This window comes from Lonepinella koalarum (assembly GCF_004565475.1).
Lineage (GTDB): Bacteria > Pseudomonadota > Gammaproteobacteria > Enterobacterales > Pasteurellaceae > Lonepinella > Lonepinella koalarum.
On the sequence record NZ_SRHX01000001.1, the window covers coordinates 460,785 to 553,479 of the forward strand.

Consider the following 92,695-nt stretch of genomic DNA (forward strand, 5'->3'; position numbering starts at 1 on the left):
CCATAATAACCACCAGTCTGGCAATAAATAGAAACCAACAGGTACTAGAAACCAAGCTAATCCATCAATAATAAATAGCCATTTTTGTGAAAGTTTGAACCATTTACCAAGCAACGGCATACCTAAGCAACCAATAAATCCTAGTAAGTGAAAAATGGATACCACTACACCCGCTTTATCACTACTCATCTGAGCAAATTCCACAAGGAAACTTGGTAGCCATGCTACAACGCCATAAAAAGCAAAACAGTGACAAGAAAATGAAACCGTGAGTGCAATAATCGCTGAAACATGCTCTCTAGAAAATTGACTTAAAGAAATCGTGGATTTTTTCACCGCACTTTCTTCAATACGAATCGCAAGCCGATCATTTTTGGCTTTTTCACGGCGATAGCGTGGAATCCATAAAAATAAACTTAATAATGCAAGCAAGCTCCAACTAGCTAACGCCCAACGCCAATCCAATAAATGGCTCATTGGGACAGTGAGTGAAGATGTGATCATTCCCCCTAAACTCATGCCTAACACCATCATTCCTGTCATAAAACTCGCATTAGATTTAAAATCACGGGCAATAATTAATAATCCTAGCAGGTTGCCAATAGTGAGTGATAAGCCAATAATAATGGTACCTGATAGCATAAAGCCAGTATCGCCAACGGCTCGTAAAATCGAACCCAAAGTAACACCAATAAGACTTAACATTACGGAATTTTCAATTCCCATTTTACCGATAATTTTTGATGCAAAGGGGGTAAACAAACCAAAACAAAGGACAGGAATCGTGGTTAATACACCAGCAAACACAGGTGACATGGCAAGACTGGCTTTTACTTCACTGATAACAGGGGGAAGTGAAGTAATTGGAGCACGTAAATTTAAGGATAGGGTAAGAAAGGCGAAAAACATCACCCATTTCATACGACTACGGCGTGTTTTGACTGATTGCATAAAATAATCTCCGTAAAATATTAAATAACCGAGTTAATATTGGTTAATTCATAGTCTGAACTCACCAATTTAAAAGATGAAACTAAATTTGAAGTTACATAAACTTTTTGATCTTTGCTGATAAAGATGGCTGCAAAATGCGGTATTTTTTCAATGAATTTCAATCCGTCTTCAAGCCCTTTGAAATAAACTTGAGTAGATAAAATTTCCCCTTCAACAGAACGATCAGAAATAATGGTGACACTGTCTAATTGACTTTCAAAAGGATAGCCTGTATTGGGATCGATAATATGATGATAAGATTTACCTTGAATTTCCGTATATTTTTCATAATTGCCCGATGTCACAATGGATTTATTTTTCACAGCAACAATGCCGACATATTGCCCACGTTTTGCAAAGGGTTGTTGAATCCCGACTTTCCATTGACCTTGAGCATTGTGTGGTGCTTCACCAAACGCAATCACATTTCCCCCTAAATCAATAATGCCAGCATAAATTTGATACTGGGCTAACAATTGAACAAGGCGATCCGCAATATAGCCTTTCGCAATTGCTCCAAGATCAAATTGCATGCCAGCTTTACTTAAAAATACGGTTTGTTTCTTTGCATCAAGAACAATATCGTGTGGATTAATCAATTTTAATGACTGAGCAACGTTTTGTTCTGTAGGTAAATGATGTTGTTGGAAACTCGTTTTCCATAACCGAGTAAGAGAACCTATAACCGCATTAAATCCCGAATTAGGTGCTAAACTGGCTAAGGTCGCCTGTTGAATAAGGTCAAAAACATCACTGCTTACTTGAACAGGCGACAATCCTGCCGCCTGATTAATTGACATCACTTCTGAATAAGGGCGATTGACAGTGAATTTATCTTCAAGGTTTTTAACCAATTGATAAACAGCTACTTTTATTTCATCAACAATTGGCGTAAATACCGTAATCGTATTTACTGTTCCCATTGCGATAAACGTCGTCACTGATTTTTCTACCATACAACCGCCTAATATTAATGGCTAAATTTGATTAGCACAGTTTTTACCTGCAACATAACCATAGAACATTGCCATAGAGTGGCTAACCCCTTTCATACAAATTGGGTATTCCACGGCAACACGGTTACCCTGTACGTTACCTGCCACATACAATCCTTTGATCACATTACGATCCACATCATAGGTATGTGAATCTTCATCACTTTCTAAGCCACCTAAACAGGTTAACATCGTCGTCGTGACAAAACGCACTGCGTAGAATGGTCCTTGGTTAATAGCAAACAAACGTGATGGCGATTTAGCAAAATCTTCATCATAACCGGCTTGTGCTAATTGGTTGTAACGTTCAATGGATTTCAATGCGGTTTCTTGATCAATATCTAATTGAGCAAGCAATTCTGGCAAAGTATCTGCAACCAGCACATTACCTTCATCCACTTCATGTTGGAACTCTTTATCGCCAATATGACTGAGTGAACATTTCGGATGATTTTTCACTTCATCATTGTCGTAATAAGACACGGTGCCATGTGCTGCTGGCATATAGGCAAGTTGTTCACGCCATTGGTTATCAAAGAGTTGATAACAGATATTATCTGGCTGCATTTCAATTTGATTTTCCAATTGTTGACCCGGTACTTCTTCGTTCATAAAGCGTTTGCCATGTTTGTTTAAGAACAAGAATGGGTTATTACCTAAGCCACCTGCCATACCAAATGGACCACCCATGTTGTGAGTCATTGGAGCATGATGTTGTTGGATTCTTGCTCCGATTTGAGCACCAAGTTTATGACCATCACCAGTATTGGTTAAATTACCTTCCACATCACGGTTAAGCCAAATATTTTTCACTCCACTTTCGCTGATTTCAGGACAATAATGATCCACCATTTTTTTATTGCTACCATAATCCCCAGTGGCTAATACCACGCCACGTTTGGCGATAATACGAACGTATTTGCCTGTTGCGGCATTACGAGCAATTACGCCTGTCACTTTGTCGCCGTCTTTCAATAATTTTTCCACAAAATGACCAAAGCGTGCATCAACATTACCTGTATCTAATGCTTTTTGGAAGTTAGCATTAATCATTGGTGCTTGGCTTGGCACAAAATGCACAGATGTTGGATAAGTTGGGTAGTCTTCGTTTTTATAGTTATAATGCGGTGGTAAAGGATGTTCCATTGGCTCTAAGAAGAAATCCGCATGCTCATCTGGTACTGGAGAGCGTTGGGTTTCACAAATCCACATATCCGGTTTCGCACTAATAAACCAATCAAATACATCTGCACAGTTTTTCGCCCAGCGAGAAACGATCGGACGTTTGATACGATAGCTACATTCACGCATAAAACGGTCGACCATTTCATCCACATTGAAATTATCTCGTCCCCAACGAGCTTGGACTTTACCATTGATAATGGCATATTCCCCACTACGACATTGTGGACTGTCAGCTTTCTCAATAACAACGACTTTCGCCCCTTCTTCCGCAGCAGCACGCACCGCACAAGTACCCGCTACACCACAACCCACAATCACCACATCGGTTTCAATGTTTTCTTCAATTTGAGATTCATCCACCGAAAGTTCATCTGGTAACCAAGGTAACTCAGGTAATTTATTTTTACTCATTTTTGTTCCAGTGGCTTTAGCAATAATCCGATCTACGGCTTCTAATACAGATTGACAGCTTTCCGTTGCACCACTCACTACATCAACATCATCGGTACCGTCTTTTTCTTTAATACGGCGAGCCATTTCAGTAAAGGCATCAATCGTCACCCCTGGAGCTAAACTCTTTCCTGTCACATCAATTTTTTGAATAGAAACTCTGTCTAAGGTTACTTCCACATGAACCATACCATGGAAATCAGCAAAACGTTCTACATAAGTACCGGGTACAAATTCTTTGCGTGGAGCTTGTTTATTCAGATAGGATTTTTCTTCTTTCTCCATTGAAGGGCCAATAATATCCCATACCGTTTCTGGCACATGGCGAGCTTTACAATCTTCAATGTGCATGAAATTTAAAACTTCTTCCCCATTTTTGATTTTTTGCAACCAACGTGGCTCAACAATAATGGCTTTACCAATAGAGACTAAATCAAAACCATGAGCAAAGGCATTATCCAAATCTTTCGCTTGTTTAATACTACCCACGCCCATTACTGGAATTTTTGCCAAGGTTTCAGAACGGTTTTGAATTAATTTATCAATTAACGGTTGTTTGTCGTGTAAATCAATAATAGATGTTTGCACTGCCTGACCAGTGGAGAAATGTAAATAATCCAGCCCTTTGTGAGCTAATTTCTCTAGCAAGAATAAGGTGTCATCATAATTAATCCCCGGTTTTTCCAATTCTTCAGGTGAAAAACGATAGCCGACAACAAAGGGTTTATCACCCAAACATTTTTTAACTGTGGATTTTACCACATCCACAATCGCTAATGGAAATCTAGCTCGTTTTTCAATATCGCCACCCCATTGGTCATCACGACGATTAGAGTGCGGTGAAAAAAATTGTTGAATTAAATAGGTATTGGCACCATGAATTTCTACCCCAGCAAAGCCTGCTTTAATCGCTCTTTCGGTGGCTAAACCAAAATCAACAATCAATTGATCAATTTCATCTACAGTTAATGCTTTCGGTTCAACACAACCGTGACGACAGGCTGCAATTGCACTAGGCGCAATCGCTACACTACCATCAGGAAGTAGTTCAGGGCGAACCATACGTCCACCATGATAAATTTGCATAATTGGCACCGAACCTTGTTGTTTGATTGCTTCTGCAATTTTGGCTAATCCTGCAATATGATCATCGGTAGATAAGCCGACACCACCGGGAAATGCCATACCATTACGTTGCACATAACCACACTCCACCACAATCGCCCCAACATCTTTGGCACGTTCACGATAGTAAGTGACTAATTCATCATTCACAAAACCATTTTCATCGGCAGATTGTGTTGTCATTGGTGCCATAAATACCCGATTTTTCAGTGTTACGCCAGATGCTAGCGTTAATTGTTCAAAAGCAGTTGTCATATATAAAATCCCCTTGATTTTTATGTTATTTGGTTAAGCCTAAGGCATTATCTAATAAAAGCGTAATCGCTAAACTGGCAGAATAACCGTCTTTAGGGCGTTCTGTAATCACTTGCCCTGTATTCGCATTCATCCAGTTGTTAGCATGCCACACTCTGCCAACTGACCCCTGTACGATCAATGACGGCAACACTGGAATTGTTGCATCAACGCTAAGTTGGTATTGATTTTTACGAGCATACCAGTTTTCATTACCAACATAGCTAGCCGTCATTGCACGTTGTTGTCCATTGCTTACTTTGGCCCAGTTAAAATTTAAACCATAGCTATCCATTGGACGGCTTTTAAATGGACCATTTAAAATCACCCCAGCACTCACAAAGCTAGACAATCCACCATTGTTAATATCATCAAATGTTTTGGATAATGATGCGTAAGCACTTAATGTAGTGGCACTTGGCTGTTTTTCACTACCATCATCTAAACGCCAAAATAATTTTTTTATCCCCGCATGCATACCTGTTACGCCACTAAGCTGTTTTTTATCTACCACTAAAGGATCGGCATCAACAAAACGATGCGTATTGTGGAAAAAAGTTAATTCCCAAGTCAATGGGTATTTGCTTTGACTATTTCGCCACTCTTCTGTGCGAGAAAGACCTGCTAACCATAAATTTCCTGTTGGATGTTTGCTATTCCAACCGTTATCCCAACCATTCGTGAATGGATAATCTGAGAATGTTCGCCAGCCACTTGCACTAAACTCTAAACTTGGCGTAAGTTTATAAGCTACCCGACCACCCCATGCAGAATAAATCACTGGGCTAAATGCGGCGGTTTTGTGCAATAAAGGATTTACACAACTAAATTCAAAATTACACAAAGATTTGCCGTAATAAAACCCGGGATTACTTCTACCCACTTCAATAGACAAACGATCATCAAACAGTTTTTGTTCATAGGTCAATTTTGTTAAATGAGCAACTTTAGGGATATAAGGTGGGGGATTACCCACTAAAATATCGCCCGCTTGAGAGCCAAAATTGAAGTTTTTGTGATAAGGTGCCCAAGCATAGGAAAAATGGAAATTACCGCCTTTGATAGATGCTAATTTTTGTAAATCTGCATCAAATCCAGCCATCACAATAACAAGCTGTTCATTTTTCCCTTTCTGGATACCCATATCAAAGTTATCAAAATAGAGATAAGATGACATTAAGTGCGGTTTAATTCCGTGCTGTTCTAGCCAATTCCCCACATCGCTTAATGGTTTTTGAGATTCCGTTTCGGCTTGAGCTGTGATTGCTCCCAACGTTATTACTGAACAGCATAATCCTTGCATTAATTTAGAATGATTGATTTTCATAACAACCCCTTAGTTATTTTTTACTTTTAATTTAAACCCAACAAGACCACCGATAATAGATACGGTAATCATGGCAATAAATGAGGAACTGTAAGTACCTAATGTGCTTAGCAACAAGGCACAGGCATAAGGTGATAAAATACCTGCGGCAAAATTAAACATCATGGTGAAACCAGATACTTTACCAATCACTTCTTTTGGATAGGTTCTTGCAATGAAAGAGAGTGTGATTGGTGAAATGAAACTTTGGAATAAACCTAGAATAAGTAAACAAATAATTAATCCGGCAGTTTCGGTGTATTGTGTAATAACAAAACTAAAAATTGCGGAAATTAAGAAACAGACTAAAATAACTAAGTTATCCTTTTGTCCTTTTAGCCAAATACCTGCAACAGCACCACCGAGTGGTGAACCGATGGCATAGGCAATAGAATAGTAGAACATTAAGTCTGCTCCGTGAATTTGCCCTAAACCTAATTCCGTACCAATAAAACCAGCTCCCACAGAGTTTACGGATTGTTGTAGCCAAGTACTACAAAATAGACTAACAACACCGATGAGAACTAATGGTTGTAAGAGTTTAAATTCAGTAGCTGTTTGTTGCATCGGAGATGGTACATCAAGCTCAACTGGTTCTAATTTCGGACAGAAAATCACAATTAAAGTAAGGACAATACCGGTTAAATTAATTAAAGAAAGATAATAGAAAACGGTTCCCCAATCTTCCACATAAGTCACTAAACGAGGAACTAACACAAAGCCAATCGCAATCCCGATAGAGACTGCCATACCTTGCAAACCTGTTACTATGCCATGTTCATTTTGTTTAAACCATTGTCTTGCCACAAGCGTAATGGACACCATAATCGGTCCTGTACCTAAACCTTGAAATGCACGGCTCAAGAAAATGCCCCACACTTCATTGCCTAGATTGGCCATCACCACGTTACCGCAGATAACCAGTGCCAAACAAAGCACATAAATTTTCGTTACGCCAAATTTATCTACCAAAATACCGCCAGCCATCACGGATAATACGATAAATAAATTAAACGTACTCATTGATGCGGTAATAATAGTCGGTGGAGCAAGATGAGAAGAAGATGAAATACTGTCAACAATGGTAACTGGTGCAATGAGAATTAATGACGTTGATGCGGTGACAATAAACATCACAAATAACACGAACCATCTAAATTTGGAATACATAAATAACTCCTTTGTTAGTGCTTATGGGAATGAGAAAAGTGTCGATATGAACTACTTGTTATTTTTCGTACGATATAACTATGCTGTAGAGCAAGAGAAAGTGGAAATGTGATTTCTGTAAATGGTTATTTATTTTTTGCATAACTAAAAACAGCTTAATTGAGATGTTTAATTGAGATGTTCAATAGGGTGTTTTTATCGCGGACGATTAAGTAAGTTGCCAGTTACATTTCTTCAATACTTTTCCGTATCAATACGGAAAATTTCGCTATGTACATTTTGGCTTAAATAATTATGATAATAACTAGACATTTCATTTTTAAGCGACAACAACGCAGGTAGAACTGAAACAGTTATCGGTTCTGATTGTTCATCAATTTATTGGGGAGAATATTATGTTAGCAAAAAATTTCCTATGGGGTGGGGCAGTAGCCGCCCATCAATTGGAAGGTGGCTGGAAAGAAGGGAACAAAGGATTAAGTGTTGCCGATGTGATGACCGCTGGAGCCCATGGTGTAGAACGTGAAATTACCGATGGTGTGTTACCTGGTAAATATTATCCAAACCATGAAGCCATCGATTTTTATCATCGCTATAAAGAAGATATTGCCCTGTTTGCGGAAATGGGGTTTAAATGTTTTCGTACGTCGATTGCTTGGACAAGAATATTTCCGAAAGGCGATGAACTTGAGCCCAATGAAGCGGGATTACAATTTTATGATGCGTTGTTTGATGAATGTTTAAAGAATGGCATAGAACCGGTGATTACGCTCTCTCATTTCGAAATTCCCTATCATTTAGTCACCCAATATGGTGGTTTTCGTAATCGTAAGTTAATTGACTTTTTTGAGCGTTTTGCACGGGTTTGTTTTGAGCGTTTTCATCAAAAAGTGAAATATTGGATGACTTTTAATGAAATTAATAATCAAGCCAATTTTAATCGTGACTTTACTACTTTCACCAATTCTGGCTTAGTGTTTAACGACGGAGATAATCGTGAAGCTATTATGTATCAAGCCGCACATTATGAATTGGTAGCCAGTGCTCGTGCGGTGAAAATTGCTCATGAAATTAATCCTGCACTAAAAGTGGGCTGTATGATTCAATTTAGCCCTATTTACCCTGCTACTTGCCGCCCGGAAGATGTGTTGATGTCACAAAAATCCATGCAAAAACGCTTTTATTTTGCTGATGTACATAGTTTTGGGCGTTATCCGAAACACATTACTGAATATTGGACAAGAAAAAATATTGTTATTGATTTTACTGAGCAAGATCAAGCGGATCTGTTGGCAGGTACCGTAGATTATATAGGCTTTAGTTATTATATGTCTTTCGTTACCCAATATAATCCTGATAACCCTTATTTTGATTACGGCGAAGAGACGGATTTCGTGCAAAATGATTTTGTGCCACGTTCCGATTGGGGCTGGCAGATTGATCCCGTAGGCTTGCGGTATTCGTTAAATTACCTCACTGATACCTATCGTTTGCCATTGTTTATTGTAGAAAATGGTTTCGGAGCGATTGATGAACCGAGTGATGATGGTATGGTACATGATGATTATCGTATTGATTATTTAAAAGCGCATATTGAGCAAATGAAAAAAGCGGTGGACGAAGACGGTGTCGTATTAATGGGATATACTCCTTGGGGTTGTATTGATTTAGTTTCTGCCGGCACGGGTGAGATGAAAAAACGCTATGGTTTTATTTATGTGGATAAAGACAATCAGGGCAACGGTAGTCTTGCTCGTTCTCGTAAAAAATCATTTTATTGGTATCAACAGGTTATTCAAACAAATGGTGAACAATTATAAGGAGAGTTGTATGAAAAAAGCATTAATTATTTGTGCCGCGGGCATGTCTTCTTCGTTAATGGCAAAAAAAACCACGGATTTTTTAAAATCCAAAGAACATGATATTAGCATTGATGCGGTATCTGCTACTGAAGGGCAAAAAGCCATTGAATCTGGGGCGTTTGATTTGTATTTAATCAGTCCGCAAACAAAAATGTATTTGGCGAAATTTACTGAACTCGGGCAAAAAGTAGGTAAACCTGTGGAAAGTATTCCACCACAGGCCTATGTACCCATTCCTATGGGCGTTGAGAAATTAGCCAATTTGGTGTTGGAAAAAATCTAGCCTAAGCAAAGGGGTAGGGTATGTTTAATAAAAAAGAAATTGCCATTTTGCAATATTTATTCGACAACCAAGATCGCTTTGTCACTAGTGAGCAATTGGGATTGCAGTTAAATTGCTCTGACCGTACCATACGTCATTATATTAAAAGCCTTAATTCGGAATTGCCCCAATACGGGGCAAGTTTGCTGGCAAAACAAGGAAATGGCTATCAATTACAGATTGAAAATCTCGATCAATTTAGACCGCAGTTACAGCTTAGCCGTCCGCGTAGAGCAATTGAAAACAAGCAGGATCGGCAAAAATATATTTTACAACAACTTTGTTTTAATCAACCGCATATTTTATTTGATCGGCTTGAACAAGAGCTGTTTGTCAGTCGTTCGACCTTGTCGGCGGATTTTAAAGAAATCAGTGATCTGATTAAACCCTATCAATTAATTTTACGAAGTAAAGCCAATCAAGGAGTAAGCATTCAGGGCAGTGAACAAAATTACCGCAGTTTTATCATGGATTATTTCTTTAAGGAAAATTTCGGTGATGCCATTAATCGTTATATTGGTAACGCTATTTTTGTCGATGAAATTCGTTTTGAACAGTTACTACAAATTATTTTAGAAGAATGTCGCAAAGGTAAATTGTATTTGGCAGATTTTATGTTACAAAATTTAGCTTTGCATATTTTATTGGCAATTAAGCGGATTAAAACAGGGCATAAACTGAATATTAACCTTGATCAACATGAATTAAACGAACATGTCAATGAAAGTCGAGTGGCAGAAAATATTATTGCTAGAATTAAAGCGGAAAATCATGTGAGCATGCCACAAAGTGAAATTGATTATATTACTTTGCAGTTACTCGCCAAAGGCAAACGCCATTCTTCTCAGCTTTCTGAGCAAGCTCAACAACAAGCAGAAATTAAACGACGGATTGAACAAATTGAGCAAGCCTTACAAGTTCAATTACAAGATGATGAAAGCTTATTGCAAGCTATTTCGCAGCATTTGCAGTTACTCATCACAAGACTAAAAAATCATATCACATTGGAGAATCCCCTTTGTCAAGAAATTAAGCAAAATTACCAAGGGATTTTTCAATTAGTGCGGTCAAATTTTGCCGAGTTTCCAGCATTTGACGGCATGGAAGTCAGTGATGATGAATATTCCTATTTAACCTTGCATATTCTCGGTGCTATTGAGCGTTATCAAAATAAGAAAAAATTAAATGTACTGGTAGTTTGCGCTACGGGCTATAGCGCGGCACAATTTATTAAAAATCGCCTTGCCTACGAGTTTAATGACAGCCTGAATATTAAAGATGTGGTGAGTTATTATGAATTAAGCGATCAGGTGTTGGCAGGTATTGATTTTATTGTATCTTCAGTGGATTTGTCTAATTTGGTATTTAAAGTACCGGTGATCCATTCTAGTATTTTTCTTAAAAATGAAGAATTTGAGAAAATTAGACAACTTATTAAACAGCTTAAAACCCATGATGTGCCGTTTGATCCTATTTTACCGACAGATTCGCTTAATCAGAATAAGCAAGACTTATTATTACGTTTTTTCCGCCCTGATTATTTTCTGCTCGGTGAACAAGGGATCAGTAAAAAGCAACTTATCGGACAACTTATTGATCGTTGTGCTGGGCAGGAAAATGAAAAATATGTGCGCCGTATGCGTGAGCAAATTCAGCAACGAGAAAATTTAAGTTCAGTGGCATTTAGCCCTTATCTTGCAGTGCCACATCCGATAAAACCCGTGGGCGAACAATGTAAAATTGCCGTGGGACTTGTGCCAAAAGGATTAGTTTGGGATGAAATGCATCCCCATATTCAGCTAGTATTTTTAATTTCACCATCACAATATGGCAATGCAGATCTAAAGGTTATTACCTCTGCCATGGTGAAATTAAGTGAGGATGAACGAGCCCAGCAAAAAATGGCACAATGCCAAGATTTCGATCAATTTATTCAACTTTTTTCATCATTTATCTAGGAGTATCCACATGGAACAACAAACTATGTCGCAAGAAGATCTACAGGTGGTCGCTTTTGAAATTATTGTCCACAGTGGCGATGCCCGCAGTCTTATTCATCAAGCCCTGAGTTTAATGAAACAAGGGGAATTTAGCCAAGCACAATGCCAGTTAGATGAAGCCAATAAAAATTTATTGGAAGCACATAAATCGCAAACAAGTCTGTTAAAAGACTATGCCTGCGGTACGGTGATCAACATGGAAATTATTATGGTGCATGCACAAGACCATTTAATGTCAACCATGTTATTACATGAAATCGCCCTTGAATTTTTAGCATTGCATCAAAAAATAGCGGAGCAGGTATAGTATGTCAACGCTTTCCCATCGCCAACAAATGACCTTGCGATCGTTATATTTCAATCGCTTTTTATGGGTACGTTATGCGGCAGCCTTGTTATTTTTTACCACGTTATTATGGACTTGTGCCATGTGGTTATCACAAGCCAGCCTATTGGTCATACCTGCGGTGTTGTTATTGTTACTTGGCACGGCCTATGTGGAACAAGTCAGACTTTATTATCGCCATAATGCTCAAGCCCCTTGGACGTACGCTATTTTTAAACTGCTTTTAATCAGTCATGTAGGGTTATTGGGTTTGTTGTTTACGCCCTATGCCAAGGCATTATTCCCTTTTGTTCGAGATCCACACAGCATTGTATTGGTGGGATATATGGGGATTGCTATTTTGTTGATAAGTGGGGTATTGCGAAAACTATACCGTATCCGCACTAACCAAGACAGCCATTATCATCATATTATAGCGTACCAAAAACAACTCAACTTAAAAGGAGATTCCCGATGAATGGTATCTTTCAATTGCTCGAAAAATATTTAATGGGTCCAATGGCAAAAATTGCAGCCTTTAAATCCGTGCGTGCCATTATGGCAGCAGGGATTGCCAGTATTACCTTTACCATTGTAGGATCGCTATTTTTGGTATTTAATGTATTACCCACCACGTTCACTTTTTTACAAGATTTTTTCAATGACACTTTTTTTAGAATCAGCGATCTTTATTTGCTCGTGTATAAAGCCAGTATGGGTATTTTAGCGATTTATTTTGTGATCGTTATTAGTTATGAATACACCAAAATTCATCAACAGGAAGATGAATTGAATGTCTCGCCGTTAAATGGGGCGTTATTAGCAGTGTTTGCCTTTTTCCTATGTGTACCAGAATTATTGTTCGTGGATGGTAAAATGCAACTATTGGCGGCCAGCAAGACGCTGAACGGTTGGACGATTGGTGGCAATGGACCCGACCGACTTGGTACCGTGGGGATTTTCACGGCCATTATTATGGCATTATTATCGGTAAAAATTTACTGTTTTTGTGTGAAACGCAATTTCGTGATTAAAATGCCCGAAGCCGTTCCTGAAGGTGTGGCACGTTCCTTTACGGCCTTAATTCCAGCTTTTGCGGTGGCATTGGTGGTATTAGTGATTAACGGTACTTTTGTGCTCCTTGGTACAGATATTTTCAAAGTAATTGCTATTCCTTTTGCTTTTGTCACTGACATTGCCAACAGTTGGCTTGGTTTAATGGTGATTTTGTTCTTAATCCACGCCTTATGGATTGTCGGTATTCACGGTGCTAGCCTAATTATGGCATTTGTAAAACCGATTTTACTGATTAATCTACAAGCTAACATTAACGGCGAAGTTGTTCCTTATGCGGGAGAGTTTAATAATAGTTTTGTGTTGTTAGGCGGCTCAGGCGCTACGCTCGGTTTAACTTTGTTTATTGCTTTTCTTGCTCGTTCCCAACAATTACGTATTTTGGGTAAAGCATCTGTTGCTCCCGGCATTTTTAATATTAACGAACCAATCATCTTTGGCTTGCCAATTGTTTATAATCCTTATTTAGCCATTCCATTCTTTTTTGCCCCAATGGTCAGCGCATCTCTTGCTTATTGGGCGATTAAATTAGAATGGATTAACCCAATTATTGCCTATATTCCTTGGCCATCTCCTGCGGGTATTGGTGCATTTATTGGTACGGCGGGCGATTGGCGAGCATCTATTTTAGCATTGCTTTGCGCTGTGGTCGCTTGGTTAATTTATCTACCGTTTATTAGAATGTATGACAATAAATTGTATAAAGAAGAACAAGTCGCGGTGCAGGCATAAAACGGTGGTAAAAAAGACCGCACTTTTAACAATGAATTATCAGTGAAAAGTAACAGGAGTAAAATATGGCATTTGCAGAAAATTTCTTATGGGGCGGTGCGATTGCAGCTAATCAAGCAGAAGGCGGTGTATTAGAAGGCGGTCGGGGACTGTCCAATGTGGACTTAATTCCCCACGGCGAAGACAGGTTAGCGGTGATCAAAGGGGAGCTGAAAATGTTTGACTTTGATGATCTGCATTTTTATCCGGGGGTCAACGCCATTGATATGTATCATCATTATCTTGATGACATTAGATTGTTTGCTGAAATGGGGTTTAAAACTTTTCGTTTATCCATTTCTTGGGCTCGTATTTTTCCTAAAGGGGATGAGCTTGAACCTAATGAAGAAGGTTTGCTTTTCTATGAAAAGCTATTTAAAGAAATGCGTAAATATAATATTGAACCTTTGGTTACCCTAGCCCATTTTGAGATCCCAATGCACTTAGTGAAAGAATATGGATCGTGGCGAAATCGTAAAGTTATTGATTTTTTCTGCCGTTATGCAGAAACGGTATTTAAACGCTATAAAGGGCTGGTTAAATATTGGCTGACGGTCAATGAAATTAATATCTTATTGCATGGATCTTTTATGGGCGCAGGGCTTTATTTTGAGCCAAGTGAAAACAAAACCCATGTAAAATATCAAGCCGCGCATAATCAATTAGTGGCTAGTAGTCGTGCTACCAAAATTGCTCATGAAATTGATCCGGAAAATAAAATAGGTTGTATGTTAGCAGCCGGCGTGCATTATCCCTACAGTTGTCATCCACAAGATTATTGGGCAACTATTGAACGGGATCATCATGAATATTTCTTTACTGATGTGCAAGCCCGTGGTTATTATCCAAGTTACGCACTTAAATTTTTTGAGCGTGAACACATTGATCTGCATGCAGAGCCGAGTGATTTTGACGATCTTAAACATACGGTAGATTTTGTTTCCTTTTCCTATTATTGTTCTCGTACGATCAGTGGCGTAGAAGGTCATGGTGAACTGAATCCGGGCAATTTGTTACAATCGACCAAAAATGAATACCTCGCTAGTTCCCAATGGGGCTGGCAAATTGATCCATTAGGGTTACGTAGCACCTTAAATGTCATGTACGATCGTTATCAAAAACCGCTATTTATTGTGGAAAATGGTTTAGGGGCGATTGACGAACCTGATGCCAATGGTTACGTAGAAGATGATTATCGTATTGATTATTTACGTTCCCATATTGCAGCGATGAAAGATGCGGTGGAAATTGATGGGGTAGATTTGATTGGTTATACCACATGGGGATGTATTGATCTGGTGTCTGCTGGCACAGGACAAATGAGCAAGCGTTATGGCTTTATTTATGTGGATCTTGATGATGCTGGACAAGGGAGTCTAAAACGTACACCTAAAAAATCTTTCTATTGGTATAAAAAAGTTATTGCATCAAACGGCGAAGATCTCGCTTAAACGGCGATTTTTCGCCACTATCATTCGCCATTATCTCCGCATAATGGCGACATCATCAGTTAATTTAGGAGAAAATCCGCTATGAACGGCATCTTTCAATTGCTCGAAAAATATTTAATGGGTCCAATGGCAAAAATTGCAGCCTTTAAATCCGTGCGTGCCATTATGGCAGCAGGGATCGCTAGTATCACCTTTACCATTGTAGGATCATTTTTCTTAGTGTTTAATGTATTGCCCCAAACCTTTAGTTTCCTACAAGGCTTTTTTGATGATACCTTTTTCCGTATCAGTGATCTGTATATTTTGGTTTATAAAGCGACCATGGGCTTGTTGGCATTGTATTTTGTAATTGTGATTGGCTATGAATACACTAAAATTCATGAACAGGAAGATGACATCAAGGTTTCCCCTTTAAATGGTGCTTTACTCGCGGTGTTTGCTTTTTTCTTGTGTGTGCCGGAACTGTTTTATGCAGACGGAAGAATTCAGCTGTTTAGCGATGCCAACACGATTAATGGTTGGACAATTGGTGGCAGTGGTCCCGATCGTATGGGAACAGTAGGGATCTTCACGGCGATTATCATGTCTTTACTCACTGTTAAAATTTATTGCCTTTGCGTGAAACGCAATTGGGTAATCAAAATGCCTGAAGCTGTTCCAGAAGGGGTTGCTCGTTCCTTTACGGCATTAATCCCTGCCTTTGCGGTCGCATTGGTGGTATTAATCATTAGCGGTACTTTCGTTGCATTGGGTACAGATATTTTTAAAGTGATCGCGATTCCTTTTGCTTTCGTTACAGACATTGCGAATAGTTGGCTCGGTTTAATGGTGATCTTCTTTTTAATCCATGCCCTTTGGATCGTGGGTATTCATGGTGCAAATATTATCACTTCTTTCTTAGTCCCGATTGTGTTAAGTAATCTACAAGCTAATGCTAACGGCGCCAATATTCCTTTTGCTGGTGAATTTTACAACAGTTTTGTGTTTCTTGGTGGATCGGGTGGTACATTAGGTTTAACCTTGTTTATCGCTTTTCTCGCTCGCTCTCAACAATTGCGAATCTTAGGTAAAGCATCCATTGCACCGGGAATCTTCAATATTAACGAACCGATTATTTTCGGCTTACCTATTGTTTATAACCCTTATTTAGCCATTCCGTTCTTCCTTTCCCCTATGGTGACAGCGTCCATGGCATATTGGTCAATTAAACTCCATCTCGTCAGTCCAATTATCGCTGCCGTTCCTTGGCCATCCCCAGCCGGTATTGGTGCATTTATTGGTACCGCGGGTGACTGGCGTGCTGCGCTATTAGCCTTGTCCTGCGTATTTGTCTCTTGGCTGATTTATCTGCCATTTGTGAAAGTGTATGATAATAAGTTGTTTAGGGAAGAGAGTAGTACAGACTAAATCAGTAAAATGATCATTATGCTCAAAAACTGCGGTGGGAATCACCGCATTATTATCTGATAATGAAATAATGCTGTTATGGTGTAACGCATTACATAGTTTATCAGTTCAATAAATCGTTTAGGCTAACGGCTTTTTTACATAATTCTGAAAATTCGCTGTAATTAACGTCGATTTTTTGATACATTACGCATAATTTTTCTATATCTTATTTAACGAACATCTATTAGCGGAATTCTTATGTTATTCAAAAAAATTCGGGGTTTATTCTCCAATGATTTATCTATTGATTTAGGTACAGCAAATACTTTAATTTATGTAAAAGATCAAGGGATTGTACTTGATGAACCTTCTGTGGTGGCAATTCGTCAAGGGCGAGCAGGGCAACGTAGTATTGCAGCGGTGGGTAAAGACGCTAAAATGATGCTAGGTCGTACTTCCAACAATATTGAAGCTATTCGTCCGATGAAAGACGGTGTAATCGCCGATTTCTTTGTGACGGAAAAGATGTTGCAATACTTTATTAAACAAGTACATAGTGGTAATTTCCTGCGTCCAAGTCCACGCGTGTTAATTTGCGTGCCAGCAGGGGCAACGCAAGTTGAACGTCGTGCCATTAAAGAATCAGCAATTGGTGCTGGCGCCAGAGAAGTCTATTTAATTGAAGAACCGATGGCGGCGGCAATTGGTGCGGGATTGCCAGTATCTACCCCAACTGGGTCAATGGTGATTGATATCGGTGGCGGGACCACAGAAATTGCGGTGATTGCTCTAAATGGTTTAGCTTATTCTTCTTCCGTGCGTATTGGTGGAGATAAATTTGACGAAGCGATTATTTCTTATGTGCGTAAAACCTTTGGTTCGATCATTGGTGAAGCTACCGCAGAGCGCATTAAACATGAAATCGGTGTGGCTTATATTGAATCTGATGACGATGTACTTGAATTAGAAGTTCACGGCTTGAATTTATCCGAAGGTGTGCCACGTCCATTTACCCTGACTTCTCGTGATGTGTTAGAAGCCATTAGTCAGCCATTAAAAGGCATTATTGATGCAATTCGTTCTGCTTTAGAAGAATGTAAACCTGAGCATGCTGCCGATATTTATGAATACGGTATCGTATTAACCGGCGGCGGCGCCTTATTACGTAATATTGCACACTTAGTCAGTAAAGAAACTGGCGTACGTGTCGTGGTGGCAGATAATCCATTAACTTGTGTTGCATTAGGTGGTGGAGAAGCTTTGCATATGATTGATATGCATGGTGGCGATATTTTTAGTGATGATATTTAAATAAATACAGTGAAAAAAGTGCGGTGATAAATTTTCTATTTTTGCACCGCACTTTTTACTTTGTTTTGGATTGGCTATGAAACCTATTTTCGGAAAAGCCCCGCCATTGGGATTACGTTTATTTCTCGCCGTAACAGCCTCTATTGTGCTGATTCTTTCTGACGGGCAAAGTAATGCGATGATTAAAGCGCGTAGTGCGCTGGAAACCTTTGTCGGTGGTTTATATTATTTAGCTAATACTCCTCATACAGTGCTTGATAGTGTTTCTGACAATCTCATTGATACCAATAAACTGCAAATTGAAAATCGCGTATTGAAAGCACAATTACGAGAAAAAAATGCGGATTTATTATTGTTGGATCAATTAAAAGTAGAAAATCAACGCCTACGTTTATTACTCAATTCGCCATTACGCACTGATGAATATAAAAAAATTGCCGAAGTATTAACCGCAGAAAGTGATACTTATCGTCAACAAGTGGTGATTAATCAAGGCAGAGGAACGGGGGCCTATGTGGGGCAACCAGTGATTGATGAACGTGGCGTGGTTGGGCAAATTATCTCAGCCGGTGAAGATAGTTCTCGAGTCTTGTTATTGACAGATGTTACTCACTCTATTCCTGTGCAGGTATTGCGTAATGATGTACGAACCATTGCAAGTGGAACTGGTCGGGCAGATGAACTATCCCTTGATAATGTGCCACGTTCAGTGGATATTGTAAAAGGGGATTTACTGGTGACTTCTGGTTTAGGAGGGCGTTTCCCAGAAGGTTATCCCGTTGCGGTGGTTGAGACTGTTTCTCGAGATGGTTCTAACTATTTTGCTACTATTACCGCTAAACCCTTGGCTTCCTTAGAACGATTACGTTATGTTTTACTCCTTTGGTCCAGTGCGGAAGATATGCATAAGGTTCAGGCACTTTCACCGGAAGAAGTACGTAATGCTGTGCAACAACGATTAGGGAATACATCTAATATACGACCGAAAAAAGAAAAAGCAACGGATGAACAAGAACAACATATACTGCATCCAACGGATGATAATAGTACTGAAAGTTTACCGGTGGAAATGAATTTAAATGATACTCAGTTTGATCTTGAGTTAAAAGAACATCGGGAGGAAGATTAATGAACGGACGTTTTTTTATTCAAGTTATTAGCTTACTCTGTATTTTTGTAGTGGCACTAGTATTAGAAATTGCCCCTTGGCCAGCTGGTTTCCAAAGTTTCAAACCAGCTTGGTTAGTGTTAGTATTAACGTATTGGTCATTATCTATTCCGGAAAAAGTCAGTATTGGATCGGCGTTTGTGCTTGGTGTTATTTGGGATCTGGTGCTAGGCTCTGTGATGGGCGTGCATGCTCTAGTGCTTTCAGTGTTTATGTACGTAGTCGCAAAAAATCATTCTGTATTAAGCAATCTCTCCCTTTTACAACAGAGTTTACTCACTGTTTTATTGGTATTTTGTATTCGTATCGGCATTTTCTTGATTGAATGGACGATGCATAATGCTACTTTTCAATGGCAAGAAATCTTTGGCGCATTAATTAGCGGGCTACTTTGGCCTTGGGTATTTCTATTATTACGCAAGATCAGGTTGAAATTGCAGATCAATGAATAAATTTACCCGATTGGTTTTGCCGAAAATGATCACTATTTTTTTACCGTATTTGAATTGTGAATGATATATTTCTGAAAAATTATTATACTAATAGTTCTGATGTTTATAGTTAATAACATTATTTATTGATTATTATTTAAATTAAAACACTAATAAAATCTAAAATTACAAAATTTTGTCTAAATTTACCGTAGTTTAACCATATAAATTCTGTGGCAAAATAAGCAAAACTCGCTTAAAATCCAATCTGTATCTAAATTTTATTTATCAAGAGAACGTCACTATGTCTAAACCACTCAATTTTGTCATGATTTCCCCACACTTTCCAACCAACTTTGAAACTTTTGCAGTGCGAATGAAAGAAAAAGGCATAAATACCTTGGGGATCGCTGATACACCTTACGAACAGCTTAGCGAGAATTTACGCCATGCTTTAACGGAATATTATCGCGTAGATAATATGGAAGACTATGATCAGGTTTATCGTGCGGTGGGGTATTTTGCACATAAATATGGTCGTATTGATCGTATAGAATCGCACAATGAATATTGGCTTGAATTGGATGCAAAATTACGAACAGATTTCAATGTGTTTGGTTACAAAAATAAGGATATGCTTGCGATTAAAACCAAAGCACAGATGAAAGAAGTGTTCCGTCAAACTGGATTAAAAGTTGCTCAGGGGAAAGTATTTAAAACGGATGATGAAGCCCGTCAATTAGCCAATAAGTTCAATTTCCCCGTGATTATTAAACCAAACTCAGGTGTTGGAGCCAGTGATACCTATAAAATAAAAAGTGCGGATGAATTAGAAACCTTTTTTGCTTATAAAAATCCGCAAGTTGAATACATTATGGAAGAATTTATTGATGGTGATATTGTAACCTTTGATGGCTTAACTAATCACGATGGTCACATTGTATTCTATTCTAGCCTTGAATATTCGGAAGCAGTATTAGACACCGTAGAAAAAGATGGTGATATGTTCTACTATGTGCCACGTGATATTGCCCCTGAACTTATTGAATTAGGTAAACAATGTGTGGATGCTTTTGGTGTGCGTGAACGTTTCTTCCATTTCGAATTTTTCCGCGTGAAGAAAACAGGGGAATTTTTACCACTTGAAATTAACTGTCGCCCGCCGGGTGGTTTAACCATTGATATGTGGAATTATGCTAACGATTTTGACGTTTTCAAAGAATACGCTAACGTGGTGACAGAAAATAAATTTTATACAAATATTACGCATCCTTGGAATGTGGTATATATTTCTCGTAAAGCCAATCAAAACTATGCTAATACTATTGAACAGGTGTGTGAGAAATTTGCCGGCAATATTATTAGCGTACAAAGCGTGCCGGGAGTATTTGCTAAAATTATGGGGGAACACGGCATTTTAGCTCGTGCAGAGAGCATTGAGAAAATGCGCGAAATTGTACAATTTGCTCAGCAAAAACAGTAATACAGGAATAAAACTATGCATTTTGAAAGAAGAAGTCAGTGGAGCGGTGAATTAGGACGTGAAATGCACTTTAATGTGTATGGTCATGCTGGTAAGCCGGTTATCGTATTTCCATCATCAGGTGGAAATCAAAACGAGTATGGCAATTTTGGCATGATTGATGCTTGCCGTTCTTTTATTGAACGTGGCTTAATTAAATTCTATACACCAGATTCTTATGACAACGAGTCTTGGTTGGCGACATGGAAAAGTGCTCATGATATGGCATTAGCTCACAACGCCTATGATCGTTATATTGTTCATGAGCTCGTACCATTAATTCGTCATGAATCACAATGGAATGGATCCATGATTGCTACTGGTTGTAGCATGGGAGCATTCCATGCAATTAATTTTGCCTTACGTCATCCAGATTTATTTGATACGGCTATTGCCTTGAGTGGCGTATATGACGCTCGTTTCTTTACAGGCGATTTTGGTAGTGATCAAGCAGTGTATTTTAATTCACCGATTGATTATGTCGCAAATCAAAATGATGAGTGGTTTTTAGCACGTTATCGCCAAAATCATTATGTAGTGGCGGTCGGTCAAGGCGCTTGGGAAGAACAGCATATCGCTGATACATCACGGCTACAACAAGTTTTCAATAGCAAAGCTATTAGTGCTTGGTTTGATTTCTGGGGAAGTGATGTAGATCATGACTGGCCTTGGTGGCGAGTACAAATGCCGTTTTTCTTAGGTAAGCTAGAAGAACAAGGGGTTATTTAATCTGATTTAGTATTACCTTGAATTTATTGTACAAGGTTAATAAGTAGGGCATAGTAGATAAATAAAAGGTATCTTTCGATACCTTTTAGTTTAAATGCAGTCTTTATTATTTCCGAGAATGTAATCCCTTTTTCTCCAATCCTCGGTAAATCAATTGCTGTTGAATAATGGTAATCAAATTCGATACTAACCAGTATAATACCAAGCCTGACGGGAACCATAAGAAGAAAACGGTAAAGATCACAGGCATAAAGGTCATCACTTTTTGTTGCATTGGATCTGCCACTGGGGTGGGTGACATTTTTTGTAACAGGAACATCGATGCGCCCATTAATAATGGCAAAATATAATACGGATCTTGTGCCGATAAGTCTTGAATCCAACCAAAGAATGGAGCATGGCGTAACTCTACCGCTTCCATAAATGTCCAGTATAACGCAATGAAGATTGGCATTTGTACAAGAATCGGTAAGCAACCTCCCATTGGGTTGACTTTTTCTTCTTTGTACAATTTCATCATTTCCTGACTCATACGTTGACGATCATCGCCGAAACGTTCACGCATTTCCTGCATTTTGGGTTGCAACATCCGCATTTTCGCCATGGAGGTGTATTGTGCTTTAGTGAGTGGGTATAAGATCCCTTTCACAATGATAGTAACGCACATAATTGCCACACCCCAGTTCACCACAATACTTTGAATAAAGGTTAACAATTTAAATAATGGTTTTGCAATAAACCATGCCCAACCATAGTCAACAGTTAAATCAAGGTGATTGGCGACGTCGCCCATCTTGTTTTGTAATTTAGGGCCTGTCCAAAGTTGACTTTTGATCGTATCACTTGCTCCGGCTGGAACAGTCAAGATGGGACCACGATAGCCGATAAAACCCATGCCGTTATTGGTGCTCGTGTAAAGTTGATTATCTGCATCTTGATTCGGGATCCAAGCAGACACGAAATAATGTTGTAACACCGCAACCCAACCTGCTTTAGTATTAATCGCTAAGTTGTTTTTCCCCATATCTTCAAAACTATATTTTTTATAGTTGGTTTCAGATGAAGAATAGGCACCACCAGTATAAGTTGGCATTGCCATACTACCTGAATTTTCCACTAAAGTGTGTTTTAACTGACCATAAGGTTGTACTTCAATCGCTGTATCACTGTTATTTTGAATTTCATAATTCACTTCAACTGCATATTCACCGCGTTTTAACACAAAGACTTTACGATAAGTTACACCATTCTGGCTAAAGATTAATGGCACTCGTAATTCATTTTGACCATCAGCGAGTGCAAAGTTATCACCATCTACCTGATATGCTGCACGACCTGCCGCACTATCAATACCGTTTTTCCCCACTAAACCACTTTGTGCAACATAAACTTTGTTCGCATTATTTTCTAATAATACTAAACGTTGTTGGCTATTGAGTTGCGCGGCATAATCTAATAGGCTGCTTGCCACCACATCACCGCCTAACGTATCCACTTTTAAGCTAAATACGTCATTAGTTAGGGTGATAATGCGACCTTGAGTCGTTCCATCAACCATTGATGCAGATCCAGTTGAGCTGGTTGGCGTATCATTAGATACCGCAGAAACCGCGGTTTGTTGTGCCACTGGTTTAGGTGCTTTGTCAATTTCCCATTGTTGGTAAACAAGGAACGAAATAAATAGTAGAGCAAGAGCTAATAAGCTACGATTATTCATCAGTTGTTCTCTTTGTGATTATTGTTATCATTTTTCGGCGGAACAGGATCGAATCCACCAGCGTTTAAAGGATGACATTTTAATATACGTTTAAGCGTAAGCCAACCACCTTTTGCAACTCCGTGCGTTTTTATTGCTTCAATACCATAACAAGAACAAGTTGGCACAAATCGACACCGTGGACCGATTAACGGACTAATTGCAATTTGATAAACACGAATTAGTTTGATGAGAACTTTTTCGCCAAACGAATGTGACGTTGCCATAATTTTTCTAAAATTTGGGTTAAGGTTGAATTGTCTAATTTTCCAATCCCTGCTTTTGCCACAATCACAAAATCATAATGGGGCAAATGATGTTGTAACAAACGAAAACTTTCGCGGCATAAACGTTTAATGCGATTACGATCGTGGGCTCTTTTCAGATGTTTTTTGGCTACTGCTAAACCTAAACGTGGATGTTCTACGTTATTTGGGCGTGCAAGAATAGTGATTTCAGGTGCAGAAGAACGGATCGGCTGTTGAAAGACGTATTTGAAATGTTCGGGAGTCAGCAAACGCAACTCCCTAGAAAAGTTTAGCTTAACCACGCTAAAGCGTAAAGATTAAGCCGATAAACTTTTACGACCTTTAGCACGACGACGAGCTAAAACTTGACGGCCGTTTTTAGTTGCCATACGAGCACGGAAACCGTGAGTACGACTACGTTTTAATACAGAAGGTTGAAATGTACGTTTCATATTAAAATTCACCTAAATCAAAAATAGTTATTGATCGCTTTATTCACCAATGCCGTTGCAGACGCGAACAAAACACAAATTACTTGAAAACAAAAGGTATTCAAAGTTATCTAAAAGTTAAGGAACGAGATTTTACTCATAAAATCCTCGCTCGTCAAATTAGAATCAGCCAAATCAAGCAATTATTGATTAAAAATCTACAAATTATCTTATTTATATTTTGCAACTACTTGATTTTTCTTTATAAAAAATCGCTAAAAAAGAGTAGGCAAATTATACGGATTTTGCTAAAAATCTCAAGTAATTTTTTTGATCCTTTTATGAAGATCTTTCAACGTTTTTATTGTAGAATTAAATAAGTTTACACCGCACTTTTCTGTTAGATTCTTAGCTTTATAACATAATTAATTGATATTAAAACAAAAATGAACATTGACTTTTCAGCGCTATGGCAAGATTGCCTTTTACAATTACAGGATCAAGTGTCTTCCAACGACTTTAATATGTGGTTACGTCCTTTGCAAGCAGATGCTAATAACGAAAACCTTATGATTTTATATGCATCTAATATCTTTATTAAAAATTGGGTAGAAAGCCACTATTTAGAAAAAATCATCCAAATTACCCAGCAATTAAGCCAAAATCCAAATTTGGTGGTGAAATTGCAGGAAGGGACCAGACCAGCACCGCAAAAACAGGTCAATATTTCAGAGCAAACAAATAACTATAGTGTGGTAGAAAATTCAACAAGTTCTGAATCAAATACGTTCCGTACCAATTTGAATCCGCACTATGTGTTTGATAACTTTGTCGGTGGCAAATCCAATCAATTGGCTCGTTCTGCTGGCTTAAAAGTGTCCAAACATCCGGGGGATACATTAGCTAATCCGTTATTTTTATATGGTAGTACCGGTTTAGGTAAAACTCACTTATTACATGCTATTGGCAACGCTATTCTGGAAGATAATCCGAATGCCCGTATTGTGTATATTCATTCAGAACGTTATGTACAAGAAATGGTAAAAGCATTAAAAACCGAACGTTTAGAACAGTTTAAGAAATTTTATCGTTCATTAGATGTCCTCTTAATTGATGATATTCAATTTTTTGCTGGTAAAAGTGGAACACAAGAAGAATTTTTTCATACTTTTAATTCCTTATTTGAAGGGGGACGACAAATTATTCTGACTTCAGATCGCTTACCAAAAGGCATTGAAAACTTTACAGAACGTTTAACATCTCGTTTTGGGGTGGGCTTAACCTTACAAATTCAACCTCCTGAGTTGGAAACTCGTATTGCCATTTTGTTGAAAAAAGCGGAAGAAAAAAATTTAAATTTGCCGGAAGAAGTCGCCTTTTTTATTGCCGAAAGATTACGTACCAATGTTAGGGATCTTGAAGGCGCGTTGAACCGTGTGCAAGCCTATGCGGAATTTACTGGCAAACCTATTACCCGAGATTTTGCTGAAGAAACCTTAAAAGATATTTTGGCATTACAAGAAAAGTTAGTGACGATTGAAAATATCCAAAAAGTGGTAGCAGAATATTACCGTATTAAGGTGTCCGATTTAAAATCCAAAAATCGTTCACGTTCGGTGGCTCGCCCACGACAATTAGCTATGGCATTAGCCAAAGAACTGACTAATCGTAGCTTACCTGAAATTGGTAAGAATTTTGGTGATCGCGATCATACCACGGTATTACATGCTTGCCGTAAAACTTTAGAATTACGTGAAACCGATAGTAATATTGAAGAAGATTGGATAAATTTAAACCGCACTTTATCTGCTTAATTTTACGTTTAATCAATAGGAAGATCACTATGCAACTGATTATTTCAAGAGAAGATCTATTAAAACCACTCCAACAAGTTTGCGGTGTATTAAGTAATCGCCCGAATATTCCTGTATTAAACAATGTATTATTGCAAATTAATGGTAATATTCTGACCATTACAGGAACAGATTTAGAAGTGGAACTTTCTACACAAGTGCTATTACAAAATAGTGCAGAGGGTAATTTCACTATTCCCGCTAGGAAATTCTTAGAAATTTGCCGAAATTTGCCTGATGGTGCCACCATTACGGTGGATTTTGAAGAAGATCGAGCGCTTATCCGTTCAGGTCGTACCAAATTTAATTTGACGACTTTCTCGGCAGACGAATACCCAAATCTGACCAACTGGCAATCAGAAGTGAATTTTACCGTTACACAAAGCATTGTTCGTCGTTTAATTGATGCGACCCAGTTTTCTATGGCAAATAATGATGCTCGTTATGCGTTAAACGGAATGAAATTAGAAACGGAAGGAAATTTATTGCGTACTGTTTCAACAGATGGACACCGTTTAGCTGTTTGTACTATTGCCCTTGAACAAGATTTACAAAATTATGCTGTAATCGTACCGCGCAAAGGCGTATTAGAACTGGCGAAATTACTTGATCCAAATAGTGAAGAACCAGTGAACTTACAAATTGGCACAAATAATCTGCGAGTACAATTGGGGGCGTTGGTGTTTACAACTAAACTCATTGATGGACGTTTTCCTGACTATCGCCGTGTGCTACCACGCAATGCTGATCGTATTTTGGAAGGGGATTGGGAAACCTTAAAACAATCCTTTGTGCGGGCTGCGATTCTTTCTACGGATCGTGTTCGTACCGTTCGTTTACAGTTAAGTGAAAATCAACTTCGTATTTTGGCCACTAACCAAGAACATGAAGAAGTGGAAGAAACCTTAGATGTGTCCTACCAAAGCGAAGAAATGGAAATCGGTTTTAATGCCAGCTATGTGTTAGATGTACTTAATGCGTTAAAATGTAAACGTGTACGCATGCGGTTAATTGATGCCTCGTCAAGCTGTTTGATTGAAGATTGCCAAGATAGCAGTGCAGAATATGTTATTATGCCGATGCGTTTATAAAAACATTCGTAAAATCGACCGCACTTTATGGCTATTTCTCGCTTACTTATTGAAAATTTTCGTAATTTTACCGCCGTGGATCTTGAATTTGACCACGGCTTTAACTTTTTGATCGGCAATAACGGTAGCGGCAAAACCAACTTATTAGAAAGTCTTTTCTATTTAGGGCATGGCAGATCCTTTAAAAGTAACGTTACTACCCGAATTATTCGTTATGAACAACCACATTTCACCCTACACGGCAAAATTCAAGAACAACAACATCAATGGTCGGTGGGTTTACAAAAACTGCGTAAAGATGGCACTACCTTAGTGAAAATCAACGGTGAGGATGGTAATAAAATTTCCGATCTTGCCCATTTACTCCCGATGCAGATTATCACACCAGAAGGTTTAACCTTATTAAATGGTGGACCAAGTTACCGCCGGGCGTTTTTAGATTGGGGACTTTTTCATCATCACAGCAGTTTTCATTCGGCTTGGTCAGCCCTCAATCGCTTACTCAAACAACGTAACTCCGCCTTACAACAAAGTTATGATTATGCTCCGCTTAGAATCTGGGATATTGAACTTGCTAAATTGGCACATCAAGTCACCCAATGGCGTGCGGAATATGCGCAAGCATTAACGCCAGCCATTGAACAAACCTGTCGATTATTTTTACCTGAGTTAGAAATTCAATTAAGTTTTCATCAAGGTTGGGAAAAAGGCAGTGATTATGCTGATCTATTACGAGAAAATTTCCAACGAGATAAACAAATCGGCTACACGGTTTCTGGTCCGCAAAAAGCGGATTTTCGTTTTAAATCTAATGGATTGCCGGTGGAAGATGTGCTTTCTCGTGGTCAACTCAAATTACTGATGTGTGCCTTACGACTTGCTCAAGGTGAGCATTTAATGCAACAAAAAAACCGTCATTGTATTTTCTTGATTGATGATTTTGCATCAGAATTAGATCAAATCAAACGTGCCTTGTTAGCGGAACGCTTACAACAAAGCCGGTCACAGGTATTTATCACCGCCATAACACAGGATCAACTAGCTCAAATGCAGGTGGAGAAACATTGTAGTTTCAGGCTACAAGAAGGTAATATTACGCTCCTCGCGGAATAAACTGCGGTGATTTTTCCTTCATTTTTCTTAATGAATAAACGGGGGGATAGCAATGTGACAGTTTGCCATATTATGCTATAATCCGCAGCCTAATTCATAATTTTTGATGCCATAATGGAACAGCTATCTTGTCAACTATTTCATAGTGATTGCCAAATAATAATGCGTGATCTTGCTAATAAAAATCAGCAAGTTGATCATATTATCACTGATCCTCCTTATGCGATTTCTCAACATAACAATTTTCATACTTTAAATAATCCAAGAAAAGGCGTTGATTTTGGGACATGGGATTGGGGATTTGATCCCGCTTTCTGGCTTGAAAGCGCTTACCCTTTATTAGCAAGTAATGGTTCCATGATTATTTTCTGTTCATATCGTTTTATTTCGCAAATTACCCACAAAATTGAAAGTTTAGGAGGGGTAGTGAAAGATATTATGGTGTGGCAAAAAGCCAATCCGATGCCAAGAAATATTCATCGTCGTTATGTACAAGATATGGAATTTATTATTTGGGCGGTCAAATCTAAAAAGAGTAAATGGGTTTTTAATAAGCCTGAAGATAAACCTTATCAACGAGGATTCTTTCAAACACCCACGTTATTAGGTAAAGAGAGAACTGCACATCCGACCCAAAAACCCATTCGTTTAATGCATGAAATTATTAAAATTCATACTCATCCGGGACAACTTATTTTTGACCCCTTTATGGGGGTGGGTTCAACTGGTGTAGCTAGCCTAGACTTAAATCGGCGTTTTTTAGGTTGTGAACAAGATCTCCAGTGGTTTGAATTAGCACAGATAAGATTAAATTTGGGTTAAAACAACGTTGCACCTTAGTGAGTAATGAGTAAAGTGCGGTAAAAATCACCGCACTTTGGCAACCATACTCGTAATGCTATTTTTGACTACAGACGGCAATAAAATTCAGTTTTTTCTCAGGATCATTAAACACCTTAAACATTTTTTTAAAGGTTTCTCTGTTCTCTGATTTCATAGCATTAGAAACAATACGTAATGCCCCCAAAATACCTTCATCATGGATCATGCCTTTCGGGGATAACAAGCTCATTTCCCCATTAAAACTATCCACATTACGGAATCCACTGTCTTTAAATAATTGTACCCACCCATCATGAGTGAGTGGCGTGACGGTAATATTAATCGCTTCTCGTAATTGCTTAATAATTGGCTCTGCTTCCGTGGTGGTTAACATCACATCATGGGTTAATAGTAAACCGTTTGGTTTTAACACACGAAAATATTCTTCCACGGCTTTCATTTTTGCTTGCACGGGTAACATGGTTAACATTGCTTCATTAATCACAATATCAAAGCTATTATCTTCAAAAGGCAATTTCATGGCATTGGCTCGCTGTACATGAATTTTGTCTTGTAAACCATTTGCTGCGATATTTTTCTTGGCTTTTTCTAACGCTAGTTCATCCAGATCCACACCTTCAATATGGCAACCAAATTGTTTGGCAAGACTAATAGCAGTGGTTCCCATATTACAGGCGACTTCAAGTACTTTCTTACTGGCATCAAAATCACCGTTGGCAATTAACCAGTCTGTGGCTTTTTTACCGCCCGGGCGTAACCGCGTTTTACCTAAACGAGCTAAAAAATTATGTCCGACTTCATCTTTTTTCATCTTGCTTTCTCCCGCAATAAAATACTTGACTAAATATATCAGATTTTAGAATAAGAAAAATAAAAAAATACGGTAAACATTGATCTATACCAAAATTTACCGCATTTTTGCTATCAAAATTTCATTATTCTCTTGTACCATACACCACAATGGTTTTGCCGTGAGCTGAAATCAAATGCTCATCTTCTAGCATCTTTAAAATCCGCCCCACGGTTTCCCTTGAGCATCCTACCATTTGTCCAATTTCTTGACGGGTGATTTTAATTTGCATCCCTTCTGGATGGGTCATCGCATCTGGCATTTTGGCAAGATTTAACAGGGTCTGAGCAATACGCCCCGTCACATCCAAGAATGCCAAATTTTTTACTTGTTGTGATGTGGTTCTTAAACGTCTTGCTAATTGTCCGGCTAAGATCATCAGTACATCAGGGTTGACTTGTACTAACTGACGGAATTTTTTATAAGAAATCTCGGCTACTTCGCAAGTGGTTTTGGCACGAATCCATGCTGAACGCACGTCATTTTCATTAAATAAACCCGCTTCGCCAAAGAAATCACCAGACCCCAAATAGGTCAATAGCATTTCTTTGCCGTCTTCATCTTTGGTGGATACAGATGCTGACCCTTTAATTAAATAATATAGGGTCTCTGCCTTTTCACCGGCATGAATAATGCTTGTTTTCATTGAATATTTATGAATATGACAATGAGAAACGAACCATTCTAAGGTAGGATCCAAAGTATGAGCAGGTTTCTTTTCTTGATTCACATCAAGTTGCTGTACTTGTTCTGGCATAAATAACCTCTTTGTTCTAATAACCGATAGGCTTTGTTATCTCTCCTGTGCTATGTATTGAGATAAACAAACCTAACGTAGAAAATCCGTTTTATTTTTAATATCAATAGTTTCATGTAATTCTGACCAAACGATAACTGCTTTTTGTTGCCGGATTTGATCGAGTAAATTTTCTGTTTTCTGCGCTAAAGATAATTCTTCAACACCGTAATCTGTTCCTTCTCGCAAAATAAAACTTTCTACAATGTTAACCAACGTATCTTCTTCAAGTGCTTGCCAAGGAATTATCATGTTAATTTATCATTATTTATTAGGCAAACAATTGCTCAATTAGTTGCCATTGATGTTCAAAACTTTGATTTGTTGTACGGCGAAAATTCGTCCGGACATAACGCATAAACTGTCCTTCACAAAAAGTGACTAAATAACTCGCGATGACGCGTTCATCAAGAGAAAAGGTTTTACCTTCGCGTAATTTTCGGATTTGTAAGATATTCACGAATTGTAATTCTAAGCGATCAAAAAATTGAGCGGCACGAACTTGTAATTTAGCGTCTTCAAACATTAACGCATGACCAGTGAGAATCCGGGTCATGCCCGGATTTTTACGAGCAAAATCTAAGATCATTTGTAAAATATCATGTACTCGATTTTGGGTATTGGTTTCTAATTTTGTCGATTGCGAAATTCGAATAAATAAATTCTGTTCAATATTTTCAATCAAGGCTTCAAACATTTTGGTTTTGCTAGGGAAATAACGATACAAAGCAGCTTCCGACACCCCTACAGCTTCGGCTAAACGTGCCGTTGTCATACGCTCCATGCCACGTTCGGAATGAAGCATACTTGCCAACACGGCTAACACTTGCTGACGGCGTTCTTTAACACTACGCTTTTCTATTTTGGGTACAGATTTTTCCACCATAGCAGGCTCAATATCTGCAATTTCCAACTGTTCTACCATTATTTATTTACTCGCATTATTGTTTTCCTGAATGTCCAAAACCACCCTCACCACGGTCTGTTTGAGTAAATTCTTCCACAATATTAAATTCCGCCTGTAGCACTGGCACAAAAACTAATTGTGCAATACGATCGCCCACTTCAATTTTAAATGGTTGCTTACCACGATTCCATATAGAAACCATCAACGGTCCTTGATAATCGCTGTCAATTAACCCCACCAAGTTACCTAATACAATACCATGTTTATGCCCTAAACCTGAACGTGGTAAAATTACGGCAGCTAAATTCGGGTCAGCAATATAAATAGATAATCCGGTTGGAATTAATTGAGTTTCACCCGGTTGAATTTCAACACTTTGTTCAATTAATGCACGCAAATCTAACCCTGCGGAACCTATAGTAGCATAACTAGGGAACGGAAATTCGTTGCCAATACGGCGATCTAAAATTTTAACATCAATTTTTTTCATGTTCTTTTGCATGGTACCTCTCAACTATTTTATTGACTAATTGTTGCGCTAACTGCTGTTTACTGGTTTCAGGTAACTGTTCTGAGCCATTCTGCCAGAACAATTTTAACGCATTTTGCTCTGCCCCGAAAACCTGTCCATTCGACACATCATTCGCACAAATCATATCCAACTTTTTACGTAACAATTTATCTTGTGCATATTGCTCTACTTGTTGGGTTTCAGCCGCAAATCCTACGGTAAATGGACGATTTTCGGTTAAATGCCCCACATCAGATACAATATCTGGATTTTTCACCAAAGTAAGTTGCATTTCATTAGTAGATTTTTTGATTTTTTGTTCGGCAATGTCCGCTACTCGATAATCTGCTACTGCCGCACAGGCAATAAATATGTGATTTTTCACCGCACTTTCAAGGGCAATTTGCCACATTTGTTGAGCAGAAAGCACATTAATTCGATTAACCTTGCTTGGTGTGGGTAAATTAACGGGTCCACTAATTAACGTCACATTTGCCCCACGTTGAGCAAAAGCCCTTGCTATGGCAAAACCCATTTTCCCTGAACTATGATTACTAATATAACGTACAGGATCAATCGCTTCTTGCGTTGGACCAGCGGTAATCACAATATCTAAGCCAACTAAATCTGATGAACGAGAAAAATATTGCTCAACGGTGGCGAAAATTTCCTGTGGTTCTGACATTCGTCCCATCCCCACATCGCCACAGGCTTGTTCTCCACTGTTTGGACCGATAAATAAAATTCCACGTCGTTGTAAAGATTGAATATTTTGTTGTGTTATCACTTGGCGGTACATTTGCTGATTCATGGCAGGAGCTAACAAAATTGGCGCGGATGTGGCTAAACAAAGGGTAGAAAGTAGATCATTTGCCATGCCGACATTCAGTCGAGCAATAAAATCCGCACTCGCTGGTGCCACGACGACTAGCTCAGCCCATTTGGCTAATTCAATATGCCCCATCGCTAATTCCGCTTGTGGATCAAGCAGAGATTGTGCGACGGCATGACCTGAAATCGCTTGTAATGTTAAAGGTGTAACAAATTCGGCGGCGGCTGGGGTTAAAACTGTTCTCACTTCTGCTCCCGCTTTACGCAATAAGCGAATAAATTCAATGGTTTTATAAGCCGCAATACCACCGGTTATCCCCACTACGATTCGTTTATTTGGTAAATTTGCCATTGTTAGTCCTCTTTCACTTCTATTTGATCATTTTACTGCAATTTTAACGAATAAAACATAAGATTTTTTGATCTGTATTCCAAAACTCGCATAAATTTCTCGCCAAGCATGCTAAATTACTACAAAGTGAAATGCAATATGTTGAAAATTTATCATTTGGAATATAAGCATGAAAATGTCTCCTTTAATGCCCCGAGAAAAACTATTACAATTCGGTGCAACCGCGTTGACGGATGATGAACTGTTAGCTATTTTCTTACGTACTGGCATTAAAGGCTGTCCCGTAATGCAACTTTCCCGATCGGTAATACAGAATTTTGGTTCCTTGCGTGGTTTGATTTCTGCCAATCAAAAACAATTTTGTGCTTTCAAAGGTATTGGTATTACCCAGTTTATCCAACTACAAGCCAGCACCGAAATGACCAGACGTTATTTGTTAGAAGAAATTAAATTCTCCCATATTTTTAATCAGTCAGAAATCGTACGGCTATATTTGCAAGCGGAAATGGAACGCCATGAACGAGAAATCTTTCTAGTGTTATTTTTGAACAATCAGCATCAACTGATTAAACAAGAAGAAATGTTCTTAGGGTCTGTCAATTCTGCCAGTGTTTATCCGAGAGAAATCATTAAGACCGCCTTATATTGTAATGCTTCTGCTCTCATTCTGGCACACAACCACCCATCTGGTTTAGCCCAACCGAGTGATTCAGATTTTATCCTCACAAACAAAATTAAACAAGCCGCAGAATTCATGGAAATTCGCATTTTAGATCACTTTATTATCGGTAAGGGTTGCTATTTTTCCTTTGCTGAAAAGGGTTATTTATAGGATCCAACATTGGATCATTTTCACGAAGAAGCGAAAATCTTAGGTCTTTTTCGTAGAAAATGTATTTTTTCCTTGAGAAAGTCGAATTATGTGAGTATAATTCACAGCCTTTAATATAGTAAGCGGGTCGGCTACAGCGACCTGACGAGGTGGCTATCAAGGCTCTCCTTGAAATTGTATCCGAACCGTAAGCTCGAGCTTATATTTAATTATTGGAGTTTATTATGTCAAGAGTCTGTCAAGTAACAGGCAAGCGTCCAGCCGTTGGTAACAACCGCTCGCACGCATTGAATGCGACTAAACGTCGTTTTCTACCTAACTTACACACTCACCGTTTTTGGGTTGAGAGTGAAAACCGTTTCGTGACTTTACGCTTAACAGCGAAAGGAATGCGGATTATTGATAAAAAAGGCATTGATGCAGTTTTAGCTGACATTCGTGCTCGTGGCGAGAAAATCTAAGGAGCTAAAATATGGCAGCTAAAGGTGCTCGTGAGAAAATTAGATTAGTTTCCACTGCTGAAACTGGTCATTTCTACACAACAACAAAAAACAAACGTAATATGCCTGAGAAAATGGAAATCAAAAAATTTGATCCTGTGGTGCGTAAACACGTTGTTTATAAAGAAGCAAAAATCAAATAATTTGATTTTAAACAGAATGAAAGACCCGACTCGATCGGGTTTTTTTATAGGTAAATTTTAAGGAAAACAATATGCCCGAATTACCCGAAGTGGAAACCGCTAAAAATGGTATTGCGCCTTATCTTACGGGTTTTACCATTGAAAAAATTATTGTTCGGCAAACTAAATTACGCTGGCAAGTGTCGCCTGAATTAAGCCAGCTTTCTTTGGTCAAAATCACCGCACTTTCACGCCGTGCTAAATATTTGATTATCCATACCGAACAGGGGTTTATTATTGGTCATTTGGGTATGTCGGGTTCAGTGCGTATTGTGGAAAATAATGATCCCGTGGAAAAGCACGATCATCTTGATATGATAATGAATAACGGCAAAATCATGCGTTACAACGATCCTCGCCGTTTTGGGGCGTGGTTATGGACGGATAATTTAGATAATTTCCACTTGTTTATGAAACTCGGTCCTGAACCTCTTTCTGATCAATTTAGCGCCGATTATTTATTTAAAAAATCTCGTAAAAAACACACCGCACTTAAAGTCTTTCTAATGGATAATGCTGTTGTAGTAGGTGTTGGCAATATTTATGCCAACGAAGTGCTATTTCAATGTGGGCTGCACCCCCAAAAATTAGCGGGTACGATCACTAAAAAACAAGCAGAATTACTCGTCGCCACCATTAAAAAAGAGCTACAACGAGCCATTCAACAAGGCGGCACTACCCTAAAAGATTTTTTGCAACCTGACGGCAAACCCGGTTATTTTGCTCAAGAATTACAAATTTACGGCAAAGCAGGCAAAAACTGTCCAACGTGCGGTGCAAAAATTGAGAGTTTGCTCATCGGACAACGCAATAGTTTCTTTTGTACGAAGTGCCAGAAAAAATAGACAAAATAGAATATTGTGGATTAAAATACCCTTAGTTTTTGAAGTTATATAGGACAGATTATGGCGAACTGGAACGGCAAATACATCAGCCCTTATGCCGAACACGGTAAAAAGAGTGAACAGGTTAAAAAAATCACGGTATCCATTCCGATTAAAGTATTGGAAATTTTAACCAACGAACGCACGCGTCGCCAAATCAAAAACTTACGCCATGCCACCAACAGCGAATTACTATGCGAAGCCTTTTTACATGCGTTCACTGGTCAACCCCTCCCCACAGACGAAGATCTACTCAAAGATCGCAATAATGAAATTCCTGAAAATGCCAAAGATATTATGCGAGAGTTGGGGATTGATCCCGATGAGTGGGAATACTAGCTATCTTTCCCGTTGCAAAATCTGTTGAATCACCATCATGGTTTCCTGATCTTCTTCAATAATCACTTGTAGCATTTTTTCGTTTTCAAATTGACGTAAACTAGGGTCATAAGTTTCTGCCATGAGTTTTACCCCGTGGCGATTACGACCAAAAAATTCATTGCCAATTTCATGGACTTTATCTCTGTCTATCCCTAAGGCTTGTAGGGCTTGTTTACCTGCACGCAAGGCACTGTCAAAAGTTTCACGGACTTCAATATTGGATCCGGCACGGGTTAATTCAATGACATGAAAACGATCGTAGGCTCTGGCGATAATTTGGATATGCGGATTGATACTACGCACATGTTTGACAATTTGCGTGATTTTATTCGGATTATCTAAAGCTACAATCAATAATTTTGCCGTATCAATCCCAGCCCGCTTGAGCAAATCGGGATGGGTCGCATCACCAAAATAACTTTTAATGCCTAATTTTTTCATTTGTCCAATTAAAGCCACATCATATTCAATAATGGTGGGATTAAAGCCACAAGAACGTAGTAAGCGGTTAATCACCTGTCCAAAGCGACCTAGCCCAATTAAGATAATTTCATTTTGTTCGTCAATGGGATCATTTGGACGTTTATCTTGTTTGTGAAAACGTGGCGCAATAAATTTTTGGTGCAAAATAATAAATACGGGGGTAAGTACCATGGATAACACTACAATTGCCGTCATGTTTGCCTGCATTTCGGCACTGATTACATTTTGTAAAGCGGCAGTAGAAAATAATACAAAAGCAAACTCTCCTCCTTGTGCCATGACTACAGCACGATCCAAAGAATCTTCTTGATTAGAACCTGTTAGCCTTGCCACAACATAAATTACCAATCCTTTCATTAACATCATGGCAAACACGCCACCAATAATCAGTAGCCAATGTTCAAATACATAAACAAGATCCAAACTCATGCCTACGCCTAAGAAGAATAAACCGAGCAATAAGCCTTTGAACGGGTCAATATCCACTTCAAGTTGGTGGCGGAAACTGGAATTAGAGAGCAATACTCCGGCGATAAATGCCCCAATGGCTAAGGATAAACCGCTGGCTTCCATTAATAAGGCAGAGCCTAACACCACAAATAAGGCGACCGCGGTCATCAGTTCGCGAATTTTGGTTTGGGCGGAAATTCTAAACAGAGGGTTAAAGCCCCAAATTCCCGCCACAATTAATAATGCCAATGCGCCAATAGCAATGGCAATGGATTGCCAAAAAGGAGCTTGTGTGTTTAAAACTTGACTGCTTTCAGGGGCAAGAAAGCTTACGACAGCTAACAACGGTACGATCAGCAGATCTTCAAATAGCAAAACGGCAATAATGCGTTTGCCTCGATCTGATGTCATTTCGCCACGATCACTTAGGGTTTGCATCACCACCGCAGTTGAAGTTAATACGAAGCCAGAACCTGCAATAAATGCCACTTGCCAGCTGGCACCATAAAGCATGCCAAGGGATGTGAGAAACACAATGGCTACCAGAATTTGCAGACTACCCATACCGAAAATATATTTTCGCAAGCCCCATAAATGCTTAGGTTGCATTTCCAGCCCGATGAGAAACAAAAACATCACAACACCAAGCTCGGCTAAATGGATAATGGATTGGGGATCGTTAAACAGTTGTAAGCCGAATGGTCCAATAATTAAGCCAGCGGCTAAATAACCTAATACAGCACCCAATCCGATTTTCTTAAAAAAAGGAACGACTAAAATCGCTGCCCCCAATAGGGTAACTACACTAACTAATTGATTTGTACTGCCGACATCTGCCATCTTTCCCCCGTATTTTTCTTGCTGTTTTAAGCGACACCATATTGCTCACGATAGGCTTGCATACTAACTAAATATTGACGATATTGGCTATCTTGCGAAATAAAGGTAATTAAATCGTCCATATCAATAATAGACAAAATTTCACATTGATAATCCCGTTCTACTTCTTGAATTGCTGACAATTCGCCTTTGCCTTTTTCTTTGCGGTTTAATGCAATGACCACCGCACTTAGGCTTGCACCGTTGGCTGCAATGATATCCATGGCTTCACGAATTGCCGTACCTGCGGTAATGACGTCATCTACCAATAATACTTTGCCTTGCAATGGTGAACCGATCAAATTCCCCCCTTCACCATGATCTTTGGCTTCTTTGCGGTTAAAGCAAACGGGTTTATCTAAACCAAATTGATTAAACAACGCCACCGAAACCGTTGTGCCAATGGGGATCCCTTTATAAGCAGGTCCAAAAATTACATCATAAGCCAAGCCACTGGCTTGAATAGCTTGTGCATAAAATTCGCCTAAACGGGCTAAATCTGCTCCCGTGTTAAATAAGCCAGCATTGAAAAAATACGGGCTTTTTCTGCCTGACTTTAGGGTAAATTCACCGAAACGTAACACATTGCGACTTAAGGCAAATTGGATAAATTGTTGTTTGTAATCTTGCATATTTTTCACCGCACTTTTATTGATTTAACGCTTCTCGCTGAGCCACAAAAATCTGCTCACAACCCTGTTTGGCTAAATCTAACAAGCTCAATAATTCTTGATGAGAAAAAGGTTCACCCTCTGCGGTGCCTTGCACTTCGATCATTCGCCCGTCTTCCATCATCACCACATTCATATCGGTTTCGGCGTTGGAATCTTCTACATATTCCAAATCGCACACGGCTTCACCATTCACAATACCGACTGAAATCGCTGATACTAACCCTTTGATTGGACTGGCTTTTAAGGTACCATTTGCGACCAAACCGTTGACCGCATCAATTAACGCTACGCAAGCTCCAGTAATTGAAGCCGTGCGAGTGCCACCGTCTGCTTGAATAACATCACAATCAAGTGTAATAGAGCGTTCGCCTAGGGCTTCAAGATCGATCATGGCACGCAAAGAACGCGCAATTAAGCGTTGAATTTCCATGGTGCGACCGCCCTGTTTACCTTTTGCTGCTTCACGTTGCATACGACTATGGGTGGAACGTGGCAACATGCCGTATTCCGCCGTCACCCAACCTTGTCCCTGACCTTTGAGAAAACGAGGTACTGTTTCGTCCACACTGGCGGTACAAATCACTTTAGTTTCACCAAATTCCACTAATACTGAACCTTCGGCGTGTTTGGTGTAATGACGAGTAATTTTAATTGCACGAGGCGCATTATTGGCGCGGTTATTTGGACGCATGGTTTATTCCTTATTTTTGAAAAATTTAGTGGTTATTTTAACACGTAAAATGACAGAAACGAAATTTAACAGTACAATAAGAGTAGTAAATAGATATAACAAGTTAAAGGATAAAAATATGATTTACAGTATGACCGCTTTTGCTCGCTTTGAAATTAAAAAGGACTGGGGTGATGCCGTGTGGGAAATCCGCTCGGTAAATCAACGTTATTTGGAAAATTTCTTCCGTTTACCTGAACAATTTCGCGGCTTAGAAAACAGTTTACGTGAAAAACTTCGCCAAAATCTGACCCGTGGTAAAATTGAATGTAGCTTACGCATTGACACGAAAAAACAAACTGCGACAAGTTTGAATTTAAATCAAGAACTTACTAAGCAGGTGATTCAATCCTTAAAATGGATTAAAGCGCAAGCAGGCGAGGGGGAAATTAATTTAACTGATGTATTGCGTTATCCGGGAGTAGTGGAAACACCAGAACAGGATTTAGATGTTATCAGCCAAGATTTATTGAACGGTTTTGATCAACTCCTTACTGAATTTATCGCCATGCGGGGTCGTGAGGGAGATAAACTCAAAGATGTGATTGAGCAACGCTTGCAAGCTATTGGGGTGGAAGCCGATAAAGTGCGGGCAAAAATGCCGGAGATTTTGCAATGGCAACGAGATCGTTTACAACAACGTTTTGATGAAATTAAGCTACAAGCCGATCCGACACGTTTAGAGCAGGAAATGGTGTTGTTGGCACAACGTATTGATGTAGCAGAAGAATTAGATCGTTTGCAAATGCATATTAAGGAAACGGGGTCTATCCTGAGAAAAGGCGGCGCAGTAGGTCGTAAGCTCGATTTTATGATGCAAGAACTTAATCGTGAATCCAATACTTTGGCATCTAAATCAATTAACGCAGAAACCACCGCATCTGCCGTAGAACTTAAAGTGTTAATTGAACAAATGCGTGAACAAATTCAAAATTTGGAGTAGGCGATGGCGATAATTTCTCTTCAACAATACCGATTAATTGAGATTGTGGGCGTGGATGCGGAAAAATATTTACAAGGACAGCTTACTTGTGATGTAACTAAGTTAGCTGTCGGTGAAAGCACAATGACCGCCCATTGTGATCCTAAAGGCAAAATGACATCCGTGTTCCGTTTAATTCGAGTGGCAAATGACCAATTTTATACGGTTATTCATCATTCGCTATTACCAATAGGATTAGATCAGTTAAAAAAATATGCGGTATTTTCTAAAGTCACGTTTACCGAACTTAATTTTCCACTGGTTGGCTTAATTGACGAAGAGAGTGAATTTTCGGCTCAAATTGGTGTGAAATTTGCTAACCGCTGTATTTTGATCAACCCTGAAAGTGCGGTTCAATTTAATGCAGATTCTACACAATGGGATTTAGCCGATATTCAACAAGGCTATCCGATTTTAACTCATAAAACCCAAGGGGAATTTATTCCACAAGCCTTGAATTTACAGGTCATTGAGCAGGCGATTTCTTTCCAAAAAGGCTGTTATATCGGACAAGAAACGGTGGCTCGAGCTAAATATCGTGGCACAAATAAGCGCGCCATGTTTGCTTTTAACGCCGAAACGGATTTGACACCGGAACTTGGTAGTAGCATTGAAATGCAACTGGAAAGTGGTTGGCGAGCGACGGGTACAATTTTAAGCGCGGTGAATTTTAGTCATGTTTTGTGGTTGCAAGTGGTGCTAAGTAATGACATTACACCCGAACAGGTATTTCGCTTGCCTGATTCGGATGTAAGTTTGCAGTTGCAGGCGTTGCCTTATGAGCTCTAACCCTGCACTTTCGTACAGGGTTACAAATGGTTAGGATTCCTCGCATCTTTTCTAACTAGATCTACAGCTTAGCGTTATCACACCTAGCCTAGTACGCCAGTACTAGGTACTAATTCTCTTTCCGCTGACTAAACAACCATTCCTTAATCGCATCAATATTATAAGCCACACCCCAAGTTCCCATATGAGCCGCCCCTTTGTTTTGGGAGTTTTGTTCCAGTGGCAAGGTGCCACCCGTAAAGCTGGCATAATGAATATTACCCCCCTGAGCAAGCAACGCATTCACTTTTTCATTTAATTCCGTCACTGGTGCTTGAGCATTCCAGCCGTGGCTTTCTTTAACCGTCGCACCATTTTCAGCCAATACTTTCATAATCGCATTTTCCGTTGGAAAGGCTTTGGCATCATTTTCAGAAACTAACACAAAAATATTATTTTTTGCCATCGGAGCGGTAACACTCGGTTCCCACTGCCCTGCCACAATATAGCTGGCAGCAAAGAAATCAGGGTGTTTGATATTCATGGCGATAGACATCATCGCCCCGCCCGATTGCCCTGTGGTGTAAAGGCGGTTTTGGTCGATATTGTATTGTTTTGCCAAGGATTTAATTAAATTAATCGTTGGTTCAAGATCTTCAGGATCATCCGACTGATCATTGACAATTTGATGATCAAACTGCGGGGCAAGCACAAAGGCTTCATGTTTTGCTTGGAATGACGGGCTGGCAAAAGAAGTTGCTCCGTTGCCTTGTAATAAGGTATGTTTCACGTTGCTGTTGGTTGAACCCGCATCATGAATAAACATTACCAACGGATAGGATTTGTTCGGGTCATAATTTTTCGGTACAAATAAATTATATTTCACCACCACACCGCTTTGGTCTTTAAATTCCGCTTGTTGGAAATCGTCCACCACTTGATTAATTACTTTGCTACCGGTTAATTCGCTCGGTTTTACTTTGCCTGATTTACTGGCTAATGAATTGACTTGTTTTACTGTTAAGCTGATGTTACGTTCGGTGTAAGGGGCGGAACGATCATCGGGATCTTTTTCGGTAGTTGCCGCATCGACATCTTGCGGATCTAGTTCTAATACCACTTGGTTGGCACATTTTTGCTCGGTTAATTTAGCTTCTGTAATGGTACGATTCGTTACCGAAAAATCATTTTTTTGCACCGCAGTTAAGCACGTTTTTGCAGGGTAATTCACCACCGCTTGGGTGACTCGTTGACCTAACCCATTTGGCGTAGTGACGGCTATTACGCTTTCAATTTGAGCATACGCAGTGCTTGTCATTGCACAGGCAACACCGGTTAAAATTAATTTCTTCATAAAATTTCCTGTTATTTGCTTTGATCTAAACGTTTTAACGCATCCATCGCTGGTTGCGAAACATGATCACCACGAGCCGCAGATTTTTCATACCATTGTGTGGCAGTGGTGAGATTTTTTTCTACACCAATGCCATTTTCATATAAATAACCCAGCCAATATTGCGAAGTAATATCACCACGATTAGCGGCGGTGGAAAAAGCCTCAAATGCTTTAGTTGGAGATTTAGTGACACCTTCACCATTTAGATACATCAAGCCGATATAGCGAGATGCTTTCATATCGCCTTGTTCGGTGGCTTGTTGTAATAACGGCATGGCTTGAGTGAAAGATTGTTGTTTATATAGTTCTACGCCTTGCAGCATTACGGCTCGAGCTTGTTGTTGCCCTGGGGTATGAGTTGGTTGAGATACCGCACTGCAAGAAGCTAATAAAAGTGGAAAAATAAGATAGCTGTATCGTTTCATTAAATATTTACTCTATATTGAATTGTTGGTTTAATTAGGACTGTTAATTAGCTCAAAAGTTCTAGGATTATTTCTGCTATTTTAATAATAGTGAATTGAATTTCACCGCACTTTCTTGTACAATGTCTTCCCGTCCTGATACAACGTATCTCATTTATTTTTCACTATCAATCAAAACAAGATCTCACTTATGACAACCAATTATATTTTCGTAACAGGCGGTGTGGTTTCATCGTTAGGTAAAGGCATTGCAGCAGCGTCCTTAGCGGCCCTTTTAGAAGCTCGTGGCTTAAATGTCACCATTATGAAACTCGATCCTTATATTAATGTTGACCCCGGTACCATGTCGCCAACCCAACATGGCGAAGTGTTCGTGACCCAAGACGGTGCAGAAACCGATTTAGATTTAGGTCACTACGAACGTTTTATTCGTACCAAAATGACCAAACGCAACAATTTCACCACAGGTAAAATTTATTCCGAAGTATTACGCAAAGAACGCCGTGGTGATTATTTGGGGGCAACCATTCAGGTGATTCCGCATATTACCAATGAAATCAAAGCCCGTGTGATTGACGGTGCGGCAGGTCATGATGTGGCGATTATTGAAGTAGGCGGAACGGTGGGCGATATTGAATCTCTGCCATTTTTGGAATCTTTACGTCAACTTGCAGCGCAAGTAGGACGTGAACGAACCATGTTTATGCACTTAACGTTAGTACCTTATATTCCAACCGCCGGCGAAGTCAAAACCAAACCAACCCAACATTCGGTCAAAGAATTATTATCTATCGGGATTCAGCCTGATGTGTTAATTTGCCGTTCAGACCGTATGGTGCCGAGTAATGAGAGGGCTAAAATAGCGTTATTCTGTAATGTGCCAGAAAAAGCGGTAATTTCCTTAAAAGATGTGGATTCTATTTATCAAATTCCGGCGTTATTACAATCGCAAGGTTTAGATGATTTCGTCTGCAAGCGTTTCCATTTAGATTGCAAACCAGCAGATTTATCGGAATGGGAGCAAGTATTGTATCGCCAAGCCAATCCAACGGGTGAAGTCACCATCGGTATGGTGGGTAAATATGTGGAATTGCCTGATGCTTATAAATCTGTCAATGAAGCTTTAAAACATGCGGGGTTAACTAATCGTTTAACGGTCAACATTAAGTATATTGACTCGCAAGATGTGGAAACCAGAGGGGTGGAAGTATTGAAAGGCGTGGACGGTATTTTAGTACCGGGTGGGTTTGGTTATCGTGGTGTTGAGGGTAAAATTCTCACCGCTCAATATGCTCGAGAAAACAATATTCCTTACTTAGGCATTTGCTTAGGTATGCAAGTCGCACTGATTGAATATGCTCGTCATGTGGCTGGATTAACGCAAGCGAACTCTTCTGAATTTGATCAAGCCTGTCCACAACCAGTAGTCGGTTTAATTACCGAATGGCAAGATGCCACGGGACAAGTGGAAACCCGTACTGATAAATCCGATTTAGGTGGCACCATGCGTTTAGGATCGCAACAATGTCATTTAGTGGATGGTTCTAAAGCGCGTGAGCTTTATGGCAAAGAAACTATTGAAGAACGTCACCGTCACCGTTATGAAGTGAACAATACCTTATTACCACAAATTGAAAAAGCAGGCTTAAAAGTGACAGGCTTAAGTGCGGATAAAAAATTAGTTGAGATTATTGAAGTACCAAATCACCCTTGGTTTGTGGCTTGTCAATTCCACCCAGAATTTACATCCACACCACGAGATGGACACCCATTATTTGCTGGTTTCGTGAAAGCGGCGAAAGAAAATCAGCAAAACTAAGATAAAACTTGATACTAGATCAAATTATTGTGATTTTTTGCAAGACAAATGCTACAAAGATCTATACCATATCGGAATAGTTTGAATAGTTTTAAAAAGACGAATTTTTAGATTAACTTAATAGAAGGAAAACAAAAATGGCAAAAATCGTTAAAGTAATCGGTCGTGAAATCATTGACTCACGCGGTAACCCAACTGTTGAAGCAGAAGTTCACTTAGAAGGTGGTTATGTTGGTTTAGCAGCGGCTCCATCTGGTGCATCAACAGGGTCTCGTGAAGCCTTAGAATTACGTGACGGTGACAAGGCACGTTTCTTAGGTAAAGGCGTATTAAAAGCAGTTTCTGCAGTCAATAACGAAATTGCTAAAGCAGTTATCGGTAAAGATGCATTAAATCAAGCTGAAATCGACCAAATCATGATCGATTTAGACGGTACTGACAACAAATCAAAATTCGGTGCAAACGCTATTTTAGCCGTATCTTTAGCCAACGCCAAAGCCGCAGCAGCAGCGAAAGGTTTACCACTTTACGCTCACATTGCAGAACTTAATGGCACACCGGGTCAATATTCTATGCCATTACCAATGATGAACATCATCAATGGTGGTGAACACGCTGACAACAACGTGGATATTCAAGAATTTATGATTCAACCAGTGGGTGCCAAAACCTTACGTGAAGCATTACGTATCGGTGCGGAAGTATTCCACAACCTTGCTAAAGTATTAAAAGGCAAAGGTTTAAGCACCGCAGTGGGTGATGAGGGCGGTTTCGCACCTAACCTAGAATCTAACGCAGCAGCACTTGCTTGTATCAAAGAAGCGGTAGAAAAAGCAGGTTATGTGTTAGGTAAAGATGTTACATTGGCGATGGACTGTGCGTCATCTGAGTTCTACAACAAAGACAACGGTTTATACGAAATGAAAGGTGAGGGCAAGACATTCACTTCACAAGAATTCACCCATTACCTTGAAAACTTAACTAAAGAATATCCAATCGTATCAATCGAAGATGGTCAAGATGAATCAGACTGGGAAGGTTTCGCCTACCAAACTAAAGTATTGGGCGACCGTGTTCAATTAGTGGGTGATGACTTATTCGTCACCAACACCAAGATCTTAAAAGAAGGTATCGAAAAAGGTATCGCAAACTCAATCTTAATCAAATTCAACCAAATCGGTTCATTAACTGAAACCTTAGCCGCAATTAAAATGGCGAAAGATGCAGGTTACACCGCAGTTATCTCTCACCGTTCAGGCGAAACCGAAGATGCCACTATCGCAGATTTAGCAGTGGGTACCGCGGCAGGTCAAATTAAAACAGGTTCAATGAGCCGTTCAGACCGTATTGCGAAATACAACCAATTAATCCGTATCGAAGAAGCATTGGGCGACAAAGCGCCGTTCTTAGGCTTAAAAGCGGTGAAAGGTCAGGCGTAATTCGCGTTGATTTAGATTAAAAAATCTTAAATTTTGTACCGCACTTTGGCTTTGATAAGAAAAAGTGCGGTATTTTTTTGAAAAATTTTGACTCAAATGAATTATTACTCCGGGAGAGTATAATGAATTTCCAATTTAGCTATTTTGTTGAAGTAATACCGAAAGTGGCTCGTCACCTAGATATTACGCTACAACTCACGCTTACTGCGGCAATTATTGCTTTGATTTTTGGTACTGTACTTGCTGTAATCCGTTACTACAAAATCCCCATTTTTTATCAACTTGCCAGCATTTATATTTTTATAATGCGTGGTACGCCTGTTGTGGTTCAGCTATATTTTTTCTATTTTGGTTTGGCTACAGCCTCTAATATTGTAAGAGAAATGCAGCCTGTCACAGCAGTAGCGATAGTGATGAGTCTTAATATTTCTGCTTTTATGTCGGAAAGTATGCGAGGCGCATTGCTTTCTGTGGATGATGGACAAAAACAAGCAGGTTATGCGTTAGGCATGTCACATGCTTTAGTGATTCGTCGTATTGTATTGCCACAAGCCTTTCGAATAGCATTGCCTGCTTTATTCAATGATATTATTAATTTGATTAAAATGTCATCACTGGCATTTATGCTTGGTATTTTAGATGTGATGGGCGCAGCTAAAGTCGAGGGGTCGCAAACTTTTCGTTATTTTGAAATTTATGCTGCGGTCATGTTAATTTATCTTGCCGTGATAGCTTTCTGTTCTTTTATTCATAAATATTTAGAGAAAAAATATAGTCGAGCCTACGGCTAATAATTATATTGGAGAAAATAATGAAAAAATTAAATAAAATCTTATTCACTACTGCTGTGCTAGGATCTGCCATTGGCTTATCAAATCAAGTATTAGCAGAAACCCGTACAGTTACCATTGTCACTTCGGGTACATCAATGTCCTATTCTATGCTTGATGCTGATGGTAATTGGACGGGCGTTGATGCGGAACTTTGGGCTGTCATTGCTAAACGTAAAGATTGGAAACTGAATGTCAAACGAACAACTTTTGATGCGATTTTTGGTGAACTTGATGCGGGACGTGCGGATGTGGCTTCTAATGCTTTTGCAGTGAAGCCAGAACGGGTAAATAAATATTATCCATCAATCCCTTATTATGGCGATGCTCAAGCGGTGATCGTAAAAGGTGATAATCAAACCATTACTAAACTCATTGATTTAAAAGGCAAGAAAATCGGTGTAACCAATGGTCAAGCGGCACAAACAATTATCAATGAAATGCAGCCCAGCTATGGTTTTGAACAAGTTATTTATGAAAGTTCAGATAATGGTTTAATGGAAATGGTATTAGGGCGAATTGATGCTCAAGCTTGTGCCGTGTCAACAGCAAACCAATTTGCGGAACGAACAGGTAACAACATTCGGATTTTAGATGAAAAATTGCGCGCCAATAATGTGGCATTCTTTTTCCCGAAAACCGAACAAGGGATGGCTTTGCGTGATGAAATTAACCAAGAAATTACCGCACTTTTACAAGATGGTACAATTGCTAAAATCACTGAAAAATATTTAGGTGCAGATATGACGAAACTTATTATTAATGAGTAAAAATAATGGATTTACGCAGTATTAGCCGTGGCATAGGGCAATTTATTTGCAATCAAGGGGCATTGAGCATGCTCAATGCCAAATTAACTTCCTTTGTTAATCCTGTTTTCTTAACAGGGCAAAAAGCCTACGCAGCTTTTTCTTCATTTTATCAATCGGAGAAAGATTATCCCTGTTATTTTTATGATGGCAGTTGTTCTCATGAAAATATTGAGTATTTAGCCAACAGTTTACCCATTGATTGTGATTGTATTGTGGCAATTGGAGGAGGAAAATTGATTGATACCGCAAAATCTGTGGCAAATCGATTAAATGTGGAATATATTACCGTACCAACATTGCTTAGCACCTGTGCCGCCTATACCCCCTTATCTATTATTTATCAATCAGATGGAAGAATTAAACAAGGTGAACATTATGAACGCGCTGCTTACTTATGTTTAGCAGATCTTGATTTATTGGTTCATTCTCCAAAATCTTATTTACTTGATGGGATTGGGGATACGTTGGCTAAATGGTATGAAGCTAATGCTGCTGTAGCAAACTTGACAGATGATGTGCCTGTTTTCGTGCAGGCAGCATTGCAAATGGCGAAATTGATTCAACAAGTTTTGTTAAATGAAACTGATGCAGCCATTGCCTCACTCACATCTCATCAAGTGACACCTGCTTTCAAACATATCGTGGAAACCATTATTGGACTAGGCGGTATGGTGGGGGGATTAGCGGGGCGAAAAGCTCGTGTCGCAGGGGCACATGCGATTCATGATGGCATGTCGCAATTTCCACAAACGCATCAATATGGTCATGGTATCAAAGTGGCTTATGGTATATTAGTGCAGTTAGCAGCAGAGAAAAAAATGACTGAAATTGAAGAATTACTGCCATTTTTTACCAAGTATCAATTTATACATCGCTTACAAGATTTCGGTATTCATGAGAATTTAACCGAAGTTATGCAACAAATTGCTGAAATTGCTTGTGGCGATGGACAAACATTTCGCTTGGCTGTGCCAAATTGTACAGTTGCGCAAGTAGTGGAAGCGATGCAATACGTGGAGAACTTATAATATGACAGAAGATAAATTAACCTTAACACTCCCATCTGGGTTTATCACCAAAGTACAAGTGGGAGAATTTACTTTACTCACCGATTACCCGAAAGATCGTGGGGGGAGTGGTATTGCTCTGAATCCTTGGCGACTTTTTCTTGCTGCGATGTTATCTTGCCATGGCGTCAATTTAGCGAAATATTGTTATCAACAAGGGTTGGATTATAGCCAAATTGAAGTGAATTTAATCCCGTTAGTGGAAGATTGTAAAACCGATGAATTTCCTGAGTATCAAATTCATGTTCGTTTGCCACCTGATTTTCCTAGCGAGCATATTCAACCTATGGTAGATTTTTTTACTGATTGCCCCGTAGCTAATCATTTGGTGAAATTAAAACCTATTTTAAAAACATTTGTAAATGGCAAATTAATCTGTACACATGCTAGATAAAAAATAAAAATTTGCTAAGGAAATACTGCATTTTAAGGAGAACACATGTTACATTTAGTTTTAGAAGATAAACATCTTATCGGTCAAAAAAAGCATTTCGGTGCTCACTCTACCGTTTATGATCATTTAGTGGTGATGTTTGAAGACGATGGTGAAACCGGTTATTTTTATGCCATGGATTTAAATAACCAACAACAACCTATTGTGGATAGTTTGTATGTTTATGGTGTGGACAGTATTGAAGGTAAGCATGAAGCCCGTCAGTTTCAAATTTGTTGGTCAGAAGATGGTAAGCAAGCCTTTTTGTTAGTTAACGGTTATCCGCACGCCAGTTTTGATTACACCAGATTAGTGGGTTATAACCATAGTAAATTCCCCATGCCTGAAATTACCAGTATGTGGTCGCATGAAGAAATTACTGATAAATTAGTGGCAGAGTGGTTAAAAGTTTAATATTAAATTAACCGTTATACATTGATAAAACCGATTATAATAATTTATGTGATCAGTTTGCTCATCATGATATTTTTAGCCAAAATAACAATTATTCCCCTTAAAAAGATAAAAGGAAAGCAGTTATGACAAAACATTATGATTATTTAGCTATCGGTGGCGGTAGTGGTGGGATTGCCTCGATTAACCGTGCGGCGAGTTATGGTAAAAAATGTGCGATTATTGAAGCAAAACACTTAGGTGGCACTTGTGTTAATGTCGGTTGTGTACCGAAAAAAGTGATGTTCTATGGTGCGCAAGTCGCCGAAGCGATTCATCATTATGCCCCTGATTATGGCTTTGATGTGAACGTCAATAAATTCGATTTTTCAAAATTAGTTGAAAGCCGTCAAGCCTATATCGGTCGTATTCATACCTCATACGGTAATGTGTTAGGTAAAAATAATGTAGATGTGTTAAACGGCTTTGCTAAATTTGTCGATGCTAAAACCATTGAAGTCAGTTATGCAGATGGTTCAAGCGAACAAGTTAGCGCTGATCATATTTTAATTGCTACGGGTGGTCGTCCGAGCATTCCAAAGCTAAAAGGCGCAGAATATGGCATCACTTCGGATGGTGTGTTTGCCTTAACGGCATTACCAAAATCCGTTGCGATTGTAGGGGCAGGTTATATTGCGGTAGAACTGGCTGGTGTATTGAATAGCTTTGGTGTCGAAACCCATTTATTTGTACGTCAACATGCGCCATTACGTACTCAAGATCCATTAATCGTAGAAACCTTATTAGAAGTGTTAGCACAAGATGGCATTCAATTACATACTCAGGCTATTCCTGAAGAAGTGATGAAAAATGCAGACGGCACGTTGACCTTGAAACTTAAAGACGGTCGTGAAAGCACGGTAGAAAGTCTGATATGGGCGATTGGTCGTGAACCCGCAACCGATGTGATTAATTTACAAGCTACTGGTGTGGCAACTAATGAATGTGGTTTTATTAAAGTGGATAAATTCCAAAATACCAATGTACCGAACATCTATGCGGTAGGTGATATTATTGAAGGGGGTATTGAATTAACGCCTGTGGCAGTAGCGGCTGGTCGTCGTTTATCTGAACGTTTATTTAACAATAAACCAAACGAACATTTGGATTACAATCTTGTGCCGACGGTGATATTTAGCCATCCACCAATTGGTACGATCGGCTTAACTGAACCACAAGCGATTGAGCAATATGGTGCAGAAAATGTTAAAGTGTATAAATCATCATTTACTGCAATGTACACCGCGGTTACTCAACACCGCCAACCTTGCCGCATGAAACTGGTTTGTGTTGGTCAAGAAGAAAAAGTGGTGGGCTTACACGGTATTGGTTTTGGGGTAGATGAAATGATTCAAGGTTTTGCGGTAGCCATTAAAATGGGTGCAACTAAAGCCGATTTTGATAACACCGTTGCCATTCACCCGACAGGTTCGGAAGAATTTGTCACCATGCGTTAACATCATTCTAAGGCTAGCAACACGTTCTATTTTGCTAGCCTTAATTTTGCTTTTCCACGCCCCATTGTTGTTGCATAAATGGAATAATTTTTTTTAAACAATCCTGAATGGGAATGACAGTTAAATTTTTTTCCACCTCTTTGCGAAAAGGCGGGCAAAAAGCAATATGACGATCTGGTTGATTAATTGGTCGCCAGCGACGTGGGATAGCAGATAAACGGCTTGGGTAAAAACCAATTGTCGGAATATTCAATGCGCCACAAATATGTAATGGACCTGTCGATCCCGCAATAAATAAATCTGCACAAGCTAAGGAATGAGTAAAATCTTGCAGACCATTATTTTGGTCGTAAATAACAATATTTTTGTTACTCACCATTTCTGCTAATTGATGAGCCTTTTCACTTTCGTTTGGACCCGCAGTTAGCACAATATGACAATCAAATTCTGCTAAAATCCCATGAATTAATTCTACATACTGATTTAACGATAAACTATTTGCTGAGCCCCCTGTACCACTATGTACAAACAGCCATTTCTTACTTTGATCAATATTTAGTTGCTGACTTAATAAAATTCGCTGATTTTGCACCGCAGTTTTAGCTAGTACTAAATAAGGAGGTTGTGGTTCAACTACAGTAATTTTATGATCTTTTAAAAATTGGCGCGCTAAATCCATATTATATTCAAACTCTGCCTTTTCCGAACGAGAACGGCGTTGTGTTAGGCGATGGTTATATAAAAATTGAAATAATTTCGTGGCGGGCGCAAGACGATATTTTATACCAGATTGCCATGTTAGTTTAGCGTTATACCAATCAGACACAAAACTAATTACGGCATCAAATCTTGTTGTTTTAATGTGGCTTAAAGTGCGGTGAAATTCTACAGAATTTTTTTTATCTTTACTGTCAATAATGATATTGTCAATATAAGGGCAAAGTTGTGCTAAAGGGGCGGTGTAATTAGGTACTAAAGCAGTAATTTTGATATTCGGTTCAGACTGTTTGATTAACGCTAACGCAGGGAAAATCAGCATAAAATCGCCGATTTTATCATTGCGAATAACAAGAAGATGTTGCATAGGGCTTTCCTAAAAGATTGTTTAGATTATTATAAACCTAAATAAAGTGGCAAGCCACAACGTGATACTGAGATTTACCGTTCTTACAAACCTACAAAATCCTATAAATAACTATAAAAAGCTATAAATTGGATCTTTGTTGTATTCCTACTTCAACCTTGCTGGTTACAATCTGATTTATTGCTAAATCGGATTGTATTGCCGTCAAGTCCATAGGCGTAAATTCGGGCAGAACTTGCCCTATTTGTTTTTCCATTAAGCGTAATAAATTTATTGAAGCATTATAATCACGATTTATTTTCGCACCGCAATGTTCACAACAATAAATTCGCTCACTTAATTTCAATTCTTTTTTAATTGAACCGCATTGACTACACGTTTTTGAACTTGGATAAAATCTATCTGCAAAAATAATCTGTTTCCCATTATATTTTGGTTTGTATTCAAGCTGTCTTCTAAACTCGTAGAAACTTACATCAGCAATAGACTTCGCTAATTGATGATTTTTCATCATTCCTTTTACATTTAAATCTTCTAAACAGATATAATCAGCCTGTTTGATGATTGACGAACTCAGTTTATGGGAAAAATCATTGCGAACATTTGCTATTCGCCGATGTAATTTAGCTAGTTTTAAACTTGCTTTTAGATAATTCGCCGACTTTTTCGTTTTATCACCTTTGGTTTTTGGGTGTTGTTTTTTACTTAATTGTCTGCTTTTGGTTTTAAGTTTACGTGCAAGTTTAGCTAATGGCTTAGGTGATTTTATTTCTAAGCCATTAGATAAACTTACAAAAGATTTCAATCCCACATCAATCCCTAAGCCTAATTTTGTTTTAGGCTGTGGCTGATAATTTTCTTCAGCAATGGATACACTAAATGATGCATAATATTTATCGCCATTTTGGCTAATGGTTACGCTATTGATTTTTCCAGAAAATCTTAATCTTTCGCTTAATTTCACATAACCAAGATTAGGCACTTTTAGATATTGAGCGTTACATTCAGTGATGATTTTCTTGTATTTTTTAGAATTTTTGTTGGTGTCAGATAACACAACCTGATCGCCACCAATGTAGTAGCTACCAGCATTATCACGTTTTTTCTTAAACTGTGGATAGCTTACTTTACCTTGTTTTAAGTCTCGGAAAAATTTTTGAAAAGCTAAATTCAAATTAAGGAAAGGTTGTTGCATGGCATATTTACTGACTTCATATACAAAAGGAAATTGAGTTTTTTTGATCGCATTAAATCTTTCTTTAAATCTAAATGTGTTTTTTTAATGCCTTGTTTGTAATATTCTTGCCATTTGGCTAATCCCCAATTATAGGCAAGACGAGAACAACCAAACGCTTTTCTAAAATGCGTTTTAGCTTTCTTATTCGGATAAATTTCAATCTTATGAGAAAGACTGATAATGTTATTATTCTCCGACATTTTCAATTATTACCTTTTGCATATCATCTAACAATTTTTTATTTTTCTTGCTACGACTACCGTATAATCTTGCCGAAAATACGGTAATAATTTGAAGAACATCTTTTGCAAGTTCTTCTTCAAATTTAATATTTTCATCACCTTTATTGATAATGATTACTTCCACATCTTTTACTTCACAGATTGAAAACACTAATTCTGCACCAAAACGTAAAAGTCTATCTTTATGCCTTAGAACTAAGCGTTTAACTTTTCCGTCTAAAATAAGATTTAATAATTTTGTTAGACCTTTCTTATAGTAATTCATTCCACTACCAAGATCTTGAATAACTTCGTAATTAAAGCCTTGTTTAGAACAATAAAGTTCTAAAATTTGTACTTGACGAACTAAATCTTCTTTTTGATCGTGGCTACTCACTCGAGCATAAGCAATGGTTTTCAAATCATCACGATTAAAAACAATATTATGGTTAATCGCTTTGAGCGTTTCAAGTTTATAGCGGCGATCACCGCCTTTTGTGAGCTCATCGGGCTTAAGCAAGCCTTTTTTATCCCAGTTTCGTAACGTTTGTATGGTTACGCCAAGCACTTTGCTCGCTTGACCAATGGAAAGAAGTTTGTTTATTTTGGAAATTATAGCATAGAATCAATGGAACTGATTGTACTAAATTATTTAGATATTTATAGAATTTTATAGATTTTATCTTTCAGTTTCTAACCCTACACTGACGTACAGGGTTAAGCAAGTAACAATACTTCGCATCTTAACAATATAGATTAGCCACAGCGTGGCGTTACCATGCTTAGCCCTGTACGTCAGTGCAGGGTTGATTGGGCTAATTCCACGTTGTTACTATTGTTTTCCCCTTGCTTTTTTAATAAAAAAATGTATAATTCTCAGGCTTTTTGTCTATATATACAGAGAAAAAAGTAAGTATTCCTGCTCCTTCGGGTGGGTTTTCTTTTATGATTAAATAATTAGAGGAAGGTTATGGTAACCATTCGTTTATCTCGTGGCGGAGCTAAAAAACGCCCATTTTATCAAATCGTTGTGGCTGACAGCCGTTCACCACGTGACGGTCGTTTTATTGAGCGTGTCGGCTTTTTCAACCCGTTAGCAACGGGTAATGCTGAACGTTTACGTTTAGATTTAGATCGTGTTAATGCGTGGTTAGAAAAAGGTGCAAGCCTATCTGATCGTGTTTCTTCTTTAGTGAAAGAAGTACAAAAAGCAGCATAATTAAACGATTTGAGTATAGGTGATGAATATGGAACAGCAACGTATTGAAGTGGTCGGTAAATTAGGTTCGACCTACGGTATTCGTGGTTGGCTTCGTATTTATTCATCCACTGAATCTGCTGAAAACATTTTTGCTTATCAACCTTGGTTTTTGAAAATCAAAGGACAATGGCAAGCCACAGCATTAGAAAGCTGGAAACATCATAATCACGAGCTGATTGTTAAATTAAAAAATGTCAATGATCGTGAGACGGCACAAACCTTAACTAATGTAGAAATTGGCGTAGATTTGTCGGTTTTTCCTGCATTGCAAGACGGCGATTATTATTGGCACGATTTAATCGGTTGCCAAGTGGTCAATTTACAAGGTTATACCATGGGAACAGTGTCCGAAATGATGGAAACAGGTTCTAATGATGTATTAGTGGTCAAAGCCACTCACAAAGATGCGTTCGGCAAACAAGAACGGTTGATTCCGTTTTTGTATGAACAAGTAGTTAAAAGAGTCGATCTCACCACAAAGACGATTGAAGTGGATTGGGACGCTGGTTTCTAATCTCAGGTACGCTGTGGCGCTTTTAAAGTAGTAACATTCGGAGACAATTATGTTTATAGGGATCGTCACCCTGTTTCCTGAAATGTTTAAAGCAATAACAGAATTTGGGGTAACAGGTAGAGCAGTTAAACAGCATTTACTGAATGTGCAATGTGTCAATCCGCGAGATTTTACCTTGGATAAACACAAAACTGTGGATGACCGCCCTTATGGGGGTGGACCGGGTATGTTGATGATGGTGCAGCCTTTACGGGATGCGATTCATCAAGCGAAAAATCTAGCAAATGCACATAACACAGGCAGTAAACAGGTTGGTGATAAAAAAACTAAAGTCATTTACCTTTCACCGCAAGGTCGTAAACTCGATCAAGTCGGCGTAAAAGAACTGGCACAAAATGAGCAACTCATTTTAGTCTGTGGACGTTACGAGGGTATTGATGAACGATTGATCCAAACGGAAATTGATGAAGAATGGTCAGTCGGAGATTATGTGCTAACAGGAGGGGAATTACCTGCCATGACATTGATTGATGCGGTGGCAAGATTTATTCCCGGAGTATTAGGCAAACAAGCCTCCGCACAGGAAGATTCCTTTGCCACGGGATTATTGGATTGTCCGCATTATACTCGTCCTGAAGTGTTAGATGATTTAACCGTACCAAGCGTGTTACTTTCAGGCAATCACGAACAAATTCGCAAATGGCGATTACAACAATCTCTTGCGCGAACGTGGTTACGCCGCCCTGAGCTACTGGAAAAACTAGCTCTGACTGACGAACAAAAGAAACTGCTGAAACAGATTAAATCTGAACAAGAGACAATCTGAAACAGCTTAATCAGTTAATTCTAGTATGAAAAAAGGTTTAAAAAATGAGCAACATCATTAAACAACTTGAACAAGAACAATTAAAACAAAACATTCCTAGCTTCCGTCCGGGTGACACTTTAGAAGTGAAAGTATGGGTGGTTGAAGGTTCTAAGAAACGTTTGCAAGCATTCGAAGGCGTGGTTATTGCAATTCGTAACCGTGGCTTGCATAGTGCATTTACGTTACGTAAAGTATCAAACGGTACTGGCGTTGAACGTGTTTTCCAAACTCACTCACCAGCGATTGACAGCATTGCTGTAAAACGTAAAGGTGCGGTACGTAAAGCGAAACTTTACTACTTACGTGAGCGTTCAGGTAAATCTGCACGTATTAAAGAACGTTTGGGTGCATAATTTTAAGATTGCTATACTTACAAAAGGCTTGGGTTTTCCAAGCCTTTTTGCTTTTCTTTCCCAACTTTGTATTTATTCTGTTAAAATTTAGCCAAATAGCATATAAATCTTTTAACTAGATCACATTTTCGATATTTATTTCTGACATTGCTTGATTTTTGGAATATTATACGCGCGGATTAATTTTTTAGTAACTATTATAAATGCGTTAAGGAGTTTATATGTCCTCAAATCAACATTCCATGAAATGGACTAAATTTAACATTGCTTGGATGATTAATTTATTTGGTACCGCGGTGGGAGCGGGGGTATTATTTTTGCCAATTAATGCGGGACGAGCGGGTTTTTGGCCATTAGTAATTATGGCGGTTCTGGTCGGACCAATGACGTATTTTGCACACCGTGGTTTATCTCGTTTTGTTTTATCATCTGCTAAACCGGGTAGCGATATTACCGAAGTCGTAGAAGAGCATTTTGGTAAAACGGCAGGGAAATTAATTACGTTATTATATTTCTTTGCTATTTTCCCAATTTTATTAATCTATGGTAATGGGATTACTAATACGGTGGATTCTTTTATTGTGAACCAATTAGGGATGGCTTCACCTAACCGAGTATTACTTTCTTTTGTGTTAATTGCGGCGTTAATTTCAGTCATGTTGACGAATGAACGCGTGATGTTAAAGCTCACTGAATGGTTAGTTTATCCGTTGGTTTTGATTCTTTTTGCTTTATCTATTTATTTGATTCCTGAATGGAATGGCGCTATGTTACAGGAAATGCCGACTACCAGTGGTTTTATTACTACGCTTTGGATTACCATTCCGGTATTGGTTTTCTCATTTAACCATTCACCCGCGATTTCGGCTTTTTCTCAATCACAGCAACGTGAATATCAAGATCCGATTTTGGCTGAAAAATATGCCAGTAAAACCTTAAAAGGCTCAGCTACTATGTTGTTAGTTTTTGTGATGTTCTTTGTATTTAGTTGTGTACTCACGCTTACCCCAGCAGAATTAGCCTTGGCGAAAGAGCAAAATATTAGTATTTTATCTTTCTTAGCCAATAAATTTGATAATCCGTATATTTCTTATTTTGGTCCGTTAGTGGCATTCTTTGCGATCACCAGTTCATTCTTTGGTCACTATTTAGGCGCGCGTGAGGGGTTAGAGGGGCTTTATATTAAAATGACGGATAATAAACAAATTAATCGTAAAAAACTTAACTATGGTACTGCCGTATTTTTCCTGTTTACCCTTTGGGGTGTGGCGGTGATGAATCCAAGTATTTTAGGCTTAATTGAATCTTTAGGCGGTCCGATTATTGCCATGATTCTGTTTATTATGCCGATGTATGCGATTAGAAAAGTACCGTCAATGCAACGCTATCAAGGACAATTAAGTAATGTCTTTGTCACCGTAATGGGGTTAATTGCGATTTCTGCGGTTGTCTATGGACTATTTTAGTTTAGCATTTAAGCTAAAATGCCGCTCTTTTGTATAATCACATTCCCTTTTTCATGATGGTTGAAGAAGGGAATTCTCAATGAGAAACATAAAATGATTAGCGTATTTGATATGTTTAAAGTGGGTATCGGTCCGTCTAGCTCACACACCGTTGGACCGATGAAAGCAGGGAAACAATTTGTGGATGATTTGATTTCCCAACTATTATTTGAGCAAGTGAACAAAATTCACGTAGATGTTTATGGTTCGTTATCTATGACTGGACGTGGACATAATACGGATACGGCGATTATTATGGGCTTAGCCGGTTATTTGCCAGAGGATGTGGATATTGAGTTAATTCCTAGATTTATTGCTGAATTAAAAAAAACCGCGGTATTACCCATTGCACAAGGTAAAAAAACAGTCACATTTAATTTTGATGAAAACATGATGTTTCATCAAACATTTTTATCTTTGCACGAAAATGGCATGAAAATCACCGCACTTAATGTGAAGAATGACGTGATTTATCAAAAAACTTATTATTCTATTGGGGGCGGATTTATTGTTGATGAAGAACATTTTGGTCAACAAGAAAAACAGAAAGTTGATATTCCGTTTCCTTATCAAAATTCAGTAGATATTTTAAAGCACTGTAAAGAGAATGGGTTAGCTTTCTCCACCGTCGCGATGGAAAATGAAATCGCATTAAACGGGAAAGACGCGACTGAACAGCACCTACTTCGCGTTTGGAATACCATGCAAGCCTGTATTGAGCGAGGGTTACATACGGAAGGTATTTTACCCGGACCATTAAAAGTGCCTAGACGTGCAGCCTCCTTACACCGTATGTTGCAAGCTAATACTAATTTGTCAAATGATCCCATGCGGGTGATTGACTGGGTGAATATGTATGCATTAGCGGTGAATGAAGAAAATGCAGCAGGTGGTCGGGTAGTCACTGCTCCAACCAATGGCGCTTGTGGGATTATTCCCGCGGTATTGTCTTATTATGAAAAATTTATTTCACCGATTAGTCAAGAAATTATTGAACGTTATTTATTAGCTTGTAGTATGATTGGTTCCTTATATAAAATGAATGCATCAATTTCCGGTGCAGAAGTCGGTTGTCAAGGGGAAGTCGGTGTGGCTTGTTCTATGGCAGCTGCGGGGTTAACCGAAATTTTTGGGGGCAGCCCTGAGCAGGTATGTATTGCCGCTGAAATTGCCATGGAGCATAATCTTGGATTAACCTGTGATCCAGTAGGAGGACAGGTACAAGTCCCTTGTATTGAACGTAATGCGATTGCATCAGTGAAAGCGATTAATGCTAGTCGCATGGCATTACGCCGTACCACAAACCCAAGAGTGACCTTAGATAAAGTGATTGAAACCATGTATGAAACCGGTAAGGATATGAATTCAAAATACCGAGAAACATCACAGGGTGGCTTGGCAATTAAAGTCGTTTGTGATTAAATGATTGTGCAGCTTCTATCAAGAGAAGATATTCATCTTCTCTTTTTTGTTTTAAAATAACCGCACTTTTATATTAAGATGTAAGGAAAAGAAATGGTTTCGGAACGCTTTTATTTAAAAATGGAAGAACATTTTTTATATGTTCCCTATTACGATCATCATCGCCGTGTACGCGTATTACTGCCGAAAGGTTATCATAAAGATCAATGGCAACATTATCCGGTGGTGTATATGCACGACGGACAAAATGTGTTTTATAGCAAAGAATCTTATTCGGGTTATTCGTGGAAGATTATTCCGACCATAAAAAAACATAAAGAATTTCCCCGCTTGATTATTGTAGGTATAGATAATGCGGGCACTGACCGCTTAGATGAATATTCGCCTTGGCAAGCCAGTGTCGGGCATACCGAGCAAGCCCGTAATACCGGCGGAAAAGGCGGTGAATATGGCGATTGGGTGGTAAATACCGTTAAACCTTTTATTGATCACCATTATCGCACTAAACCAGAACGCGAGCATACATTATTGGCGGGCAGTTCAATGGGAGGCATTATCACCGCTTATATGGGGTCCGCCTATCCCCATATTTTCGGGCATTTAGGTGTGTTCTCTTTAGCTTCTTGGTTTTGTGAAGGCGATTTTCTCCAGTTTACCCATCAACATCCTATTGATCGAGCGAGCCGTGTTTTTATTCAGGTTGGCACCAATGAAGGGGATGATGTGGATGCGCAATATATTTATAACATGAGCCAAGCCTATATTGATTGCACGTTACGCTATTATCAATCTTTAATCAGAACGGGACATCCAGTTGATAATATCTGCTTGCGTATCATGGCAAATGAAATTCATCATGAAAAATATTGGGCGGATCATTTTGTGGAATTTTTACAGTTTTCATTGGCGAGATAACAGAAAACCTAGTACTTGGGTACTAGGTTAAACAACAAATTATTATGGCACCACCACAGCGTGATAATGTAATTTATCAATAGCGTTAATGAATTGTTCATTGCTGACTTTTTCGTCTGCTACGATTCTTACTCGTCGGTCATTAAAATTGCCCTTAGTCGAAATAACACCGTCAATAGCTCGCAATTCCTTATTCACTAAATACACACAAAGTTGGCAATTCATTTCTTCAATATGCAGTGTTATTTGCTTTTCTGCTCCGAAACTGACCGCAGAAAATAAGCTGATTATGCTAAAGATCAATCCTTTTTTCATGCTAAACGCTCCAAAATAAACGGCAATAAAGTCGGATAACTTAACAAAAAAATAATCAACACAAATAGAATCCAGTAGCACCATAACAAGGTTTTACGAGATAAATATTTCGTGCAAATGATATTTTTGGAAAAGACTAATAACCAAAAACCGTAGCCGAATGCAGCAAGCGATAACATTAACATGGGAATGCGTAAGTAATCTAGCTGGTTTAGCTCAATTAGCCAACTAGATGAAACCCCGAATAGCAAATAAATCAGCGGAGCAATACAGCACAAACTCGATGTAACAGCAGCCACCACTGCCGTTACACAAGCGGTAAAAAAGGATGGGTTATAGTTCTTTTGAGATAAATTCATAACCGAATTCTTTTGCATCATAAGAATTTAATGGATCTCCACCGATTTCCGCATAAGGGTAGCCGAAGTTATTGATTGGGGCGAGTTCTGGCATTGGGTAAAGGTTGAAATCACGAGCGTGATTAAAGCCTACCCAGTTGGCTTCCCAGTTACCGAATAAGTATTTCGCCACGGCTTGAGTATCTTTATCGTCCACGGCTTTTTGCTCAGTTAAACGATATTTTGCCACGTCAGCAGAATCCACAGGTACCCAACCAAAGCCAGCTAAATAAAATTCCGCACGGCAATGTTGTCCACCGTTCTCATTCGCTACTTTGTCTTTCGCACCGCCAAAGGCTGATTTGGAATATTCGCCCATTTTTACCGCTTGTCCTAAACGAATTCCAAACACTTCACGGGCAGGAATATTCGCTGCTCGAGCCAATGCGACAAATACTGAATTAATATCGGTACATTTGCCTTTCAACACACCAGTAGTGAGAATTTTTTCCACATCACCATCGCCACAGCCTAACACGGAATTATCCCGCTCCATATTATGGACGATCCACAGATGAATAAGTTCAGCTTTTTTCAATGGATTGGTTTCGCTACCCACAATTCTATCGGCAAATTGTTTGACAATACCATCGGTTTTGATATGTTGAGTAGGTTTTAAATACTGTTGCACATCAACAGAATATTCAATTTTTTCAGGTGTTTGATAATCTTTTAACAATCCTTGCTGCATAGGCTCACGATCTTGAGTTTGCACCACTAATTTTATATTCAGATGACGTTTTTCCACTTTTTCATCCCAATTTGCATACAGCGTTTTGGCACCATATTGATTATTTTCACTAATATAGGCGTGTTTGAAATTACCATCAAATTCAATAGATTGCACTTTTTGATAGTCATTATTGAACGGTAACGGAACCCATAAATTCGTTTCTCCTGTTGAACCCTGTGGCACAACGAGATCGTAATTTTGGGTAAATTCATAGGAATGTGTAGTGGTGTTAGGATTCGGCACGCTTTGTGCTTGAGCAGAGATCGCACTGCTGAAAAGTGCGGTGATTAAAAATAATTTTTTCATAGATTTCCTTAAAATAAATAAACAGAACCTGCCATATTTAAGTTCAGAGCTGCAAGCAGAATGAACTAGGCATAAGAATACCTGAAATTTGCTCAGAACAAAATATATTTGAATAAAATAAGTCTCCGTTGCTGGGAAAAATGAAACGTCCACAAGCCCTAATCTTTACACGTTATCTTTTTTCCCGCCCTTTCCCTTATACATCAACTCAATTTGCTCACGATAACGTTGCAAAATAATTTTACGGCGGAGTTTTAGGGTCGGGGTGATTTCTTCCATTTTGGTGGTAAAAGCCTGTGGTAATAAGGTAAATTTTTTAATTTGTTCAAAGTGAGCCAGTTCTTTTTGCAACTCATGGATCCGTTTTTCAAACATTTGAATAATATCCGAATGTTTGACTAATTCTAAACGATCTTGATATTTGATATTAAGCTGTTTGGCATATTCTTCCAGACTCTCAAAACAAGGTACAATTAAGGCTGAAACGTACTTTTTAGCATCGGCAATAATCGCGATCTGTTCAACAAATTTGTCTTTGCCTATTTTCCCTTCGATCATTTGTGGGGCGATGTATTTCCCGTTGGAGGTTTTCATTAATTCTTTGATGCGGTCGGTGATATATAAATTGCCGTCAGTATCGAATTCACCGGCATCCCCCGTTTTTAAGAAACCATCTTCAGTAAAGGCTTGGGCGGTTTCTGCGGGCTTTTTGTAGTAACCACGCATCACCATTCCACCACGTACCAGAATTTCGTTATCTTCCCCGATTTTAACTTCTGCATCAGGCATTAATGTACCAATAGAGTTTGGCTTAAATTTAACATCGTCCCAGCAAGAAATGGTTGCAGTGGTTTCGGTCATGCCGTAGCCGAGTTTTACATTTAAGCCGATACTGTGGAAAAATAGCCCAATACTCGGTTCTAATTTGGCTCCGCCACAAGGCATCATTCGGATTCGTCCACCGAGTAATTGACGGAGTTTTCTGAACACGATTTTATCTGCCAAAGCATATTGTTTTTGCAATAAAAAAGACGGTTTTTTGTCTGAAGTTTTGATATGAAAATAGCGTTCACCTACAGTTAACGCCCAGTTAAATAACGCTCGACGATAAAACGGGGCTTGTTGTACGTTATCCCAAACTGCGGTGTAAATTTTTTCATAAAAACGTGGTACTGCACACATTAGGGTTGGGCGGACTTCGGTTAAAGCTTGACGTATTTGATTGGTGTCTTCTAAATAGGTATTGACGGCTCCGCAATGTAAAATATAGGCTACCCAAGCCCGTTCAAAAATATGCGAGAAAGGGAGAAATGATAAAGACACATCTTGTTGGGTTACATCAAGTAATTTGTCATGAGCTTGTAATTGATGGGCTAAATTAGCATAATCCAGCATCACACCTTTCGGTTCACCGGTGGTACCTGATGTATAAATGAGGGTAAATAGATCATCAAGAGATTTATCAGCAAGGCGCTGATCTAATTCTGTTTGTTGATTGTCCGAACCCAGTTGCACAAAATCAGACCAGTGATAGGCTTTTGCACAATAATGCAACGCAATATTGGGTTTCATGGCTACAATTTTTTCTAATTGCGGACATTGATCCAACACTTCCAGAATTTGATCATATTGTTCCTGCCCTCCCACGAACAGGATTTTCATATCCGCATTGTTTATAATAAAGGCAGCTTGATTAGCCGTGTTGGTGGCATAAATCGGAACGGTTACCGCTCGAATTTGTAATGTGGCAATATCAGCGATTGTCCAGTTCGGCATATTATGGGCGAAGATACCGATTTTATCCTGCACTTGAATCTGACAAGCTAATAAGGCACGGCTGACTTCATCAATACGCTGTTGAAAATCATCCCAACACATATCGATCCACTGATCTTGTTGTTTATAACGAAGTGCGGTCTGTTTTGATAGTGTTTTTGCTTGTTGACGAATGCGTTGAATAAAATGGAAATCCATGTTCATGGTTAAAATCCTATTGATTATTTTGTTTAGCGTACAAGTGTTCGCTAATATAGCATTAATTTGAATAAAATCTAGTGCAAAAGTAAGAAAATGACTATACTTAACATTAATTTGTATGGTTATAGGACGAAAATAATGAAAACGTGGAAAGATGTCATTGGCGTAGAAAAACAACAACCTTATTTTCAGCAGATTTTAACTCAAGTTCATCAGGCAAGAGCGACAGGGCGAATTGTATATCCACCACAACGCGAAATCTTTAATGCGTTTAAATTAACTGAATTTGAGCAAGTGAAAGTGGTCATCTTAGGACAAGATCCTTATCATGGACCAAATCAAGCACATGGTTTAGCTTTTTCAGTAAAACCGTCCGTTGCTCCGCCACCGTCGTTGGTGAATATGTATAAAGAATTGAGCCTGGAATATCCAGATTTCCAAATCCCAAATCATGGTTCATTGCTAGCTTGGGCGGCTCAAGGTGTGTTATTATTAAACACAGTGTTAACAGTCGAACAGGGACAAGCACATTCCCATGCTAATTTTGGTTGGGAAACCTTTACTGACCATGTGATTGCCAAATTGAATGAACAACGTGAGCATTTAGTTTTTTTATTATGGGGTAGCCATGCACAGAAAAAAGGGCAATTTATTGATCGGCAAAAACACTGTGTGTTAACAGCACCTCATCCGTCACCGTTATCTGCTCATCGTGGATTTTTCGGTTGTGGTCATTTTAGCAAAACGAATGATTACTTACGCCAACATCAGATTGATGAAATAGATTGGCGTTTAGACAATATTTAAGGAAAAATATGTTAGCAATAATTTCTCCAGCGAAAACATTAGATTATGAAAGTGCGGTAGAAAATCTTGATTTTTCTCAACCGCAGTTAACGGAATATAGTGAAAAATTAATTAACATTTGTCGTCAGCTTAGTCCCGCACAAATTGGCTCATTAATGTCGATTAGTGATAAATTAGCAGGATTAAATGCAGCACGTTTCGCAGAATGGCAAACCGAACATAATGAACAAAATGCTCGAGCAGCCATTTATGCCTTTAAAGGTGATGTTTATACGGGATTACAGGTTGAAACCTTAAATAAACAGGATATTCAATTTGCTCAACAACATTTACGAATGTTATCAGGGCTTTATGGTTTATTACGTCCGTTAGATTTAATGCAACCCTATCGTTTAGAAATGGGAACAAAATTACATAATCCACAAGGTAAGGATTTGTATCAATTTTGGGGAAATGTAATCACCAACGTATTACAGCAAGCCATTGAGCAGCAAGGCGATAATGTGCTGATTAATTTGGCATCGGATGAATATTTTAAATCGGTGAAAACGGATGTATTAAAGGCGGAAATTATTAAGCCAGTATTCTTAGATTTAAAAAATGGTAAATATAAAGTGATTAGCTTTTATGCGAAAAAAGCACGGGGCTTAATGTGCCGCTATATGATTCAACATCGTTTAACTCAAGCGGAGCAATTAAAACACTTTGATTTAGGTGGATATTGGTTTGATGAAACGGCTTCACAGAGTAATGAATGGGTTTTTAAACGAGATTTAAGTGAGTAAAATAATGAAAAAATTACTTACAATCCTTGAAAGGATTGTTCGGGGCTTTGCCCCCGCCACAAGTGGCGTTCAAAATTCCTATCGGAATTTTGTCACCGCACTTTTGGCAATCTTATTGCTGTCAGGTTGTGTTACACAGCCATTATCAACTGAACCAGAACAACAGGTTCAATTAAATGTACCAAAACAAATTCAGCATAATAATAAAAACTATGTGTTAAAATCAACCCAAGATTTGGGAACGATGGTGCATTATGTTTATTTTACCAACAAAGAAAGTGGTAAAGACTGGAAAAGCTCGGTGGAATTATTACATGATCGTAATGTGCAAAATATGTCTTTGCAAGAGCGCATTCAATTAAGAGAAAAAGTGTATGACAATAATGACGTGAAGTATTTTAATTTGACAACGGAAAAAGATACTTTATACGCTTTTGTGATTTATGAGCCGAATGTAAGTCAACATGATTGGCAACTAGAAGTGGCTCGGGCATCTGATGTACAAGGCTGTGGCTTTGTGCAATATCAATATTCCTTAAAAATTCCACAATCACGCAAATTAGCGAATATGGGGGAAATAAAATTAATAGGTTATTTGAAGAAGTATGCGATTGATAAAGAAATAGCGCGTTTACATCAGTTAAAATGGGATTGGCGTTGCGAATTGCCAAAAGCACAATCCGTACCAAACTAAACAGAAATTTAACTAGATCAAATTTTATGTGCAAATTGCGAAATTTTACTAGAGCCAAGTAGGGGAATAGTGTAATCTTAGCTCGCAAAAATTTATCGGGTTTTTAATATTTAATAAAAGGTAACAGAAATGATTAAAAAAATTGCAATCTTAACCAGTGGTGGTGATGCACCGGGGATGAATGCCGCTATTCGTGCGGTGGTGCGTTCAGCGTTAGATAAAGGTTTAGATGTTTACGGTATTTATGAAGGATATCGTGGCTTACACCAAAATAAAATCAAACAGTTAACTCGTTATAGCGTATCAGATATTATTAATAAAGGCGGTACTTTTTTAGGTTCCGCACGTTTCCCAGAATTCAAAGATCCAGCCGTGCGTACAGAATGTGCCGAGGTTTTACGTTCACATGGTATTGATGCTTTAGTGGTTATCGGTGGAGATGGTTCATATACTGGTGCAAAATTATTAACTGAAGAACATGGCTTTCCTTGTATTGGTTTACCGGGAACCATTGATAATGATATTCCGGGTACAGATTATACCATTGGCTATCAAACCGCATTAGAAACGGCGGTGGTGTGTATTGACCGTTTACGTGATACATCAAGTTCACATCATCGTATTTCTATCGTGGAAATTATGGGGCGTCATTGTAGTGACTTAACCTTATCGGCGGCGATTGCAGGCGGTTGTGAATATGCCATTGCAGCGGAAATTGGCTTTAACAAAGAAGAATTAATTCAAGAAATTGAAAGCAGTTTTGCGAAAGGTAAAAATCACGCCTTGATCGTGATTACGGAATTAGTCACCGATGTGCATCAATTGGCAAAAGATATTGAGGCGCGTGTGGGTAATGAAACGCGTGCCACCGTGTTAGGTCATATTCAACGTGGTGGAACGCCGTCAGCCTTTGATCGTATTTTGGCTTCTCGTATGGGGGTTTATGCGGTAGATTTACTCCTTCAAGGTGAAAAAGGACGTTGCGTGGGGATTCAAAACGAAAAATTAGTGCATCATGATATTATTGATGCGATTGATAATATGCGTCGTCCGTTTAAAGCGGATTTATTAGATGTGGCGAATAAGTTAGTTTAAATTTTCTTTGCATATGCCCGATCTTATTTTTATTTTGACTTTCTTCTCTGCTCGCTAAAAACGCGGAGGGGAAAGTTTAAGATAAATATTGCGTTCTGCATTTGGATAAAAATGTACCGCACTTTTAGATTATGAATAACAACCGTGGTTCGCAACCCTCCCACGCTAAAAAACTAAGGCATAAAATGAATATTATTCCAACCGATTATACTAATGCCGTTGTTCCATCAAAATAAAACGGTCGAACATGTTCTGCTCGTTGCTGTTTTAACTCCCAAAGATCGTATTTTATTTGCAAATTCAGCCATAATCTTGCCGAACTGATCCCAGCTTCTTCCAACCGCAAAGCCAAATTTGTCGTCATCGGTGTTTTTCCGTGCAACACACGAGAAAGGGTTTCACGAGAAAAACCTAAATGCTCCGCTAAATCTTTCACTTTAATTTGATTGGGTTCAACAAAACCGTCTAATAAAATTTGTCCGGGGTGGGCTGGTTTACGCATAGTATGCTCCCTAATGGTAATCTTCATAGTTCAAAATATAGGCATCGCCATTGGTAAACTCGAAAGTAATCCGCCAATTGCCGTTGACCGTCATTGCATAGATTCCCTTTCGCTTACCTTTCAATTCGTGGCATTGATAAAAAGGCATAAATTCTGTCACATTTTCCGCACAATCAATCAAATCTAAAATACCATCTAATTTACGCTGATGATTGGCTTGAATCCCTTTAGTAATGCCTTTTTCAAAATACTGTTTTAATCCTTTGTGTTTAAAACTTTTGATCACAATAATGTTTCCATTGCATGGACAGTGATATTATCGTATCACAAAAGCTAAAAGATTCAAGGTAATTTTAATCCCGTTCTTACAAACCTATAAAATCCTATAAATAACTACAAAAAGCTATAAATGGGATTTTTGTTGTATTCCTACTTCAACCTTGCTGGTTACAATCCGATTTATTGCTAAATTAGATTGCATTGCCGTCAAGTCCATAGGTGTAAATTCGGGCAGAACTTGCCCTATTTGTTTTTCAATTAAGCGTAATAAATTTATTGAAGCATTATAATCACGACCTATTTTCGCTCCGCAATCTTCGCAATAATAAATTCGCTCACTTAACTTTAATTCTTTTTTAATTGAACCACATTGACTACACGTTTTTGAGCTTGGATAAAATCTATCTGCAAAAATAATCTCTTTCCCATTATATTTTGCTTTGTATTCAAGCTGTCTTCTAAATTCGTAGAAACTTACATCAGCAATAGACTTCGCTAATTTATGATTTTTCATCATTCCTTTTACATTTAAATCTTCTAAACAGATATAATCTGCCTGTTTAATGATTGACGAACTCAGTTTATGTAAAAAATCATTGCGAATATTGACTATTCGCCGATGTAATTTGGCTAGTTTTAAACTTGCTTTTAAATAATTCGCCGACTTTTTTGTTTTATCACCTTTGGTTTTTGGGTGTTGTTTTTTACTTAACTGTCTGCTTTTGGTTTTAAGTTTACTTGCAAGTTTAGCTAATGGTTTAGGTGATTTGATTTCTAAGCCATTAGATAAACTTACAAAAGATTTTAATCCCACATCAATCCCTAAGCCTAATTTTGTTTTAGGCTGTGGCTGATAATTTTCTTCAGCAATGGATACACTAAATGATGCATAATATTTATCGCCATTTTGGCTAATGGTTACACTATTGATTTTCCCAGAAAATCTTAATCTTTCGCTTAATTTTACATAACCAAGATTAGGCACTTTTAGATATTGAGCGTTACATTCAGTGATGATTTTCTTGTATTTTTTAGAATTTTTGTTGGTGTCAGATAATACAACCTGATCGCCACCAATGTAGTAGCTCCCAGCATTATCACGTTTTTTCTTAAACTGTGGATAGCTTACTTTACCTTGTTTTAGGTCTCGGAAAAATTTTTGAAAAGCTAAATTCAAATTAAGGAAAGGTTGTTGCGTGGCATATTTACTGACTTCATACACAAAAGGAAATTGAGTTTTTTTGATCGCATTAAATTCTTTCTTTAAATCTAAATGTGTTTTTTTAATGCCTTGTTTGTAATATTCTTGCCATTTGGCTAATCCCCAATTATAGGCAAGACGAGAACAGCCAAACGCTTTTCTAAAATGCGTTTTAGCTTTCTTATTCGGATAAATTTCAATCTTATGAGAAAGACTGACAATGTTATTATTCTCCGACATTTTCAATCATTACCTTTTGCATATCGTCTAACAATTTTTTATTTTTCTTGTTACGACTACCGTATAATCTTGCTGAAAATACGGTAATAATCTCAAGTACATCTTTCGCGAGTTCTTCTTCAAATTTAATATTTTCATCACCTTTATTGATAATAATAACTTCCACATCTTTTGCTTCACAAATCGAAAATACCAATTCTGCACCAAAACGTAAAAGTCTATCTTTATGCGTTAGAACTAAGCGTTTAACTTTTCCGTCTAAAATAAGATTTAATAACTTTGTTAGACCTTTCTTATAGTAATTCATTCCACTACCAAGATCTTGAATAACTTCATAATTAAAGCCTTGTTTAGAACAATAAAGTTCTAAAATTTGTACTTGACGAACTAAATCATCTTTTTGATCGTGGCTACTCACTCGAGCATAAGCGATAGTTTTCAAATCATCACGATTAAAAACTATATTATGGTTAATCGCTTTAAGGGTTTCGAGTTTATAGCGGCGATCACCGCCTTTTGTGAGCTCATCGGGCTTAAGCAAGCCCTTTTTATCCCAGTTTCGTAGCGTTTGTATGGTTACGCCAAGCACTTTGCTCGCTTGACCAATGGAAAGAAGTTTGTTCATTTTGGAAATTATAGCATAGAATCAACGGAACTGATTGTACTAAATTATTTAGATATTTATAGAATTTTATAGATTTTATCTTTCAGTTTCTAACCCCTTGCTCCGCTGCCTGCTGATACCAATATGTTGCTTGTTTATAAGCTTGTTTTACACCATCACCATGGTAATATTTCAAAGCTAAATCAAACAGAGCTTGCTCATCTCCTTGTTCTGCTTTTACCATCAGATCATCAATTTCATTGGCATAAATAGAGATGGAAAATGACAGACCAATCATCGTCACCAAAAGTAGTTTTTTCAGCATGATTAATTCCTTATTTTACAAATAATAATCGTCATTCTATCATTGTTTTTCTTTTTTCAATTCGGTATGTTGCATTATTCACCAGAGAGAAATTCAGGACAAATTCCCAAATCTCTGCTAAAATGCACCGCACTTTTACACAATAAAACATTAACCGTGGTTCGCAACCCTCCCACGCTAAAAAACTAAGGACTTATAATGCAACTTTTCAATCCAAATCACGACCGCAAAGCGGTGGTTATCTTTTCTGGTGGACAAGATTCCACCACTTGCTTAATTCAAGCCATTCAGCAATACGGTAAACAAAATCTCGAAACCATTACTTTCAAATATGGACAACGCCACGCTATTGAGTTAGATAAAGCACAATGGATTTGCCAAGATCTTGGGATCAAGCAAACGCTAATTGATATGGAAAGTACGCAAATTTTCTCTGCCAATGCAATGATGAGTGACAGCCCAATTAAAACGGGCAACAATGGCGTGCCGAATACTTTGGTGGATGGTCGCAATGCGTTATTTCTGCTGTATGCGGCTATTTACGCCAAAGGGCAAGGCATTACCGATATTATCACGGGTGTGTGTGAAACAGATTTTAGCGGTTATCCAGACTGCCGTGATATATTTATTAAATCCATGAATGTGACCTTAAATTTAGCCATGGATTACAATTTCCGCATCATCACACCATTAATGTATTTAACCAAAGCCCAGACTTGGCAGCTTGCCGATGAACTTGATGCATTAGATTATGTCCAACAACATAGCCACACTTGCTATTTAGGTATTGACGGTGGTTGTGGCGAATGCCCGAGTTGTCAATTACGTAACAAAGGGTTAAATGAATATTTAGCCTTAAAAAGTGCGGTGAAAAATGCCAACGAAATTGGGCGTAACAATTCGGTAAATTCCACATCAATAGGGGGATAACAATGTTTAAAGTTTCTAAAGAATTTAGTTTTGATATGGCACATATTTTAGACGGTCACGATGGTAAATGCCAAAATTTGCACGGACATACTTACAAATTACAAGTAGAAGTGAGTGGTGATTTGGTCGCTAACGGAGCCAAAAAAGGCATGGTAATTGACTTTACTGATGTCAAAACCGTGGTAAAAAAAGCTATTTTAGATCCTATGGATCATGCTTTTATTTATGACACCAACAGTCCAAGAGAATGTAAAATTGCTAATCTCCTCAATGAATTAGATTCAAAGACCTTTGGTATTCCGATGCGTACTACGGCGGAACAAATGGCTCGTTTTATATTTAATCAATTAAAAAATGAGTTACCTATTTCTGCTATTCGTCTATGGGAAACGCCGACTTCCTTTTGTGAATATCGGGAATCATAGTCGTGCAGTTAATTAATGAACCCAAATTTCCCATTGTCGAAATTTTCGAAAGCCTACAGGGAGAGGGGGCAAATACAGGCATGCCAAGTATTTTTGTACGGTTCGGCAAATGTAATCTGGCTTGCCCTTGGTGTGATACCAATTACAACCAATTTGAGCAATGGAGTTTGAGCCAAATCTTACAAAAAGTGCGGTCTTTTTCAGTGAAGAATATTATTATCACCGGTGGTGAACCCACTATTCAAGTCGGCATTGCTTTATTATTAGATCGTTTAAAAGCAGACGGCTATTTTTTAGCTATTGAAACCAACGGTTTAAAAGCCATTCCGTCGCAAATTGATTATATTGCCACCAGCCCTAAAGCTATGTATGCCAAAAAATACGAAAATCGTTGTATTCCGTTTGCACATGAAGTCCGTATTGTGGTGGATGAACAAGATGAAAATGTACAAGATTTTTGCCAGTTGATTGAAAGCAAAATTCAAGCCAACGGTTATTATCTTTCTCCTTGTGAAATTAATGGCAAAATGAATCTACTGCAAACCATCACACATTTAGGCTTACTTAACCAACGCCAAAATAAACCCAAATGGCAACTGAGTATTCAAACCCATAAGTTGATTGGAATTGAGTAAATAAAGGTTAAAAATGAATTAGTTATTTAACATTGCATAACATAATCCTCCCTTAAATTTAACAAAATTCACTTTGGATTTACAATTCATGCAAATAAATAAAATGAAATTTCCATTTATTTGAATATGATCACATTATTGCGAATATATTTCTAATATAATTAATATTAAATTCAATTCAATTGCTTCAACTGGAGAATACATATGGCGATTAAGCAGCTTTGTCGATCAATAAGAGCGGCACCTAATAGAAATCTGTTTTTCTTTTGTTTTTCGGTCATTTTTGCATTAGGGTTAACATGGTTATTGTCTAGTGCGAGTTTTACCACAATACAAAATTACGTGTTATTTTTATTGTTCTTTTCTATCGGCCTATGGGTGACAGAGGCTATTCCTCCCTTTTCCGTTAGTATTTTAATTATCGGTTTTCTTGTCTTGATTATGGGGAAAAGCGAAGTCTATGACGCAATGAAATATTTGCAAACTTGGTCAGATAGTGTTATTTGGCTATTTTTAGGCGGTTTTTTCTTAGCGGAAGGGATGAAAAAAACCAAACTTGATTTTATGCTGTTAAAAATGGTTTTACCGAAATTCGGGAATAAACCAAGCAATGTCCTATGGGGACTGATGTTGGTTACGGCAGTCATGTCAATGCTAATGAGTAACACCGCAACAACGGCAATGATGATCGCAACCATCAATCCGCTTTTCTCCAATTTGCAGCAACGAGGTAATTTATCTAGAGCATTATTACTTGGTATTCCAGCTGCCGCTTCGGTGGGTGGTATGGGAACAATTATTGGTTCGGCACCCAACGCTATTGCAGTAGGCGCACTGGAAAAAATGGGACATCCGATCTCATTTTTGGAATGGATGATATTCGGTATGCCGTTGGCATTTTTTTTATTATTTATTTTTTGGCAAGTATTGATTAAAAAATATAAGGTGGCTGAACAAAACAAGCTGGATTTTGATTTTCTCGCCAACACTAAAACAGAAATCAGTGCGCAGGAAAAAATGCATAAAGGAATTGTTTTAATTATTTTATCAATCACATTATTCTGTTGGTTGACCTCCAAATGGATCGGTATCCCTGTGGCAGCGGTGTCAGGTATTCCGATTGTTGGTTTAACGATAACGGGAGTGCTTAATGAAAAAGATATTCGTCAGCTGCCTTGGGACACCTTAATGTTGGTTGCCGGTGGTTTGGCGTTGGGATTAGCGATCGAAGAACAGCAAATTGCCTCTCACTTTGTTGAGCAAATCAGCCATATTCAGCTCAGTTTTGTGATGCTACTGGTTTTATTTGGCTTTATTACCGTGCTTTTATCTAATTTTATGAGTAATACGGCAGCAACAACCATTTTAATTCCTATCGGCGTTTCCCTACTGACAATGGTTGGTCACACTGATATAGATCCGTCAATATTGCCGTTAGTGATTGGTTTAAGTGCTTCCTGTGCATTATTTCTGCCGGTTTCAACACCACCGAATGCCATCGCATTCAGTACAGGCTTGATTCCACAATCGGAATTCCGCTTGGGAGGGATCATTATCGGATTACTCGGACCTGTATTGAGTATTCTATGGGTATTGGCATTAACTACCCTATTCTAGGGGCTAGCCATTTCAATAACTGAACAGTTACGCCAGCAGATACATACGATCAAAACACCCCAGCGAGCAACACAAGCTGGGGTGGGGATTTAAACAACGAGGAGTGATAAGAAGTTATTATTGCTTACCAACAAATACCCCGAAGGAATCAGAACGTTCAAATGTTCCACCGACTTCTTCGGCTGTTGAACCGTAGAAGTTACCTTTTAAGCCATCGCCTGTATCGCCATCGGTCCATTGAGCGGTGAAACCTTCGCTTGATACATCACCTTCAAATGTTTGCGCAACAGTTGTTGGTGCACCATTACCATTACGGATTTGCCCTGAAATGGTTTTAGCATCAAAGTCAACTTCTGCAGTGAAGTTACCCGTAATCGCACCAGATTCTTGGAATAAGTTGTCAGCAATGCTACCTGCAAAGCGTAGGAAGCCACCGTTGTATGTTGCTGTGCCCCCAGTTGGGACGGCAGTCAATTCAGTTGGTGTACCTTGCACAAACAGATACTGATTATCACCTGCTACCACTGCACCCGCGACGACATTGGCAAATTCATAAGATGCATCAGAGATATCGCTTTTACGTTGAGACGTAATCACATTTGCCCCCGTAAAGTTTAAGCTAGAGTTTGTACCATTGCTTTCACCTTTGTCAGTATAGTACACGCTGTGCACAAAGTTTGGATTGCCCGCCGCAATTTTTGTGGTTGCTTCACTTAACTGAATTTCAACACCGTCAACGGTGATTTTGTCAAAATTAGCGGTATCATATGACACAGATGTGTTTGCATTAAAGCTATTTTTAGCAATGCCTTCTGGTACGACATAGGAGGTAGTATCAGGAGTACTGTTATCAGGGGTACCGTTATCAGGGGTACTGTCATCAGGGGTACCGTTATCAGGGGTACTGTCATCAGGGGTACCGTTATCAGGAGTACCGTTATCAGGGTTACTGTTATCAGGGTTACTGTTATCAGGGGTACTGTTATCAGGGGTACTGGTTTCTGGTGGGGTTGGGGTAACATTTGAACCATCCCCACTAGAAGATGAACTACAAGCTGAAAGGGCAAGAGCACAGGCGATTACAATAGCACTGAGTTTAAATGGGTTTTGCATAGAAAAACTCCTTAGGATAATTACAAAATAGATAGCAAAGCACCGCTTCGAGTTTAGCGTGCTAGCTTACTTAGTGACTGAAGTCAGATGACTTCATTGTTAAACGTTGATGCAATAACATAATAACATTGCTCGCAACGTTGCTTACCACATAAAAGAATCTCTTTAAAATAAAAATGATTCCTATTAAAAGGATAAGTGATTTTTTAAAACTTGTAAAGCGCTATTGAATGGAATTTGACAGGATGTTTATCTGATTGGACCGCTCTATTAGCATCATGATAAGGAATAAATCATTAAAATACCGTTCTTACAAACCTACAAAATCCTATAAATAACTATAAAAAGCTATAAATTGGATCTTTGTTGTATTCCTACTTCAACCTTGCTGGTTACAATCCGATTTATTGCTAAATCGGATTGTATTGCCGTCAAGTCCATAGGCGTAAATTCGGGCAGAACTTGCCCTATTTGTTTTTCCATTAAGCGTAATAAATTTATTGAAGCATTATAATCACGATTTATTTTCGCACCGCAATGTTCACAACAATAAATTCGCTCACTTAATTTCAATTCTTTTTTAATTGAACCGCATTGACTACACGTTTTTGAACTTGGATAGAATCTATCTGCAAAAATAATCTGTTTCCCATTATATTTTGCTTTGTATTCAAGTTGTCTTCTAAACTCATAGAAACTCACGTCAGCAATAGATTTCGCTAATTGATGATTTTTCATCATTCCTTTTACATTTAAATCTTCTAAACAGATATAATCTGCCTGTTTAATGATTGATGAACTCAGTTTATGTGAAAAATTATTGCGAATATTTGCTATTCGCCGATGTAATTTGGCTAGTTTTAAACTTGCTTTTAAATAATTCGCCGACTTTTTCGTTTTTTCACCTTTGGTTTTTGGGTGTTGTTTTTTACTTAATTGTCTGCTTTTGGTTTTAAGTTTACGTGCAAGTTTAGCTAATGGCTTAGGTGATTTTATTTCTAAACCATTAGATAAACTTACAAAAGATTTTAATCCCACATCAATCCCTAAGCCTAATTTTGTTTTAGGCTGTGGCTGATAATTTTCTTCAGCAATGGATACACTAAATGATGCATAATATTTATCGCCATTTTGGCTAATGGTTACGCTATTGATTTTTCCAGAAAATCTTAATCTTTCGCTTAATTTAACATAACCAAGATTAGGCACTTTTAGATATTGAGCGTTACATTCAGTAATGATTTTCTTGTATTTTTTAGAATTTTTATTGGTGTCAGATAACACAACCTGATCGCCACCAATGTAGTAGCTCCCAGCATTATCACGTTTTTTCTTAAACTGTGGATAGCTTACTTTACCTTGTTTTAGGTCTCGGAAAAATTTTTGAAAAGCTAAATCTTGAATAACTTCATAATTAAAGCCTTGTTTAGAACAATAAAGTTCTAAAATTTGTACTTGACGAACTAAATCTTCTTTTTGATCGTGGCTACTCACTCGAGCATAAGCAATGGTTTTCAAATCATCACGATTAAAAACAATATTATGGTTAATCGCTTTGAGCGTTTCAAGTTTATAGCGGCGATCACCGCCTTTTGTTAACTCATCAGGCTTAAGCAAGCCTTTTTTATCCCAGTTTCGTAACGTTTGTATGGTTACGCTAAGCACCTTGCTCGCTTGACCAATGGAAAGAAGTTTGTTCATTTTGGAAATTATAGCATAGAATCAACGGAACTGATTGTACTAAATTATTTAGATATTTATAGAATTTTATAGATTTTATCTTTCAGTTTCTAACCCCAGTGAGCATAGCAAACTGGGGTTTAAAAGTTGAGATGTAATATGGATTATTCTGTTGCAGTTTGTTCAGCAATAAATACACCAAAGGAATCGGAACGTTCAAATTCACCAGCGATTTCGGTTGCATCACCATAGAAGTTACCTTTTAAGCTACCCGTGTCGCCATCTGTCCAAGTGGTGGTAAATCCATTGCCTGAGATTTTACCTTCAAAGAACTCTTGTTCTGCATTACGACCCGCATCGCGAATATAACCATCAATTGTTTTGTCATCAAAGTTAACGGTTGCTTCAATTCGTCCAGTGAGAACACCTGTTTCTTGGAATAAGCTACCTTTATCCACAGTTTCAGCTGTTACGAAACGTAATGTACCGCCAGTGTAGTAGAAAGAACCTGTTTTAGGGATTTCATTAATTGGTGTTTTCTCGCCTTGAATAAACAGATATTCACCATTATCTGTTTTAACCGCACCTACGATGGCATACTCAAAACTGTGTGCGTTAACACTTTCAGTTCCAATATTATTACTATCAATTGAAGCAATTTTAGTCGCATCTTTAACGTTAATATTGTAACGCTCTACTTGTTCTCCTTTTGCATCTGTTACAAAGACAGGGTGAACGGAGTTTGGATTACCTTGAGTTGCAGTTAACTCTGCATCAGCTAATGGAATTTCTTGACCATCAACGGTGATGGTGTCAAACGTTGCTTTTTGAGCAGAGGTGGATACTTTTACACCAAAGCTATTTTCTTCAATTTTAGTTGGTTCACCAGAACTGGATGAGCCACAAGCAGTAAGTACAAAACTACCAGCGATAAGAATAGCACTGAGTTTAAATGGGATTTGCATGGAAAAACTCCTTAGATAAAAAATAGATAAAAAGCACCGCATTATGTTTAGCGTGCTTACGATTATTTAGTGGCTTATAGTGACTTAAATTCAGATGATTTCGTTGTTAAACCTTGATGCAATCATGCTGCGAGCAACTTTGCCAGCCACAAAAAGAACCCTTTTGAAATAAAAATGATTCCTATTAAGATGATAAGTGATTTTTTAACGCTTGTAAAGTGCTATTGAATTGAGTTTAACTGGATTTTTATCTGATTGTACCACCTCTTTTTAGTGTGGTTCAGCAAGCAACAAGGTGAGTGAGCCAATAAAAATGACCTTAAATTTTTTATCTGATCGTGCCGTAAAACACTGCCCTTTAGGGCGGTGTTTTACGGCACAAATAAAAATAGAAAATTACTCAAAATTTGAGTACAATCAATTCGTGTTAACAGAGATATGCTTAGGCTTTCTCAATGACGACATATTCAGGGTAGGACATACCCGTAGAGCTTGTGAAGTGAATATCGTTAGATGTCAGCAACAAGAACCCACCGAGAGTAGCCCCCGAAAGGGGGAGCTAGTAGGAATCCCCGTCCTTTAGGGTGGGGAGGATGTCAATGTTGTGATACGATTACGTTATTGCGTAATCAAAATATAAAACAAAATCCAATCATGCTTAATTGGGTTTGATCTATTACAATCTTTTCCCTTTGTCATTAAATTGTCACATTTCTTCCTTATACTGCTCAGCGTGGTTAAACCATGTTGAAAATCTATAAGGAGAAACCTATGTTAAAATCAACCCTAAAATCAACTATAGTTAAGTCATCTATACTAGCATTCTCTCTCGGTTTGCTCGTTTCCACCGCACAGGCTTCCCAAACCATTACAGGGGCGGGGGCGTCTTTTCCTTATCCGATTTATGCCAAATGGGCGGCGTTATATGAAGCGGAAACAGGTAACAAGGTTAATTATCAATCTATTGGTTCAGGGGCGGGGCAGCAACAAATTATGGCGAAAACCATTGATTTTGGTGCCTCTGACGACCCTATGAAAGCGGAATTATTGCAGGAGCATCAATTATTGCAATTCCCTGCGATTATTGGCGGCACCGTGCCTGTGGTGAATATTCCTGAAATTGCAGGAGACACCCTGAAATTATCAGGCGAGGTGTTAGCGGCTATTTTCTTGGGGAAAATTCAGCAGTGGAATGACAAGGCGATTCAACAATTAAATCCAACCCTTTCCTTGCCAGCGAAAGCCATTATTGTGGTACATCGTGCCGACAGTTCAGGCACAACTTTTGGCTGGACCAATTATTTATCCAAGGTTTCCACCGATTGGGCAACCCAAGTGGGGCAAGGGAAATCCGTGAAATGGCCAACGGGGCAAGGGGGCAAAGGCAATGAAGGCGTGGCGGCGTATGTGGCACAAATTAAATATAGCATTGGTTATGTGGAATATGCCTACGCCAAGCAAAATCAGCTTCCTTGGGTGGCGTTAGAAAATCAAGCGGGGCAATTTGTGCAACCCTCTAAAGCCAGTTTTATGTCCGCCGCCAGTCATGCTAAATGGGCGGAAAGTCCGGGAATGGGCGTGGTGTTGACCAATGAACCAGGCGTTGATTCTTGGCCGATTACCGCGGCGAGTTTTATTTTAATCCACAAAAATGCGGAAAAACCCGAAGCGACACAATCGGTGTTGCAGTTTTTTGATTGGGCGTTTCATAAGGGAAAAACGTCTGCGGAAGAACTAGATTATGTGCCGTTGCCTGATGCGGTGGTGCAAGAGATTCAAACTCAATGGCGTGCGGAAGTGAAAGACAATCAAGGGCGTAATCTTTGGTAATGATATTGTTGAACATGAGCAATAGGTGGGATTTTTCCACCTTGTTCCAACTCAAATAAGCGAGAGACTATGCAAAATAGCAAAAAAATCACCTTGACGAAACCTTGGCAAGAATATGGGTTTCATGGCGTCACGCTGTTTTTCGCCATGTTGGCGGCGTTGCTGTTAATTGCCATTTTATTTTCCTTGTTTATAGGCAGTTGGCAATCGCTCCGTCATTTTGGCATGGCGTTTTTATGGACGGCGGAATGGGATCCCGTGCAAGAACAGTATGCGGCGTTAATTCCTATGGTTGGCACGCTTTTGTCTTCCCTGATTGCCTTGTTGATCGCCATTCCTGTTTCCTTAGGCATTGCCATTTTCTTAACGGAACTCGCTCCCCCGTGGTTAAAACACCCCATTGGCTTGGCAGTGGAAATGTTGGCAGCTATTCCGTCTATTATTTATGGCATGTGGGGGTTGTTTGTGTTTGTGCCGTTATTTCAACAACATATTCAACCCTATTTAATCGAAATTTTAGGGCAAACGCCGTTAATTGGGGTGTTGTTTAGTGGCGTTCCCTTAGGCATGGGCTTATTTACCGCAGGCTTGGTGCTGGCGATTATGAGTATTCCCTTTATCGCTTCGGTGATGCGAGATGTGTTTGCGGTGGTGCCGCCGATTTTAAAAGAATCCGCTTACGCTTTGGGGGCGACCACTTGGGAAGTGGTGTGGAAAATTATGTTGCCCTACACCAAAACGGGCGTAGTAGGTGGCATTATGTTAGGTTTAGGGCGTGCCTTAGGGGAAACCATGGCAGTGACCTTTGTGATTGGCAACAGTTTCCGCTTGCCTGATTCGATTTTTTCGTCCACTACTTCTATTGCTTCCGCCATTGCCAATGAATTTAATGAAGCGGGGGGATTGCAAAAATCCGCCTTAATGGAAATTGGCTTAACCTTGTTTTTGATTACCACCTTGGTGTTAATTTGCTCAAGGTTAATGATCAATCGCATGCTGAAAAAAGAAGGGAAGAAAAGATGAATAATCTGCAACAATCACGTTTTTATTGGCGAAAATCCCTTAACGCATTGATGTTAAGTTTATCCACCATTGCCGTGGTGTTTGGGGTGTTTTGGTTAGGCTGGATTCTTGCCACCTTAATTTATCATGGCATTCCTGCTTTATCTCTTGATTTATTTACAGCCAACACGCCCGCACCTGCACAAAAAGGCGGTTTAGCCAATGCCATTTTAGGCTCAGGCTTAATCTTATTTTTCGCCGTGATTATTGGCGTGCCAGTGGGTTTGTTGGCTGGTACTTACTTAGCGGAATATGGACAAGGCGGCAAGTTTGCCGCAGGTTTGCGGTTTTTAAATGACATTTTACTGTCCGCCCCGTCCATTATTATTGGCTTATTTATTTATGCCATTTATGTCGCCAATGTAAACCATTATTCAGGCTGGGCAGGGGCATTTGCTTTGGCAGTGATCCTAATTCCCATTGTGATTCGCACCACAGACAACATGCTTAGTTTAGTGCCGAATCATTTGCGAGAAGCCGCCATTGCCTTGGGTTGTCCACGTTGGTATGTGATTGTGATGATCTGCTATCGTTGTGCCAAATCAGGCATACTCACGGGCATATTGCTTGCCATTGCTCGCATTGCAGGGGAAACCGCCCCCTTATTATTCACCGCGTTGTCCAATCAATTTACCAGTTGGAATATGAATGAACCCATGGCAAATCTGCCCGTGGTGATTTATCAATATGCCGCCAGCCCCTTTCAAGATTGGAAGCAATTAGCTTGGGCTGGAGCAACCTTAATTGCTGTTTTTGTGTTGAGCATTAATATTCTAGTTCGGCTATATTGCAGAAAAAAATAAATGTCGGAAAAAATAAAACGTAAATAAAGGAAACATTATGATTAACTTAGAACAAACCAAAATTGAAGTAAAAAATTTAAATTTTTATTATGGCGATTTTCATGCCTTAAAAAATATCAATTTACGCATTGCTCGCCATAAAGTGACCGCCTTTATTGGGCCTTCTGGCTGTGGGAAATCCACCTTGTTACGCAGTTTAAATAAAATGTTTGCCTTATATAAACAACAACATGCCACGGGTGAAATTAATTTAGACGGCGAAAATTTACTCACCAGCCAGCGAGATATTGCCTTAATTCGAGCAAAAGTCGGCATGATTTTTCAAAAACCTACCCCTTTCCCCATGTCCATTTATGATAATATTGCTTTTGGCATTCGCCTATTTGAAAAATTGCCCAAGGCCGAGATGAATGAACGGGTGGAATGGGCGTTAAGCAAGGCGGCATTATGGCATGAAGTGAAAGATAAATTAAGCCAAAGTGGCGAAAGTTTATCAGGCGGTCAACAACAACGTTTATGTATCGCCCGTGGCATTGCTTTAAAACCTGAAGTGTTATTATTAGATGAGCCATGCTCTGCGTTAGATCCTATTTCTACCATGAAAGTGGAAGCCTTAATTGATGAGCTGAAACAGGATTATACCGTGGCAATGGTCACCCATAATATGCAGCAAGCCGCTCGTTGCTCTGATTATACCGCCTATATGTATTTAGGCGAATTAGTGGAATTTGGCGACACCCAGCGTATTTTTAATCAACCCCAATGCCAACGCACGGCAGATTATATTCAAGGGCGTGTAGGCTAATAAACAAATAGGGTAAATTATGGCAGAAAAAACAGCAAAAATTCTGGTGGTGGAAGATGAACGAGCGATTCGTGAAATGCTCGTGTTGTTTTTAAAACAGCAACAATTTGACGTGATTGAAGCCCCTGATTACCCAACCGCGGTGAAAAAAATGGCAGAAAAACCGCAGTTGATTTTAGTAGATTGGATGTTGCCAGGGCGTTCGGGGATCCAATTTATTCAATATTTAAAAAAACACCCTGACATGCAGTCTATCCCCGTGATTATGCTCACCGCTCGCAGCGGCGAACAAGATTGTGTGCTAGGCTTAAGCGAAGGGGCAGACGATTACATCACCAAACCCTTTTCCCCAAAAGTATTATTAGCCCGCATAGAAGCCTTATTAAGACGTATTTATCAAAAAAATCATCGCATTATTGACATTGACGGCTTGCGATTAGATCAAGATGCTAAAAGAGTGACCTATCAACAGCAAGAAATCACTTTAAGCCACACGGAATTTAAATTATTGGATTTCTTCATGCACAATAAAGAAAAAGTCTATAGCCGTGAACAATTATTAGATTTTATTTGGGGTAATAATATTTATTTAGAAGAACGCAGCGTGGATGTGTATATCAAACGCTTACGCCATTGCCTTGCCCCTTATCAATTGGATAAATATATTCAAACGGTGCGGGGTATGGGGTATCGTTTTTCTAGCCAGATTAATGACTAAGGTGAAAATATGACCAAAATAAAAACATCAATTAAAAGCCTGTTATTTGAATTAATCCTTGCAGCATCCATTGCCTATTTATTTAGCCTTTTTGCACAGGATTTTTGGACTTGGCTAGCAATCATATTGGTGCTGTTATTAATTTGGCATCATTATATGGAATGGCGTTTATTAAAAACATTACAACCCAAAAATGAAACCATAAAACCCTTAACCCAATTTGAAACCTTATCGCCGACACTCACCTATTATAATAATCAAGCACGGCGAGAAAAAATGAAAAGTTTACGTTTATTATCCCGCTTAAATCGTAATGTGCAATTTTTATCAGAAGCCATTATGGTGTGTGGCGAAAAGGGCGACATATTATGGTCTAATCAACATGCTCAACAATTATTTGATTTTTATTGGCATAAAAAAGTGGAAAAGAACATTTTTACCATTATTTTTTACCCTGAATTTAAAACCTATTTTCAAAAACAACATTATAAACGCCCTTTAGTGATACTCACCAATAATCAGCGTTATATTGAAATCACGGTGAATCTCTACTCCGCAAAAACCTATTTAATTTTAGCCCGAGATGTCACGCAATTTATTAGCTTATTAAGCATTCGCCAAACCTTTTTAACCAATTTAAATCATGAATTAAGAACACCACTTACCGTGTTACAAGGTTATATTGAATTATTAGAATTTGAAAACGCTAACGAATTGCAACAAAAAGCCTTGCACGCCATAAAAGAACAAACACAACGCATGACCAAATTACTCCAACAATTATCCTTGTTAGTGAAAATAGAAACTGCCGATAATAAACAACATCACCCCGTGAATATGTCAGCGATTATATTATCTCTACAAAAAAACACCGCACTTTTAAAAACAGAACAACAACGCATTGAGTTTAATATTGAACCTGACTTATATGTATTAGGCGAAGAAACCCAATTACAAAGTGCCGTGGCGAATTTAATTTATAATGCCATTAAACATTCAGGCGAACACAGCCATATTCAAATTAGCTGGAAAATGAATCAAGCCACTAATCAAACAACAAATAAAACCACCGCAAACACCCCACACGCCATCTTCTCCGTCACCGACAACGGCATAGGCATCGCCCCCCAACACCTCCCCCACCTAACCGAACGCTTCTATCGAGTAGGCCCCGCCCGCTCCCACACCACCGGCGGCAGCGGCTTGGGACTTGCCATCGTCAAACACGCCCTACAACAACACAACACCCGATTAAACATCGAAAGCCAAGAAAACAAAGGCAGCTGTTTTTGGTTTGTTTTGGGGGTGGTTGAACAAAACAAAACCCAATCACCTGCGTGATTGGGTTTCTTTCAAATGCTAATAAAATTAGCCTTTGTTCTTAACCTTTATAGTTATGCACCAATGAAACTAAGTCTAATACTTTGTTAGAGTAGCCAGTTTCGTTGTCATACCAAGACACTAATTTCACGAAAGTATCCGTTAATGCGATACCTGCATCTGCATCGAATACAGAAGTTTCAACAGCACCGTTGAAGTCGGTAGAAACTACTGCATCTTCAGTATAACCTAACACGCCTTTTAATTCGCCATTGAAGGTTTTACCTTCAGCCGCATCTTTAATCGCTTGTTTGATTTCTTCGTATTTAGCTGGTTTTTCAAGGTTTACCGTTAAGTCAACCACAGAAACGTTGGTAGTAGGAACACGGAATGCCATACCAGTTAATTTGCCGTTTAATGCAGGTAATACTTTACCCACCGCTTTTGCAGCACCTGTTGAAGATGGAATGATGTTTTGAGACGCACCACGACCACCACGCCAGTCTTTAGCAGATGGACCGTCAACGGTTTTTTGAGTTGCAGTGGTGGCGTGAACGGTGGTCATTAAACCGTCTTTGATACCGAAAGTTTCGTGGATAACACGAGCAAGCGGTGCTAAACAGTTAGTGGTACAAGAAGCGTTAGACACGATGTCTTGACCTTTATAATCGTTGAAGTTTACACCGTTTACGAACATTGGTGTGTTGTCTTTGGATGGACCTGTTAAAACGACTTTTTTCGCACCCGCAGTGATATGTTTACGAGCTGTTTCGTCAGTTAGGAATAAACCAGTAGCTTCAACAGCGATGTCAACACCGATAGCACCCCAGTTTAGGTTGGCTGGATCGCGCTCAGAAGTCACACGGATTTCTTTGCCGTTTACCACTAATTTACCGTCACGCACTTCAACAGTACCATCGAAACGACCGTGAGTTGAATCGTATTTTAACATGTAAGCCATGTAATCAACGTCGATTAAGTCGTTGATACCGACAACTTCAATGTCTGAACGTTGTTGTGCTGCACGGAATACGATACGACCGATACGACCGAAGCCGTTAATACCAATTTTAATTGCCATAAGATTTTCACCTATATTTAAAGTTAAACAAAAGTCATACAGTTCATTGCTTACAAAAGTCAACTACCTGTCGATCATGGATTATAGCATGATTTTTATGAATAACGAAATAACAGTTATAAAAGAGAGGATAAACTTTTTGTGATCTAAGTCAAATTTTCTAGTTATTGTATTGAATTGCATTCATAAATTATAATGCTTTTTAGTTTGTTTCCATGCATAATAAAAAATGGGGTCAGTTTATCGGGGGGGAATTATGTCACAAGGAAATTTGTATATTTTGTCAGCACCTAGTGGAGCGGGAAAATCATCATTAATTTCAGCGTTGTTAGCACAAGATCAGCAGAAAAAAATGATGCTGTCTATTTCTCACACCACACGCCAACCACGACTGGGTGAAACCGATGGCATACATTATTATTTTGTGTCGGTATCAGAGTTTGAAAGTCTAATTGAACAAGGAATATTTTTAGAATATGCCAAGGTTTTTGGAGGCAACTATTATGGTACGTCTTTGCCGGCAATTGAAAAAAATCTTAGCCAAGGGATTGATGTGTTTTTAGATATTGATTGGCAAGGGGCGAGACAAATTCGGCAAAAGGTGCAGTCAGTAAAAAGTATTTTTATTTTACCCCCATCCTTGCAAGAACTGGAACGCCGTTTAATTGGACGTGGACAAGATAGTGAAGAGGTGATTGTGCAACGGATGTCAAAGGCTATGGATGAAATATCCCACTATGATGAATATGATTATGTGATTGTGAATGATAATTTTGAGCAAGCTTTGACGGATTTAAAAAGTATTTTGCGAGCGGAAAAACTCAGATTAGGCTATCAAAAACAGGAAAATCAAGGCTTAATTCATGAATTACTAGCAAAATAGTGTGCAGTTTAGTATTATGTTTGCCCTTTTATTGAAAAAATGTTAATTATTATTGGAGTAGAATATGGCTCGTGTTACTGTACAAGATGCAGTTGAAAAAATTGGTAATCGTTTTGATTTGATCTTAACAGCATCTCGTCGTGCAAGACAATTGCAGTTAAATCAGTCTGAACCTTTGGTGCCGGAAGAAAATGATAAACCTACCGTGATTGCTTTAAGAGAAATTGAAAAAGGCTTGATTAATAATGAGATTATGAATGCTCAAGAACGTCAAGACGCGTTTTCTTATGGCGAAAAAGAAAATCAAGCGACAGCATTTGTAATGGAATAAATGTGCTCATTTGCCATGTTATGAGGCTCGCTGTTTGAAATTTGAGATAAGTAAATATGCTTTATTTTGAACCGTTAGAAAAAATTATTCAGGAATATTTACCTACTGAACAAATTGAGTTAATTAAACGTGCCTTTCTTATGGCAAAAGATGGTCACCAAGGACAATTTCGTTCTAGCGGTGAGCCTTATATTACCCATCCTGTGGCGGTAGCTTGCATTATTGCAGAAATGCATTTAGATCACGAAGCTGTGATGGCAGCGTTATTGCATGATGTGATCGAAGATACACCTTATACGGAAGAACAGCTTACAGCCGCTTTTGGTAAAAGTGTGGCGGAAATTGTGGATGGCGTATCAAAATTAGATAAGCTCAAATTTCGTACTCGTCAGGAAGCTCAAGCGGAAAGTTTCCGTAAAATGATTTTAGCCATGACGAAAGATATTCGAGTGGTGTTAATTAAACTTGCTGACCGAACCCATAATATGCGAACGTTAGGGTCATTACGTCCCGATAAACGTCGTCGTATTGCGAAAGAAACGCTAGAAATTTATAGTCCGTTGGCTCACCGTTTAGGCATTGAACATGTTAAAAACGAGTTGGAAGATCTCTGTTTTCAAGCTATGCACCCGCAACGTTATGCAGTGTTACAAAAAGTCATTCAACTAGCGCGCAGCCGTCATCAAGAATTAATTCAACCGATTTTAGACGAGTTACAAACTCGCTTGCAAAAAGTACCCATTGCTGCTCGTGTGTTTGGTAGGGAAAAGCCGTTGTTTTATATTTATCAAAATATGAAACAACGAGAGCAAGAATTTCGTTCTATTTTAGATATTTATGATTTCCGTATTGTGGTCAATACAGTAGATGAATGTTATCGGACGCTTGGTATTGTGCATAGTTTATATAAACCAAGAGCCGGACAATTTAAAGACTATATTGCTGTGCCGAAAGCCAATGGTTATCAAGCCCTGCATACTTCTACTATTGGACCGAAAGGTGTGTTAGTGGAAATCCAAATCCGTACCGAAGAAATGGATAGTATGGCGGAAATGGGGATTACCGCTCATTGGGTGTATAAAGCAGATGGCAAAAATGATACCACGACCGCTCAAATTAAAGCGCAACGCTGGTTACAAAGTTTAATTGATTTACAGCAAAGTGCGGGTAATTCTTTTGAATTTATTGAAAGCGTGAAATCCGATTTATTTTCCCATGAAATTTATGTGTTTACGCCGAAAGGACGGATTATTGAGCTACCGCAAGGGGCGACCGCCATTGACTTTGCCTATGCGGTGCATACGGATATTGGCAATAAATGTGTGGGGGCAAAAGTTGATCGCATAGATTATCCGCTTTCTCAGCCGTTATCTTCGGGACAAACCGTGGATATTCTTACATCAAATAAGGCAAGTCCACAAAAAAATTGGTTGAATTCTGTGGTAACGGGAAGAGCGAGATCTAAGATTCGTCAAGAGTTAAAAAGTCTTGAAGATCAGACCGCAGTTTCGTTTCAATCTAGCAAAGTACGTATTTTAGCAAATTGTTGTCATCCGGTTTGGGGAGATCCGATTTGTGCTTATGAAGATGAACATAATAGATTGGTTATTCATCATAAAAGTTGTGCGACCTTAACTTGTCATCAAGGGCATTTTTCGGTGGTTGATTGGGTTGATTATGTGACCAATCAGAATTTTGAAGTGGAATTACGGATTGAAATGCGAGAACAGCAAGCGCTCGGTTTAATCATCGCTGCATTAGCAGTGATGCAAAGTCAGTTGCATAGTGTTTGGACCGAAGAAGACGGTCAGAGTAGCTTTGCAATATTAGTACTAACCACGCAAAATACTAAACATTTAGCTAAAATTATCCGTAAACTGCAACATGTTGCTGGTGTTGTTCGTGTTGAACGTAATATCAATGCGTTATCCTAATGATGAGCTTGCAATTGCTTGATGCTGTTCCACTTACTACCTTATCGGGTGTTGGAACAGCAGTTTCTATCAAATTAAGCCGTCTTGGGATCAATAATTTACAGGATCTGTTATTTCATTTACCCACTCGTTATGAAGATCGCACCCACATTACCCCCATTGCCGATCTTCGCCCTGAACAATATGCGACTATTGAAGGCGTGGTGCAAACTTGCGAGGTGCAGTTTGGTCGCCGTCCTATTTTAACCGTAATCCTATCAGACGGTACATCTAAAATCATGTTGCGTTTTTTCAATTTCAACGCTGGAATGAAAAACAGCTTTCAACTGGGTAGCCGTGTCAAAGCCTTTGGCGAAGTGAAACGTGGGCGGTTTATGGCTGAAATTCATCATCCCGAATACCAGATTATTCGAGATAATCAGCCGTTGCAATTAGATGAAACACTTACGCCGATTTATGCCACGACTGAAGGGCTAAAACAAACTTCCTTACGTAAACTCACTGATCAAGCTCTTGAATTATTGGATAAAATTCAAATTGTTGAGATTTTGCCTAATGAATTTAATCCTAATCCTTTTAGTTTAAAAGATGCCATTCGCTTTTTACATCGTCCACCGCCGGATATTTCGTTAGAAATGCTAGAAAAGGGGCAACACCCAGCCCAAGTGCGATTAATTTTTGAAGAATTATTGGCGCATAATTTGGCAATGCAAAAAGTCCGTTTGGGGACGCAACAACATTATGCTTTGCCGTTGCACTATTATACCGATTTAAAACAACGATTTTTAGCACAATTACCGTTTCAGCCGACTAACGCTCAACAGCGAGTGACGGCGGATATTGAACAAGATTTAGCCTTAGATCACCCCATGATGCGATTAGTGCAAGGCGATGTAGGATCGGGCAAAACCTTAGTGGCAGCTCTTGCTGCTTTGTTGGCAATTGATAATGGTAAACAGGTAGCGTTAATGGCACCCACAGAAATCTTAGCCGAACAACACGCCCAAAATTTCCGCCGTTGGTTTGAACCGTTAGGTATTGAAGTGGGTTGGTTAGCCGGCAAGGTGAAAGGCAAAGCTCGCACTGCAGAACTTGAGAAAATCCAAACAGGGGTGGTGCAAATGGTGGTGGGAACGCACGCTTTATTTCAACAGGATGTAGAATTTGCCAACTTAGCCTTAGTAATTATTGATGAACAACATCGTTTCGGCGTGCATCAACGCCTAATGTTGCGAGAAAAAGGCGAAAAAGCGGGCTTTTATCCGCACCAGTTAATTATGACGGCGACCCCGATTCCGAGAACGCTGGCAATGACGGTGTATGCGGATCTTGACACCTCCATTATTGACGAACTGCCCCCAGGGAGAACGCCAATTACCACGGTCGTGATGTCCGAAGAACGCCGAGCGGAAATTGTGGCACGGGTGCATCATGCCTGTACGGCAGAAAAACGCCAAGCCTATTGGGTCTGTACCCTGATTGATGAAAGCGAAGTATTAGAAGCCCAAGCAGCCGAAGCCATTGCGGAAGATTTGCGGAATGCCTTGCCACAATTGCGTATTGGCTTAGTGCACGGACGCTTAAAACCAGCGGAAAAACAAGGGATTATGCAATCGTTCAAAGAGGCGGAATTGGATTTGTTGGTGGCAACCACGGTGATTGAAGTGGGGGTAGATGTCCCCAATGCGAGTCTGATGATTATTGAAAATGCCGAACGTTTGGGATTGTCGCAGTTGCACCAATTGCGTGGGCGAGTGGGGCGTGGTAGCACCGCTTCGTTTTGCGTGCTAATGTATAAACCGCCGTTGGGCAAAATTTCGCAAAAACGCCTGCAAGTGTTGCGAGATAGCCAAGATGGCTTTGTGATTTCCGAACGTGATCTAGAAATTAGGGGGCCGGGGGAAGTGCTAGGCACTAAACAAACCGGTGTAGCGGAATTTAAAGTAGCCAATTTAATGCGAGATCGCAAGATGATCCCGACGGTGCAACATTATGCCAAACAACTGATTGTGAAATACCCCGATGTGGCAGATGCCTTGATTAAACGCTGGTTAAATAATAAAGAAATATATAGTAACGCTTAAAGTGCGGTGCTTTTTGAGGCGATTTTATGACAACGATACTTTTATATGATTCAGGCATGGGTGGTTTAACTATCTATGATGCCGTGCGTGAGCGTTTTCCCAATGCACGCTATTTGTATTGCTTGGACAACGCCTTTTTTCCCTATTCGGAAAAATCCACGCCCTTATTAATTGAGCGTGCGGAAAAAATCGTGGGGAGATTAGCCGAGCAATTTACCATTGATATGGCTGTGGTGGCGTGCAATACTGCCAGCACAGTGGTATTGCCAGCCTTACGAGCCAAATTTGCTTTTCCCGTGGTAGGAACAGTGCCTGCTATCAAGCCTGCTGCCAAATTATCGCAAACAAAAGTCATTGGCTTATTGGCGACCAAAGGCACGGTAGAGCGAGCTTATGTAAAAGAGCTGATTGAAAAATATGCTCAGGATTGCATCGTAGAAAAAATCGGTTCAACGGCGTTGGTGGAAATGGCAGAGCAAAAGCAGCAAACGGGCAAATTGGATTTAGCCCGTTTAGCCAATGAAATAAAACCTTGGCAAAAAAACACCGCACTTGATACGGTGATTTTAGGTTGTACGCATTTTCCTTTGGTGAAAGAGGAATTACAGCAATTATTACCGCAAGTGAAATACTTCGTTGATCCCGCAGAAGGCATAGCCAATCGCGTAGCGAGTTTATTGCCTGATGTAGATGATGAACAAGCTGAAAATTTAGCCTTTTGCACCCAAAGACCAATAGATTTTGAACAGAAAGAAAAGGTGTTAAAGGATTGGGGTTTTAGTCGTCTTATACAGCTTGACGTTTAAAATATAAACACTCAAACAAGATTTTACATTTTTTGCAAAAAAACACTTGCAAAGGATTCTAAGATCTCTATAATACGCCCCACACAACGACACGCTGTTGTGAAAATTGAAAATCAAACAGTGTGTCGTTTTATTTTCGCTTTAAAATAGCGATTTGTTCTTTAAAAATTTATCAGACAATCTGTGTGGGCACTTGTTGATTGATTTCGGTTTAAAAAATTTTAAAAACTTGAAGTCTTAATAGGTGCTTAACTTAAAATTCATTAAATGATTTGAAGCAAGCAGTTTATTGAGCGATCGAACTTAAATTGAAGAGTTTGATCATGGCTCAGATTGAACGCTGGCGGCAGGCTTAACACATGCAAGTCGAACGGTAGCAGAAGAAAACTTGTTTTCTTGCTGACGAGTGGCGGACGGGTGAGTAATGCTTGGGAATCTGGCTTATGGAGGGGGATAACTACGGGAAACTGTAGCTAATACCGCGTAATATCGAAAGATTAAAGTATGGGATCGTAAGACCATATGCCATAAGATGAGCCCAAGTGGGATTAGGTAGTTGGTGGGGTAAAGGCCTACCAAGCCGACGATCTCTAGCTGGTCTGAGAGGATGACCAGCCACACTGGAACTGAGACACGGTCCA

95 protein-coding genes, 1 rRNA gene, 1 pseudogene and 2 riboswitches (1 of these 99 running past the window's edge) are annotated in these 92,695 nt (G+C 38.9%); of the genes and pseudogenes, 59 read left to right on the top strand and 38 right to left on the bottom strand.

The genetic code is table 11. The features are described 5' to 3' along the window. The 5 genes in view from E0709_RS02200 to E0709_RS02220 are tightly spaced (at most 25 nt apart) and all read right to left on the bottom strand, a layout consistent with a single transcriptional unit that may run on beyond the window. A protein-coding gene (locus tag E0709_RS02200) for an MFS transporter (protein WP_132300086.1) crosses the window boundary here: on the bottom strand, positions 1–951 show its 5' portion. Its footprint begins 276 nt before the window's first position; 951 of the gene's 1,227 nt are visible here — the first part of the coding sequence; it begins with the start codon at positions 949–951; its stop codon lies beyond the left edge, outside the window. Positions 952–971: 20 nt separating this feature from the next. Further along, the gene (locus E0709_RS02205) at positions 972–1,949 is read right to left on the bottom strand and encodes an FAD:protein FMN transferase (protein WP_132300088.1); all 978 of its coding nucleotides are present in this window, start codon (positions 1,947–1,949) and stop codon (positions 972–974) included. A gap of 21 nt (positions 1,950–1,970) precedes the next feature. Beyond that, positions 1,971–5,003, bottom strand: coding sequence for an FAD-dependent oxidoreductase (locus tag E0709_RS02210; protein ID WP_132300090.1), 3,033 nt, complete (start codon positions 5,001–5,003; stop codon positions 1,971–1,973). Positions 5,004–5,028: 25 nt separating this feature from the next. Further along, positions 5,029–6,369, bottom strand: a complete 1,341-nt coding sequence (locus tag E0709_RS02215; RefSeq protein ID WP_132300092.1) for a carbohydrate porin — start codon at positions 6,367–6,369, stop codon at positions 5,029–5,031. A 9-nt stretch (positions 6,370–6,378) separates the two neighbouring features. Next, positions 6,379–7,578 carry an MFS transporter gene (locus E0709_RS02220; RefSeq protein ID WP_132300094.1) on the bottom strand — a complete coding sequence of 400 codons (1,200 nt, stop codon included), beginning with the start codon at positions 7,576–7,578 and terminating at the stop codon, positions 6,379–6,381. 395 nt (positions 7,579–7,973) lie between these two features. Here E0709_RS02220 and E0709_RS02225 point away from each other — a divergent pair, with 395 nt between their 5' ends. The 13 genes from E0709_RS02225 to E0709_RS02285 all read left to right on the top strand — a co-directional run bounded on the left by E0709_RS02225 (position 7,974) and on the right by E0709_RS02285 (position 21,933). Beyond that, a complete protein-coding gene (locus E0709_RS02225) occupies positions 7,974–9,398 on the top strand; it encodes a 6-phospho-beta-glucosidase (RefSeq protein ID WP_132300096.1) in 1,425 nt (474 codons plus the stop codon). A 10-nt stretch (positions 9,399–9,408) separates the two neighbouring features. Next, positions 9,409–9,723, top strand: a complete 315-nt coding sequence (locus E0709_RS02230) for a PTS cellobiose transporter subunit IIB (RefSeq protein WP_132300098.1) — start codon at positions 9,409–9,411, stop codon at positions 9,721–9,723. A gap of 20 nt (positions 9,724–9,743) precedes the next feature. Beyond that, positions 9,744–11,720: a BglG family transcription antiterminator gene (locus tag E0709_RS02235; protein WP_132300100.1), complete on the top strand. Its 1,977-nt coding sequence runs from the start codon at positions 9,744–9,746 to the stop codon at positions 11,718–11,720. Between the two features lie 10 nt (positions 11,721–11,730). Further along, complete coding sequence (locus E0709_RS02240) at positions 11,731–12,069, top strand: PTS cellobiose transporter subunit IIA (protein WP_207905210.1); 339 nt, start codon at positions 11,731–11,733, stop codon at positions 12,067–12,069. Between the two features lies 1 nt (position 12,070). Further along, positions 12,071–12,565 (top strand): hypothetical protein, encoded by a 495-nt coding sequence (locus E0709_RS02245; RefSeq protein ID WP_132300102.1) that lies wholly within the window; start codon positions 12,071–12,073, stop codon positions 12,563–12,565. Beyond that, complete coding sequence (celB, locus tag E0709_RS02250) at positions 12,562–13,893, top strand: PTS cellobiose transporter subunit IIC (RefSeq protein WP_207905211.1); 1,332 nt, start codon at positions 12,562–12,564, stop codon at positions 13,891–13,893. Before E0709_RS02245 ends, celB (E0709_RS02250) begins: the two co-directional genes overlap by 4 nt. A gap of 65 nt (positions 13,894–13,958) precedes the next feature. Further along, on the top strand, positions 13,959–15,383 hold the full coding sequence (locus tag E0709_RS02255; RefSeq protein ID WP_132300104.1) for a 6-phospho-beta-glucosidase: 1,425 nt from the start codon (positions 13,959–13,961) through the stop codon (positions 15,381–15,383). An 81-nt stretch (positions 15,384–15,464) separates the two neighbouring features. After that, on the top strand, positions 15,465–16,790 hold the full coding sequence (gene celB, locus E0709_RS02260) for a PTS cellobiose transporter subunit IIC (protein ID WP_132300106.1): 1,326 nt from the start codon (positions 15,465–15,467) through the stop codon (positions 16,788–16,790). 240 nt (positions 16,791–17,030) lie between these two features. Then, positions 17,031–18,083, top strand: coding sequence for a rod shape-determining protein (locus E0709_RS02265; RefSeq protein ID WP_132300108.1), 1,053 nt, complete (start codon positions 17,031–17,033; stop codon positions 18,081–18,083). A gap of 76 nt (positions 18,084–18,159) precedes the next feature. Next, complete coding sequence (mreC, locus tag E0709_RS02270) at positions 18,160–19,212, top strand: rod shape-determining protein MreC (RefSeq protein WP_132300110.1); 1,053 nt, start codon at positions 18,160–18,162, stop codon at positions 19,210–19,212. Beyond that, entirely contained in the window at positions 19,212–19,703 is a 492-nt protein-coding gene (mreD, locus tag E0709_RS02275) for a rod shape-determining protein MreD (RefSeq protein WP_132300112.1), read from the top strand. Before mreC ends, mreD begins: the two co-directional genes overlap by 1 nt. Before the next feature lie 283 nt (positions 19,704–19,986). Then, positions 19,987–21,165: an ATP-grasp domain-containing protein gene (locus tag E0709_RS02280; protein WP_132300114.1), complete on the top strand. Its 1,179-nt coding sequence runs from the start codon at positions 19,987–19,989 to the stop codon at positions 21,163–21,165. Between the two features lie 15 nt (positions 21,166–21,180). Continuing rightward, positions 21,181–21,933 carry an esterase family protein gene (locus tag E0709_RS02285; RefSeq protein WP_132300116.1) on the top strand — a complete coding sequence of 251 codons (753 nt, stop codon included), beginning with the start codon at positions 21,181–21,183 and terminating at the stop codon, positions 21,931–21,933. A gap of 106 nt (positions 21,934–22,039) precedes the next feature. Here E0709_RS02285 and yidC read toward each other — a convergent pair whose 3' ends face one another. Genes yidC through rpmH form a run of 4 tightly spaced genes read right to left on the bottom strand, consistent with a single transcriptional unit; the run spans position 22,040 to position 24,389 of the window. After that, the gene (yidC, locus tag E0709_RS02290) at positions 22,040–23,653 is read right to left on the bottom strand and encodes a membrane protein insertase YidC (protein WP_132300118.1); all 1,614 of its coding nucleotides are present in this window, start codon (positions 23,651–23,653) and stop codon (positions 22,040–22,042) included. After that, positions 23,650–23,916 carry a membrane protein insertion efficiency factor YidD gene (gene yidD, locus E0709_RS02295; RefSeq protein WP_132300120.1) on the bottom strand — a complete coding sequence of 89 codons (267 nt, stop codon included), beginning with the start codon at positions 23,914–23,916 and terminating at the stop codon, positions 23,650–23,652. Before yidD ends, yidC begins: the two co-directional genes overlap by 4 nt. Then, positions 23,871–24,239 carry a ribonuclease P protein component gene (gene rnpA / locus E0709_RS02300; protein WP_132300122.1) on the bottom strand — a complete coding sequence of 123 codons (369 nt, stop codon included), beginning with the start codon at positions 24,237–24,239 and terminating at the stop codon, positions 23,871–23,873. Before rnpA ends, yidD begins: the two co-directional genes overlap by 46 nt. Positions 24,240–24,254: 15 nt before the next feature. Continuing rightward, complete coding sequence (gene rpmH / locus E0709_RS02305; RefSeq protein WP_005539760.1) at positions 24,255–24,389, bottom strand: 50S ribosomal protein L34; 135 nt, start codon at positions 24,387–24,389, stop codon at positions 24,255–24,257. A gap of 425 nt (positions 24,390–24,814) precedes the next feature. On the opposite strand from rpmH, the gene dnaA reads away from it, so the two are divergent. The 4 genes from dnaA (at position 24,815) to E0709_RS02325 (ending at position 29,247) form a co-directional block, all read left to right on the top strand. Beyond that, positions 24,815–26,182 carry a chromosomal replication initiator protein DnaA gene (gene dnaA / locus E0709_RS02310; RefSeq protein WP_132300124.1) on the top strand — a complete coding sequence of 456 codons (1,368 nt, stop codon included), beginning with the start codon at positions 24,815–24,817 and terminating at the stop codon, positions 26,180–26,182. Between the two features lie 29 nt (positions 26,183–26,211). After that, positions 26,212–27,312 carry a DNA polymerase III subunit beta gene (dnaN, locus tag E0709_RS02315; protein ID WP_132300126.1) on the top strand — a complete coding sequence of 367 codons (1,101 nt, stop codon included), beginning with the start codon at positions 26,212–26,214 and terminating at the stop codon, positions 27,310–27,312. A gap of 27 nt (positions 27,313–27,339) precedes the next feature. Beyond that, positions 27,340–28,425 (top strand): DNA replication/repair protein RecF, encoded by a 1,086-nt coding sequence (recF, locus tag E0709_RS02320; RefSeq protein WP_132300128.1) that lies wholly within the window; start codon positions 27,340–27,342, stop codon positions 28,423–28,425. A gap of 162 nt (positions 28,426–28,587) precedes the next feature. Continuing rightward, positions 28,588–29,247: a DNA-methyltransferase gene (locus tag E0709_RS02325; RefSeq protein ID WP_209300503.1), complete on the top strand. Its 660-nt coding sequence runs from the start codon at positions 28,588–28,590 to the stop codon at positions 29,245–29,247. Positions 29,248–29,323: 76 nt separating this feature from the next. Here the strand turns inward: E0709_RS02325 and E0709_RS02330 are convergent, their stop codons facing one another. The 6 genes from E0709_RS02330 to coaBC all read right to left on the bottom strand — a co-directional run bounded on the left by E0709_RS02330 (position 29,324) and on the right by coaBC (position 33,515). After that, positions 29,324–30,079, bottom strand: a complete 756-nt coding sequence (locus E0709_RS02330; RefSeq protein WP_132300132.1) for a class I SAM-dependent methyltransferase — start codon at positions 30,077–30,079, stop codon at positions 29,324–29,326. A gap of 124 nt (positions 30,080–30,203) precedes the next feature. Next, complete coding sequence (gene crp, locus E0709_RS02335) at positions 30,204–30,875, bottom strand: cAMP-activated global transcriptional regulator CRP (protein WP_132300134.1); 672 nt, start codon at positions 30,873–30,875, stop codon at positions 30,204–30,206. Positions 30,876–30,947: 72 nt separating this feature from the next. Beyond that, complete coding sequence (locus tag E0709_RS02340) at positions 30,948–31,166, bottom strand: YheU family protein (protein ID WP_132300136.1); 219 nt, start codon at positions 31,164–31,166, stop codon at positions 30,948–30,950. Positions 31,167–31,185: 19 nt separating this feature from the next. After that, complete coding sequence (gene slmA, locus E0709_RS02345; RefSeq protein WP_194965411.1) at positions 31,186–31,842, bottom strand: nucleoid occlusion factor SlmA; 657 nt, start codon at positions 31,840–31,842, stop codon at positions 31,186–31,188. A gap of 13 nt (positions 31,843–31,855) precedes the next feature. After that, a complete protein-coding gene (gene dut, locus E0709_RS02350) occupies positions 31,856–32,311 on the bottom strand; it encodes a dUTP diphosphatase (RefSeq protein WP_132300140.1) in 456 nt (151 codons plus the stop codon). Further along, positions 32,298–33,515, bottom strand: coding sequence for a bifunctional phosphopantothenoylcysteine decarboxylase/phosphopantothenate--cysteine ligase CoaBC (gene coaBC, locus E0709_RS02355; protein WP_132300142.1), 1,218 nt, complete (start codon positions 33,513–33,515; stop codon positions 32,298–32,300). Before coaBC ends, dut begins: the two co-directional genes overlap by 14 nt. 169 nt (positions 33,516–33,684) lie before the next feature. On the opposite strand from coaBC, the gene radC reads away from it, so the two are divergent. The 5 genes from radC to metJ all read left to right on the top strand — a co-directional run bounded on the left by radC (position 33,685) and on the right by metJ (position 36,252). Next, the gene (gene radC, locus E0709_RS02360; RefSeq protein ID WP_228777407.1) at positions 33,685–34,347 is read left to right on the top strand and encodes a RadC family protein; all 663 of its coding nucleotides are present in this window, start codon (positions 33,685–33,687) and stop codon (positions 34,345–34,347) included. A gap of 224 nt (positions 34,348–34,571) precedes the next feature. Continuing rightward, complete coding sequence (gene rpmB / locus E0709_RS02365; RefSeq protein WP_132300144.1) at positions 34,572–34,808, top strand: 50S ribosomal protein L28; 237 nt, start codon at positions 34,572–34,574, stop codon at positions 34,806–34,808. Between the two features lie 11 nt (positions 34,809–34,819). Further along, the gene (gene rpmG, locus E0709_RS02370) at positions 34,820–34,990 is read left to right on the top strand and encodes a 50S ribosomal protein L33 (RefSeq protein WP_005544948.1); all 171 of its coding nucleotides are present in this window, start codon (positions 34,820–34,822) and stop codon (positions 34,988–34,990) included. A 71-nt stretch (positions 34,991–35,061) separates the two neighbouring features. Further along, positions 35,062–35,874: a bifunctional DNA-formamidopyrimidine glycosylase/DNA-(apurinic or apyrimidinic site) lyase gene (mutM, locus tag E0709_RS02375; protein WP_132300146.1), complete on the top strand. Its 813-nt coding sequence runs from the start codon at positions 35,062–35,064 to the stop codon at positions 35,872–35,874. 60 nt (positions 35,875–35,934) lie between these two features. After that, positions 35,935–36,252: a met regulon transcriptional regulator MetJ gene (metJ, locus tag E0709_RS02380; RefSeq protein ID WP_132300148.1), complete on the top strand. Its 318-nt coding sequence runs from the start codon at positions 35,935–35,937 to the stop codon at positions 36,250–36,252. Here metJ and E0709_RS02385 read toward each other — a convergent pair whose 3' ends face one another. Genes E0709_RS02385 through rph form a run of 3 tightly spaced genes read right to left on the bottom strand, consistent with a single transcriptional unit; the run spans position 36,253 to position 39,471 of the window. Further along, positions 36,253–38,067 carry a monovalent cation:proton antiporter-2 (CPA2) family protein gene (locus E0709_RS02385; protein WP_132300150.1) on the bottom strand — a complete coding sequence of 605 codons (1,815 nt, stop codon included), beginning with the start codon at positions 38,065–38,067 and terminating at the stop codon, positions 36,253–36,255. Between the two features lie 26 nt (positions 38,068–38,093). Next, positions 38,094–38,738: an orotate phosphoribosyltransferase gene (gene pyrE, locus E0709_RS02390; protein WP_132300152.1), complete on the bottom strand. Its 645-nt coding sequence runs from the start codon at positions 38,736–38,738 to the stop codon at positions 38,094–38,096. A gap of 16 nt (positions 38,739–38,754) precedes the next feature. After that, entirely contained in the window at positions 38,755–39,471 is a 717-nt protein-coding gene (rph, locus tag E0709_RS02395) for a ribonuclease PH (protein WP_132300154.1), read from the bottom strand. A 118-nt stretch (positions 39,472–39,589) separates the two neighbouring features. On the opposite strand from rph, the gene E0709_RS02400 reads away from it, so the two are divergent. Both E0709_RS02400 and ygfZ read left to right on the top strand, forming a co-directional pair. Further along, entirely contained in the window at positions 39,590–40,453 is an 864-nt protein-coding gene (locus tag E0709_RS02400; protein ID WP_132300156.1) for a YicC/YloC family endoribonuclease, read from the top strand. A gap of 3 nt (positions 40,454–40,456) precedes the next feature. After that, positions 40,457–41,281, top strand: a complete 825-nt coding sequence (gene ygfZ, locus E0709_RS02405) for a CAF17-like 4Fe-4S cluster assembly/insertion protein YgfZ (protein ID WP_132300158.1) — start codon at positions 40,457–40,459, stop codon at positions 41,279–41,281. Between the two features lie 109 nt (positions 41,282–41,390). Here ygfZ and E0709_RS02410 read toward each other — a convergent pair whose 3' ends face one another. Then, entirely contained in the window at positions 41,391–42,614 is a 1,224-nt protein-coding gene (locus E0709_RS02410; RefSeq protein WP_132300160.1) for a prolyl oligopeptidase family serine peptidase, read from the bottom strand. Between the two features lie 11 nt (positions 42,615–42,625). Then, on the bottom strand, positions 42,626–43,081 hold the full coding sequence (locus tag E0709_RS02415) for a tetratricopeptide repeat protein (RefSeq protein WP_132300162.1): 456 nt from the start codon (positions 43,079–43,081) through the stop codon (positions 42,626–42,628). Between the two features lie 190 nt (positions 43,082–43,271). On the opposite strand from E0709_RS02415, the gene pyrG reads away from it, so the two are divergent. The 8 genes from pyrG (at position 43,272) to gorA (ending at position 51,391) form a co-directional block, all read left to right on the top strand. Then, a complete protein-coding gene (gene pyrG / locus E0709_RS02420) occupies positions 43,272–44,900 on the top strand; it encodes a glutamine hydrolyzing CTP synthase (protein WP_132300164.1) in 1,629 nt (542 codons plus the stop codon). Positions 44,901–45,037: 137 nt separating this feature from the next. After that, a complete protein-coding gene (gene eno, locus E0709_RS02425) occupies positions 45,038–46,339 on the top strand; it encodes a phosphopyruvate hydratase (protein ID WP_132300166.1) in 1,302 nt (433 codons plus the stop codon). A gap of 122 nt (positions 46,340–46,461) precedes the next feature. Next, on the top strand, positions 46,462–47,130 hold the full coding sequence (locus E0709_RS02430) for an amino acid ABC transporter permease (RefSeq protein WP_132300168.1): 669 nt from the start codon (positions 46,462–46,464) through the stop codon (positions 47,128–47,130). Between the two features lie 20 nt (positions 47,131–47,150). Next, entirely contained in the window at positions 47,151–47,939 is a 789-nt protein-coding gene (locus tag E0709_RS02435) for a transporter substrate-binding domain-containing protein (protein WP_132300170.1), read from the top strand. A gap of 5 nt (positions 47,940–47,944) precedes the next feature. Further along, entirely contained in the window at positions 47,945–49,009 is a 1,065-nt protein-coding gene (locus E0709_RS02440) for an iron-containing alcohol dehydrogenase family protein (RefSeq protein ID WP_132300172.1), read from the top strand. Between the two features lies 1 nt (position 49,010). After that, entirely contained in the window at positions 49,011–49,442 is a 432-nt protein-coding gene (locus E0709_RS02445) for an OsmC family protein (protein WP_132300174.1), read from the top strand. Positions 49,443–49,487: 45 nt separating this feature from the next. Then, positions 49,488–49,895 carry a DUF2251 domain-containing protein gene (locus tag E0709_RS02450; RefSeq protein WP_132300176.1) on the top strand — a complete coding sequence of 136 codons (408 nt, stop codon included), beginning with the start codon at positions 49,488–49,490 and terminating at the stop codon, positions 49,893–49,895. 125 nt (positions 49,896–50,020) lie between these two features. Further along, entirely contained in the window at positions 50,021–51,391 is a 1,371-nt protein-coding gene (gene gorA / locus E0709_RS02455; RefSeq protein WP_132300178.1) for a glutathione-disulfide reductase, read from the top strand. A 40-nt stretch (positions 51,392–51,431) separates the two neighbouring features. Here the strand turns inward: gorA and E0709_RS02460 are convergent, their stop codons facing one another. From E0709_RS02460 to E0709_RS02470, 4 genes are all read right to left on the bottom strand, one after another. Beyond that, complete coding sequence (locus E0709_RS02460) at positions 51,432–52,475, bottom strand: glycosyltransferase family 9 protein (RefSeq protein WP_132300180.1); 1,044 nt, start codon at positions 52,473–52,475, stop codon at positions 51,432–51,434. 121 nt (positions 52,476–52,596) lie between these two features. After that, positions 52,597–53,670 carry an RNA-guided endonuclease InsQ/TnpB family protein gene (locus E0709_RS02465; protein WP_207905212.1) on the bottom strand — a complete coding sequence of 358 codons (1,074 nt, stop codon included), beginning with the start codon at positions 53,668–53,670 and terminating at the stop codon, positions 52,597–52,599. Next, entirely contained in the window at positions 53,646–53,912 is a 267-nt protein-coding gene (locus E0709_RS12395; protein WP_207905213.1) for a helix-turn-helix domain-containing protein, read from the bottom strand. The genes E0709_RS02465 and E0709_RS12395 overlap by 25 nt, the downstream gene beginning before the upstream one ends. Beyond that, entirely contained in the window at positions 53,899–54,537 is a 639-nt protein-coding gene (locus E0709_RS02470) for an IS607 family transposase (protein WP_132300182.1), read from the bottom strand. Before E0709_RS02470 ends, E0709_RS12395 begins: the two co-directional genes overlap by 14 nt. Before the next feature lie 366 nt (positions 54,538–54,903). Between E0709_RS02470 and rpsP the strand changes: the two genes are divergently transcribed. From rpsP to E0709_RS02505, 7 genes are all read left to right on the top strand, one after another. Further along, on the top strand, positions 54,904–55,152 hold the full coding sequence (rpsP, locus tag E0709_RS02475; protein WP_132300184.1) for a 30S ribosomal protein S16: 249 nt from the start codon (positions 54,904–54,906) through the stop codon (positions 55,150–55,152). A gap of 28 nt (positions 55,153–55,180) precedes the next feature. Beyond that, positions 55,181–55,708: a ribosome maturation factor RimM gene (gene rimM, locus E0709_RS02480; protein WP_132300186.1), complete on the top strand. Its 528-nt coding sequence runs from the start codon at positions 55,181–55,183 to the stop codon at positions 55,706–55,708. Positions 55,709–55,757: 49 nt separating this feature from the next. Then, complete coding sequence (gene trmD, locus E0709_RS02485; RefSeq protein ID WP_132300188.1) at positions 55,758–56,534, top strand: tRNA (guanosine(37)-N1)-methyltransferase TrmD; 777 nt, start codon at positions 55,758–55,760, stop codon at positions 56,532–56,534. Positions 56,535–56,578: 44 nt separating this feature from the next. Beyond that, entirely contained in the window at positions 56,579–56,929 is a 351-nt protein-coding gene (gene rplS, locus E0709_RS02490; RefSeq protein ID WP_132300190.1) for a 50S ribosomal protein L19, read from the top strand. Between the two features lie 221 nt (positions 56,930–57,150). Continuing rightward, positions 57,151–58,395, top strand: coding sequence for an HAAAP family serine/threonine permease (locus E0709_RS02495; RefSeq protein ID WP_132300192.1), 1,245 nt, complete (start codon positions 57,151–57,153; stop codon positions 58,393–58,395). Positions 58,396–58,488: 93 nt separating this feature from the next. Next, the gene (locus E0709_RS02500) at positions 58,489–59,856 is read left to right on the top strand and encodes an L-serine ammonia-lyase (RefSeq protein WP_132300194.1); all 1,368 of its coding nucleotides are present in this window, start codon (positions 58,489–58,491) and stop codon (positions 59,854–59,856) included. 93 nt (positions 59,857–59,949) lie between these two features. After that, positions 59,950–60,771 carry an alpha/beta hydrolase gene (locus E0709_RS02505; RefSeq protein ID WP_132300196.1) on the top strand — a complete coding sequence of 274 codons (822 nt, stop codon included), beginning with the start codon at positions 59,950–59,952 and terminating at the stop codon, positions 60,769–60,771. A gap of 42 nt (positions 60,772–60,813) precedes the next feature. Here E0709_RS02505 and E0709_RS02510 read toward each other — a convergent pair whose 3' ends face one another. The 4 genes from E0709_RS02510 to E0709_RS02525 all read right to left on the bottom strand — a co-directional run bounded on the left by E0709_RS02510 (position 60,814) and on the right by E0709_RS02525 (position 64,503). Further along, entirely contained in the window at positions 60,814–61,086 is a 273-nt protein-coding gene (locus tag E0709_RS02510) for a heavy-metal-associated domain-containing protein (protein WP_132300198.1), read from the bottom strand. Then, positions 61,083–61,445, bottom strand: coding sequence for a mercuric transporter MerT family protein (locus tag E0709_RS02515; RefSeq protein ID WP_132300200.1), 363 nt, complete (start codon positions 61,443–61,445; stop codon positions 61,083–61,085). Before E0709_RS02515 ends, E0709_RS02510 begins: the two co-directional genes overlap by 4 nt. Continuing rightward, entirely contained in the window at positions 61,420–62,523 is a 1,104-nt protein-coding gene (locus tag E0709_RS02520; RefSeq protein ID WP_132300202.1) for a transglutaminase-like domain-containing protein, read from the bottom strand. Before E0709_RS02520 ends, E0709_RS02515 begins: the two co-directional genes overlap by 26 nt. A gap of 165 nt (positions 62,524–62,688) precedes the next feature. Further along, positions 62,689–64,503: an AMP-dependent synthetase/ligase gene (locus E0709_RS02525; RefSeq protein ID WP_132300204.1), complete on the bottom strand. Its 1,815-nt coding sequence runs from the start codon at positions 64,501–64,503 to the stop codon at positions 62,689–62,691. Positions 64,504–64,638: 135 nt separating this feature from the next. Here E0709_RS02525 and ung point away from each other — a divergent pair, with 135 nt between their 5' ends. The 4 genes from ung to pfkA all read left to right on the top strand — a co-directional run bounded on the left by ung (position 64,639) and on the right by pfkA (position 67,881). Next, positions 64,639–65,307 (top strand): uracil-DNA glycosylase, encoded by a 669-nt coding sequence (gene ung / locus E0709_RS02530; RefSeq protein ID WP_132300206.1) that lies wholly within the window; start codon positions 64,639–64,641, stop codon positions 65,305–65,307. A gap of 8 nt (positions 65,308–65,315) precedes the next feature. Beyond that, the gene (gene yaaA, locus E0709_RS02535; RefSeq protein WP_132300208.1) at positions 65,316–66,092 is read left to right on the top strand and encodes a peroxide stress protein YaaA; all 777 of its coding nucleotides are present in this window, start codon (positions 65,316–65,318) and stop codon (positions 66,090–66,092) included. Between the two features lie 4 nt (positions 66,093–66,096). Beyond that, positions 66,097–66,786 (top strand): 6-phosphofructokinase, encoded by a 690-nt coding sequence (locus E0709_RS02540; protein ID WP_228777405.1) that lies wholly within the window; start codon positions 66,097–66,099, stop codon positions 66,784–66,786. 129 nt (positions 66,787–66,915) lie between these two features. Next, complete coding sequence (pfkA, locus tag E0709_RS02545) at positions 66,916–67,881, top strand: 6-phosphofructokinase (protein WP_132300210.1); 966 nt, start codon at positions 66,916–66,918, stop codon at positions 67,879–67,881. 138 nt (positions 67,882–68,019) lie between these two features. Further along, positions 68,020–68,064, top strand: a riboswitch (PreQ1 riboswitch). Positions 68,065–68,086: 22 nt separating this feature from the next. Here pfkA and E0709_RS02550 read toward each other — a convergent pair. From E0709_RS02550 to E0709_RS02570, 5 genes are all read right to left on the bottom strand, one after another. Beyond that, positions 68,087–68,383: a HigA family addiction module antitoxin gene (locus E0709_RS02550; protein ID WP_132300212.1), complete on the bottom strand. Its 297-nt coding sequence runs from the start codon at positions 68,381–68,383 to the stop codon at positions 68,087–68,089. 10 nt (positions 68,384–68,393) lie between these two features. Then, positions 68,394–68,669: a type II toxin-antitoxin system RelE/ParE family toxin gene (locus E0709_RS02555; RefSeq protein WP_132300214.1), complete on the bottom strand. Its 276-nt coding sequence runs from the start codon at positions 68,667–68,669 to the stop codon at positions 68,394–68,396. 117 nt (positions 68,670–68,786) lie between these two features. Beyond that, positions 68,787–70,103, bottom strand: coding sequence for an RNA-guided endonuclease InsQ/TnpB family protein (locus E0709_RS02560; RefSeq protein ID WP_132300216.1), 1,317 nt, complete (start codon positions 70,101–70,103; stop codon positions 68,787–68,789). Next, a complete protein-coding gene (locus E0709_RS02565; protein WP_132300218.1) occupies positions 70,090–70,728 on the bottom strand; it encodes an IS607 family transposase in 639 nt (212 codons plus the stop codon). Before E0709_RS02565 ends, E0709_RS02560 begins: the two co-directional genes overlap by 14 nt. A gap of 82 nt (positions 70,729–70,810) precedes the next feature. Then, complete coding sequence (locus tag E0709_RS02570) at positions 70,811–71,032, bottom strand: SEL1-like repeat protein (RefSeq protein WP_132300220.1); 222 nt, start codon at positions 71,030–71,032, stop codon at positions 70,811–70,813. Positions 71,033–71,182: 150 nt separating this feature from the next. Next, positions 71,183–71,227: riboswitch (PreQ1 riboswitch) on the top strand. A gap of 3 nt (positions 71,228–71,230) precedes the next feature. On the opposite strand from E0709_RS02570, the gene queC reads away from it, so the two are divergent. The 4 genes from queC to E0709_RS02590 all read left to right on the top strand — a co-directional run bounded on the left by queC (position 71,231) and on the right by E0709_RS02590 (position 74,639). Continuing rightward, positions 71,231–71,962 carry a 7-cyano-7-deazaguanine synthase QueC gene (gene queC / locus E0709_RS02575; protein ID WP_132300222.1) on the top strand — a complete coding sequence of 244 codons (732 nt, stop codon included), beginning with the start codon at positions 71,231–71,233 and terminating at the stop codon, positions 71,960–71,962. Between the two features lie 2 nt (positions 71,963–71,964). Continuing rightward, entirely contained in the window at positions 71,965–72,387 is a 423-nt protein-coding gene (gene queD / locus E0709_RS02580; protein WP_132300224.1) for a 6-carboxytetrahydropterin synthase QueD, read from the top strand. Continuing rightward, positions 72,384–73,022: a 7-carboxy-7-deazaguanine synthase QueE gene (locus E0709_RS02585; RefSeq protein WP_132300226.1), complete on the top strand. Its 639-nt coding sequence runs from the start codon at positions 72,384–72,386 to the stop codon at positions 73,020–73,022. Before queD ends, E0709_RS02585 begins: the two co-directional genes overlap by 4 nt. Before the next feature lie 204 nt (positions 73,023–73,226). Further along, positions 73,227–74,639, top strand: a complete 1,413-nt coding sequence (locus E0709_RS02590) for an SLC13 family permease (RefSeq protein ID WP_132300228.1) — start codon at positions 73,227–73,229, stop codon at positions 74,637–74,639. Positions 74,640–74,756: 117 nt separating this feature from the next. On the opposite strand, the gene E0709_RS02595 is transcribed toward E0709_RS02590, so the two are convergent. The 4 genes and pseudogenes from E0709_RS02595 to E0709_RS02605 form a co-directional block, all read right to left on the bottom strand. Continuing rightward, positions 74,757–75,752 carry a transferrin-binding protein-like solute binding protein gene (locus E0709_RS02595; RefSeq protein ID WP_132300230.1) on the bottom strand — a complete coding sequence of 332 codons (996 nt, stop codon included), beginning with the start codon at positions 75,750–75,752 and terminating at the stop codon, positions 74,757–74,759. A 348-nt stretch (positions 75,753–76,100) separates the two neighbouring features. Next, positions 76,101–77,156: an RNA-guided endonuclease InsQ/TnpB family protein gene (locus E0709_RS02600; protein WP_243640843.1), complete on the bottom strand. Its 1,056-nt coding sequence runs from the start codon at positions 77,154–77,156 to the stop codon at positions 76,101–76,103. After that, positions 77,145–77,453 (bottom strand): annotated as a pseudogene (locus E0709_RS12480) (MerR family DNA-binding transcriptional regulator); the annotation flags it as partial. The pseudogene E0709_RS12480 and the gene E0709_RS02600, both read right to left, overlap by 12 nt. Before the next feature lie 143 nt (positions 77,454–77,596). Beyond that, positions 77,597–78,397 carry a transferrin-binding protein-like solute binding protein gene (locus E0709_RS02605; protein WP_165867194.1) on the bottom strand — a complete coding sequence of 267 codons (801 nt, stop codon included), beginning with the start codon at positions 78,395–78,397 and terminating at the stop codon, positions 77,597–77,599. Between the two features lie 771 nt (positions 78,398–79,168). Between E0709_RS02605 and pstS the strand changes: the two genes are divergently transcribed. The 6 genes from pstS (at position 79,169) to phoR (ending at position 84,956) form a co-directional block, all read left to right on the top strand. Then, on the top strand, positions 79,169–80,227 hold the full coding sequence (gene pstS / locus E0709_RS02610; RefSeq protein ID WP_132300236.1) for a phosphate ABC transporter substrate-binding protein PstS: 1,059 nt from the start codon (positions 79,169–79,171) through the stop codon (positions 80,225–80,227). Between the two features lie 69 nt (positions 80,228–80,296). After that, positions 80,297–81,250 carry a phosphate ABC transporter permease subunit PstC gene (pstC, locus tag E0709_RS02615; RefSeq protein WP_132300238.1) on the top strand — a complete coding sequence of 318 codons (954 nt, stop codon included), beginning with the start codon at positions 80,297–80,299 and terminating at the stop codon, positions 81,248–81,250. Beyond that, the gene (gene pstA, locus E0709_RS02620) at positions 81,247–82,092 is read left to right on the top strand and encodes a phosphate ABC transporter permease PstA (protein WP_165867195.1); all 846 of its coding nucleotides are present in this window, start codon (positions 81,247–81,249) and stop codon (positions 82,090–82,092) included. Before pstC ends, pstA begins: the two co-directional genes overlap by 4 nt. 37 nt (positions 82,093–82,129) lie before the next feature. Continuing rightward, on the top strand, positions 82,130–82,897 hold the full coding sequence (gene pstB, locus E0709_RS02625; RefSeq protein WP_132300240.1) for a phosphate ABC transporter ATP-binding protein PstB: 768 nt from the start codon (positions 82,130–82,132) through the stop codon (positions 82,895–82,897). 19 nt (positions 82,898–82,916) lie between these two features. Then, a complete protein-coding gene (gene phoB / locus E0709_RS02630) occupies positions 82,917–83,615 on the top strand; it encodes a phosphate regulon transcriptional regulator PhoB (protein ID WP_132300242.1) in 699 nt (232 codons plus the stop codon). A 9-nt stretch (positions 83,616–83,624) separates the two neighbouring features. Beyond that, positions 83,625–84,956 (top strand): phosphate regulon sensor histidine kinase PhoR, encoded by a 1,332-nt coding sequence (phoR, locus tag E0709_RS02635; protein ID WP_132300244.1) that lies wholly within the window; start codon positions 83,625–83,627, stop codon positions 84,954–84,956. A 40-nt stretch (positions 84,957–84,996) separates the two neighbouring features. On the opposite strand, the gene gap is transcribed toward phoR, so the two are convergent. Beyond that, positions 84,997–86,016, bottom strand: a complete 1,020-nt coding sequence (gap, locus tag E0709_RS02640; protein WP_132300246.1) for a type I glyceraldehyde-3-phosphate dehydrogenase — start codon at positions 86,014–86,016, stop codon at positions 84,997–84,999. Between the two features lie 256 nt (positions 86,017–86,272). On the opposite strand from gap, the gene gmk reads away from it, so the two are divergent. The 6 genes from gmk to E0709_RS02670 form a co-directional block, all read left to right on the top strand. Then, on the top strand, positions 86,273–86,899 hold the full coding sequence (gmk, locus tag E0709_RS02645) for a guanylate kinase (protein ID WP_132300248.1): 627 nt from the start codon (positions 86,273–86,275) through the stop codon (positions 86,897–86,899). Positions 86,900–86,963: 64 nt separating this feature from the next. Further along, positions 86,964–87,230 (top strand): DNA-directed RNA polymerase subunit omega, encoded by a 267-nt coding sequence (rpoZ, locus tag E0709_RS02650; RefSeq protein WP_132300250.1) that lies wholly within the window; start codon positions 86,964–86,966, stop codon positions 87,228–87,230. Positions 87,231–87,286: 56 nt separating this feature from the next. Then, positions 87,287–89,164 (top strand): RelA/SpoT family protein, encoded by a 1,878-nt coding sequence (locus E0709_RS02655; RefSeq protein ID WP_132300252.1) that lies wholly within the window; start codon positions 87,287–87,289, stop codon positions 89,162–89,164. A gap of 2 nt (positions 89,165–89,166) precedes the next feature. Further along, complete coding sequence (gene recG, locus E0709_RS02660) at positions 89,167–91,248, top strand: ATP-dependent DNA helicase RecG (RefSeq protein WP_132300308.1); 2,082 nt, start codon at positions 89,167–89,169, stop codon at positions 91,246–91,248. A 26-nt stretch (positions 91,249–91,274) separates the two neighbouring features. After that, on the top strand, positions 91,275–92,054 hold the full coding sequence (gene murI / locus E0709_RS02665; RefSeq protein ID WP_132300254.1) for a glutamate racemase: 780 nt from the start codon (positions 91,275–91,277) through the stop codon (positions 92,052–92,054). A 305-nt stretch (positions 92,055–92,359) separates the two neighbouring features. After that, positions 92,360–92,695 (top strand): 16S ribosomal RNA (locus tag E0709_RS02670); the annotation flags it as partial.

Excerpts from the sequence above, each read along its gene's own strand:
- E0709_RS02205 (WP_132300088.1), bottom strand. The coding sequence starts at position 1,949 with ATGGTAGAAAAATCAGTGACGACGTTTATCGCAATGGGAACAGTAAAT.
- E0709_RS02210 (WP_132300090.1), bottom strand. The coding sequence starts at position 5,003 with ATGACAACTGCTTTTGAACAATTAACGCTAGCATCTGGCGTAACACTG.
- E0709_RS02215 (WP_132300092.1), bottom strand. The coding sequence starts at position 6,369 with ATGAAAATCAATCATTCTAAATTAATGCAAGGATTATGCTGTTCAGTA.
- E0709_RS02220 (WP_132300094.1), bottom strand. The coding sequence starts at position 7,578 with ATGTATTCCAAATTTAGATGGTTCGTGTTATTTGTGATGTTTATTGTC.
- E0709_RS02225 (WP_132300096.1), top strand. The coding sequence starts at position 7,974 with ATGTTAGCAAAAAATTTCCTATGGGGTGGGGCAGTAGCCGCCCATCAA.
- E0709_RS02230 (WP_132300098.1), top strand. The coding sequence starts at position 9,409 with ATGAAAAAAGCATTAATTATTTGTGCCGCGGGCATGTCTTCTTCGTTA.
- E0709_RS02235 (WP_132300100.1), top strand. The coding sequence starts at position 9,744 with ATGTTTAATAAAAAAGAAATTGCCATTTTGCAATATTTATTCGACAAC.
- E0709_RS02240 (WP_207905210.1), top strand. The coding sequence starts at position 11,731 with ATGGAACAACAAACTATGTCGCAAGAAGATCTACAGGTGGTCGCTTTT.
- E0709_RS02245 (WP_132300102.1), top strand. The coding sequence starts at position 12,071 with ATGTCAACGCTTTCCCATCGCCAACAAATGACCTTGCGATCGTTATAT.
- celB (WP_207905211.1), top strand. The coding sequence starts at position 12,562 with ATGAATGGTATCTTTCAATTGCTCGAAAAATATTTAATGGGTCCAATG.
- E0709_RS02255 (WP_132300104.1), top strand. The coding sequence starts at position 13,959 with ATGGCATTTGCAGAAAATTTCTTATGGGGCGGTGCGATTGCAGCTAAT.
- celB (WP_132300106.1), top strand. The coding sequence starts at position 15,465 with ATGAACGGCATCTTTCAATTGCTCGAAAAATATTTAATGGGTCCAATG.
- E0709_RS02265 (WP_132300108.1), top strand. The coding sequence starts at position 17,031 with ATGTTATTCAAAAAAATTCGGGGTTTATTCTCCAATGATTTATCTATT.
- mreC (WP_132300110.1), top strand. The coding sequence starts at position 18,160 with ATGAAACCTATTTTCGGAAAAGCCCCGCCATTGGGATTACGTTTATTT.
- mreD (WP_132300112.1), top strand. The coding sequence starts at position 19,212 with ATGAACGGACGTTTTTTTATTCAAGTTATTAGCTTACTCTGTATTTTT.
- E0709_RS02280 (WP_132300114.1), top strand. The coding sequence starts at position 19,987 with ATGTCTAAACCACTCAATTTTGTCATGATTTCCCCACACTTTCCAACC.
- E0709_RS02285 (WP_132300116.1), top strand. The coding sequence starts at position 21,181 with ATGCATTTTGAAAGAAGAAGTCAGTGGAGCGGTGAATTAGGACGTGAA.
- yidD (WP_132300120.1), bottom strand. The coding sequence starts at position 23,916 with ATGGCAACGTCACATTCGTTTGGCGAAAAAGTTCTCATCAAACTAATT.
- rpmH (WP_005539760.1), bottom strand. The coding sequence starts at position 24,389 with ATGAAACGTACATTTCAACCTTCTGTATTAAAACGTAGTCGTACTCAC.
- dnaA (WP_132300124.1), top strand. The coding sequence starts at position 24,815 with ATGAACATTGACTTTTCAGCGCTATGGCAAGATTGCCTTTTACAATTA.
- dnaN (WP_132300126.1), top strand. The coding sequence starts at position 26,212 with ATGCAACTGATTATTTCAAGAGAAGATCTATTAAAACCACTCCAACAA.
- recF (WP_132300128.1), top strand. The coding sequence starts at position 27,340 with ATGGCTATTTCTCGCTTACTTATTGAAAATTTTCGTAATTTTACCGCC.
- E0709_RS02325 (WP_209300503.1), top strand. The coding sequence starts at position 28,588 with ATGCGTGATCTTGCTAATAAAAATCAGCAAGTTGATCATATTATCACT.
- E0709_RS02330 (WP_132300132.1), bottom strand. The coding sequence starts at position 30,079 with ATGAAAAAAGATGAAGTCGGACATAATTTTTTAGCTCGTTTAGGTAAA.
- crp (WP_132300134.1), bottom strand. The coding sequence starts at position 30,875 with ATGCCAGAACAAGTACAGCAACTTGATGTGAATCAAGAAAAGAAACCT.
- E0709_RS02340 (WP_132300136.1), bottom strand. The coding sequence starts at position 31,166 with ATGATAATTCCTTGGCAAGCACTTGAAGAAGATACGTTGGTTAACATT.
- dut (WP_132300140.1), bottom strand. The coding sequence starts at position 32,311 with ATGAAAAAAATTGATGTTAAAATTTTAGATCGCCGTATTGGCAACGAA.
- coaBC (WP_132300142.1), bottom strand. The coding sequence starts at position 33,515 with ATGGCAAATTTACCAAATAAACGAATCGTAGTGGGGATAACCGGTGGT.
- radC (WP_228777407.1), top strand. The coding sequence starts at position 33,685 with ATGAAAATGTCTCCTTTAATGCCCCGAGAAAAACTATTACAATTCGGT.
- rpmB (WP_132300144.1), top strand. The coding sequence starts at position 34,572 with ATGTCAAGAGTCTGTCAAGTAACAGGCAAGCGTCCAGCCGTTGGTAAC.
- rpmG (WP_005544948.1), top strand. The coding sequence starts at position 34,820 with ATGGCAGCTAAAGGTGCTCGTGAGAAAATTAGATTAGTTTCCACTGCT.
- mutM (WP_132300146.1), top strand. The coding sequence starts at position 35,062 with ATGCCCGAATTACCCGAAGTGGAAACCGCTAAAAATGGTATTGCGCCT.
- metJ (WP_132300148.1), top strand. The coding sequence starts at position 35,935 with ATGGCGAACTGGAACGGCAAATACATCAGCCCTTATGCCGAACACGGT.
- E0709_RS02385 (WP_132300150.1), bottom strand. The coding sequence starts at position 38,067 with ATGGCAGATGTCGGCAGTACAAATCAATTAGTTAGTGTAGTTACCCTA.
- pyrE (WP_132300152.1), bottom strand. The coding sequence starts at position 38,738 with ATGCAAGATTACAAACAACAATTTATCCAATTTGCCTTAAGTCGCAAT.
- rph (WP_132300154.1), bottom strand. The coding sequence starts at position 39,471 with ATGCGTCCAAATAACCGCGCCAATAATGCGCCTCGTGCAATTAAAATT.
- E0709_RS02400 (WP_132300156.1), top strand. The coding sequence starts at position 39,590 with ATGATTTACAGTATGACCGCTTTTGCTCGCTTTGAAATTAAAAAGGAC.
- ygfZ (WP_132300158.1), top strand. The coding sequence starts at position 40,457 with ATGGCGATAATTTCTCTTCAACAATACCGATTAATTGAGATTGTGGGC.
- E0709_RS02410 (WP_132300160.1), bottom strand. The coding sequence starts at position 42,614 with ATGAAGAAATTAATTTTAACCGGTGTTGCCTGTGCAATGACAAGCACT.
- E0709_RS02415 (WP_132300162.1), bottom strand. The coding sequence starts at position 43,081 with ATGAAACGATACAGCTATCTTATTTTTCCACTTTTATTAGCTTCTTGC.
- pyrG (WP_132300164.1), top strand. The coding sequence starts at position 43,272 with ATGACAACCAATTATATTTTCGTAACAGGCGGTGTGGTTTCATCGTTA.
- eno (WP_132300166.1), top strand. The coding sequence starts at position 45,038 with ATGGCAAAAATCGTTAAAGTAATCGGTCGTGAAATCATTGACTCACGC.
- E0709_RS02430 (WP_132300168.1), top strand. The coding sequence starts at position 46,462 with ATGAATTTCCAATTTAGCTATTTTGTTGAAGTAATACCGAAAGTGGCT.
- E0709_RS02435 (WP_132300170.1), top strand. The coding sequence starts at position 47,151 with ATGAAAAAATTAAATAAAATCTTATTCACTACTGCTGTGCTAGGATCT.
- E0709_RS02440 (WP_132300172.1), top strand. The coding sequence starts at position 47,945 with ATGGATTTACGCAGTATTAGCCGTGGCATAGGGCAATTTATTTGCAAT.
- E0709_RS02445 (WP_132300174.1), top strand. The coding sequence starts at position 49,011 with ATGACAGAAGATAAATTAACCTTAACACTCCCATCTGGGTTTATCACC.
- E0709_RS02450 (WP_132300176.1), top strand. The coding sequence starts at position 49,488 with ATGTTACATTTAGTTTTAGAAGATAAACATCTTATCGGTCAAAAAAAG.
- gorA (WP_132300178.1), top strand. The coding sequence starts at position 50,021 with ATGACAAAACATTATGATTATTTAGCTATCGGTGGCGGTAGTGGTGGG.
- E0709_RS02460 (WP_132300180.1), bottom strand. The coding sequence starts at position 52,475 with ATGCAACATCTTCTTGTTATTCGCAATGATAAAATCGGCGATTTTATG.
- E0709_RS02465 (WP_207905212.1), bottom strand. The coding sequence starts at position 53,670 with ATGCAACAACCTTTCCTTAATTTGAATTTAGCTTTTCAAAAATTTTTC.
- E0709_RS12395 (WP_207905213.1), bottom strand. The coding sequence starts at position 53,912 with ATGTCGGAGAATAATAACATTATCAGTCTTTCTCATAAGATTGAAATT.
- rpsP (WP_132300184.1), top strand. The coding sequence starts at position 54,904 with ATGGTAACCATTCGTTTATCTCGTGGCGGAGCTAAAAAACGCCCATTT.
- rimM (WP_132300186.1), top strand. The coding sequence starts at position 55,181 with ATGGAACAGCAACGTATTGAAGTGGTCGGTAAATTAGGTTCGACCTAC.
- trmD (WP_132300188.1), top strand. The coding sequence starts at position 55,758 with ATGTTTATAGGGATCGTCACCCTGTTTCCTGAAATGTTTAAAGCAATA.
- rplS (WP_132300190.1), top strand. The coding sequence starts at position 56,579 with ATGAGCAACATCATTAAACAACTTGAACAAGAACAATTAAAACAAAAC.
- E0709_RS02495 (WP_132300192.1), top strand. The coding sequence starts at position 57,151 with ATGTCCTCAAATCAACATTCCATGAAATGGACTAAATTTAACATTGCT.
- E0709_RS02500 (WP_132300194.1), top strand. The coding sequence starts at position 58,489 with ATGATTAGCGTATTTGATATGTTTAAAGTGGGTATCGGTCCGTCTAGC.
- E0709_RS02505 (WP_132300196.1), top strand. The coding sequence starts at position 59,950 with ATGGTTTCGGAACGCTTTTATTTAAAAATGGAAGAACATTTTTTATAT.
- E0709_RS02510 (WP_132300198.1), bottom strand. The coding sequence starts at position 61,086 with ATGAAAAAAGGATTGATCTTTAGCATAATCAGCTTATTTTCTGCGGTC.
- E0709_RS02515 (WP_132300200.1), bottom strand. The coding sequence starts at position 61,445 with ATGAATTTATCTCAAAAGAACTATAACCCATCCTTTTTTACCGCTTGT.
- E0709_RS02520 (WP_132300202.1), bottom strand. The coding sequence starts at position 62,523 with ATGAAAAAATTATTTTTAATCACCGCACTTTTCAGCAGTGCGATCTCT.
- E0709_RS02525 (WP_132300204.1), bottom strand. The coding sequence starts at position 64,503 with ATGAACATGGATTTCCATTTTATTCAACGCATTCGTCAACAAGCAAAA.
- ung (WP_132300206.1), top strand. The coding sequence starts at position 64,639 with ATGAAAACGTGGAAAGATGTCATTGGCGTAGAAAAACAACAACCTTAT.
- yaaA (WP_132300208.1), top strand. The coding sequence starts at position 65,316 with ATGTTAGCAATAATTTCTCCAGCGAAAACATTAGATTATGAAAGTGCG.
- E0709_RS02540 (WP_228777405.1), top strand. The coding sequence starts at position 66,097 with ATGAAAAAATTACTTACAATCCTTGAAAGGATTGTTCGGGGCTTTGCC.
- pfkA (WP_132300210.1), top strand. The coding sequence starts at position 66,916 with ATGATTAAAAAAATTGCAATCTTAACCAGTGGTGGTGATGCACCGGGG.
- E0709_RS02550 (WP_132300212.1), bottom strand. The coding sequence starts at position 68,383 with ATGCGTAAACCAGCCCACCCCGGACAAATTTTATTAGACGGTTTTGTT.
- E0709_RS02560 (WP_132300216.1), bottom strand. The coding sequence starts at position 70,103 with ATGTCGGAGAATAATAACATTGTCAGTCTTTCTCATAAGATTGAAATT.
- E0709_RS02565 (WP_132300218.1), bottom strand. The coding sequence starts at position 70,728 with ATGAACAAACTTCTTTCCATTGGTCAAGCGAGCAAAGTGCTTGGCGTA.
- E0709_RS02570 (WP_132300220.1), bottom strand. The coding sequence starts at position 71,032 with ATGCTGAAAAAACTACTTTTGGTGACGATGATTGGTCTGTCATTTTCC.
- queC (WP_132300222.1), top strand. The coding sequence starts at position 71,231 with ATGCAACTTTTCAATCCAAATCACGACCGCAAAGCGGTGGTTATCTTT.
- queD (WP_132300224.1), top strand. The coding sequence starts at position 71,965 with ATGTTTAAAGTTTCTAAAGAATTTAGTTTTGATATGGCACATATTTTA.
- E0709_RS02590 (WP_132300228.1), top strand. The coding sequence starts at position 73,227 with ATGGCGATTAAGCAGCTTTGTCGATCAATAAGAGCGGCACCTAATAGA.
- E0709_RS02595 (WP_132300230.1), bottom strand. The coding sequence starts at position 75,752 with ATGCAAAACCCATTTAAACTCAGTGCTATTGTAATCGCCTGTGCTCTT.
- E0709_RS02605 (WP_165867194.1), bottom strand. The coding sequence starts at position 78,397 with ATGCAAATCCCATTTAAACTCAGTGCTATTCTTATCGCTGGTAGTTTT.
- pstS (WP_132300236.1), top strand. The coding sequence starts at position 79,169 with ATGTTAAAATCAACCCTAAAATCAACTATAGTTAAGTCATCTATACTA.
- pstC (WP_132300238.1), top strand. The coding sequence starts at position 80,297 with ATGCAAAATAGCAAAAAAATCACCTTGACGAAACCTTGGCAAGAATAT.
- pstA (WP_165867195.1), top strand. The coding sequence starts at position 81,247 with ATGAATAATCTGCAACAATCACGTTTTTATTGGCGAAAATCCCTTAAC.
- pstB (WP_132300240.1), top strand. The coding sequence starts at position 82,130 with ATGATTAACTTAGAACAAACCAAAATTGAAGTAAAAAATTTAAATTTT.
- phoB (WP_132300242.1), top strand. The coding sequence starts at position 82,917 with ATGGCAGAAAAAACAGCAAAAATTCTGGTGGTGGAAGATGAACGAGCG.
- phoR (WP_132300244.1), top strand. The coding sequence starts at position 83,625 with ATGACCAAAATAAAAACATCAATTAAAAGCCTGTTATTTGAATTAATC.
- gap (WP_132300246.1), bottom strand. The coding sequence starts at position 86,016 with ATGGCAATTAAAATTGGTATTAACGGCTTCGGTCGTATCGGTCGTATC.
- gmk (WP_132300248.1), top strand. The coding sequence starts at position 86,273 with ATGTCACAAGGAAATTTGTATATTTTGTCAGCACCTAGTGGAGCGGGA.
- rpoZ (WP_132300250.1), top strand. The coding sequence starts at position 86,964 with ATGGCTCGTGTTACTGTACAAGATGCAGTTGAAAAAATTGGTAATCGT.
- E0709_RS02655 (WP_132300252.1), top strand. The coding sequence starts at position 87,287 with ATGCTTTATTTTGAACCGTTAGAAAAAATTATTCAGGAATATTTACCT.
- recG (WP_132300308.1), top strand. The coding sequence starts at position 89,167 with ATGAGCTTGCAATTGCTTGATGCTGTTCCACTTACTACCTTATCGGGT.
- murI (WP_132300254.1), top strand. The coding sequence starts at position 91,275 with ATGACAACGATACTTTTATATGATTCAGGCATGGGTGGTTTAACTATC.